Here is a 115,343-nt window from a genome sequence, read left to right on the forward strand (position 1 = left end):
GCCAACACCATTGAGATCATGTGGAAGCTCGACCCGTGGCTCAACGGCGGCATGAACTCCGACAACGAGCGCAAGACCGGCTGCTTCTACTGTCACGGCACGGTGCTCAAGATGAAGGATGGCAAGCTCGATCCCGACACCTGGCCCAACGTGGGCGTTGGCCGCCTGAATATGGACGGTTCGCTCGGCTCCTGCACAAGTTGCCACACCCGGCACCGCTTCTCGGTCATGGAGGCCCGCAAGCCCGAGACCTGCGGCCAGTGCCACCTTGGCCCGGACCATCCGCAGATCGAAATATTCAACGAATCCAAGCACGGCGACATCTACCACGCCTTCAAGCACGAATACAACTTCGACTCCGCTCCCGGCGCCTGGACTCCCGGCGTTGACTACCGCGCCCCGACCTGTGCCGCCTGCCACATGTCCGGCTCCGGCGACGTGGCCACCACCCACGACGTGACCGAACGGATCTCCTGGGAAACCCAGGCCCCGCTGACGGTCCGGCCGTCCGAGTTCAAGCCGCTTCCTGCGGCCACCGACTGGCAGGTCGAGCGCGACAAGATGAAGAACATTTGCAGCCAGTGCCATGGGCAGTCCTGGATCGACGACTTCTATACCCAGCTCGACACTGCGGTTGAGGAGTACAACGAGGTCTACTTCAAGCCCGCCAAGAAGACCCTGGACGAACTCTATGAAAAGGGGCTGCTCGACAAGACCAAGTTCTTCGACGAACACCTTGAAGTGGAATACTACGAGCTGTGGCACCACGAAGGCCGCCGGGCACGCATGGGCGTGGCCATGATGGCCCCGGACTACGCATGGTGGCATGGTTTCTACGAGTGCAAGCACCGCTACAACAAGTTCATGGAGGAGGCGCGCCACCTCATCGACACCAATACCAAGGCATACAGGTACCCCGACTTCCCGAACGCCACCGGCGACCCCACTCGTCCGGCGGAGATATTCGGCCAATAACGGGACAACGTGAGCCATTGACCGAAGGGGGGCGCCCGTGCCCCCCTTCACTGTTTCACTCTTCCACTCCCAGCCACGGGCCGCATTGACCTTTCGCAAAAAAAACGCGATATTAGTATTCTGAACAAGCCCTGACGGCCCGGCCGTCGGGCGCAACGCTCCGAAGCGGAGGGTCGAATGGACGAGGCATCCCTACGCAAGCAGCTTCAGGAAGCTCGGCTACGCATCGAGGAACTCGAAAAAGACCTTGGGAACGCCGCCGAGGCGACCTGCGAAGACCGCTACCGGCAGGTCTTCGAAAGTGCTCCCGGCGGCATGGCCATCATCACCAGGGAGGGACACATCCTCCTGGCCAACTCCGAGGCCAAGCGGTTTCTCGGTCTGCCCGAAAACAATGCGGAGCATAACGTCGAGGACTTCTACGTCGACGTGAAAGACCGCAAGCGGCTCCTGACGCTGCTGACGAGAGACCGGCACATCCGCAATTTCCCCGTCCCCATGCGCCGCCGTGACGGCGTCCTGCTTTGGGCCAGCATGTCGGCGCGGGCCATCGACTACGGCGCGCAACAGGCCAACCTCGTTTCCTTCACCGACATAACCGAGCACCGCGAAGCCCTGCGGCGGCTGGAGCTGGATGAAATCCGCTTCGAAAAGCTCTACGCCCTCTCCGAGATGACCCAACGCTCCGAGAGCGAAATCCTCGACTTCGCCCTGAACGCCATCACCGAGGTAACGGGCAGCGCCATCGGCTATATCTATCGGCTCGACGAGACCCAGACCATACTGACGCTCCACGCCTGGGCCGGAGACGTCATGGAGCAATGCGAAGTCACGGATGTCCCCAAGGAATACCACGTCGACGAAGAGGGCCTCTGGATGGAGCCCATCCGCCTCCGCAAGGCGGTCCTGGTCAACGACTACCTGAACAACCCTTGCAAGCGGGGGCTTCCCGAGGGACACGTCCCCATCAGAAACCACCTGGGCATTCCAGTGATCGAAGACGACCGCATCGTCTTCCTGGCCGGTGTGAGCAACAAGGCGGAAAACTACACCGAGGACGACGTCCGCCATCTGGACCTGATAATGAAGGGCACCTGGCGCATCATCCAGCGGAGGCGGTCCCGGGCCGAACTCAACGCGGCCCGCGCCGAGCTGGAGGAAACGGTCCGGCGGCGCACGGACAGGCTGCAACAGGTCAACAGGGAACTGGCCGGACTCAACCTGGAGCTGATGGAAAAGGATCGCGAGCGTGAGCACGCCCGCATGGAGCTGATGCGCTACCAGAGGATCATCGAGACCACTCCGGACCTCATTTCCCTCATCGACAACAACTACCGCTACGTCATCGTCAACCAATCGTATACCCGGATTTTCGGGCTCTCGCGGGACGCCATCGTGGGCCAGCCCGTGGGCATCCTCTTCGGCTCCCTGGCCTTTGAGGAACAGTTCCGGCCCGCCATCGACCGCGCCCTGAAAGGCGAGACCCTGACCGAAGCCACCTGGCTCCATCTCCCGGACAAGGGCGAACGATACATGTCCATCACCTACCAGCCCGTCCGGGTCGAAGGCGACTCCACGCAATACGTCTCCTTCGAAGCGCGGGACATGACCGACCTCAAGCGAAGCGAGGAGGACCTCAAGGCCATCGCCGAACGCCTTGACCTGGCCACCGACGCGGCCCACCTCGGCATCTGGGAATGGGACCTGCGCACCGACGACCTGCTCTGGGACCACAAGATGTTCGACCTCTACCAGGTGCCCCCCATGCCGTCCTGCGAGCTGTTCCATTTCTGGAGAAGCTGCCTCCATCCCGACGACCTCGCCGCCACCGAGCAGCAGATGGCGCGGTCCATCGAGACAAAGGAACCCCTCTACCTGGAATTCCGGATCATCCGCCCGGACGGCGAGACCCGGCATATCCGCCTCGAAGGGCTGGTCCAGGTGGACGACAAGGAGATGCCCATCCGGCTCATCGGCATCAGCATGGACGTCACCGAACAGCGCAACATGGAAGACGAGCTGCGCACCCTGGCCTCCACCGATCCCCTGACCGGCGCAAGCAACCGCCGCCAATTCATGTCCCGGCTGGGCGAGGAATTCGAGCGGTGCAAGCGGTACAACACCTCGCTGGTCCTCCTCTCCCTGGACATCGACCACTTCAAGCGCATCAACGATACCTACGGCCACCCCTCCGGGGACGACGTGCTCAAGGAGCTGGTCTCCCTGTGCATGTCCACCCTGCGTACCACCGACCTCTTCGGCCGCGTTGGGGGCGAGGAGTTCCAGGCCGCCCTGACCCAGACCCGCATCGGCGCGGGGCAGAACACCGCCGAACGGCTGCGCCGCCGCGTGGAACGATGCAAGGTCGAAACCCACGGCCAGACCATAACTTTCACCATCAGCATCGGCGTAACCGCCCTGCGCCCGGACGACGAGTCCATCGAAGAGCTGCTCAAGCGCGCCGACGAGGCCCTCTACCAGGCCAAGCGCACCGGCAGAAACCGAATCGTGATCCTTTGACCCCTTGACTGGCCGCCGGGCCCTTCCTATCTTTTCCGATAACGATAACCGCTATCAACGGGAGGTTTCACCATGCCCCTCACCAGAAAACACGACCACGACTGGTTTCTACCCGAAGACGTCCGCAAGCAACTTACCGAGACCTTCAAGGCCCTCAAGGAGACCGTTTCCCTGGAGCTGTTCATTCAGTCCGGCGTCAACGACGAGTTCTCCGACTACACCGAAAAGTTCTGCGCCGACCTGGCTCGGCTCGACGACAGGATAACCTTTGAAAAACACGACCTCGCCTCCGACCGGGCAAAGGCGCTGGGCGTAACCGCCTCACCCACTCTTTGCGTCAACCCGGACGACTACCACATCCGTTTTCTGGGCGCGCCGCTGGGCGAAGAAGGCAAGTCCTTCATCACCGCCGTCATGCTCGTTTCCCTCCGCGCGAACGGCCTGTCCGAAGCGTCCCTCGCCCTCCTTGAACCCCTGGACGGCGAACGCCTGGCCCAGGTGTTCGTCTCGCCCTCCTGCCCCTACTGCCCTGGGCAGGTCATGCACGCCATCAAATGCGCCATCGCCCGGCCCGGCCAAATCAAGGCCGAATGCGTGGAGATGAGCGAAAACCCCGCCCTGACCGAGGAATACGGCGTCGGCTCCGTGCCGCACACCATCTTCAACCAAGGCGGGCACGAGGCCCTCGGCCTCATGCCCGAGGAACGGTTCGTGGTCGAGCTGGTTCACCTCAAGTCCGCGGAGGAACTGCTCAAGGAAGACGCTCTCCCCGGCGTGGAAGGGATGCAAACGGCCTCCGGCTACGGAACCATAGACCCCGGCGAGGTGGACCTGGTCATTATCGGCGCGGGTCCGGCCGGACTGACCGCTGGCATCTACGCCGTACGCGCCGGACTCAAGGCCGTGGTCCTCGAAAAGAGCATCATCGGCGGCCAGGTGGCCCTGACCCCTGTGGTGGAGAACTACCCAGGCTTCACGGCGGTGCCTGGCAAGCAGCTCATGGACATCATGAGCGAGCACGCCCGCCGCTATGTGCCCGTACACGAAGGCGAAGGCGTGGAGTCGATCAGGATGGGCGACCCGGCCAAGGACGAGCCCATCGTCGTGACCACCGCCCGCGGGACGTATCCGGCCAAGGCCGTCATCCTGGCCACGGGCGCGAGCTACCGCAAGCTCGGCGTGCCCGGCGAGGAAACCTACTTCGGGCGCGGGGTCAACTACTGCGCCTCGTGCGACGGCTACCTCTACAAAGAAAAGACCGTGGCCATTGTGGGCGGCGGCAACACGGCCCTGACCGACGCCCTGCACCTCAAGAACCTCGGCGCGAACGTGACCATCATCCACCGCCGGGACGAATTCCGCGCCCAAAAGCCCCTGATCGAATCCGTGGAACGCGAAAACATCCCGGTCATCTGGAACACCGTGGTCGAGGAAATCAAGGGCGACGGCCGGAAGGCATCTTCCCTCAAGCTGCGCAACGCCACGACCCGTGCCGAGACCGAACTGCCGGTGGACGGCGTGTTCATGGCCATCGGTCAGAAGGCCGCCACCGAACTGGCGCAGGCCATGGGCGTGGCCCTCGGCGAAAACGGCTTTGTCCAGGCCGGGGCGGACATGCGCACCAACATCCCGCGCGTCTACGCCGCGGGCGACCTGACCGGCGGCCTGCAACAGATCGTCACCGCCATCGGTGAAGGATCCATCGCCGCCATGTCCGCCTTCGAAGACATCTCGCACCCCTACTGGAAAGAGTAGGACGCCTCCCGCGACTGCAAACGGGGAGGGGCATATTCCAAAATCTGCTCCTCCCCGCTTCCGGCCGCCTCCCTTCCGTCACAAAACGCCCTTGCCGCGCCGAGCGAACCGACACCGGAGCCGTGGGCCGCACGCGTTATATTCGATTAATTATCATTTGGGCGGTCTTGACTCTTTCCCGGCCCCCTGCTAGTTCTGAACTCGCTGAAGTGACCGGCGGTCATTTTTTGACCGCAAGTCGCAAATTGACCAACGGTCACGACAAAAGATCAGCTATTCCAAGGAACGAGGAAAGGACATGGCGACCAAACAGCAGGAAAAATCCCAGCAAACCATGCAGGAGCTTATGGCCTCGGCCATCGAGCTGTTCGGCACCAAGGGGTTCGGCAACACCTCCGTGGCCGAGATCACCGACCACGCGGGTTATGCCAAGGGGAGCTTCTACCGCCACTGGAACTCCAAGGACGAACTCTTCCTCCAGATCGTGGAGCAGAAGTTCAGGCAGTACCGCGCCACGCGCCACGACCGGGTGCAGAACGCCACCGATCTCGAAGACGCCATGAACAACATCTGGGATTTCCTGGAGACCATCCTGTCCGACCGCAACTGGTCAGCCATTTTTCTGGAATTCACCGTCTACTCCGCCACGAGCGAGCCGCTGCGCAAGCTCATGAACAAGTCCGACTACCGCCTGTCCAACCACGTTTTCGCCGAACTGATGCGCAAACACGTGACCAGCGACTATCCTCCGGAAAAAATCGGCGCGCTCAACACCGCCCTGTTCGAGGGGTATCTCATCCAACGCGCACTGAACTCCGACGTGCTTTCCCTCAAGGACGTCCGAGAGGCGGCCATAGCCCTTGCCGTCAAGAACGGAACCGGGCGGGACTGATCCCGCACAGACCATATTACCCAACAAGCGAGATGCATCATGCGTAAGACCCTGCTGATCCTCACAGCCCTGGCCCTGATCGCGGCCGGCCTGGCGTCCCCCGCCTGCGCCGAATCCGTGCGCCTGACCTATTCAAGCTTCTTCCCACCCACCCACGTCCAGTCCAAACTGGCCGAACAGTGGTGCAACGAAGTGGAGCTCCGCACCAACAAGGCGGTTATCGTCGATTTCTATCCCGGCGGCACCCTGAGCCCGGCCAAACAGTGCTACGACGGCGTTGTCGAGGGCATCTCGGACATCGGCATGTCCGCGCTGGCCTATTCGCGCGGCCGCTTCCCGGTCATGGCCGCCGTGGACCTGCCCATGGGTTATGAGAACGGCGTCCAGGCGACCGCCGTGGCCAACGCCGTGTACGCCAAATTCTCGCCCGCCGAATTCGACGACGTGGAGCCCATGTATTTTCACGCCCACGGCCCCGGCCTGCTCTTCACCACCGAAAAGCCGGTCCACGCCCTGCCCGACCTGGCGGGACTCAAGATCCGCTCCACCGGCAATTCCGCCAAGCTCATCGAGGCCCTGGGCGGCACCCCCGTGGCCCAGCCCATGCCCGCCGCCTACCAATCCCTGCAAAAAGGCGTGGTAGACGGCTCGGTCCACCCCATGGAATCCAACAAGGGTTGGAAGCTCGGCGAGGTTGTCCGCCACTGCACGATGTCCGTGCCCGTGGGCTACACCACCACCTTCTTCGTGGTCATGAACAAGTCCAAGTGGGACGAAATATCCCCTGAGAACCGCGCGATCATCGAACAGATCAACAAGGAATGGTCGGTCAAGCACGGCCTGGCCTGGGATGAATCCGACGCCGAGGGCAAGAAATTCCTGACCTCCAAGGGTGGCGAGTTCATTGAGCTCGAACCCGCCGAAGCCGAGCTGTGGGTCAAGGCCGCGCAACCCGTGCTGGACGGCTATGCCGACGGCGAAGGCCGGGCGGTGAACGGCCAGGCCGTGGTGAACTACATCAAGGAAGAAATGACAAAACGTCCGTAGGCGCGGTCGGCCGAGGATCGGGACCGGGCGGAACAGACGACGTTCCGCCCGCAACGCCGGGGACTATTCATATACAAGGGGGAAGCCGACGACTCCTCCTCGGACTATCAGCCATTCCCCGGAGGAACCCCATGAAAAAACTTCTGACGACGTTCCTGGCCGCCGCCCTTTTCTGTCTCGTCCTTCCAGCCGAAGGGCGGACCGAGGCCAAGCTGACCTACTCCAACTTCTTTCCGCCCACCAACCACCAGTCGCAACTGGCCGAAGCGTGGTGCCGGGAGGTGGAGAAACGCACCGGCGGCAAGGTCGTGATCGAGTACTACCCCGACGGCACCCTGAGCCCGGCCAAGCAGTGCTACGACGGCGTGGTCGAGGGGTTGTCCGACATCGGCCTGTCCTGCCTGGCATACTCGCGCGGCCGCTTTCCGGTCATGGCCGCAGTGGACCTGCCGCTGGGCTACACCAGCGCGGCCCAGGCCACGGACACCGCCAACGCCGTATATGAGAAGTTCAAACCCCAAGAGTTGGCCGACGTGGAGCCCATGTATTTCAACGGCCACGGGCCGGGGCTGCTGTTCACCGTGAAGAAACCTGTCAGGACCCTGGCCGAGATACAGGGCGTGAAAATCCGCGCAACCGGCAACTCGGCCAAGCTGGTGGAGGCCCTTGGCGGCACGCCGGTGGCCAAACCCATGCCTGAAAATTACCAACTCCTGCAAAAGGGCGTTGTGGACGGCAGTATGCACCCCATCGAGTCCAACAAGTCCTTCAAGCTGGGCGAAGTCTGCAAGTACGGCACCGACTCCTTCTCCGTGGCCTACACCACCGTGTTCTTCATCGTCATGAACAAGGACAAGTGGGCCGCGATCGATCCCGAGTCGCAAAAGATCATTCGAGAGATAAACAAGGAATGGGCGGCCAAGCACGCCGCGGCCTGGGATGAAGCCGACGCCGAAGGACGCCGTTTCTTCCTCGACCAGGGCGGCGAGATAGTCGAACTGGCCCCCGAGGAGGCCACGGCCTGGGCCAAGGCGGCGCAGCCCGTGCTGGACGGCTATCTGGCCGAGGCCAACGGAAAGGGCCTCGACGGCGAGGCCATTCTGGCATTCACCCAATCCACCCTGAAATAACCTGTTGCCGAACGGGGCGGGTCGCCCCCGCCCCGTTCGCGTCCAAGGAACGACAATGGAAGAGAACAAGCGGCTGCTCCCGCTGACCGAAAAAATCATGCGCGTGATCGCGGCGGCCTGCCTTGTGGGCATGGCGGCCATGACCGGCATGGATGTTTTCCTGCGCGGAGCCTTCAACACCCCCATCTTCGGCTGCGAGGAGATCGTGGCCATCCTCGGCGTTATCGCCGTGGGCTTCGCCCTGCCCTACGCCCATTACCAGAAAAGCCACATCGGCGTGGAGATCCTGGTCCGCCGCCTGCCCAAACGGGCCCGCGACATCTTCGAACTCCTCACCAACCTGGCGACACTCTTCCTCATGGCCATCGTCACCTGGCGGATGTTCCTCTACGCCGGGACCCTGGCCAAATCGGGCGAAGTCTCCATGAACCTGGAGCTGCCCGAATACTACGTGGTTTACGTCCTTTCCTTCGGTTTCTTCGTCTACGCCCTCTGCCTGCTGGCGGACATCGTCAAATTCTTCAGGAAACGGGAGGCCTAGCCATGGATCCGACCACCGCCGGAATCATCGGCATCTGCGTCATGGTCATCCTGTTCATGACCAGGATGCCCGTCGCCTTCGTCATGATGCTCGTGGGCTTCGTGGGCTTCTCGCTGCTAACCTCCTGGAAGGGCGGGCTCAATCTCATGAGCCGCAACATCTACGACGCCTTCGCCTCCTACGAGCTTTCCACCATACCGCTGTTCATCCTCATGGGACAGATCGCCTTCAACTGCGGCATTTCGCGGCGGCTCTACGACACCGCCTACCGTTTTCTGGGTAACACGCGGGGCGGCCTGGCCATGGCCACGGTCTCGGCCTGCACCGCCTTCGGCGCGGTCTGCGGGTCCAGTCCGGCCACGGCCGCGACCATGTCCACGGTCGGCATCCCGGAGATGAAACGGTACGGCTACGCCAACTCCCTGGCCGCGGCCTCGGTGGCCTCGGGCGGCGGGCTGGGCATGATTATGCCGCCGTCGGTGGTTCTCATTATCTACGGCGTGCTCACCGAGCAGTCCATCGGCGCGCTGTTCGTCTCGGGCATCCTCCCGGCCATCCTGCTGACCGGCCTGTTCATCGCGGGCATCTACCTCCAGTGCAAGATCAACCCGGCGCTCGGCCCCAAGGGCGACACCTTCACCTGGGGCGAGAAGCTTAAGTCCATGGCCAACCTCATGGACACCCTGCTCATCTTCGCCCTGGTCATCGGCGGCCTGTTCAAGGGGCTGTTCACCCCCACCGAAGCCGCATCCATCGGCGTCATCGGCGTACTCGCCCTGGCGATCGTGAAGAGGCAGCTCTCGTGGCAGGCCTTCGTCAATTCGCTCTACGAAACCCTGCGCACCTCCTGCATGGTCCTGGTGCTCATTGCGGGCGCGGTGGTCTTCGGCAAATTCCTGGCCGTGACCCGCATCCCCTTCGACATCGCCAACTGGGTATCCGCCTTCGACATGCCGCCCTTCGCCATCATGGGCGCGATCATCCTGATCTACTTCGTCGGCGGCTGCTTCATGGACTCGCTGGCACTCATCATGCTGACCATCCCGGTCTTCTTCCCGGTGGTTATGGACATGGGCTACGACCCCATCTGGTTCGGCGTCATCATCGTGCTCGTCACCGAGATGGGCGTCATCACCCCGCCGGTGGGCATCAACGTCTACGTGGTCTACGGCATGTGCCGGAAGATCGCCCCGGACGTCACCCTGGAGGACGTGTTCAAGGGCATCCTGCCGTTTATGGCCTCCATCATCCTGGGCATCGCCCTGCTCTTCATCTTCCCGCAGATAATCCTGTTCCTGCCCGGCCTGATGTACTGACCCGAAGCGCACGACAAACACCAAAAAAGCCCGGACCAAATCCGGGCTTTTTTTATGGGTGCCATCCTTTCCGTTTCCTGAAGGGAGAAACGAGAAATTGAAGGCCGCTTCGCGGCAATAATCGGGTGATTTCGCCTCCGGCGGGCAAGGGCTCGCACCCTTGCATCCCGTGTATGCGCCTTTGGCGCGGACTTTTTTCGCTCTGCGATGATCGGCTCCGCCGAAGGCGGCATAGGGATTCCAAAGGGGGCCCTCCGCGTTTCTGGAAAACCGCCCCCTGCCTTGTCTTTTAATCATGGCAGGGGGTTACTTTTGGGTGATCTAACGCAATCTCAGATGATCTGCGATGATTTTGGAAATGATTTTACACATTTTTTTCACACACGCCGATAAAAATTTATTTTATTATTTCAAACAATTACAACTTTAACCCCAGTGCATGTCAACAGAGAGAGATATATCGCGAGTTGGGCAATTGGCGCAGTTCGGCCACTAACCCGCATTGTCCCTTTTCGTATTGAGCTCCCACCAAGGAGAAACTGAGGGTGATGGGTCGTCGAGATCGACAGCCTCGCCGATCCTTGGGGTCACGATTTGGTATGGCTTGCCAGCCCCCGCCGTGACGAAGCGCCTGAACGGGTCATCCCATGAGTGGTAAGAGATGTTGAACCTGCCGACGTGCGACGGCAGTGCGGCCTCAGCGCACAGGTCTTCAGCTGCCTGGGCTGCCTGCTCGGGATTCATGTGGACGTATCGCCATGCGTCGTTGTACTGGCCGCTGTCGAGCATGACAAAATCAAAGCCGTCGAACCGATCGCCTATCTGCTTGAAGTGAGATCCATAACCGCTGTCGCCGCTATAGAATATCCGGCGAGTCGGAGTCTCCAGAGCGAAAGAAACCCACAAGGTACGATTGCGGTCAAACAGCCGCCCGGAAAAATGGCGTGCCGTCAGTACGTGGATGGTCAGGCCGTCTTCCAGCTTCACCTCCGAGTCCCAATCGGCCTCGACGACCATCTTGTCCGGGAATTCCCAGCGCGCAAAGTGCTCGCCTACTCCAAGGCCTGTGACGATATGTCCAATCTTCGACCTCAGGGCGAGGACTGTGTCGTAATCCAGGTGGTCCCAGTGGTCATGAGAAATGAGCAGGTAGTCGATATCCGGCATATCCTCGGCCGTATAGATGGTGGTTCCCTCGAACGCACGAGTCGAGAAGGAGACCGGCGAAGCGTGGTCGCTGAGTACCGGGTCGATCAGGATCGTCTTGCCGCCCAGTTGAACGAAATAGGAGGAATGACCGAGCCAGACGACCACATCGGCGTCCGGCTCAAGCGCCTTGAGGTCTGTCTTGACCACGGGCAAAGGGGTGGGCGGCGTCAACCCGCCTCCATCGCGCAGGAGAAACTTCAGCCACAGGCCGAGGCCGCCACCGCCCTCGACTATCTCTGGAATGGGTTCGCGGTTATGGAATGTCCCGTCCTTGAAGTTGGGGGACTCTGAAATTCGATCCAGCCGTTCACCCTCAGGCAGCCTGCCGAATTTGTCATGACCGATGTAGAAACAACCGGAGACGACCAACAACACTACCAGCACGAAGAAAAATATCATGATTTTATATGACATCCTCATGGATTGCCTTTGCCCTTAGCCCCGTTCCGCTGCGTTTCCGGGTGCAGTATGCCGACCGGCAACCAGTCGGATCGCCCTCAGAAGAGCAATCGCCAAAAGAGTGAGATTGACGGTCATGGAACAAATCAGTTCCGGAAAAAACAGGTTGCTCATGGTAACTGTGCAATTCCAGACGGTTTGCGGGACCAGAAGGGCCGCTTGCAGTATATCGATCAAGTTCATGGGGTGCTCCTTGTGTTGCTTGTGAGCGGCGATCTTTCCCAAACTCACAATTCAACCCTACAGTTTTTTGCTGCTCATGAATTGAACATTTCTCCAAAGAGGTTGCCCAATCGTACACGAAAGACGAAACAGATTCGTTTTCCCCTGCCTTTTGTTGCCCATTTATATCTCAACGTTGCCAGACACGAAAGCACGCTGTGGATTACGAGCAAAAACGAGGGTGATGACACTGGCGACAACCGCCAGTCCGCCATAGCAGGATACCAGTTGGAACAGGTCCATGGACTTGGACATTTGTCCTGCCAAAAGGCTCGTGACCGCAGCGCCAGTGTATGATGTCGCGTAGATCAACGACAGGATGCCAGCCCGGTCCTGCGACGAAATGCCGTCAAGCAGCGAGCGGGTGCCTTCACGGCAAAGATGACACCGCCGACCGCCAGGGTAAAGACGACGACCCCGATCCGCTGTGCCTTTGCAGGAGAAAGGCGCGCCGAAAGCGGGCCGACGATGGCGCTGGGGAGCAGGAACGACGAAAACACGATGGCAGCCGTTACCGTGCTCTGTGAACCAAGCTGGTCTGCCGCGATGGACGGTCCGTATGCCTGAAAGAATCCCCCCAGCGCCCACGTCGCCACAAAGAGACAGACGGCAATCGGGTACAGCCGCCGGTCGGCATGGGGCAGAGAAAAGACGGGACGGAATGAAGCGACCAATCCGGGCTTCCGCTCCACCGTTTCCCTGCTCAGCAAGACCAGCGTACAGACGACCGCCACCTCCACCAGAACAATCAGATAGCAAAGCGTTCGGGGATACGGTCCATACTCGACGAGCACACCCGACGCCAGGGCACCCAGGATAAGACCCACCATGGGATAATTCCCCACGATCACGGCGGACAGCCAGGCCAGGGAGGGCAGGGCGCTATCGACGACATAGGCGGCGATGGCGCTGGACGCCAACCCGCAGGACAATCCGAGCAGGAGGCGGGCAACAACCAGAGGCACCGCGTCGTTCACATCCAGCATGATGATGCTGGCGGCGGAAAGTCCGAACGCGAGCAACGTTACCGGATTCCGGCCCAAATGGTTCGAGATGCGGCCGAATATGAGCAACGCCGTGATCGCGCCGATGAAATAGACCACTGCGGTCATGGCGAGGTCGCCATAGGTCAGCCCTGGGGTATGGGGGTGGCCGATGCGGCAAAAGCGGTCAGCATCGACAGTGTTGCCGCGATAAAACCGATATGATTTCGAAATGTTTTCACGGTTGCGTGTCCTGATGATTCGTTATTGGCAGACCCAAAAGGGGTTTCGAAAGGTTAGCCCAACCTGCAGCCATGACAGGTTGGGCTTGGAGGGATGAGGATTGTCGGGGAAATATGCTGTGTTGATTTACCGGGCTTCAATTCGAATAGTCCCACTCAGGGAGCGGATGGACTCGGTCCCTTTGATGGCTTCCCCCAGTTCGTACAGTCCGGAGGCGGAAGCGAAGCTGCCGTAAAACATGACGACATCGGCCCAAGGCGCATAGTATGCGAGGGTGCCGGGATGGGCAGATTTGACCAACGGGGTGTTCGAAGTATTCAGCTTCTTGGGAGGGTAATAAATCTTCTCCTTTCCACCGTAGTCCTCGACCTCGATCTCCAGCGGCAGTTGGGCGTACAGGTCTTTTGCCGCCTGGCTGTCGTTGAGTTCATAGGTTATTGTGGTTCCGTTGGAAGTGACAGTAATTTGCATGACTTTTCCCTTATCTTCGGCAAGAGGTTCCATCTTTCGAACAACGGCACTGCCCGACATCGCGGCGATGTCTTCGATGCCGCTCAGTCCGACGCCAAGGCGATGCATCTCGTCGCCCGCATAGAAATCCTTGTAGAGCATGAACACGTCGCCCCAGGGCGCGTAATAGCTCAGCTCACCCTTCTTTCCGTCATGGTAGGCTTCGCTCGGCTTCACGTTCAACTTCTCGGGCGGGTAAAACATCCACTGGGCGTCACGGAAGTTGGTCAGGTCGAGCGTCAACGGCAGTTGATCGTAGAACTCCCTGGCGGCAGTGGTGTCGTAGAGCCGGAATGTCGCCGTTTTTCCCTGAGAGTGAATCTCCACCCTCATGTCAGAGAGGGGCAACGGTTGATCATCGGCAGCCGACACTTGGGAATCGAAGTCCAACACGAGAATGCAGGCGACGAGGGCCAGCATGAACGAGACGTTTTTCATGAGCGCGAGCATGGTTCCCCCTTACATCGAGTATCCGGGCTTCTTGTACAGGATATCGGCCTTGTCGCGGATATCCGGGTCGTAGACCTTCTCCTTCCAATCGCCGAACGAAATTTCCTCTATTGAGACCGAAACGGACGATCTGCTTGCACCCGTGTATTTGACGACTTCTTCCACAATGGCGTCGGCGAGACGCTGCTTGTCCTCTTCCGACCTGCCGGGCCAGAGCTTGACGCTGACATGGGGCATGATTTCCTCCTTTGCTCCGTCCGAAGCTATGGCTCCGGCAACTTCCAATCCGTCCGAGCCGCAGAGTCCGCATAGTTTGAATGCGACCGCAGCTCCAAGGCCGACAGCCCCTCTTGCAATGAAATCCCGACGGGAATACTTGTTGCTCATAACTCCTCCGAACCGGTCAGGCGTTCAGGCCCATTTCATAGGCCTTTTCTCCAGCACGAGTACCCTTCACGTTACCTCCGTCCCATGATCCCGTAATGGACATGACGCCTTTGTCCCTGCAACCGGAAAAACTCCCGGTGAACACCTTCAGGCTGTTCACGGAACTCTCCACCTGTGAATCACCGCCTGCGCAGGAAACCGAATAGTAGAAATCCTTGTCGCGGAGCATGGTATAAATGGGGCAGACCCTATCGACGAAGACTTTCATCTGGCCGTTCATGGCATGGAAATAAACCGGGCTGGCAAGCACAAGCACTTCGGCGGCGAGCATTTTTTCACGGATTTCAGCCATGTCATCCTGCTGACTGCAGAAACCCGGATCTGAGATGCAGGCCAAACAACCAGTGCAGTAGTTGATGGCCTTTTCCGCAAGGCGGATCTTTTCCACCTGATGTCCCGCTTCCCGTGCACCCCGCATGAATTCGTCGCTCAGAGCTTCGGAGTTGCTATTCATTCTGGGACTCGACGAGATGATGAGCACATTCTTGCGGTCCTTACTCGGACCTGCCTGCGCTTCGGCGGGTGCCGACACGACAGACATGCCCGCAAACACCGGGGCGACGGCCATGGCCACCCCGGCCTTGAGTAGGTTTCGTCGTTCACCCAAAAACGCAGCCCTGTCCTTTCCTGTTTTTCTGCTTTCATCCGGCATGGATCACCTCGCTCATGATCAGGCTTTCAAACCCATTTCGTATGCATCCTTGAGTGCGCGTTTTCCTCTGACGCCGCCCTCGGACCAGACACCGGTAACGGCAACCGTCCCCTTTTCTTCAACATCCAGACAGTCAGTGAACACCCTGAAGATTTTGAACGCATTCTTAACGGGGAGGTTGCCACCGGCTGCGGCCACCATGAAATAGACGTCCTTGTCATGAATAAGAGGGTAGATGGGGCAGATCCTGTCCATGAACGTTTTCATGTGGCCGTTGAAAGAGTGAAAATAGATAGGGCTGGCAAACACGAGAACATCGGCATCGAGAATCTTTTGCAGGATTCCGTTCATGTCGTCGGCCTGGGTGCAGCTTCCCGGATTGCCGATACAGGCGCAGCATCCGGTGCAATAGTTGATGTGGCTGTCCGCCAAACGGATTTTTCCCACGCTGTGCCCGGCCTCCTGCGCTCCTTTCATGAATTCGTCGCACAGGATGTCGGAGTTGGCGTTCTTTCTCGGACTTGAAGATATAAGAAGTGTTCTTTTACTCATGTCTTTTCAGCGTGTTGGGCGTGGTCTTTCCCGTTAGAAAGACCACGCCATTTTATAGTCATGTTACTTGCGACCGGCGAGAACGGCGTCGAGGACACCGCTCGCGCTTTGTGCCTGCTCTTTGCCCACGCGGACGTCGAGCACCTTGACGAAGTCGTGCATCTGACCTTCGGACAGGCCGGTGTTCATGGCCGCTCCCATGTGGAACTTGAGCGGACCTTCGGCCTTGCCCAGGCTGGCCAGGCAGGCGATGGTCGCCAGTTCGCGTTCCTGGTGGGTCAGGATATCGCGGATGAAGATGTCCGCGAACAGGTGCTCCTTGAGGAACGTGTCGATGATGGGCGAGAACTCCTGATAGGGAGCCTTGGTTGTCGGGAGCTCCTTGAGGCCGGACAAGTCCGCTCGGACTCGGGCACCGTAGGCATCCCGGTCAAGGTCAGCCGGAAGCGGAGATGCGTCCCTGCCTTCCTTATCTTTGATGCCCTTGGCTTTGCGTTCATCCATCACACCCATGAAGGCCCAGATGCCGCCGAGACTGCGGGGAAAGCCCGCATAGGCATACATCTGGACGAGGACTTCCTTGACTTCGTTGACGGTCAGCCCGGCGTCCAACCCTTCGTTCAAGGCCGGTTTGAGCTTCTCGATATCGCCGCTCGTGGTGAAGGCGGCGATGGTGACAATCGCCTTCTGTCGGACGTCGAGGGTCGTTTCCTTGTTCATAGTGCTTGCCTCCGTTGTTGTCGCAAGACCGAAAGCGAGGACAAACGCGGCCAGTGTCAAAGCATATCTATTAAGCTGCATGGCCGATCTCCTATCGCTTCATGTATTGTTCGTCGGTGACTTTTTCTTTCCAGACAACGGCCTTGCCGTCCTTGCTGCCGGAAATGACGAGATGGGTCATGGCACCGTCGGGAGTCGCGCCGTGCCAGTGGTCGACACCGACCGGACACCAGACGCTTTCCCCTTCCGTGAATTCGATGACTTTGCCGTCGCGCGTCCCGGTCAAGGCAACGCCGTCGGTCACGATCATGTGCTGTCCTGCCGGGTGCCAATGCCAGTTGGTCCTGGCTCCGGGCTGGAAGGTGACATACGCCCCGGAATAGTGGGCGGTGTCGTTGGCCGGGAACAGCATGTCCACCGTGACGTCGCCGGTGAAATACTCGGCCGGGCCGACGAAGGATTTCTGGGTTCCCTTGCGGTAGACTTCCTGTCCCTGCTCCGCGAATGCGACCGAGGCAAAGGCCAATACAGCCAGGATGACGATGACTTTCTTCATTGAAGACTCCTTTGAGTTGGTCCGGATTTCCCTACGGGTATAGCATTTCGAGAGCCGCACAGGAAAGTTGCCCGGTTTTGTTGGGCCAGCCTCATGGCGGGCTGAAATCGGGTATGAAAACGCCCGGAAGAAACTAACTGAGCGCGTCGTACTGTTCGTCGGATACCGGCTCCAGCCATTCGTTGGACTTGTCCTCTGCCGGAACCTCCACGCCTTCCAGGGAAAGCATCTCAAGGTAGCTGGCTCCGGTAAAATAGGCTACGTACGCTTCGTTCAGGGGGCCTTGGGAAAAAGGCCTTCTCCGGTGAATGTATTACTCATAATCATTCTCCTCGTCTGTTTTCGGGCGGCTCAGGGTATTTAGTCTCGCTCGATCCTGACGGCGATGCTGCCGTCAAGGGTACCCATGATCGCGGGATCGCAACCCAACCCTCCCATGGTGACCATGCCGTCGAATTGCTGGGAAATGTCCTCGTCCTTGTAGAGGATCGCGAAATAGTTGCCGCTCACAGCAAAAGCGATGTCGCCGTTCTTCCATCCGCTACGCAGCTCCGCGTCGTCGTAAGGAAGCGGTTCGCTCATGACGCCGCAATAGTCGTGTTCATACCGGGACAGCTGGACAGTGTACGGCAGCTTGGCGATCAAAGCCTGGGCGGGCTTGCTGTCGTTCAGCACTGCGGGAATGATGGTTTCGCCAACTATCAGTTTTATTCTGGTTGCATTTTCGATGATACGATTATCCCCCTCCCCATTGCCGATCCTTCCCGATTGCGCGTTGCTGTTTGGAGCCGACGCAAGGACGACCAGGGCGATGAGGCATAGTGTTATTGTCTTCAACTTCATACAATCCTCCGTGATGTTTGCCGTCCCGGCTTGTCCGGGACGGCAAACAACGAACTATCCGTTTACTTCAGATTCTTGGTAAAGAAGTCTTCCAGCTTGTCGAACGGGATCATGTCCACGCGATCGTACAGATCGATATGACGCGCACCGGGGATGATGACGAGTTCCTTGGGTTCACCGGCGAGCTTGTAGACATCCTCGGTGAAGTAGCGGGAGTGCGCCTTCTCGCCCATGATGAACAGGATCGGACGGGGGGCGATGTCGGTGACGAAGGTCATCAGCTGGAAGTTCACGAAAGCCATGTTGCTGGTCATCGTGAACGCAGCCTGCGCGCGGGGATGGTGACCGCGCGGCATGGCATAGTACTCCCAGAATTCGCTCATGATGGGGTCGAGGCCTTCGGGAATGGAGTCGGCAGCCACGGTCGGGAAGCCTTCGGGCAGCATGGGCGTGCCGTTTTCGAAATCCTTCCAGCGTTGTTCGCCGAGTTCGGTGAGCATCTGGGTCCGCTGTTCGGCGGTCATGGAATCTTCCCAGCCGTTACGGAGCAAGCGGCTCATGTCGTACATGCTCGCGGTGGCGATGGCCTTGATGCGCTGGTCGACCTGGGCGGCCTTGAGGGCGAATGCGCTGCTGCCGCAGATGCCGATAGCGCCGATGCGGTTCCGGTCAACGAAGGGACGGGTCCCCAGGAAGTCCACGCCCGCGCTGAAATCCTCGGAGAAGATTTCGGGGGAAGAGACGTGCCTGGGCTCGCCGCCGCTTTCGCCGTTGTAAGATTCGTCAAAGGCGATGGCGACAAAGCCGCGCTCGGCCATGGTCTGGGCGTAGATGCCCGCGCCCTGCTCCTTGACGCCGCCGTACGGCGTACCGATGACGAGCGCCGGATACTTCTTGGACTTGTCGACGTCCTTCGGCACGTACATGTCGGCAGAAATCGTGATGCCGTACCTGTTGGGGTAGGATACCTTTTCGTGAATTACCTTATCGCTCAATTTGAATGTCTTATCCCAAGTCATAGGGTCCTCCGCATGGGCTATGGTTGTTGTCAGGACCAGCGCCATAATCGGCAGCATGGCCAATATTGTTTTGAGTGCAGTAGTATTTTTCTTCATTACGTTCTCCTTCATGAAATGCGTATTCTTAGAGAGCGGACCGGAAAATCTCGACCATGTCCTCAACGCTCAGGAACGGACGTCCGGGCAGGTTGCCCTTGCCGTCGCTTACGATCTTGAGGGTGTCCTTGGCGTAAGTCTCGAACAGCTCATCACCGATGCCCAGCTCGGAGAAGCAGGTCGGGCAGCCGATGGATTTCAGGAATTCCTCGAAACGGTCAATGCCTGCCAGGGCGCAGTCGAGATCGTCGGGACCGTTGGCCTTGAGGCCGAAAACGCGCTCGGCGAACTGGACATACTTGGCAGTATTGGACTTGGCCGCGAAGCGCATCCACGCCGGGTTGATGATGGACAGGCCGGCCGCGTGGGTGATGTCGTGGTAGGCGGAGACGGTGTGCTCCATCATGTGCACGGGGTAGGGAGCGTCGGTACCGACCTGGAGCCAGCCGTTGAGGGCGACCAGCGCGGACCACTGCACCTGAACGCGGGCCTCGACGTCAGAGGGATTGGCAAGCGCCTTCGGGCCCCACTCCATGGCGGTGAGGATGACACCCTCGGCGAAACGGTCCTGAACGGGCGTGTTGTCGATGCCGTTGAGGTATGCCTCGGTGATATGGGTGATGAGATCGCAGATGCCGTAGGCGGTCTGGTCCTTGGGCACGCCCACGGTCAGCTCGGGGTCGACCACAGCGACCTTGGGATAGAGAAGCGGGATCTGGATGAACGACTTGACCGTGGTTTCCTCATTGGTAATGACCGCGCCGCAGTTGGACTCGGAGCCGGTAGCCGCCAGGGTCGGAACCGTGACGACGGGCAGGGCCACTGTGGGGACGTAGACGTTTTCCTGACCATGGTGGATCATGTTCCAGGGATCGCCGTCGTAAAGAGTCGCGGCGGAGATGACCTTGGAAGCGTCCATGACGCTGCCGCCGCCCAGGGCCACTATCACGTCGCACCCCTCGGTACGGGCGATCTCGGCGCCGCGGGCAACGGAAGTGATTCGCGGGTTGGGCTCAATGCCGGAGCATTCGACGAACTCAACACCGGCAGCCTTCAGGCTCTCGACGGCCTTGTCAAAGACGCCGCTACGCTTGACGCTGCCACCGCCGGTGACGAGCAAAGCCTTTTTGCCGTACTCGCTGACAACGTCGCCAAGCCGGGACAGGTTGCCGGCACCGAACACGAGCCTCGTGGGATTCTGAAATTCAAAATTCATTATGCACTCCTTTCAGGTTTCATTCACTGATGAATCCTTTTTAAGGAGTTCCCGACCTGCCTTGAACACACATTTCTCTCAAAACCTTGCTCATTCCTCCAAAGAGGTCATCTTTATATTGAATAGGACCCGAAAATGGTGTTCATAATAGAAGCAGACCACCGGAGGAGTAGACTATGCCCAACATGCTTGATTTATTAAAAGAATACGAAATCCCAGACGGAGGCGCCGTTGAATCGCTGTATCCGGGCGTCCGTTTTTTCAAGGAAACCCAGCACGTTCGCCGCAGACCAATGTTGTACAATCCTGGTTTGTGCATCGTTGCCTCGGGAGCGAAAGTCGGCCATATCGGCGGGCAGTCCTTCCACTATGACGCGGACAATTACCTGGTCGTCTCCGTGACCATGCCCTTTGAAAGCGAATCCTTCCCCGGCGAGGACGAACCTCTGCTCGGCCTGTATGTCGATATCGACATGGGCCAGTTGAACGACCTGATCATTCAGATGGATCTCCAAACGGAATTTGCAGATATGGGAGACGGCTATCCGCTCGGCATCGGGCCTTCCACCATGGACGGCGACATAAAAGACACCGCGACCAAGCTGCTCAAGGCGCTCCGCTCCGAAAGGGAAGCCAAGATCCTGGCCCCCGGACTGATTCGGGAAATCTACTACCGCGCCCTGTGCGGCAGTCAGGCGCAGGTGCTCTATTCCCTGGCCAGGGGCAGCAACTCATTCGCCCAGGTGGGGCGCGTCATCAGCCTGATGGAAGGAAGCTACAACGAAAAACTGGACGTGCAGCAACTGGCCGAATCCGCGCACATGAGCGTGTCCGCCTTTCACAAGGCGTTCAAGGAAATCACTGCCGACTCGCCGCTGCAATATCTCAAGAAGATTCGCCTCGCCCGAGCCCGCGACCTCATGGTGCAGAAAAACATGAAGGCCTACCTCGCGGCCGACGCCGTGGGGTATGAAAGCCCGTCCCAATTCAGCCGGGAGTTCAAACGCCACTTCGGGCAGAGCCCGGCGGAAATCATGCGCGAGGTTCGTTCAGCGTAGAAAACCCACTGAGATGGCGTGCATCACCAAAACACCGGAGGGAGAACCATGGATCGTCGAGACTTTCTGAAACAAGCCATCAGCACCACCATCGTTGCCGGGTCCACCCTGGCCTTCGGCGGCGTGGGCGCATTCTGGAGTTCGCAGGTTTCGGCAGCCGAGCCGGAGAAACCGTGGGACATGGTGGCCGTCCGGGGCGGCGAGCCTGACGAGATGTTCGACAGTGCCATCGCCGCCTATGGGGGGATGCGGGCCTTCGTCCCCAGAGGCAGCCGGGTCGTCATCAAGCCGAACATCGGCTGGGACGTGTCCCCGGCACGCGGCGGCAACACCAACCCCCGGCTGGTGGGCCGCATGGTCGAGCACTGCTTCGACGCCGGAGCCAGCGAGGTCGCTATCTTCGACCACTCCTGCGACAGTTGGCGGCAGTGCTACCTCAATAGCGGCATTGAACATGCCGTCGAAGCGGCGGGCGGCAAGATGCTCTCGGCGGACAGCGAGGGCGACTACCGGGAGGTCTCCATCCCGAACGGCAGACGCCTGAAAACCGCGCAGGTGCACAAGGCGCTGCTGGACGCGGACGTGTTCTTCAACGTCCCGGTGCTCAAGGACCACAGCTCCTCCCTCATCACCGCCAGCATGAAAAACCTCATGGGCGTGGTCTGGGACCGCTGGTATTTCCACCGCAACGACCTGCACCAGTGCATCGCGGACATCGCCTCCTTCCGCAAGCCGGACCTGACCGTGGTGGACGCCTACCACGTCATGATGCGCAACGGCCCGCGCGGGGTGTCCGAGAGCGACGTGGTCAAGATGAAGGCCCAGGTCCTGTCCACGGACTTCGTGGCGGCGGACGCTGCCGGGGCCAAGCTCTACGGCGTGGACCCCGACGAGGTCCGTCACATAACGCTGGCCTCCGAAATGGGCCTCGGGCGCATGGACCTCAAGGACCTGGCCATCAACCGCATCAAGCTCGGCTAAGATGCACTTCCGGCACCTCAAGCCGCTACGGGTCGGTGTGGCCGTCGCCTTCCTGGCGCTGACCGCCTCCCTCTTCCTGGATTTCCGGGACGTGGGAGCCACACACATGGCCGACACCGTGCTGTATCTCCAGTTCGTCCCCTCGCTCCTGAACTTCCTGGAGGCGGCCACCCTCGGCTCGGCGGGATTTTTCGCCGTACTGCTCCTGACGCTGCTCTTCGGGCGCGTCTACTGCTCCACCGTCTGTCCCTTCGGCACGCTCCAGGACATCGTCAGCCGTCTGGCCGGGAAGAAGCGGCGCAGATATTCCTTCACCAAACCGCACAGCGCACTCCGCTACGGCCTCCTCGCTCTGACCGTGCTCCTGTTCCTTGCCGGAAGCGGATTACTGCTCAATCTCCTCGATCCCTTCAGCAACTTCGGCCGCATTTTCTCCAACCTCGTCCGTCCAATGGTCCTGGCCGCCAACAACCTGGCCGCGCCCGTGGCCGAGTGGTTCGGCTCTCACGCCATCTACCGGGTGCAATGGCCCGCCATCGCCCCGGCCTCCATCGGCGTGGCGCTGGCCATGCTGCTCACGGCGGGCTGGCTCAGCGCGCGCCATGGCCGCCTCTACTGCAACACCCTCTGTCCGGTGGGCGCACTCCTCGGGCTGGTCTCTAGATTCTCGTTATTGCGCATCCGTGTGGACAGCGGAGCCTGTATTGAATGTGGACGGTGCGAGGGCGTCTGCAAGGCAGGGTGCATTGATTTCAAGGCAGGTGAAGTGGACGTTTCCCGATGCGTGGACTGCTACAACTGCCTGACCGCCTGTCGTGACAACGCCCTGCACCTCATGCCCAAGGCCCGACCAGTTTCACAGACTGACGGGGAGAATCCCGGTCGCAGGAAATTTCTCATCGGGCTGGCAGCAGGCGGACTGGGTATTACCGCGACAAAAACCCAGGCAGCATTGTCCCCGAATTTTGCCCAGAGCCGACCCACCACGATTCCGGAAAAGCGGACCAGCCCGGTGTCGCCTCCCGGCTCGCAGAGCATCGAACATTTCACCTCACGCTGTACGGCCTGCCACCTGTGCGTGTCGGCCTGCCCGTCGCGGGTGCTCGCGCCGTCGTTCCTCGATTACGGAGTCACCGGCATGATGCAGCCGCAGATGGATTTCCATGCCGCCCACTGTAACTTCGACTGCACGGTCTGCTCCAACATCTGCCCCAGCGGGGCCATCCTGCCCCTGACCAAAGATCAGAAGCGGCAAACCCAGATGGGCGTGGCACATTTCGTCAAAGAAAATTGCGTGGTTTACACCGACAACACCAACTGCGGCGCCTGCTCCGAGCATTGCCCGACCAAGGCCGTGCACATGGTGCCTTACCTCAACGCAAAGGGCCGCAAACTGGTCATCCCGGAAGTGAATGAGAAAATCTGCGTGGGCTGCGGCGGCTGCGAGCACGCCTGCCCCACCCGCCCCTACAAGGCCATCTGGGTGGACGGCAACCCGGTCCACAAGGTGGCGGAAAAGCCGGTCGAGGTGAAGTTGGACAAGAAGATCGATGCAGACGAGGACTTCCCTTTTTGAAGCTTTCTTCATCCCTTGAACCGGAGTCAATTCTCGCCATCCCTCTCGCCGTCGCCTGCGGAGATAACGACGCAAGCAAAGTCGAGATGGCAAGGCCGACAGGCCAAAGCCGGTCGCCCGAAGGGCTTGGCCTTGTCATCTCGGCTGCTCGTGTCACGCTCGCGGGGGGATCGGCCGAAGGTGCCGAAAAGGCCCAGGCGGACCTTGCGCGAAGGTCTTGCGGCGTCGTATGGCAGGGCATATCCACCGGATAAATAAGTCACCAGAAGGAGGTAAAACGCACCCAAGGCACGTTCATAAGTTTTGACGCCAGCCTAAACTGATGAACGCATATGTTGGCACCAACGTGCCGTAACACCTAACACTTCTTCGCCATTCATTTCCAAACGGCACGCTTTCATATCCAAACCCAAGCTGAAACACAGCACCCGCCTCGATCAGACGACAGGTATCTATAAACCTGCCGTTGTCCAAATTCCCCCATGGTCACCATTTTGTGCACAGGACGCATGAGCCTGCGCGGTGACACCCCTTATTTAATGGATTTCGTGAATTTCTCATTCAGTGGGAAACGGGCTTTTATTTGTCCCGAATCGGTTGTTGCGTGGCGCATCTCCGCGCCATAGGCAGATCACTTCCCGGCTGACGGGAAAGGTCCGATCTGCTTTGTCCCGGGGCGCTGTCCCGAACTATTCTTGAAGGAGAAATCCATGGCAAAATCCATCAGCTTGGTACTGGGCGCGAATAGGGCAACCCTGTCCGGCCCCAAATCGAAACAATACAGGATTCGTCAGAACGCCAAGGCCTTTGCCAAGCGGCTTCGCCGTGCCGGCTTTGGTGTCTGGAAGTGGTCCAAGATTTCCAATAAGCACTTTGCGGCAGTTGCCCGGCAAATGAAAGACGAAGGCTCGGGTGACGGGCGTATCGCCGAAATCTTTTCGGCGGCTCGTCACTTGTGCGAAGCATACGGAAATACCTCTATCTGCCCGAGCAACGCCGTTTTCAACGTCAGGCGGGCAGCATCGCCAACTCCAACAGCAAGGCGGTAACTCCGAGCTTCGTCTTGGGAGCGATCCAGAAGCTGGAAAACGATGTGAAGTACGAGCACGGCCCCCGGTGTGCAGCCCAAGTTCGCCTTCAGTACGAACTGGGGCTCCGACGCGAAAAAGCGGCGAAAGTCGATCTGATCGCCGACTGGAACAGGGAAGGCCGCAGGCTGCTCGTCCGATACGGGACGAAAGGGGGACGGCCCAGAACGCTGCACGATCTGTCAGACCGACAGCAGGAAGCTCCGGAACGGGCGCTGCCTTACGTCAGCCAATCCGACAGGCCGGGAATACATAACCTCATGCCGAGCGGGATGGGTGATAAATGGCAGGAAAAACTGTCCTACGCGGCCAGGCTTTGCGGGTTCACCAAGCGGGAAAGCGGGTGGACGCTGCACAGCAACCGCCATGAGCGGTTCCATCGCATGTATGTAGAACATACCGGCTTTCAGCCGCCCAATCAGCATGAAACCGTGGAAACTTTTCAACTGGCCGCGCAGGCTGCGGCTGGGGATGACTGGCCCCGACTCGACGGTGAAGCCCGTGATGAAATAGAAGTGACGGCGGGACACTCCGCAGGAAGGCGGGACGTGTCAGATGCCTATCTCGGTTGCAGTAGTTAACAAAAGCCCCGCCATTTCGCGCGGGGTTTTCTTGTGTGCGCAGGTTGGAGAGCGAGATTGAGAAGCCAAACTCGCTCTCCAACCATCAGCCCATCTGTCGCCCTCCGGGCCGACAGATGGGGCTGATTTTGAGTGGGGGGAGCATGGTCTTCAAACCTTTTTGGAGAAATTTCATCCGCCCCCCTCTGGTCGGTTTGACTTATTAAATGCCGGTAGTGTCAAAGTGAAGGTTGGCCGAGTTTTCGGGCGTGACCGCCTGCTGAAAATGACAACCCGGAAAAATGATGACCTTTGACACCAATCTGAAGACCCGCGTATTATGCGCAAAGGACGTTGCTGCGTTCTTGGGTAAGTCTGTTGACTGGGTCTACGACCATGCCGAAGAAATCGGTGGCGTCAAACGTGGTGGGTCATGGTTCTTCCCGAACGAGGATGATATCTATGACCGTCTATTTCAAAGCCGGGAAAGGGTACCGGTACGATTTCATGGTGAAGGGGATGCGCCACACCAAGGCGCGGTTCAAGACGAAACGGGCCGCAAAAGCGGCGGAAGCAGAAAGAAGAAAGGAAGTAAAAAGACAGTTGGCAATGGCAGCCCAGGGCGACATGGACTTACTTGATATGTTGAACCTGCGGCTTGATTACCTCCTTGAGCGAGCATACTCGGATTCGCATTACAAGAAGACCAAGTACGCCGCCCAGCGCTTGCTGGATTACTTCGGCAAGGTGCCGTGTTCTGCCATAACACGCATGAAGGCCGACGAATTCCTGATGGCAGTGGTGAGGGAGAGCACTCCGGTCGCTGGCAACAATGACCTGAAGGTTATCCGTGCGGCGTTCTCGTGGGCCATGAAGCGGGGCCAACGGTTCATTCAGGACAATCCCTTCGCGGGCCTGGAATCGTTCCCCAGCGACAAGCCCAAGGAAAGGAAACGCACTCCCACGAGCGAGGAGTTGGACCGCATCATCGAAGCGGCCAGGCCGAAGCACCGTCCCTACCTGTGGGTGTTGCGCGAGACCATGACTCGAAGCATCGAAGTGCATCGGCTCACCTGGAACCGGGTCAACTTCGAGGAACGATACATCGAGCTGGAAACGCACAAAAACCGGAACCGGGAACCGGTGCTGCGCCAGGTGCCGATGACGGACAAATTGTACGAAGTCCTTTCGTCACTGTACGCTGACCGTGACCCCGGCAAGGAATGGGTCTTCTGGCATCGGTATTACAATGCCGATACCCGTCGGATGGAAGAAGGCCCATACAATGGTGGCAGGCACAAAATGCTCCAAACCACCTGCAAGCGGACCGGGGTGAATTACTACACCTTCCACCGCTTCCGGGCATCGGGCGCATCCGTCATGGATAACAACGGAGCATTGCTTCCCGGCATCCAGCGCGTCCTTGGTCACGCTGACCGGCGAAGCACGGAAATCTATCTGGAAAAGCTCCGTGACGTGGAACGCGACGCCATGGACGTCTACGAAAGGGAAAGCCGCAAGAGGGGTGACAAAGTCGCCTAGCAATTTCGCACACGCGGTTCACACACAAACACCAAACGGGTTGCCGACGTCAGTCGACAACCCGTTGAAAACAGGAGAGAAGAGCCTATAGTCACACACAAAGGTCGTGGCTATTTCAAAGGGGCCCGCCCCTTTGGCCGCCGGAGGCAAAACCACCCGACCATCCTTTCAAAAGCGCCCCGCTCAGCGCATACGAATGCGCGCCGCGTTCAACCGCCCGTCCATGTATTGGGCCAGTGCGGCCACGGCCTGATCCGAGGTGCGAAAGGTGCACAGCCCGGCCTCCTTGAGCCGGTCCACCAGCGGATCATACTGGCGGCCGCCGTCCACCACGCCGATGACCGGGGTGTCCAGAACCGGCAGCAGTTCGGCCATGAGGGCGGCGATGGACCGCTCGTTGTCCATGGTCAGGGGGGCATCCGGATCGGCCAGGGTGCGCATGACCGGAGACAGGGGATCGAGCCCGACCACCACGGCGTCCACGTTGGGATCAAGCGCCAGCAGCCGAACGGCCTCGGCGTGAACCCGGTCGTCTGCGGCCGGGGTGATGTCCAGGGGATTGGTCACGGTGACCAGCCCGGCCAGCCGGTTGGCGGCGACGAGTTCGCCGAGGGCGCGGCAGGTGGCCCCGGTCAGCGGAGCCAAGGTCATGGAGTAGTCGTCCGTCTGGATGGAATCGGCCATGCCCACGGCCTCGAAGCCCGCGCCGGACACGGCGGCCAGCCTGTTGCCGCCGATGGTCTTGCCGTTCAGCCGTTCGGCCAGCAGGAAAAGATTCTCGAACTGGGTGAAGGAGTGGGCCACAATGGCTCCGGCCTGGCGCACACAAGACTCGCAGACCGCGTAATCCCCGGCCAGGGAAGCGGTATGGCCGCTGGTGGCGGACTTGCCCTCCGGGGTCCGGCCCGCCTTGTAGAAAACCACATCCTTGCCCTTGCGCACCGCCCGCCGGACGGCCCGGCAGAAACCAAGCCCGTCCATGTCGTTGAACCCTTCCGCGTACACGGCAATGACGTCCACGTCGTCGGCCTCGCTGAAGTGGGAGACCATGTCGCCGAGGGTCAGGTCGGTCTGGTTGCCCATGGAGACCATGTAAGCGGGATTGAGCATGGGGCACTGGGAGAGCCGGGTGAGCATGAACGCCCCGGACTGGGAGATGAAGGCCGCCCTATGATGTCCGCCCGGAGCCAGGGGAGGCAGCTTTTCCTCGGGGATGAACCAGGTGTCGTACCGGCCGGGCCTGGAGACGACGCCCATGCAGTTGCCGCCCAGGAAAACCGGCCCGCCGCCGTCGGCGTGAGCCGCATCAATCCGGGCGATGACCTCGGCGGCGCGCTCGCGGCTTTCCCTGGTCTCGCCCAGGCCGCCGGGAATGAGCATGACCGATTCGGCGCAGTCCAGGGAGACGAGTTCGTCCACTAAGGCCGGGACCTGCTCCGCGCCCACCGCCACCACGAAAAGATCGAGCCGCCGATCCAGAGACTTCAGGTCCGGGACGCAGGCCACTCCGTCTATCTCGGTCTCGCCCGGCTTGACCAGACGCACGTCCTCGGCCGGGAATCCGGCTTCGAGCACGTTCTTGAGGATGATCCGCCCGAAATTCATGCGCGAGGCCGAAACGCCGATGATGCCGATGGACGACGGCTTGAGCAGTTGGGCGATCTTGCCCACCGGACGGGCGGCGCGCACTGATCCCTTTTCGGAAAACCGGCACAGCCCGTCCAGGGGGACCATGAGGTAATCGGCGTAGGCGAACGGATTGATCTCCAGCTCTTCGATGTGGAACGGCGCGTCCGGATTGTCCGGGGAATAATGGTTGGCCATGTCGATGAACGAGGAAAAGCACTCGATGAGCTGCTCGTCGGTGACGATGCGCCGCTGCCCCCGCGTCAGCCCGGCCAGCTTGCGATAGGAGATGGTCCGGCGGAAAAGCTCGAAAAAGCGCACGCCGTCAGTCAGGGCCGTGGAGGCTATGGTCACGGCCTGGCCCTTGCGAAACCGCTCGGCGTACAACTCGGTATCGGTCCCGCCCAGCCCGGCGGTGATGACCATGCCGAACTCGCGGGTCCGGCGGATGCCCACCAGGAGCTCGTTGCCGAAGGCCGTGGAATCCGGCTCCATGAACTGGACCATAAGCACGCCGCGCAGGTCCCGGGCCACGGCTGAAACCAACGGCTCGCCGCGCAATCCCCGATACGGACCGGGCGCGGAGCCGGGGTCGCGCTCCAGGGCGGCGGCGAAGTTCTCGGGAACCTCGTAAAGCATACGCCGCATGGCCGAACGGATGGCGTCCGGGCGGTTCTCCACCACGCGGACCCCGCCCGCCTCGGTTTTATGCACGATGGTGGGCGAAACGATTTTAAGGACAACTTTCCCGCCGGGCAGGACCGAAAGCTGTTCGTCCGAGAACCGCCCGGCCCTTTCCAGCAGTACGCACCGGGGCGGAGTTTCCGCGCCCGAGGCCTTGAGCAGGTCGTAGACCTCATACTCGAACAGGGAGTGGCGTCCCTGGGCATGGGCCTGCCCGAACAGGGTGTCGATGGCCTCGAAATTGATCTCCACATGGACCGAACCAAAGGCATACTGGGCATCCGCCATGCCGCTCTCCTGTTCCCGGGACGGGGCGAGCCCGCCCGGCTTATGGTTTTCCGCACGCGCCCCGCCTGTCCGCCACCTCGCCGTAGCGGGGATGGAGAACGGTCGCGGTCGCGGCAGGAGCCTACCCCGGCCGCGAGAAAGAGTCCACCCGGAGCGGACTCAGAGCCATCTCACCGAGGGCTCCTGACGTGGCGGGACGGCCGTGTACCGCCGGGCGGGATGACCCAGCATGAGCGCGCCGTACACCGCCTCCCCGGCAGCCACGCCGAGGAACTCCCGCACTCCGTCGTTGTGCGCGGCGGCGGCCACCAGATAGCCGCACCAACACGCGCCCAGCCCGGCGCCAGACACGGCCAACTCCAGATAAGCAGTGGCGATAACCCCGTCCTCGCGGGGGGTGATGCCCCGTTGCGGACCGACGGCCACGGCCAGGACCGGGGCGTTGCGGCAGATGAGGTCCATGCCGTTGTCCCAGGCCCGGACGATGCCGGGCAGGTGCAGGGCTGCGGCCAGAGGCGTGTCGGCCTCGGACTCGGCACGCATCCAGGCGGCGACGGCCCCGGCCGCACCCGCCACCTTGTCCGCGCCGTGGGCCACGACCCAACGCGTGGGCCGGGCGTTATGGCCGGACGGGCAGTACCCGGTCACGGACAGAAGCCGATCCAACAGGCTGGCGTCCACCGGCTCGTCACGGAAAGCGCGCATGGAACGCCGCCCCTTGAGGAACTGCTCGGCCTGGTCAAGGGAAATGCGCAACCCCTTGTCGAGGGGGACGCTCCCGGCCGCGAACCGATCCAACCGGATGGCGTCCGCAGGACAGACCGCCATGCAGTGCCCGCAATCCAGGCAATACGCCTGCTTCTTTTCGTGGGGTTCGGGCAGACCGCCCTTCTCGAAGACAATGCACCCCGCCGGGCAGTCGGCGGCGCACAGGCCGTCCCGCTTGCAGCGGGTCTCATCGATGGTGAACAACGACATTTATTCTCCTCCTTGGAATGGTCCGCGCAGTGTGACCGCCCGTACCGCGGCAGGCAAGCATTGCGTTGACCGGCAAGCCGTTTTCCCGTATTTCCGTGCCACGGGCAGGCTAAGGAATAACGCCCCACACGCGACAGTTCGACCGGCAAACGGTCAATTCATACAACGAGGTTTCCCATGAGCACCAAACCCGAAGCCCCTGAAAAGGGCAAGGACTTCATTCGCCAGATCATCGACAAGGACATGGAAAACGGCACCTATCACGGCCGCGTCCACACCCGGTTCCCGCCTGAACCGAACGGCTACCTGCACATCGGCCACGCCAAGTCCATCTGCCTCAATTTCGGGCTCGCCCGCGATTACGACGGGAAGTGCAACCTGCGCTTCGACGACACCAACCCGGTCAAGGAGGACGTGGAATACGTCGACTCCATCCGCGAGGACGTCCACTGGCTCGGTTTCGACTGGGACAATAATTTCTATGCCTCGAACTACTTCGAAAAGCTCTATTACATAGCCGAACTGTTCATCAAGATGGGCAAGGCATACGTGGACCACCAGTCCGCCGAAGAAATTCGCGTGAACCGGGGAACCCTCAAGGAACCCGGCAAGAACTCCCCCTACCGCGACCGGACCGTGGAGGAGAACCTCGCCCTGTTCCGCTCCATGCGGGCGGGCGAATTCGGCGACGGCGAGTGCATCCTGCGCGGCAAGATCGACATGGCCGCGCCCAACGTCATGCTGCGTGACCCGGCCCTGTACCGCATCAAGCGCGCCCACCATCACCGGACCGGCGACACCTGGTGCATCTACCCCATGTACGACTTCACCCACGGCCTGTCCGACGCCATTGAGGGCATCACCCACTCCATCTGCACTCTGGAGTTCGAAAACAACCGCCCACTGTACGACTGGTGCGTGGACACCCTCATGGAAGGCCTGAAACAGCCCGAACTGTTCGGCGAGAACGCCGCCCTGTACGAGGAGCTGGCCGGACTCCCCGGCTTCACCGACCGCCCCAGGCAGTACGAATTCGCCCGGCTGAACATCACCGGCACCGTGCTTTCCAAGCGCAAGCTCATCCAGCTCGTCAAGGAAGGATACGTCACTGGATGGGACGATCCCCGTATGCCGACCATCTCCGGCTTCCGGCGACGTGGCTTCACCCCGGAATCCATCCGCGACTTCTGCGACCGCATCGGCGTAGCCAAGGCGGATTCCATGGTGGAATACGCCCTGCTCGAAGCCTGCCTGCGCGAGGACCTGAACAAACGCGCCCCGCGCTACATGGGCATCATGGACCCGGTCAAGCTGGTCATCGAAAATTACCCCGAGGAGCAGGAGGACGTCTTCGAAATCGCCCTGAACCCCGAGGACGAATCCTACGGAACCCGCAAGGTGCCGTTCACCCGGGAAGTCTGGATCGAGCGCAGCGACTTCATGGAGGAGCCGCCCAAGAAATTCTTCCGCATGGGACCGGACCGCGAGGTGAGACTGCGCGGGGCGTACTACGTCAAGTGCACCGGATACGAGAAGGACGCGGACGGCAACGTCACGGAAATCCGCGCCACCTACGATCCCGAATCCAAGGGCGGCTGGCTGGAAGGCGGCCGCAAGGTCAAGGGCACCCTGCACTGGGTCTCGGCCAAACACGCCCTTGACGCCGAGGTGCGCAATTACGGCCCGCTGTTCAGCACGGACAACCCCAACGTCCCCGAGGAAGGCAAAACCTTCGTCGACTACGTCGACCCCGATTCCCTGGAAGTGCTGTCCGGCTGCAAGGTGGAACCGGCCATGGCCGACATGGAAGCGGGCGCGAACTTCCAGTTCGAGCGCACGGGCTACTACTGCGCCGACTGGCGCGACCACAAGCCCGGTCAAGCCATGATCTTCAACCGCACCACCACCCTTCGTGACACCTGGGCCAAAATCCAGAAAAAAACGAATTAGAACTCGTTAAAAATATCCAAAGAAAAGGCCGCATTACGCGGCCTTTTCTATTTATTACGCCAATTATTCCAAAAATATCCAGGTTAGTCCTTGACATTGATTGTTCAATCAATCTATAGCTGGATCAACGACTGATTGCACAATCAATCGATACAAGGAAACAACGACATGACCAAGAAGGAAGCCATACTCTGCGCCGCCCAGGAAGCCTTTGGGCAACTGGGATTCCACGCCGCCACCGTCAAGGACGTGGCTGGCCGCGCCGACGTTTCCTTCGGCCTCGTTTCCCACTACTTCGGCAGCAAGCAGGATCTCTTCCTGGCCGCCGGATTCGACATGGCCGACCGGCTGATCCTCTGTCTGCACGAAGCCACAGCCAAGGCAGAGACCGGCATTGAGGCCATCCGGGCCTACATGTCCGCATATTTCGATTTTACCGAAGAGCACAGGACCGGCTTCCCCGTCCTGTTGCGCTGCTCCCCCTTCAGCCACATGGAGCCCGGTGTCGACGGCGCCAAGGTGGCCGAGAAGTTCAGCATTTTCATTGACGAGCTCAAACGCTGCGTCGCCCTCGGCATCGAGGACGGCACGATCCGTTCCCTCCCCCTGGAACAGACCGCACTCATCATCTACGGCAACATCGTCGGCTCGGTCCGCACCAGCCTCCTGTCGCCGTACGAGTCCAACAACCTCTTCGCCGAGACCATCAACCACGTGGAACGCAGCATAACCGTCCTCTCCAACGAGATCGCCGTCGAGAACGGCATCCCCATGGAGCAGGCAAACGCGTCGAGAACGGAATCAAGAGCGAGGTAGACACCATGTTCAAGAATCTTACCGCCGCAAGAATCATCGAGATCGTATTGGGCAGCCGTGCATGGCTGCAATACATAGACTCCTTCAAGTCCTGGTCTGAAGACTGGGCAACAAAACAGCACCCTTAGTCCCGAACGAATCAACACCTCCTAAGGCGCACAGAAATGGACCGCAACCCACACCTGACAGCCTGACAGATACGTTTCGGACACCCCGGCAATGCCGGGTATCAGGGAGCCGCGCCAGCGGCTCCCTTTTTTTTCGCCCTATTCTGACTGTCGCATTTGCGGCACTTTTGTTGCACCATGTCGCGTTGCGCGACACTTGCAACATCAATGCGACATGTCCAAATACAGAATGCATTTTATAGGATTGCTATAACTATTGAATAATCCTGATTATAATAAAAATAATAAGAGAATGGCACACTGGTTGCTAGTCATGGGTAGCGTTTCGCCAACAACCATATCAAACGCAATGCGGGAGGGCATGATGTTTGAAAAAAATGTGACCAAAGTCGTTCAGGACTGCATCCTCGACAGTGGCATCCAGGCCAAGGTCGTGGCTCAAAAGATCAACAAGCCGTATTCAACCCTGATGCGTGAAATCAACCCCTTCGACGCCAGTGCCAAACTGGGAGCCGAAACCCTGCTCGAAATCATGAAGGTGACGCGGGATGTGCGTCCGCTCCAGTTCATGGCGTCGGAGATGGGGTTCAGCCTAGAAACGGGCACAGCCTAGACCTTTTTCAACCGATTTTCAGCCGGGCCTCGCGCCCGGCTTTTTTTTGGGGAGGAAACAAAAGCCCGCGACTGCCGCGGAAAAGCGTCTGACTCCTTGCCAAGATCATGCGTTCGGCTTAGAAATACAAAGGTATTCTCCAACCAGAGGAAAGAGCTGAACACATGATCCAACAATCCAGAGCCCGGCTTTCCAGGGCCGACTCTCTCAGCCGACGGGCAAAACTGGCCCAGATCGCCTTCATCTCGGTCATTGTTCTGGCTTTTTCCTGCGCGCTCGTCCTGTTCAACGGCTACCGGCTCCATGTCCGCCTGTCGGATCGGGCGGACAGCATCGCGCACATGGCCCGGACCAGTCTGGCCACGGCGGTCTGGCAGGTCGACTACGCCTCGGCCCGCGACTTCATCGACGCCGTGCTCGAAGACGACACCGTGGCCTTCGCCCAAGTCGTCACCGGCCGGGAGATCATGGCCTCACAAAGCCGCCCGCGCTTCACGGGCCATGACTTCGACTACTTCGCCAACGACCATAGGTTCATCACCAAATCCGTCGAAATCCGCAAATACGGCGACTGGATAGGCTCCTTCAACCTGGCCGTTTCCACCGAAGGGTACGTGCAGGAGATGGTTATGTTCGGAGGGCTGACCTTCGCCTTGGCCCTGCTCCTGATCCTGACCCTGACCCTGGCCGCGGTCCGCTACATGCGCAAACACTTCCTGGCCCCGCTCATGGATCTCGAAGAGTCGGCCACGACCATCGCCGACGGCAATCTCGACGCGCCCATCGATACTTCGGCCTCCAATGAGCTGGGCAGCCTCGCCCGGGCCATCGACGACATGCGCCAATCCGTGCGCCACCTGATCCGCGACCTCCAGGAGGCCAACGCCAAGCTCCAGAATCACCAGAACATCCTGGAGAGCAGGGTCAAGGAGCGCACCGAGGAACTCAAGAGCAAAAACGATTCCCTGAACAGTGCCCTGGACCAGGTGCGCCGGGCCAAGAAGGCCGCCGACATGGCCAACGCAGCCAAAAGCAGCTTCCTGGCCTCCATGAGCCATGAAATCAGGACGCCCATGAACGCCATCCTCGGCATGGCCGACATCCTCTGGGAAACGGAACTCTCCGAGGATCAGGCGCGTTACGTGGACGTCTTCCGCACGGCGGGCGAGAACCTCCTCGAAATCCTGGACGACATCCTGGACCTGTCCAAAATCGAGGCTGGCCACCTGACCCTGGAGCGGACTTGGTTCTCCCTGGACGACATCCTGGACCGCTCCTGCGGAATCATCCGGAACAAGGCCGCGCAAAAAGGGTTGAACCTGACCTGCACCCCCTCCATGAATGTGCCCAAACGGCTGGAGGGCGACCCCACCCGGCTGCGCCAGATTCTCTTCAACCTGCTGGGCAACGCGATCAAGTTCACGGATTCGGGCTCGGTGGCCCTGAACGTTGAGCAGGCGTCCAACGACGGCAAGACCGCCCTGCTGCATTTCTCCATCTCCGACACTGGCGTCGGCGTGTCCGGCGACAAGCTCGGGGCCATATTCGAAGCTTTCACCCAGGCGGACAGCTCGACCACACGCCAGTTCGGCGGCACGGGCCTGGGGCTGGCCATCAGCAAGGAGCTGGTCCACATGATGGACGGACGCATCTGGGCCGAAAGCACCCCGGGCAGAGGAAGCACCTTCCATTTCACCGCCCGATTCGGCACCGCCCCCAGAGCGGAATCCCCCGCGCCCGAGCCGCAACCGGCCGCCGAGGACACCCCGTTGCCCCCTCTGGACATCCTCATGTTCGAGGATTCCCGATACAACGCCTTTGTGGCCCAGACCTACCTCGAAGACACGCTCTGCGGCCTGACCGTGGCGGAAGACGGCAAGTCCGGCGTCGAGCTTTTCAAGAATGGAGACTTCGACCTGATCCTCATGGACATCCAGATGCCGATCATGGACGGATTCGAAGCCACCCGAAACATACGCGACTGGGAACGCGAGCAGGGGCTCGCCCCCACACCCGTGGTGGCCATGACCGCCTTTGCCATGGACGAGGACGCCCGGCGATGCTTTGAAGCGGGCGCGGATTACCATCTGCCCAAGCCGGTCAAGAAGAGCGCCCTTTTCGACATCATCCGAAAACTCGCAGGCGAAAGACCTGGCCGGTCCGGGAGTGAAGACCATGCGTGATTTCCGCCTGCTGTGGTGCCACGGCTCCCTGAGCCGCCCATGGGGAACCAAAAGCATGGCCCTCGCCGAGACGGCCCTGAAGATGGGACTGAGCATGGAAGGACCGGACTTCAGCGACCTGGACGACCCGGACAGCAGGGTGGCCCGCCTGACCTCCATCCTGGCCGAAGACGACCGGCCCGCCATCCTGGCCGGTTCGAGCATGGGCGGATACGTGGCCGCGGCCGCCTCCATGACCGCCGACGTAACAGGCCTCTTCCTCCTCGCTCCCGCCTTCTACCTGCCGGGCTACGCCGTGCACGTCTTTTCCAACCTGCCCGGCCCCGCCACCGTAATCCACGGCTGGAACGACGATGTGGTCCCAGTGGACAACGCCATCCGCTTCGCCCGCACCCACAAGGCCGCGCTCCACGTTCTCGCAGACGGACATCGACTGGAAAATTCCACAGCCGAACTTTGCGCCCTGTTCGCCCGCTTCCTGGCTTCCGCCACCGCGCCGGACGCACCGGGTCGCCCCTAATCCGCTCTCCCGGCCACACGCCCGACCGCCCGACGCCCACTTCCCTCCCGACAACCGACTTGCTCCACCATTTCAAATCACGTTGACGAAAACGGAAAAAAGGGGCTAACTTCATTTACTAGGCAGAAAATCCAACATGTGGGGGGTAGACATGTTCGAGAAGAACCTGACCAAGAAAATGCAGGACCTGGTCCTGGACGGCCACATCCCGGCAAAGGAGGTGTCCCGGGCGATCAAGAAGCCCTATTCCACGCTGCTTCGGGAGCTCAATCCATTTGACGCTCATGCCAAGCTCGGGGCCGAAACCATGTTCGAAATCGTCAAGGCGACGCGCAACATCTCAATCCTCGAATTCATGGCCCGCGAAATGGGCTACACCCTAATGCCGCTCGACGGCATCAGGCGGGTGGAACGCGGCAGCAGCCCCCGTCTCTCCCGCGAACGGGAAACGACCATGTAGGCGACCGGGTGCCGCCGCTTCCGCTGACCCGGGCGTCACTGCCGCGCCCGGTCAGCGGGTTCGATCCCGGCTTCCGGACCCCTTTCATTTTGACTTTGCCCATCGATTGGTTTTTACTGTCGTGAGCAATCAAACGCTCCAAGGAGGAAGGGCATGGCCCAGGATACTTTCAAGAAAGCACTCGCCGTCGGTCGTCCGCCGAACGTCGTCAAGAATTTCCCCAACTCGCAGGCGCTCATCGTCAGCGGCAAGGTCGTCGACCGCGCCATGCTGGCCAAGGGCCAATGCATGACCATCGCCGCCAACGGTCGAAACATCTTCGTCATCGAAGGCGCGCTCCGTGCCGCGCAGAAGGCCAACGCCGCCATCATCATCGAGATCGCCCGCAGCGAATCCACCTACTGCCCGACCACCCTGTGGAACGTGGCCCGGCGAGTGGACTACCTGTGCAACAAACTCGGCATCACCATCCCCGTAGCCGTGCACGCCGACCATTACTTCATGAAGAAGTGGGAAGACGTGGCCGTGGCCAAGGCTGAAATCCCGTCCGTGTTCGACTCCGGCGTTACCTCGATCGCCATCGACGCCTCGCACATGACCGACGATCTCAACCTGCTCGGCAACCTCGCCGTGTCCCCGTCCATTCCGGCATGGGCCGGTTACGAGACCGAAATCGGCGAGATCAAGGGCGAATTCGGCCTGTCCAGCCCGGTCGAGGCCAAGTACCTCATCCAGGGCCTCAACGCCCACGGCCTGTGCCCCGACTGGATCGCGCTGAACAACGGCACCACCCACGGCATCGAGGCATCCGGCGAAGGCATCCAGGTTGACCTGACCGCCGAAATCCACAAGGCGCTCACGCCTTACGGCACCTCCGGCGCACAGCACGGCACTTCCGGCAACGATTCCTCGCGACTGCGCGAGATCGCCGCCAAGACCGCCACCACCAAGGCCAACGTCGCCACCGCCCTCCAGATGATCGCCTGGGGCGTCAAGGTCAACGAGTTCGGCAACGCCATCATGGACGGCGATCACTTCGCCAAAGTCCCCGGCCAGGGTCTCGATGACGCCCTCTGGGACGAGATGGTCGCCTACGCCGACGCCAACGGCATCACCGGCGGCAATTACAAGAAACTCAACATCGTCTTCGAACGCCGCTGGCTCGGACAGAGCGAATCCATTCGCGAACGCATGGCCGGAGCCGTCGAGGATTTCACCTACGACCTCCTCGTCAACGTGTTCAACGCCAAGGACACCGCCCCCATCGCCTGCGACCTCATCCTCGAAGCCGGTTCCTACGACCTCGGCCCCAAAGCCGAACAGTTCGAAGACCCCGCCGAATGGACCGAAGAAAAAATCAAGGCCCGCGCCACCGAAATCGACACGGACAAAGGCCCCCACGGCGACTTCGACGATTAATCGCCGCATAGCGCAAACAAAAAACCCGCCCGGATTGATCCGGGCGGGTTTTTTTGTCTTTTGCCTCCGGCGGCCGGGGGAAGAGGAGAGGGAAACCCTTTGAAAAGGGCTTTCCCTCTCTCTTCCCCGAACCCCCATCTCCTCTCCCTTCCTAAACTTTTTATCGCCGCTTCGCGGGGAAAGGCTCCGGTGTGGAGGACTTCGGGGCTTAAGATATTATGCGCTTCGCCGAAGGCGACACAGGGATTCCAAAGGGGGCCCGCCCCTTTGGCCGCCGGAGGCGAAATCACTCGACATCGCCGCCAAAGGCGGCTTCCGGTCCCTTCCCCCCCGGCAATCAGCCCGGCGTTGCTAGACGTTGAACAGAAAGTGGACGACGTCGCCGTCCTTCATGACGTACTCCTTGCCTTCCACACGGAGGACGCCTTCGGCGCGGCATTTAGCCTCGGAACCATACTTGACGAAGTTGTCGTAGCTGATGACCTCGGCGCGGATGAAGCCGCGTTCGAAATCGGTATGAATCACGCCTGCGGCGCGGGGGGCCTTGTCGCCGTCGTGGATGGTCCAGGCGCGGACTTCCTTGACTCCGGCGGTGAAGTAGCTGATGAGGCCCAGGGTATGGAAGCCGGTGTGAATGATCTGGTCCAGGCCGGACTCGCTGATGCCGTAGGACTCCAGGAACTCCTGGTAGTCCTCATCCTCAAGGCCAACCAGTTCTTCTTCCATGCGGGCGGAAATCTTGACGAACTCGGCTCCGCGCTTTTCGGCCAGATCGCGCACGGAACGGATGTAGTCATTGTCCTCGGTCAGGCCGTCCTCGTCCACGTTGGCGCAGTAGATGACGTTCTTGGCGGTGATGAGGCGAAGTTCGGCGAGCAGTTCCGGCAAAGCCTTAAGGTCGCTCTCGAAGGTGGATGCGGGCAGTCCCTGGTCGAGATGGGCCATGAGCTGCTTGCCCGCCTCGATCTTCGGGGCCAGTCCCTTGTCGCCCTTGAGCATCTTTTCCATGCGCTCGATGCGATTTTCCAGCACCTGCACATCGGCGAGGATCAGCTCGGTCTCGATGGTCTCGATGTCGCGCAGCGGGTCCACGGAATTGGCGACGTGGATGACGTCGTCATCGTCGAAGCAGCGGACCACATGCAGAATGGCCTGGGTCTCGCGGATGTTGGCCAGGAACTTGTTGCCCAGCCCCTCACCCTTGCTCGCGCCCGCCACCAGACCGGCAATGTCCACGAAGTCGACCGTGGAGTTCTGCACCCGCTGAGGATTGACCAATTCGGCCAACACATCCAGCCGGGCGTCCGGCACAGGGACCACCGCCTTGTTCGGCTCGATGGTGCAAAACGCGTAGTTCGCGCTCTCGGCATTCTGGGCCTTGGTAAGCGCGTTGAAAAGAGTGGACTTGCCCACGTTGGGCAGCCCGACGATACCTATACTCAAAGACATGGAAACTCCCGGAAAAAAAGATTGCCGGATATCATTCCTCCGGCGAGGCACACTCCTTACCCGTCTTCCCGCCTTGAGGCAAGTCGGGGAAAGGGCCTTCGGCGGCCGGGGGAAACGAACGGGAAAGGCTTACCGGGAGAATTTGTGTTTCGTTCTTATCATGGCCGCGTATGCAATTGTTTTTCCGATATTTTCGCTACCGCCTTGCGTAGACGGCCACGCAAAGGGAACTCTCTTTCAAAAAAAGGATTTTTGGTTACGATACGCCGGGCGGAAATTTATCGTCCACGTCCCGTCGGTTGTGGGCTGATCGCGCAAGGGAAACGGCGCGCTTCCTTGCGAAAGAAACGCGCCGTTATTTTTTTTCAACGGGTCGGTGGCCGCTGGCGTGCCGGAATAAAACCTCTGTCCGCCGTCCGACTCCCGTTATCCTTGGGGCCGTCGGGCCTCGACGGTCTTGCCCGGCTTCAGCTCAAAACACTCACCGAATATTTCCACGGGCACGACCTTGTCGCCCTGATGGAAGGCCGTCATGTTCACGCGGTCCTGCTCGATAACGAGATCGAACCAGATGGACCGCCAGATGAAGGACAGCCGCATCTCCCCCCAATGCGCGGGCGGATCGGGGTCCACCTTCATGGGCGAGGACGAGAGGTTGAGTCCGGCATAATCCTGCTTGAGGACCTCCAGGGTGCCGGCCATGACGCCGGTGTGGATGCCTTCAACTGTGGTGCCGCCCTGGGTATCCCGGATATCGGATTCCATGGCCTCGATGAACCAATCCCAGGACACGTTGCTCGGGTAGATGTACTTGGCGATGACGGCGTGAACCACCTTGGAGAGCGTGGAGCCGTGGCTGGTCCGCTTCTCGTAGAAGTCATAATTATCCTTGAGGAGCTTAACAGGGTCTTTTACCTCATGGCCGAGCTTGCGCAGGATGCGGGCCACCTCTTCGGGTTCGAGAATGTACCAGGTCATCAAGGTATCCGCCTGCTTGGCGACCTTGTAGTTGTCGGGCGAATCGCCCTCTGCCTTGAGGATGCGGTCCATGCGGTGGATGGAGTAGAACCGCTGGCGGTAGGAATCCCAATCCAGCTCGGGCAGATCCATGTAGCCGTCGAACTGGCTGACGATGCCGTCCTCGGTCACGATAACGTTGAGCTTGGTGGTCATATCCTGCCACTTGGCGATCTCCTCGTCGGTCAGGCCTATGCGCCCGGTCACCTGCTTCCGAATCTTGGGCGGCAGGCTGTCGAGGATATCCAGCGCCTTCTCCAGGAGCCAGACGGTCATGATGTTGGTGTAGGCGTTGTCGCGCACACCCGGCTTGTTCTCACCCGGAACCTTCTCATGGAACTCGTCCGGCCCCATGACCCCGTCGATATGGTACTTGTCCGAAGCTCCGTCATAGGTGGCGATGTCGCCCCAGAACCGGGCGATGTCGAGCATCAGCTCCGCCCCGTATTCGCGCAGGAACGCCTGGTCACCGGTCCAGGCCACGTATCGCCAGGCGTTGACAAACACGGCGATGGATACGTGCCGCTGGCGGCGCGACAGGTCCGGCCCCCAGTTCTTGGACTCGGGGTTGTAATGTACTTCCTGGGTCTCCTCGCTGCCGTCGTCTGCGGTCTGCCAAGGGAACATGGCCCCGACGCAGCCGTTCTCCCGGGCGTACTTGCGGGCCGCGTCCAGACGGTTGTAGCGGTACATGAGCAGGGCCTTGGAGATGTCCGGGAAATTGGCATCGAAGAAGGGCAGGATGTAGACCTCGTCCCAGAAGATGTGCCCCCGGTACGCCTCGCCTGAAAGTCCCCTGGCGGGCATTCCCGCGTCGCGGCCCACGTTGTGCGGGCTGGCGGTGACCAGCAGGTGATAAACGTGCAGCCTAAGCACCCGTTGCACGAAACGGTCGCCCCTGACCCGGATATCGGCCTTCTGCCACAGCCCCTTCCAGAACTTGACGTGAGGACCATGGACCCCCTTGAAAGTCTTTACCGACTTGAGGCCGTCCAGACACATCTCGCGGAGGTCGCCGGGCTCGCGGTCAAGCGAAGTCCGCACGAAGACGAACTTCTCCAGGCCGTAGCAATGATTTTCCTTGACCTGGACACAGATTTCCTCGGAGACCATGGCCCTCTCCTGAACCACATCCTTGCGCGTGTCGATGGGTTTACCGTCCTCCAGCATCCGGGTCTTGGCGGCCATGACGATCTGATAGCGCGAATGGGACGTCTCCACGTGCAGATAGATGCCTTCGCCGCTCTTTCCGCCGCCCACCCGGTTGAGGTGGCGCGTGTTCAGGCTGGCGTAACGGGCCACGCCCTCGTTGCCCACGTTGCCGTCCAGTGATGAACGGAAGGTCAACTTGGCCGAATAGTTGAGCGGGGTGAAATCGAATTGCAGGGCAAGCAGATGGGGCTCGGACATGGAGGCCACGCGCCTGGAGGAAATACGGGAGATGCGCCCCACTTGGTCGCGGACAACCATATGGCGTTCCATGACGGCCTCGCGCATGTTCAACCTATGGGAATAGCTCAGTATCTCCATGGCCAGCGGCGAGACGAACTCCCCGTTGCCTATCTTGAAGGACACGGGCAGCCAGTTGGGGCAGTTGACCATGTCGTTGTTCCATATCTCGCGCCCCTCCACATCGCTGGGGGTCTTGTTGAAGATGCCGGAGATGTAGGTGCCGGGATAGAAATAATAGGACGAGCACTCGCACTCATAGGCTCCACGCGTGCCGAGATATCCGTTGCCCACGGTCGTCAGCGTCTCGCGCAGCTTCTCATCGCCCGGCTCGAAGCCGTGGTAGGAGAGGAACCACTCGTCCGTGGCCATGCCGGATTCGAACCATTCGATGAGATCGTCCACGGTGATCTCGCCCAGGTCGGACACGACCATGTCCGCCCCGAACCGCTTGAGCATCTCCCCGCCGATGTTCCGGGCAACGCCCAGGGTCAGGCCGAAATTGCCCGCGCAGCCTGCCTGGACGCCTGAGATGGCGTCCTCGACGACCACGCATTCGTTGGGATTGAGGCCCATCTTTTCGGCGGCGGTGACGAAGATGTCCGGATCGGGCTTGCCCTTGAGATCAAGCTCGGCCGAGACCAGGCCGTCCACGAAGACATCGAAGAGGTCCGTCAAACCGGCCAGATCAAGAACGAGCATCCCGTTGCGGCTGGAGGTCGCCAGGGCCACGAGCACGCCGTTTCGCTTGAGGTCCTTTATCAGGGCCACGGAGGTGTCGAAGACCTCGGGTCCTTCCTCCTTGAGAATCTCCTGGAAAAGGACATTTTTTCTGTTGCCGATGGCGCAGACCGTGCCGAAGCCGGGCGGGTCCTCGGGCGTGCCCGGATCGAGGCGGATGTTCCGCGACTTGAGGAAGCTCAGCACACCCTCGAAGCGCGGCTTGCCGTCCACATAGTTCTGGTAGTCGTTCGTGCGGTCGAAGGGCTCGAACGGAGTGCCGGTCTCCTCCGCGTGATGCTTGAGGAAATCGTTGAAAGCGGTTTCCCACGCCTGGGCGTGCACCTTTGCTGTCCGGGTGACGACGCCGTCCAGATCGAAGACGACGCCCTTGAGTGTGATAGCTGCCACGGATCACTCCTTGAATTTATGATTCTCCGGCGTCCGGGTCACAAGGTACCCAGAATGGCCACGAGCATGTCCGGCTCCGGCACGATAAGCGCCGCATCGGTCAGGCCGGTCACCCGCTCCGCCAACTCCTTCTTTTCTGTTACGAAAATAGCCCTGGCATCCGGCGAAAGGCCCAGGGCCGTTTCGAGCATGGGCACGTCCGACGCCGTGTCGCCGCATATCAGGCTGGCCCCGTCGGCCAGGCTCAGGCCGAGCTCGCTATCCAGGAACTTCACGCCGTCGCCCTTGTCGAAATCCTTGAGTCCTTCGCCCTCGGTCTCCACGGTGAGAATGATCTCCACGTCCAGCCCGGTGTCCTCGATGCGGAAATTCCGCGCCCCGGGGTCCAGCTCGGCGGTCAGCGATTCGAGAACGGCCAGGAACCCTTCGGATTCCGCCTTGTCGATGGAGCCGTTGATGTCCTGGCGGGCCACGGTGGACTGGCCGAACTTGAACTGAAGGCCCGATCCGATAAGGGTGAATTTCTCGTATTCCGGCCGTCCGGTCAGTTCGGTCAACCGGGCGTTGAGCCCGTCCATGGCTTCCTGTTTTTCCGGGGATATGGCCAGCCGCCGCACCCCGCCCTCGCGGTCCAGGCACTCGCGCCCCTTGGAGGCGGCGTAATAGAACTCGCCGTCGGGAGAGACCGAGATGCGCACCAGCCCGTCCAGGGGGGCCGAGGTCAGAATGACCGGCCTGCGCACATGGGCGCGGGCGAACCGGGTCAGAAAGACCGCGTTGTAGACGGACTGGATGGAGGTCAGGTAGCGGGCGCAGTAGTTGTTGACGGTGCCGTCGCGGTCGGAGACCAGACAATTCAAGTCCACGCCCCGAAGCAGCTCCCGGCCACGGTCCACATGGTCGTCGAAGCCGGGGTGGAAGTCGCCCAGCATCTCCAGGAAGGTTTCCTCGCCCTCCTCCAGATAAAAGATATCCTTGCGGGCCTCGTCGATCTCGTAGCTCATGTCCAGACCGATGGTCCGGCCGCCGCCGAGCGAAAGCCGCTTCCTGCCGTCGATCTCCTCCACCGCTTCGAGGGAAGCCAGGAGATTGGACAGCGAGGCCGTGATGTCCCCGTCGACGGGCCGCCCTCCTACGAGATCGGCCACCGCCCGCCGCCGGACCTCGCGAGAGGCAGCCATGAGCGCGTAGAAATCCTTCAGCGTCTTCAGTTCAACGAGATCGATCCCGGCCATCATGCCTCCTAGCTAATATTCGAAACGCACGGTGTAGTTGACCGTCTTCCCCTCTCCGTCTGCCGAGGGGGTGACGTCCTTCAAGTCGAATTCGATAGTCCCAGCATCCTTGGCCGTGTACGGCGTGTCCGCGTTCAGGATGGTCCACTGCCCGGAAAGGGAATCCTGAAGCCTGATGTCCCGGGATTCGGCCGAACCGTTGCGCACCGTGATTTGCCAGCCGACCTCGGCGGCGTTCTTGCCGATGCGCTGAAAACTCGTCTGCACACGCTCCACGTTGACGTCGAAGGACCGGCCGATAACCAGCCGGATTTCCTCGCCGACGGCCGAGTGCCCGAGCCGAGCCTCTCCCGCCAGGAGCTTGGCCCCGTCGGACGCGGGCATGAACACGCGCACCACGCCCGCCGGCATGGGCCTGCCCAGCTTGCCTTGTTCGGTGTTGGCAAAAATCAGCGTCGACTCAACGGGCTGGTTCAGCTTGCCCGCGAGCCTATTCGGACCGCTATGAAAACGGCTCGACAGCTCTGTCTTCACCGGAATGTTCGAGGCCGAGAACAGCCCGACCTGCTTGGAACCGGAGGCCGGAATGGAAACATACCGGCCCGGATCATAGACGTGATATGCCGAGAAGCTCTCCTCGGCGGCAGAAGCCGGGGCAGGAGCCGCGTCCAGGCTGACGGCCTCGGACATCATAACATTGGACCGGACCATCATCTTGCGGGCGGAGACGCGCCCCACTTCACCGGCCACGAGGCGCAGGTCCGCGCCGGGAAAGGCATGATTCGAATTGTTTGAAACCGTGGCCCATGCGTCCAGGTCCGCGGCCGCGCCCGACTGGGTCACGGTCAGATTGTAATCGGCCCGCCAGTTCATCCCGCCCATGAGATAGCTGAGGGCCACATTCTTGCGCCCGGCCACAGTGCTGCGCGTGGTCAGGGTCAGGCCGGGAGCAGCGTCGAGCCCGGCGGGCATCTCGGGCAGGAGCACGGCTTCGTAGGAGCCCACGTAGACTTCGTTGCCCATGGCGAAGATAGGCCGTCCCGCGTTGGAAAGGAGCTTGGCCTTGCGCAGGATGCGCGCGTTGGCGTCCGCCGGATCGGGCAGGATCACGGACAGCTCCTTGCCGATATAGGCATCGAGCAGGTTGTCGACGGTGATAGGGCGATAGGAGTACTGAATGTCCTCAACCTTCATGTCCGGGGCGGTGGCCCGAATGGACGACGGGTCCACGGTCTCCGGGATATCGGTGAAGACGACGGCGGCGGCGCCTTCGGGCAGGGTAACCACCCGGGACTCGGTCACCTGGGCCTGTCCGGTGTTGTATATGGCCACGACTGAACCGGCGGCCTGTGCGGCGCCTGAATTAAATGCGGTAAAAAAGAACGCGAAGGCGAGCAGCAGGGCAAGGGAAAAACTAGGCCGATTCATTCGGTCCTCCAAGGTTGGTTCGGGATTGCATCGCTACAAATTACCAATGACTAGCCTTGAAGATACACGCCCCGTTCCCTTTTTGCAAAAATATAACAAAGAGTATCACCAGCCCAACCGCAAGGCGATCGATCACCCGGCAAGGCGCGCCACAAGCGGGATTCCAACAGCGCGATCGAATGAACAACGTATCGGTTCATGTATTTGTCATCTCGCCATCTTCCCGAATATCTGGTATCAAATCCTACGCATGAAGATTATCATTATCGAAGAATCAAAAACCGCCGCCCTGGAGCTTACTGAAATGCTTCAGAGCGCGGGCCACACGGACGTATCGGACGTCGAATCGCTGGACCGCGCGCTACGCGCCATGCAACGATTCGCTTCCGGGGAAACGCCCGTGGACCTTGTGCTCATCGACCTGGACAACCACGACACAGATGGCATCGCCGCCATCCTGACCGTCAAATCCCACCGCGAATTCGAAGACATCCCGATCATCGCCATCGCCGAGAACGACGACTCGGGCGAACTCGACCGGGCCTTTGCGGCCGGGGCCTCGGACTACATCGTCAAGCCGGTCGGCCGCACCGAGCTGCGCGCAAGGGTTCGCTCGGCCCTGCAACTCCGACGCGAAATGGTCAAACGAATGCTCCGCGAACGCGAGCTTGAACGACTGGCCCGCAAACTGGAACGCATGTCCAACCAGGACGGACTCACCGGCCTGGCCAACCGCCGCTGCTTCGACGACACGCTCATCCGAGAATGGGTGCGCAACGGCCGCGAGGACAACCCGGTGGGGCTGCTGATGATCGACATCGACCACTTCAAATCATACAATGACGCGCTTGGGCATGTGAACGGCGACGTCTGCCTGCGACACGTTGCCAACTCCATCCGCTCCGCCACCAACCGCCCCGGCGACCTTGTGGCACGCTACGGCGGCGAGGAGTTCGCCATCATCCTGCCAAACACCGACTTCAACGGTGCGTTGGTCGTGGCCGGGAACATCCACGCCAACCTGTCAAAAAACAGCATCAGCCATCCCGCTTCGCAAATTTCCCGGAGCGTGACCGTGTCCATCGGCGCGGCCGCTGTCGTGCCCACCTGCGGTTCCACGCCCGAGCACCTCATCCAGGCCGCCGACACAGCCCTTTACCAGGCAAAGCAGTCAGGAAGGAACCGCACGGAATCCGTCTCCCTCCCCGAGCCGGACATGGTCCGGCAATAACCGGCCCTTTCCCGCCCCTTCGAACGAAACGCCACCCCGCGAGCCAGCAAATCGGACAACGGAACAAGACGCTTTCCGAACAGTTTTCGACATCGCCAGAAAAACACGGAACAACCTGCTCTGTCTCCCCCCTGTCTCCCCTTCGGCGTTGTCGAAGACATGGGGCCGCTCCGCGCTCAATATCCACTCCACATATCCACGGCCCGCTCGAATCACAGATCACCCCCGCTCGAATCGCCGTCCCGCGCCCCGCGCGACCACGCAAAAAAGCGGAGGGCCACACGCTCCGGGGAAAAGCGCATGGCCCTCAAACAGGGATGATGAACGGCCGCCCGCAAGGTTCGGACGACCGTGAGGAACTATCCGACAGGCTTATCGGAGAAAATGGATGGACAAGTAGCTGCCGCAACAAGGACAGACCTTGACCGGATGGTACTTGCCGTCGTCGTCGCGGATGACCGCTTCCCAGGGGATGAATCCGTCAAGGGTGTATTGAACCATCAGCCTGTGACCACACTTGCAAAAACGCTCCTGCATGACCTCTTCTCCTTTGCCTTGTATCGCGTCAAAAGGCGCGTGTCGTTCTTATTGACTCAACGTGATTATTTAATAAACAATACACGCCTTTTGTGTCAACTATTATTTTACACCTTGTTGTCCTTTTCAGCACACTTTGTTCTCATAACAAATCCTTCGATATTTCACCGACATACAAAAAAGCCCCCGCAGCACGACTTGCTGCGGGGGCTTTTCAGCCAATATGAATACGGCTAGCGGTATTCCCGGGACGCCCACAAGACCTGGCCGATGACGCGCACATTGTCGAGCTCGTCGCCGGACAGATGGACGGGAGAATAGTCCACGTTGTCGCTGCGCAGCACCAGAGTCCCGGGCAAACGCTCCACGCGCTTGACCATGACCGTATCCTCCACGCCCACGGCATAGATGCCGCCGGACAGGACGTCGGTGCGCGACTGGTCGATGAGGACCATGTCGCCTTCCTTGATCTCGGGCTCCATGGAGTTGCCGATGACTTCCATCAAGACCATGTTCGCAGGGTTGCCTCGGCGTTTAAGCCAGTCAGACCGGAAGGAATAGTACCCCTCCACCTGCCCCTCGGTCTCAAAGGAGCCGCCGCCGGCGCAGAGCCGGGCGCGCACCTTGGGAACCTCCTCGTAGAAGGCACCATCCTCGGCGGCCGCGGCCAGGGCCGCCTCGGGCCGGGAAAACCCCTTGCCCTGCTCCAGCCACAGCGGATTGAGCCCAAAACGCGCGGACAGATCCAATATCCAGCGGGCGGGGACCGAATCCTTGCGCTTGGCCAGGGACACCGCCGCCCGTCCCACATCCAGCTCGCGGGCCAGTTGGGACTGGTTCCTTATCTCCGTCTCGGAACAGAGTCTCGTGAAAAACGCTTCAAATCCGTTGCTCATTGTTGCGCCTTGGTTAATGTATGTTGCTGAACAAATGTTTACTATCGATTAACCACATTGTCAACCGCTGAAAACGTTTTTTCCACCGCTGCCGAGCAAAGTCGCCGAAAGCGGCAAAAACGCCTCCATCCCGGGGTTTCCCGGGCACAAGCCTGTTGATAACATTGCAAAAAAAGGAAGATTCGGCAGTAAAGTCAGGAACGCCCTGGAAAAACCTGACCGCGGCGGGCTGGCTCCCGTTCACGTCATCCCCGGGCTGTCGGCGCGGGCCGCCTCGCGACGGCCCACAACCTTTTGATTTTTTTAGATAAGGTCCTTGTAGTCCATGGCGGCTGCCACCACGGACCGAAGGCTGAAGTTAAGCTCCAGCCGTTCGACGCTGGCCTCTTCCAGGACAACCTCGACGGTCTGACCCAGGTAGAAGGATTGGCCCGTCCGCTCGCCCACGAGCATCTCACGCTGCGGCCAATAGGTATAGTAGTCGTCGTCCATGGAGGACAGCCGGATAAGCCCTTCGGCCATGACCTCCTTGAGTTCCACGTAGAAGCCGAAGTCGGTGATGTGCGAAATGACCCCGTTGAAGGTCTCGCCCACCTTGTCGCGCATGAACAACACGGTGACGCGCTTGAGAATCTCGCGCTCGGCGTCCATGGCCACCCGCTCGCGACTGGACAGATGGTTAGCCACGTTGAGCAGCTTTTTGCGGCCGGGAACGGGCACGGGCGCGCCATCCCCCTCCTTGAAGGCCGCCTTGACCAGACGGTGCACGACCAGATCCGCGTACCGCCTGATGGGCGAAGTGAAGTGGGCGTATTCCTCGCTCGCCAGGCCGAAATGCCCCTCGTTGTCGGGCGAGTATTTGGCCTGCTTCATGGAACGCAGGAGCATACGGTTGACGATGTACTCCTTGTCCGTGCCCGTCATGGCGGCAACCAGCATCTGAAGCGACTTGGGCGTGATCTCCTTGGGCATGACCACGGACTTGTCCGTACGCGACAGCAGCCGGAAGAGATTCTTGAGCTTTTCCTCGTCCGCCGGGGGGTGGATACGGAACAGGCAGGGCAGATCGCGCTCGATGAGGAACCGGGCCACGGCCTCGTTGGCCGCGATCATGAACTCCTCGATGAGCTGGTGGGCGAAATTGCGCTGCTTGGGCCGGATGTCCGAGGTCTCGCCGTGCACGTCGAAGAATATCTCCGGCTCGGGCAGGTCGAAATCCAGGGAGCCGCGTCTGGAACGCAGACGGTTGATCTTGCGGGCCAGCTCCTCGGCCAGTTCCAGCATTTCGAGCACTTCCGGCTCCATCCCGTTCCGGGCCTCGGCGATCTTCTCGATAACCGCGTCGCGGACCTGGGAATAGGTCAGCCGGGCGTGACTGCGGATAACCGCCGGAAAGACGTCGGCCTCCCGCGTACGGCCCGTCTCGTCGGTGTCCATGCGCACAACCACGGTCAGGCGCGGTACGCCGGGGTTGAGGGAGCACAGCCCGTTGGACAGACGCTCCGGGAACATGGGTTCGACGGACCGGGGGAAATAATAGGAGTTCCCGCGCTCAAGAGCCTCGCGGTCCAGCGGGGAACCCTCGGGCACGTAGTGGGACACGTCGGCGATGGCCACCCAGAGCCGGTAGCCCTTCTTCAGCCGCTCCACCAGGACCGCGTCGTCGAAATCCTTGGCCGTGGCCCCGTCAATGGTCACGAAGGGCTTGTCCATCAGGTCGCGGCGGCCCTCGAAGTCCTTGCGGGACGGCTCGACCGGCAGCTTCTCGGCCTGGCCCGCGGCCCCGGACGGGAACCGGGTGCGGATGTTGTGGTTGGATTTGACCAGGGCCTCCTGCACGGCGATATCGGTCTCCTCGCCAAGCCGCTTGGTTATCTCCCCTTCCCACATGGTCGGGTCGATGCGCTCGCCGGGCGCGCACAAAACGATCTCACCGGGCTTCACCTTGATGGATGCGTCCTTGGGCATGGCGATGATACCAAAATTGAGCCTGGGGTCGGAAGGACGACAGAGCCACTCGCCGCCGGTCATCTTTTTGATGACCTTGACGGGCAGGACCTTGCGGCCGCGCTCCAGGATGCGCACGACGCGCCCTTCCGCGCTGCGCCCGGCCTTGGCTTCGCCCACCACTGAGACCACCACGCGATCGCCGTGCCAGGCGTCGTTCAGGTCCCGCTGGTTGACGAAGATATCCTTGCGCCGCGAATCCTCGGGCACGACGAAGCCGAAGCCCTGACGCTGGATTTCCAGCCGCCCGGTGATGCAGTGCATGGACTCCGCCAGGCCGTAGCCCCTGCGGATGCGCACGAGCTTGCCCTTCTGGACCAGCTCCTTGAGCAAATCCTTAACCAGCGCCTTGTCCTTCTTCTTGAGGCTGAGCCGCCGGATTACCTCGGCCCTGGACATGGGCCGCTTCACTTCCTTGAATAATTTGAGCAGGGCCGCCCCGGACAAGGGCGGCGTCGAAGGCCTGGGTTGGCTTCGTTTCTTTTTAGCCATTATAGTCTCCTTGGCGGAGATTTACCGCTCCGCCCCGCGCCGCATTCGAAAATCCGCCTCGTGTTCGAGACGGTCCGCGCGGCGTAAACTGAAAGATTCATACCGCCGCTCCCACCATGTGGAGAACGGCGCGTCCGGGCCGAGCGTGGAGGGGCCAAACTCCAGACTCAGGTCGAACTGCCAAAAAATGTTTGTGCACATGGGACCGAGCTTGACCGCGTCCTTGGGCGTGCACAGGACTGCGGCGCAACCGAGCCGGGCGGCCTCTTCGGCCAGGTCCAGCGCGTCCAGCTTGGAATAGTCGTGATGGTCCCGGAACACCCGGTGCCGCACGGGCGCATACCCCAGGTACCCTTCGGCCGTGGCCCTAACCTGGGCCGGATCACCCACGCCCGTGGCCAGCAGGTACGGCGCGCCCCCGAAATCGCGGGCGGTGTCTCCGCCGACGACCCGCCGCACTCCGGACGGTGCGAGCCGAAAGCTGAACACGGGTTTGCCGAAGCGCGAAAGGCGGTTGTCGATGCTCGGCCGCAACGCCTCGAATCCGGCGGCGTCGGTCTTTATCATGAAGGCGTCGGCCCGCTCCAGCGCAGCCTCGGGTTCGCGCCAACTGCCCGCCGGGATGACCCGGTTCCAGCCCTCCCCGAGATCGTCGGGGCGAAGCAGGACCAGGTTCACGTGCCGCTCGACCGCCATGTGCTGAAAGCCGTCGTCGAGAATGACCAATTCGGGCCTGGCCTTGCGCATTGCCAACCGGCCCGCCCTGGTCCTGTTGGGATCGACCAGGATGAGCGCCTTCTGGTGGGCGCGGGCGAGCATCAGCGGCTCGTCTCCGGCCTCCTCGGCCAGCGCACCCGGCTTCACCTCGTAGGGGAGATTCTTCGGCTTGGCCCGATAACCGCGCGTCAGCAGGACCACCGGAATGGACCGGGATTCGGCCCAGCCGAGCAGCCAGTCGGCCACGGGCGTCTTGCCCGAGCCGCCCCATCCGATGTTGCCTACGGAAACAGTGAGGGCGGACGCTTCCCAACGCCTGAACAGTCCCCGGCGGTACAGGCCCGCCCGGGCGCGCATGAGTCCGCCGTACAACCATGACACGGGACGCAGCACAGGGGAAAGCGTGCGTTGCAGTTCGGTCACGGTCTCGGACATGTCGCTCCCCAAAAAAGATTCATCATTGGAAAAGCATACGTTCCCCGCACCGCGCTGGCAAGCGCTAGTCGAAGGCTCGGAACGACCGGGCAATGGGATACGCCCCGCGCAACGGCCGACATCATGCTCCCGTAACCGGCATCGGTCTCGCACTTTTGAGAAACGTTTTGAGCCGGTTCAGGCACGATTTCGCGGCCGGGAGACAAAAAGGCCGCGCCCAAGGGACGCGGCCTTGCAGATGTGACGGTGTGGACGGGATTACCGGCGGTCGCCCATGAGACGGAGCAGCATGAGGAACAAGTTGTAAAAGTCCAGATACAGGGTCAGTGCGCCGAGGATGGTGCCGCGCCGGATGGCTGCGGTATCGCCCAGGGGCACGGTCTCGCCCATGGTCTTGAGCTTCTGGGTGTCGTAGGCGGTCAGGCCGACGAAGATTATCACGCCGATAACGGAAATGGCGAAGGACATGCCCGGGCTTTGCAGGAACATGTTCACCACCATGGCGATGATGATGCCGATGAGCCCCATGAAGAGCAGGCTGCCCCAGCCGGTCAGGTCTTTCTTGGTCAGCAGACCGTACAGGGACATGGCGCCGAACATGCCCGCAGTGGTAACGAAGGTCGAAACCACCGAGGCCGTGGTGTAGGCGTAGAGAATCGGAGCCAGCGAGAACCCGTTCAGGGCGCTGAAGGCCAGGAAGAGCCCGGTTGCCGTGGTCGGATTCATGGTGGAAATTTTAAAGCTCATGAAAAAGACCATGCCGAAAGCCGCGAACAGGGCGATCATGGGCAGCATGGTCGGAGCATACTGGCCGGTCTGGGCATTGTAGACGAATGCCAGATTGGTCAGCGCGGGAACGGTCAGAGTGGCAAAAGAGATCAGAGCGGTCAGGCCCAAGCCTGCGCTCATCCACCCGTAGATACCCCGCATGAAAGCATTGACAACCTCGGCGCGGGCCGCGCCCGCCTGAGGCATACTGGGATACTGAGTCATCGATATTCCTCCGGAATTGATTGCGAACCTTATTGCCGGATACTGTCCGTCAATACTTCTATCTAATCAGCTTTTACGGCCAAGGCAAGGGGATGCATGAAATTGCACAATGCCGCCGGGACCTAACGGTCCACGCGGACTCCGTGCACCCGTTCGGCCTCTTCCACGGTGACCACGGCCATGCCGATGGGGGCCAGGGTGGCCCCGGCCAGCTTGAGATGCTGCCAGCCCCATGGGATGCCGATGATCGTGATGAAGCAGCCAAGCGCGGCCATGATGTGCCCGAGGGCGAGCCACCAGCCCGCCACGATGAACCAGATGATGTTGCCCACGGTACCCCAGTCCGAGGTGCCGAGATCACTGCGTCCGGTGAGCACGTCGCGCCGGATCAGGGTCCGTCCGAAGGGGAGCAGCGAAAAGCCCGCGATGACAAAGGCGGAGCGTGCCCAGGGCAGGCCGACGATGGAAATGGCCATGAGGCAGCCGGCGAAGAGCCAGCCCAGGGCCATGAACAGCCCGCCTATGAACCACCAGATGAGATTGCCTATAAACGAAAGCATGGGAACTCCTTACGCTTCATATTCACGTATGCTATTGGCCCATGCCGAAACTTTCGTCAATGGGGAAGGTCCGTTGCGGAAGACTCCCGGGAGGTGAGAAGCAATCCGCCCGCCAGGGCCGTGAACGGAGCCACCGTGACCAGCCCGAAGCTGCCCACCAGCGTTTTGAGCACCTCCGCGGCCACGTAGATGAAGTTGAAGGTCGTATCCAGCGGGATTCCCTGGGCCATGAAGGCCATGAGCAGGGTCACGAACCCGCCGGAATAGGCCAGCAGCAACGTGGTGGTCATGGTGCCCACCACGGCCCGCCCCACGCGGATGCCCGACCAGATCGCCTCCATGCGCGAGATGCCCGGCTTCTTGGCCACGACCTCGCTCATTGCCGAGGCGACATCCATGGCCAGGTCCATGACCGCGCCGCAGGAGGAAAGAAACACTCCGGCCATGAACACGCGGGTCAGGTTCAGATGTCCGTACCCGGCATAGAGCAGGGTCTCGGCAAAGGGCATGACCGCCCCGTGGACGTGGAAATGGCCGGTGAAATAAACGCCCATGGCGCAACTGGCCACCACCCCGAGCAGGGCTCCGAGAAAGGCGGTCAGGCCGGTGCGGTTGACCCCCGCCACCAGGAATATGATGACCGAACTGAGCAGGGCCACCACGCAAAGGGTCAGCCAGACAGGGTCCGTCCCCTTCAGCAGCAGAGGCACCAGGACCTTCCACAGGACCAGCCCCGTGAAAACGAAGGAAAGCAGTGCCTTGAACCCGGTCAATCCGCCAAAGAGCAGAAGCAGCGCGGCGAAAAGACAGAGCAGGAACAATTCGAGCCCCAGACGGTAATGGGCCTGGGGGTTGACGAACACGACCTTGCCGTCGCCGTCCACAGTGAGGATGACGTAGGCCTTGTCGCCCGGCTTGAACAGCTTGTCGCGGTCGAGCTGGCCCATGAGCTGGTTGTTGGCCGTGAAGGTTTCGCCCCGGAACGGTCCGTCGAGGATTTCGAGCTCGACCTCCTGCTCTCCGGCCCGAATCATGCCCAGGACCTGGATTTCGGTGTCGTCCACGGCCGTGACGCGGGCCGAGCAATGAACCGAGTTTTCATCCTTTGCGGATTCGAACCCCGTGGGCACGAAGTAGAGTACCGCCGAGATAATGAGAAAAATGATGACCAGAAGCCAATCGCGGGACGTTTTGCTGAGTGGGTGCATATGTCTTGAAAAGAGCGGCGGGGGGGGCGGCTCAGGGGAGCCCCCCCGGGGGGGGGGCCCCCCCCCGCCCCCCCCCCCGCCGCAGGTTGGAGGATGGTGACTAGTTGGCGGCCACGCGCACGGTGGCGGCGTCAGCGTACACGGCCTCGGCGGGCAGGCCCATGGAGGACATGATCTTGGTGGCCACGTCCTTGTTGTCATAGCTGCCGTTGAAGGACTCGGCGTTCACGCCCATGGCGGAGGTGGAAACCGGGACGCCGGTGTGCTTGTAGGAGGTCCAGCCCAGACCGGCCTTCTGGTTCAGCACATGGGTCAGGGTGACGGAAAGCGGATCGTACTCGCCGTACAGCAGGTAGTCGCCGCCCTTGACCTTCTCGCCAGCCATGGAGCGACGGAAGGCCTGCTCGATGTCGGCGACCTGATAGTCGGCCAGAACCATGGGATCGGTCTTGGCGTCGCCGTCGAACTTCAGGCCGAACTCGGCGGTGATGACGGGCTTCATGGCGTTGAAGTCGCCGCCCTTCTTCTTGAAGTCGCCCATGATTTCATCGGTGAACTTCTGGAAGGAAACCTTCTGGCTGCTCAGGACATCGTAGTGGGAACCGTACTTGGTGCCCGCGAAGCCCAGGGTCAGGCCGCCACACTCATGGTCGCCGGTGACGACGATGAGGGTCTCGTCGGGGTGCTCGTTGTAGAAGGCGATGGCCTGCTGGACGGCATCGTCAAAGGCGATGGTGTTCTTGATGGAAGCCGCCGCGTCGTTGGCGTGGCAGGCCCAGTCGATCTTGCCGCCCTCGACCATGAGGAAGAAGCCCTTGTCGTTGTCGAGCATCTCGATGGCCTTGGAGGTGAACTGGGGCAGGGTGATGTCCTTGTCGGTCATGTCCATGACGTAAGGCAGGGCCTTGCCGTCCTGAAGCCAGGCGTTCCAGGCGATGACCTTGCCGTCGCCGGGCTTCAGGGCCATGAAGTCCTTCTTGTTGTCGATGATCTTGTAGCCGTTGGCCTTGGCCTTCTCAAGAGCGTTGCCCTTGGGAGCCTTGGACTTCTTGCCAGCAGGGTCCTTGAGACCGCCGCCAGCGAAGAAATCGAAGCCGGAATCGGCCAGGGCGTGGTCGATCTCATGGTACATGGAGCGGGACTTCACATGGGCGTAGAAAGCGGCCGGAGTGGCATGGTCGATGGACACGGAAGAGACGATGCCGACCTTCATGCCGCGATCCCGGGCCATCTCGGCGATGGTCTTGACCGGCTTGAACTCGGGATCGACGCCGATGTAGTTGATGTTGGTCTTCATGCCGGTAGCCAGAGCCGTGGCGGAAGCGGCGGAGCCGGTGATGAACCGGTCGTTGGCGAAGGTGGTGGTGATACCCTGGGCGGGCATGGCCTCAATGGCCAGCTTCTTGCCCAGATAAGCCGAGCTGGCGGCGCGCTGGGGCAGACCCATTCCGTCGCCGATGAAGAAAAATACGTACTTGGCGTCCTTGGCCCAGGCGGGACCGGCCATGAACACCATGGCGAGAGCCAGCGCGAGGACACACCGGAAAATCAGTTTTTCCACTTTCAACATGTCAAACCTCCTCAGGTCCGTTTGTTGTTTTTTTCAGTGCCCAAGTATTTACGCCCGGAACGTTACGGAAACATGAGTCCGGGCAAACGCCGGGTGACGAAAAGGCGACAACTCTGCAACAGTACATCCTGTTGTTTTTACTATTCTATATACCCTCCAGCCTTCTTCTTTCCCCCGCACCTCGGCCAATGGTCAGGGCAGCGCCGAACCCGCGAAACGGACGGTTCTCCCGCTTCAGGAAAAGACAATGGCGCCGGTCGCGCGAAATGCCCGGACTCGGTTCGACGGGAAACAAAAAAAATCGACCCGCCTGTTCGGGGCAGGCAGGTCGACGATGGTTCGAAGGATCAGGTTTCCCGCCCTCTCGGGGGGATCGAGGGGAACACGCGACGCCACCGGAAATATCCGGGACCGCGCGGGTGCTCGCGCCTACGGCATGAAGTCGTGCGCCCAGCGGAAGAGGTTGATGGCCACGAGCAATCCGCCCTCCAGGCGAGTGAGCTTCCAGCCGGTACGCAGAAGGAGCATCACCAGACCGACCATTATCACCAGAAGGACAAGACCGGAGGACGCCTCGGGAGAGACGGGCAACGGCTTGAGCAGGCAGGTCAGACCGAGCACGCCCGCGAAGTTGAAAAAGTCGGACCCGATGAGGTTGCCGAGCAACATCTCGTTCTTGCCGCGCACCGAAGCGGCCAGACAGGTGACCAGCTCGGGCAGGGAAGTGCCCGCAGCCACGATGGTCACGCCGATGACCCAGGAGGATACGCCGAGATCGGACGCTATGGACGTGGCAGCCGAGACCATCAGGTCGCCGCCCGCGGCAATGGCCACGAATCCGGCCAGGAGCCAGATTCCGTCGCGCCAGGTCGCGACCTTGCCCCTGGTCTCCTCCAACTCGTCGGCTCCGACGTTTTCACGCTTCCGGCCGAGATATATGAGGTAGCCTATGAGCAGGGCCACCAGACATGCGCCGAAGACGCGTCCCAGGGTGCCGGTGAAGGATACGGCCAGGATGCCTGCCGTGGTCAGGAACAGGAGCAGACCGTCGCGGTAAACGATGGTCCGGTTCGAGACGAGCGGCTTTATCATGGCCATGACGCCAAGAATGAAGCCGAGGTTGAAGATGTTGGAGCCGACAACATTGGAAAGGGAAATGTCGTTCTGCCCCCGGAAGGCCGCATTAATGGTCACCAGAAATTCCGGTGCCGAAGTACCGAGCGCCACGATGGTCAAGCCGATGACCAGCTCCGAGACGTTGTACTTGCGGGCGATGAGCGCCGCTGAGGCGACTATCCAGTTGGCTCCGAACCAAAGCAAAAAAGCCGAGACACAAAATGTGATGAGATCGATGAACATCAAAAAATCCTAAGAGATGGCCCGAGGGGACGCAAGCTAAGCCTGAACTTCTTTCTTTTTCCACTCGCGGACCAGCTCGGGAGCGGGCTCGGTCCAGCCGAGCACGGTCTCGCGGGCCGGGATGACGGACACGGTCTCCACCCTTTCGCGGCGGCGGACGTCGACCCTGACGGGCTCGCCCGTGGACTCGAACCGCTTGCGGGCCTTGCCCGAATAGGAGCTGACCAGAGCGGCCGCGTCCAGCACGGCCTCGGGCTCCCAGTCGCCCGCCACGGGTCTGCCCACGGCCAACGGACCGGGCAGGTCGGTCAGCTTGAAAACATAGTCGTCTGGCTCGGCGCAGGCCGCGAGCTGCTCGTTGTCGGCGGCGGTTCGACCGAAGGCCAGCCAATGCGACCCGGCCCAGACCTGCCGCCCGGCGCGGACCAGGGAGAAATCATTGGGAGTCGGCCGGTCGCGATAGGTCAGCAGCTTGACGAAACGGGCGGCCCCCTGGGACTCGGTCAGGCAACAGCCGCCAGCCGGGGTGGGAATCTCGGTAAAGCCGTACCGCTCCGCCAAAGCATACTGCGGCTTGCGGCCCCGGCCATGCCAGTCGTGAAGTCGGGTGCGGTCCACCAGCCCGGATTCCTCCATGGGCGTGGGCGGAAGGTTCCCGGCGCACAAGGGGCGCAGAAGCAGGTCGCGCACTTGGGCCCGCTTGGTGATGAGATTGAGAGCGTCCTCGCGCTGGCTCATGGGCCGCTGGCCGATGACCTCGCCGGAGATCAGGAACTTCGCCCCGTACTCATTGAGAAGGCCGCGCGCGTGGCCGAGCATGACGATCTTGCAGTCGATGCACGGGTTGAGCCACTTTCCGAACCCCTGCGAGGGGCCGTCGAGAAGCATATCCACGTACTTCTGCCGGATGTCCACTTCCACGGCCTTGATGCCGTAGTGGTCCCGCCAAAACGGGATAAGGTGGGGTTTGCCGAAAAAGGGCGTGACGAAGTGCAGCCCCAGAACGGACAACCCCTGGTCCATGACCGTGCGCATGGCGAGGATGGAATCCAGGCCGCCGGAAAGCAGCGCCAGCGCGTCGTATGTTTTTCGTTCCGCCATGGGAGGGTCATTTATGTGAGATCGGGGCCGAGGGCAACCCCCCTCGACAGACGGCCCGCCGCGCCGCAACACGCCGGACGCTCCACCCTTTTTTACCGTATGTATGGGTGTTGCCCGCGAAAGGCGTATCTGGTATCGAAACGTGTTGCTCGTTTGTTGCCGCCAGTAAATCCCGGAGGAAACCACATGGCCCGTAAAGCCGTTGACCCCGAAGTCCTGCGCAAGGAAGCGCTGGGCACCGCCCTGACCACCATCGAACGCAAGTTCGGCAAAGGCTCCATAATGCGTCTGGATGACGAGGCGTCGCATTCGATTCCCGCCATCCCCACCGGCTCCATCGGGCTGGACATCGCGCTCGGCATCGGCGGCGTGCCGCGCGGGCGCGTCATCGAAATTTTCGGTCCCGAATCCTCGGGTAAGACCACCCTGGCCCTGCACATCATCGCCCAGGCGCAGAAAGCGGGCGGTTCCGCCGCCTTTGTGGACGCCGAGCACGCCCTCGACCCCGGCTACGCCAAGCGCCTCGGCGTCAAGACCGACGAGCTGCTCATCTCGCAGCCCGACTACGGCGAGCAGGCGCTCGAAATCGCCGACCTGCTGGTCCGGTCCGGCGCGCTGGACGTGGTGGTCATCGACTCGGTGGCCGCGCTCATTCCGCAGTCCGAGCTGGAAGGCCAGATGGGCGAGACCCAGGTGGGCAGCCAGGCCCGGCTCATGTCTCACGCCCTGCGCAAACTGACCGGCACCATTCACAAGTCCAACTGCGTGGTCATCTTCATCAACCAGATCCGCATGAAGATCGGCATGACCGGCTACGGCAACCCCGAAACGACTTCGGGCGGCAACGCGCTCAAATTCTACGCCTCCTGCCGCCTGGACATCCGCCGCATCCAGACCCTCAAGGACAAGGATGAGGCATACGGCATCCGCGCCCGCATCAAGGTGGTCAAGAACAAGGTGGCCCCGCCCTTCCGACAGGCCGAGGTGGACGTGCTTTATGGCCAGGGCATCTCCCGCATGGGTGAGATCATCGACATGGGCGTCGAGCACGGCATCATCGAAAAATCCGGCGCGTGGTACGGTTACGGCTCCGAAAAGCTGGGCCAAGGCAAGGAAAACGTCCGCGCCCTGCTCACGGACAACCCGGACCTCGCCGAGTCCATCGAAGAGGCCCTGATGACCCACCTCGGATTCCGCGAAGCGCCCGAGGAAACCAACGGCGACACCGGCGACGCCGGCGAGTAGCCCCGATTTTCAGCCCGAAAGGAACGCCCCGGTCCGAGAGCCCGGGGCGCTTTTCTTCGGCAATACCTTTCCCTGGAGAACATTAAAACATGAAAGCCAATGAAATTCGCAGGCGGTTCCTTGAATACTTCGAGAGGAACGGCCACACCATTGTGGAGTCCTCTCCGCTGACCCCCAAGGACGATCCGTCCCTGCTTTTCACCAACGCGGGCATGGTCCAGTTCAAGAAGCTCTTTCTGGGCCAGGAAAAACGCGACTACATCCGCGCCACCACGTCCCAGAAGTGCCTCCGCGTCGGCGGCAAGCACAACGACCTGGAAAACGTGGGCCGCACCGCCCGCCACCATACCTTTTTCGAGATGCTCGGCAACTTCTCCTTCGGCGACTACTTCAAGGAAGACGCCATCCGGTTCTGCTGGGAGTTCCTGACCGAGGAGATCAAGCTCGACAAGAGCCGCCTCTACATCACCATCTACAAGGATGACGACGAGGCCGGGGAGCTTTGGCAGAAAGTGGCCGGAGTTCCGGCCGAGCGTATCTACCGTCTGGGCGAGAAGGACAACTTCTGGTCCATGGGCGACACCGGCCCCTGCGGCCCCTGCTCCGAGGTCCACTACGACCAGGGCGAGGAAGTGGGCTGCGGCCCGAACTGCGGCATCGGCAAATGCGACTGCGACAGGTTCCTTGAAATCTGGAACCTGGTCTTCATGCAGTACGACCAGGCCGAGGACGGCACCCGCACCGACCTGCCCCGTCCCTCCATCGACACGGGCATGGGTCTTGAGCGCATCGCCGCCGTGGCCCAAGGCGTGCATTCCAACTACGAAACCGACCTCTTCCAAAGCATCATCAACTACACCGCCGAGCTGGCGGGCGTGAAATACCGCCAGTCCGAGGAGATCGACACCGCCCTGCAGGTCATCGCCGACCACTCCAGGGCCATCGCCTTCCTCATTCCCGACCAGGTGCTGCCGTCCAACGAGGGCCGCGGCTACATCCTGCGCCGCCTCATCCGCCGCGCCTACCGCTTCGGCAAACTGATGGGCCTGGAAGGCTCCTTCCTGTGGAAGACCGCCTCCAAGGTCATCGACGACATGGGCGGCCACTATAAGGAATTGGAAGAGACCAGAAACTTCATGGTCGAGGTCGTCCGGGGCGAAGAGGAATCCTTCGCCAAGACTCTGGACAAGGGCCTCGAAATGCTTGAGGAGGAGCTGGCCGAACTGAAGAAGGTCAATGCGACCATCGTTCCCGGCGAGACCACCTTCAAGCTCTACGACACCTACGGCTTCCCCATCGATATCGTCCGCGACGTGGCCGAACAGCATTCCATGGGCGTGGACGAGGACGAATTCGACAAATTCATGCAGGAGCAGAAGCAACGCTCCAAAGCCGCCTGGAAAGGGTCCGGCGAAAAGGACGTGGCCTCCGTGTTCCAGACCCTGCTCGAACAGGATGTGACCTCCGGATTCTCCGGCTACGAAACCATGGCCGACCAGTCCGAGATCGCCTACCTCCTGACCCCCGAGGGCGAAGTCGTGGACACGCTGGACAACGGCGAGTCCGGCTGGCTGGTGGCCAAGGTCACCCCGTTCTACGGCGAGTCCGGCGGACAGGTGGGCGACACCGGGTCCATCGCGGCCCAAAACGGCAAGGCCGACGTCCTCGACACGGTCAAGCCGTCCCAAAACCTGACCGCCCACAAGATCAACGTCACGGAAGGAGTCCTCAAGCCGGGCGACTCCGCATTCTTCAACGTTGACCGGACGCAGCGGCTGGCGACCATGCGCAACCATACCACCACCCACCTGCTCCACGCGGCCCTGCAAAAGGTGCTGGGCGACCACGCCAAGCAGGCGGGCTCCCTGGTGGGCCCCGATCGGCTGCGCTTCGACTTCACCCATATCAAGAGCCTCTCCCCCGAGGAGATTCATGAGGTCGAGGTCCTGGTCAACAAGGCCATTTTCGACGCCATCCCCGTGACCCGCGAGGTCATGTCCATCGAGGCCGCCCAGTCCAAGGGCGCCACCGCCCTGTTCGGCGAGAAATACGGCGACACGGTCTCGATCATCGAGGTTCCGGGCGTGTCCATGGAATTCTGCGGCGGCACCCACCTCGACAACACCGGCATCGCCGGGTCCTTCGTCATCACCTCCGAATCCGGCGTCGCCGCAGGCATCCGGCGCATCGAAGCCGCCACCGGCCATAACGCCGTTGCCTGGCTCAACGAACGCCGCGAGGCCGTGTCCGAAGCCGGAGCCATGCTCAAGGCGCAGCCCGCCGATCTGCCCCGGAAGGTCAAGGACCTCCAGCAGCAGGTCAAGGACATGCACAAGGAGATGAAGTCCCTCCAGAGCAAGCTCGCATCCGGCGCTGGCCGCGACATGATGAGCGAGGTCGAGGAGATCAACGGCGTCAAGGTCCTGGCCGTCGAGGTGGAAGCCCCCAACATGGGCGTCATGCTCGAACAGATGGACGCCCTGCGCTCCAAGCTCCCTTCCGGCATCATCTGCCTGGTCGCCCCGCACGAGGACGGCAAGGTCTCTGTCGCGCTGGCCGTGACCAAGGACCTGCACGACCGCTTCAAGGCCGGTGATCTCATCAAGCCCGTGGCCGGCGAAGTCGGCGGCGGGGGCGGCGGACGCCCGGACCTGGCCCGCGCGGGCGGCTCCAACCCGGCAGGCGTCCAAAACGCGCTCGCCAAGCTCAAAGAGCTGGTGTCCGCATAAGGCGCCCGTAAGAATCGATTCCCAAGGCCCCGGCGTTTTTTTTCGCGTCCGGGGCCTTTTTTTCCGAGGCCGAAAGGCTGCTGAATCGCCGTTTCGTCAATCATATCGAGTTGACGCGCAAAAATACGATAAGTTGTTCGCCACAAACAAAAAGCTTGTGGGCGACGTGCTTTTCAGGTAAGTAGCTTCTCCCGGTCTGCCCACCGGCTTTGAAGAGCACCCCGTTACAACCCGTTCTTCCTGGCCAGGCGGTCTGATCGCGTGACCACTCATATATATTGAAATGGGTTGACATGCGGGCGAGATGCCCGTAAAGGTCCCCTTCTTGAGAATTTGCAAGGAGCATTTTTATGAAGACATATAGCCCGAAGCCGGAAGACGCGAACCGCGAATGGTTCATCGTCGACGCCACGGACAAGATCCTGGGCCGTCTGGCCACCGAGATCACCACCCGTCTGCGCGGCAAGCACAAGCCGGAGTTCGCCCCCCACATGGACATGGGCGACTTCGTGGTGGTCATCAACGCCGACAAGATCAAAGTCACCGGCCAGAAGATGGACGCCAAGATGTACTACAAGCACACCAACCATCCTGGCGGTCTCAAGCAGAAGACCCTGCGCCAGATGCTGGACATCAAGCCCGAGAACGTCATCACCGCCGCCGTCAAGGGTATGCTGCCCAAGAACAAGCTGGCCGCCCAACAGCTCAAGAAGCTGAAGGTCTACGCCGGTCCCGAGCACCCGCACGCGGCCCAGGCTCCCAAACTTCTGGATTTCTAATCGGGGATAATCATGAGCGATTTCACCTACGCCACTGGCAAACGTAAGAATGCGATCTCCCGCACCCGCCTTTATGCCGGCACCGGGCAGATCACCGTCAACGGCCGTCCCTTCGAGGACTATTTCCCCCGCAAGACCCTGCAGATGGTTGTCCAGCAGCCGCTGAAGCTGGTCAAGATGCTCGATCGCTTCGACATCAAGGCCAACTGCTCCGGCGGCGGCGTGTCCGGCCAGGCCGAGGCTCTGCGCCACGGCATCGCCCGCGCCCTCTGCTCCATGGACCCGGAACTGCGCTCCGTCCTTAAGCCCGCCGGTCTGCTGACCCGCGACGCCCGTAAGAAAGAGCGTAAAAAGTACGGTCTCCGCGGCGCCCGCGCTTCCTTCCAGTTCTCCAAGCGTTAAGCCGAGAACCGGACCGGATATTCAGTCCACTCAAGACCGGCTTCCTCGCGGAAGCCGGTCTTTTCTCATGGGCGATGCCCTTCCGCGAGGGTTTGCGTTTCGCGCAAAATTTCCACGCCTTTTGTCAGGAATCGTATATATGGGCGGTCAGGCCTGGATTTACCGATGAAACCTGCTTTTTAGAGGCGAAACAGCCCGACCCGCATTCAATTCTTGCTCGAACCACTGTTTGCACATAGAATGCCGCCACTATGTCATCCAAGAAAAAGCCACAACCGCGTATGCTGTTCGCCTCGGCGGACGGAGAGATTTTCGACCATCCCGACCTCCTGCTGATGGTCCGGCGGGGAGACGAATTCGGCCTGCCCAGGCCCGATGAGATCATCCCCCTGCCCGAGGAATCCGAATTTTTCATGCTCCCCGGCCGCCATGCCATGGGCTACAGCCAGGAGGACGGCCAGGCCGAAGTCATGGAGGAACTGGCCGTGGCGGCCTTTGTCTCCCCCGGGCACACGGTCACCGGAATAGCCGCATACGAGTCCGACGAAAACGCGCCGGTCCTGCCCCTGCTCTCCTATGCAGGCATCGGCTACGCCAACGGCCGGTTCTGGGCCTGTGCGAAGAAGGTGGACGAGGACAAGCGGCAGGTGTTCACCCACATCCCGCCAGACCGCATCGAAGCCGGAGCGCACCAGCTTCTGGCCGAAATGCCTGAGAACCGTCTGGTCAACCACCTGGCGGGCTGCGCTCTGACCAGCGGCTGCCCGGCGGCCAAGAACCTGTCCCTGGGACGGTTCGAATGCCCTCTGCCCACCTCCCAAGTGTGCAATGCCGAATGCGTGGGCTGCATTTCGCACCAACCCGAGGATTCCGGCTTCCCCTCCCCACAATGCCGCATCGCGTTCCGCCCCACGGCCGACGAGATTGTCCAGATCATGCGCAGGCACGAGTCGCGCGAACGCCGCCCCATTTTTTCCTTCGGCCAGGGCTGCGAAGGCGAGCCTCTGCTCGAAGCCGAACTCATCTGCGAGGCGGTGTCCCAATACCGAAGCGAAGGCGGCACCGGCACGGTCAACGTCAACACCAACGGCTCCCGCCATCAGGCCATGCCCGCTCTCAAGGTCGCCGGGGTCAACTCCATCCGGGTCAGCCTCAACTCCGCGCGCAAAGACCCCTACGAGGCTTACTACCGCCCGCGCGGCTACTCCTTCGAAGATGTGCGCGAAACCATTTGCAAGGCCCACGACGTCGGCCTGTTCGTCTCCCTCAACCTGCTCTTCTTCCCCGGCGTAACCGACACCGAGGAGGAATTCGAAGCGCTCGTCGATTTGGGCGAGGCCTGCCGCTACGACTTCATCCAACTGCGCAATCTCAACCTCGACCCAGAACTCTATCTCAAACTCATGGAGCCCTTTGGCCACTCCCCGTCCATGGGATTCAACAACTTCAAGAAGCGGCTCAAAAAGGCCCTCCCTTGGATCGAATACGGCTATTTCAATCCGTATCTGGGATAGGCCTGGAACGGTTGAACGAATTCCCGGACTCCTCTCAAGATTCCTGTCCGCCGCCTTCGACACTCCCGAACGCGGCAAGAAGGCTGAAGACAAAAAAAGGGCCGCTCCTGATGGAGCGGCCCTTTTTTTGTCTATGAAAATGTCCCTACGGGAAGACGACCTCGACCTGTTCGGCGGCGTCCTGGCGTTTGGTGATCTCGCCGATACGATAGGCCTCGACGTCGTCGCGAGCGTCGAGTTTTTCCAGGGCCTCGTCGGCGTGCGCCGGGTCAACAATGAGGATATAGCCGATCCCGCAGTTGAAGATTTGCAGCATTTCGGGCCAGGAAAGGTCTCCCTGGTTCTTGATCCAGTCGAAAACCGGCAGCATGGACCAAGAGCCGAACTGCACCGTGGCGGCGACATCCTCGGGCAGGATGCGAGGCACGTTGTCGTAGAAACCGCCGCCGGTAACGTGGACCATGCCCTTGATGGCCAGGGACTCCAGGAGTTCGAGAACCGGCTTGACGTAAATACGGGTGGGCTCGATGAGCACCTCGGCCACGGTTTTCTCCGTGCCGGGGAAGATATCATCCTTGTCCAGCCCGGACTCGCCGAGGAGCTTGCGGACCAGGGACCAGCCGTTGGAATGCACGCCGGAGGAGGCCAGCCCGATGAGCACATCGCCGGGGGCTATATCCTTGCCGGTGACGAGCTTCGGGGTGTCGACCATACCCACGGCGAAACCGGAGAGGTCATACTCGCCGTCGGGGTAGAAGCCGGGCATTTCGGCGGTCTCGCCGCCGAGCAGGGCGCAGGCGGACTGGCGGCAACCTTCGCACACGCCGGAAACCACTTCCGCGGCCACGCCGGGCTCCAGCTTGCCCGTGGCGAAATAATCCAGAAAGAAAAGTGGTGTCGCGCCCTGAACGAGCACGTCGTTGACGGACATGGCCACCAGATCGATGCCCACGGTGTCATGTTTGTCGAACATGAAGGCGATCTTGAGCTTGGTGCCCACCCCGTCGGTTCCGGCAACGAGCATGGGGGCCTCCATGCCCGCGATTTCCGGCTTGAACAGGCCGCCGAAGCCGCCGATGTCCGTGGCCACGCCGGGCGTGAAGGTGGACTTTACCATGTCCTTGATGCGGCGGACGAATTCGTTGCCCGCCTCGATGTCCACACCGGCTTCGGTGTAGGCCTGGGATCGTTTGGCGCTGTCGCTCATGAGTCTCTCCTCGGTTGGCTTTGGTCGCTTATAGATGGAAGGCGGATCAAGTTCAAGCAACAAGTGGACGGCTTTCCATTTGCATTGCCAAGGCTGCATCCCATGTCTATTATATATGAATGTGGCAGTACCGTTAGCCGTGGAGGAAACCATGCGCCTTTTCATCGTCCCGGCCGTCCTGACCCTGGCCCTTGTTCTGCTGACGCCCGCTCCGGGAGCGGCCCAAAACAAATTCAAGAACGAGGACACGGCCAAGAACCGGCAGACCAATACCTTCGGCACCCGGCCCGCCGAGGGCGAACAGCCGGTGACGACCTTCGGCGTCAACGAGGCGGGCGACTCGACCATCGACTCGCACCAGCCGAAAAGAGAGGAGACGGATTGGTACGACAAGGTCATCATAGCCGTCGATCCCGACGTCTCCTGGCCACGCGACGATAGGCCCGGCCACAGGGACAAGGCTGCCCCGAAGAATTGACCCTGGAGGTAACGCCATGATCGAAGCCAGACTCTGGAAACCGCTCAAGAACGGCGCGGTCCAATGCAGGCTATGCAACCACTTCTGCGCAATCAGGCCCGGAGAACGGGGCCAATGCGGCGTGCGCGAGAACCAGGACGGCGTTCTCTTCTCCCTGAACTACGGCAAGGTCGCGGCCCAGAGTCTCGACCCGGTGGAGAAAAAGCCGCTCTACCATTTCCAGCCGGGTTCCATGACCTATTCCTTCGCCACCATGGGGTGCAACCTGTCCTGCACCTTCTGCCAGAACTGGTCCCTGTCCCAGCCGCCGCGCACGGGCGGTCACATCCTAGGCCGGAAGATTTCCCCCGAGAAGCTGGTCGCGGAGGCCGTGCGACTGGAGGCCGCGTCCATTTCCTACACCTACTCCGAACCGACCATCTTTTTCGAGCTGATGCAGGACACGGCCAGACTGGCCCACGAGCGGGACCTCAAGAACATCATGGTCTCCAACGGCTTCATGAGCCGCGAATGCCTGGACGCCCTCGGCAGCGACATCGACGCCATCAATGTGGACCTCAAGTGCTTCACCGAGGAGTTCTACAAGGATATCTCCGGCGCCCGCCTCCAGCCCGTTCTCGACAACTTGAAGCAAATCAAGCACGAACTCGGCTGGTGGCTTGAGGTGACCACCCTTCTCATCCCGGGCAAGAACGACTCGCCCGGTGAGTTGGACCGGCTCACGGACTTCCTCGCCAGCGAAATCGGCACGGACACGCCGTGGCACATATCCCGGTTCCACCCCGACTACCGGATGACAGACGCCCCGCCGACCTCCGGCAACTCGCTGGATACTGCCTACGACATGGGCAAGGCCAACGGGCTCAAATACGTGTACATCGGGAACATGCCCGGCTCTAACAAACAGGACACTGTCTGTCCGGGGTGCGGCAAGGAACTCATCAACCGATCCGGATTCTCGGCCCGCGTCCAAGGCATCCGGGACGGCCGGTGCTCCGCCTGCGGACAGGCCATCCACGGCGTGGATCTCGGCTGACCGGCTTGCAAACCGACCGCTTTTTCAGTAGGTATGCACACCCTGTCGGGATCGGCGCACCCAGTAGCGCGCAACGGCCATGCGAAAAAAAGACCGCACAGGCCCGATTCAGGAAGGTTTTCGGATCGCCGGACGTCCCGCTCGGCAAGGCTCCGGCCCTCCACCGCGAAGAATCCGCAGGGAATTTTCACCCGATTTACGGAGTGTGGCGCAGACTGGTAGCGCGCCTGCTTTGGGAGCAGGATGTCGGGGGTTCAAATCCCTCCACTCCGACCACGCGATTAAAGGCCCCGGAATACCCGGGGCCTTTTTATGTATGACTTGCCAGGCAGACGTTTTCAGTTTTATCCTGAAAATGAGCTAACCATCACTTCCGCGTCCGAGCGTTGATTCAACGCAAAAGAAAATGCACCCCGAAACGCTTGCAGACATCGGCGTTCACAACGAGACGGGTCTTGGCGTACACCGAACTCCCCTTCGCAAGAGGAGATTACACATGCAGAAGGACAATCACCGACTGGACTGGTACGAATCACTTTCCGTAGGCGTCCCCTCCATCGACGAACAGCACAAGCGCCTCATCGCCCTGACCGACCGACTCTTCCAGGCCATCATGGATGACGTGGGAAAAACCGTCATGGGCGACGTGCTGAACGAGCTGGCCGACTACACGGTCTATCATTTCGAGCATGAAGAGCAGCTCCTGCTTGAACACGGCTACCCCGAAGACCTGTTCACCGAACATCGCAACGAACACCAGGCCCTGACGACCAAGGTCCATGAGCTAATCAGCGAATACAAACGGAACGCCTCCTGCCTGGATTTGACGGTCTACAAATTCCTGCGCGACTGGACCACGGACCACATGAAGGGCACCGACTCCCTGTACACGGACTTTCTCGTCGAACGCGGCGTTCGCTGACCGGACGCCGCACCGTTCCTCCGCACCCTGCGGCCGCCCATGCGGCCTCGCACCTTCACGGCCCATGGCCGCCCTCCCCCCTTGGCTTCGCGACTCATTGCGACAATTAAGCACATGTTCAAAAATGACTTGATATCTTCATAGCAGTACCTATTATTAGTTGTATCGATTCAAAACGGTCGATCAATTGCCAAAATAAAGGAGACAGCCATGCCTGAAATCAAGGATCCCTCGTGCGAGCGTCCCGCACCCAAGGTGACGGCGCAGCCTCAGCCCGAGGAGCAGGCCCCGACTCCAACCAGCAACCCCGAAGGAGGCTCCATGATCCGCGTCGGCCAGAAGGCCCCCGATTTTACCGCCCCCGCCTACATCGACGGCCAGTTCGGTTCCGTCACCCTCTCCGAATACCTCGGACAGTGGGTGGTTCTCTGCTTCTATCCCGGTGACTTCACCTTCGTTTGAGCGACCGAGATTTCCGCGGTCGCGGAAAAGAACGACGAATTCGAGAAGCTGGGCGTCCAGGTCCTTTCCATGTCCACCGATTCCATGTTCGTGCACAAAATGTGGGTGGACCATGAACTTTCCAAGATGATTACCAAGGGCAAGGTCCCCTTCCCCATGCTGTCCGACGGCGGCGGCGCGGTGGGCACCCAGTACGGGATTTACGACAGCGCGGGCGGAGTCGACGTGCGCGGCCGCTTCCTTATTGACCCAGACGGCGTGATCCAGGCCTTCGAGGTTCTGACGCCGCCCGTGGGGCGCAATGTCAGCGAAACCCTGCGCCAGATTCAGGCATTCCAACTGGTGCGCGAATCCAAGGGCACCAAGGCCACGCCTTCCGGCTGGAGGCCGGGCAAGCCGGTGCTCAACCCCGGCCCGTCCCTGGTGGGCAAGGTCTGGGAGGAATGGAAGGTCTCCATGGCCTTCGAATAGATCGGGTTTGACCATTCCCAGGCCCTCCGGCTACCGTCGGAGGGCCTGTTTTTTTGGGGTCCGGCAAAACAAGGAGCGATCATGTATTGTCTTTACGCATTCAACGGCGAACTGATGTGCTTCGTCCACGTCCTGCTCAACGCGCTGGACATGAAGGACAGAGGCAAGGAGGCGATCATCGTCTTCGAGGGCGCGGCGGTGAAGCTTGTGCCCGAACTGGAAAAACCGGAGAACCCGTTCCACCAGCTCTACCAAAGGGCCAGGGAAGCGGGGCTCGTCGCGGGCGCGTGCAAGGCGTGCTCGTCCAAACTGGGCGTACTCGACGCGGTGAAAGCCTCGGGCCTGCCCCTGCTCGACGACATGTCCGGGCATCCGTCCATGGCCGCCTACATGGACAAGGGCTACACCGTTCTGACGTTCTAACCGCCCCCCCTGCGCGGGCCGAAAAACGGCTTTTCGGCCCGCGCAGGGGACTTGAAAGCGTTTTTTTCGGTTTTCACCCTGAAAAAAGCATGAAAACTTCACTTTTTACCCGCAAAAATCGAATTTTACCCGGCCAAAGCCCCTGTTGAAAGTAGACAGCCGAGTCAATTTATCATACAGACATACCGCTTTTATACAACAATCCGTTCGCGGACAAAGGGTGAGGGACGCCTGAAAGGGCCGTCCCGTTCTCTTTTTCTCCATCCGGGTTTTGGGGGTAGCACCCTTCCGCTATACGGAAGCCGCACATGACTGTGCGGCGTACGCTAAAAAAACGCAGGTGAACTATGTCTCAACGTGAACAGTGGGGCTCCCGCGCCGGTTTCGTGCTGGCTGCGGTCGGGTCCGCTATCGGACTGGGGAACATATGGAGATTCCCCTACATGGCTTACGAGAACGGCGGCGGCGCCTTTCTCATCCCCTACATCTTCGCCCTGCTCACTGCGGGCATTCCTTTCATGATCCTCGAATTCGGCATGGGCCAGAAGTATCGGGGTTCCGCTCCCAAGGTTTTCCGTGCCCTGGGCGCGAAATGGGAATGGCTCGGCTGGATGCAGGTAATGGTCGCCCTGGTTATTTCCATTTATTATGTGGCGGTCATCGGCTGGACCATCAACTACACCGGATTCGCCCTGAACACCTCCTGGGGCAGCGACCCCAAGGCGTTCTTCTTCGGAGACTACCTTGGACTGACCGATTCGCCCCTGCATCTGGGCTCGATCCGCTGGCCCATCCTGGCAGCCTGCACCCTGGCCTGGGGCATCACCTGGCTGGCCATCACCTCCGGCGTGCGCAAGGGCATTGAGCGGGCCTGCAAGATTCTGATTCCCCTGCTCTTCCTGCTCGTGCTGATACTCATCGCCCGCGTGGTCAATCTCCCCGGCGCCATCTCCGGCCTGAACTACCTGTTCAACCCCGACTTCTCCAAGCTGGCGGACTTCTCGGTCTGGGCCGACGCCTACGGCCAGATATTCTTCTCGCTGTCCATCGGCTTCTCCATCATGCTGGCATACTCCAGCTACCTGCCCGAGGACTCGGACATCAGCAACAACGCCGCCATGACCGTGTTCATCAACTGCGGCTTCTCCCTGCTCGCGGGCGTGATGATCTTCTCCGTCCTCGGCAACATGGCGAACGCCACCGGCCAGGACATCTCCGACGTGGCCGGAGCCGGTGTCGGACTCGCCTTCATCACCATCCCCGCGGCCATCAACACCATGCCCGCACCAGTGTTTGTCGGCACTCTCTTCTTCCTGTGCCTGACCATGGCGGGACTCAGCTCCCACATCTCCATCGTGGAAGCCGTCAGCTCGTCCTTCATCGACAAGTTCGGCCTCAGCCGCAGGCGGACCGCTTCCCTGGTCTGCCTGATGGGCTACCTCCTCACCCTGGTCTTCACCACGGGCGGCGGCCTGCTCATTCTCGACATCGTCGACCACTTCATCAACAACCTCTGCATCCTCGGCCTCGCCCTGGCGGAGATTTCCCTGATGAGCTACGTCGTCGGTCTTGATGACATGAACGCGCACGTCAACAAGGTGTCCGACTTCCAGGTCGGCACCGCCTGGAAGCTGTGCCTCAAGCTCATCACCGTGGCCGTGCTCGGCTACACCTTCGTCATGAACCTGGTCACCGACTTCGGCACCCCCTACGGCGGCTACGCGGAACGGGACCTCATCGTTCTCGGCTGGTCCCTGCTGCCCGTGGCCTTCGTCCTCGCCCTCGCCCTGACCAAGCGCGAGCCCGCATACGGCTTCGCCCGCCAACAATAGGAGATAACCATGACCGCAACAGCAATCATCATGATGTGCGTCGGCCTCGGCGTCACCTGGGGCGGCGCCGCTTTCTGCATCCGCCTGGCCATGAAGAACAATCGCCACTAGGCATCGCATAAACTCAAAAGAAATGGGCGGCACCCCGGATGCCGCCCATTTTTTTATTCTTTCATCACCGGCCCGTTCACGGACCGGCCGCATCACAATCCCTTTTTCTCGAAGAAACGGAACAGGAGCACCGCTCCCACCGCCAGAACCGCCACGGGTATCCAATGGTTGACGCCAAGCAGCGTGGCCCACGTAAGCTTGCCATAGCCGCCCCAGGCCAGAACCGTGGTCTTCATGGACGGATAAAGCTCGGCATACAAGGCCGCGCCGAACCAGCCCCCCAGAATGCCCCAGAGGCCGTCGAAGCGCCCTTCGCCGAACGCGCCCCAGGCCGTGCCCGGGCAATAGCCGAGAATGGCCCACCCCACGCCAAAGAGCAGCCCGCCGACAACCTGCCCGCCCAGGGACGTGGCCTTGACGGACAAGGAGGCCATGCCGAGGTCGACGAAAAGGTGAATGAGCACCGCGGCGACCACAATGGCCGAAAACATGAACTTCACGATGGTCATATCGCGGAAGAGCAGCGCGCCGAGCTGCTTGTCGAAGCGGAGCACGCGGGCGCGTTGCAGAAGAACGCCGAAAAGCACGCCGGTAAAGAGTCCCATTGCGAGCGTCATGCTATTTCCCTCCGTAGAGAATGCGGGCGGCAGCAACGCCGCCGACAAAGAAGGCGACCATGGCCAGCGTCCCGCTGACCGACACCTGAGCCATGCCCGACAGCCCGTGCCCGCTTGGGCAGCCCCCGGCCATGCGCGCGCCGAAGAGGGCGATCGCCCCGCCCACAAAGGCGAGCACGAAACGCAGCCCCGGCCGCTCGCCATAGCGTTCCTTCCAGATTTCAGGAAGCGGCGTCCAGGTGAAGGACCGGGTAAAGTTGGCGCTCAAATAGGAACCGAAAAAAACACCCAGAACGAACAGCCATTGCCAATCTATGCCACTGTTCGAGCCGAAGTATTTCATGAAGTAGTCCGTGGCTTCGACATGCCCCGGAGCCAGCGTCATCTCCAGCAGCCCCACGGAACGGACATAGGACGTGGACGCGCCGAAATACTTGCCCGCCAGCAACACGGACAGAGCCAGGAGCAGGCCGGTCAATGCTCCCGCCAAATACGGATTCATGCCTTTATCGGTAGTCTTCATGGACCCTCCTTTACGGTTTTCAAATCGAATAATACAGGTTCACGCAAAAATGAAAAGATGGATACTCCAGAAGGCGGGAATCCCCGAATCCGTCACAAACGTCCGGCGTCAAAGGGAGTTGGTGCGCCCGCATTGACAAGCTCCTTCGCAACGGGATATTTAATAAACCTGCTCTGGCACAAAAGCGTTCTTTTGTGCGCACTCCCGCATACCTTCGCGCTTCCGGTTTACGGCACGGCCTGTTCCGTCGCCAACGGAGTATTTCATGTACCTGAAGCGCTATCTATTCGCCCTGGCCCTGTACTATCCGCCCTACGTTCTGCTTCAGCAATGGACGCAGTCCCTTGGCGCGCCGTCCAACGCGGCCCATGCCCTGACCCAGACCGCGGCGGCACTGCTCTACGTGTTCATGAGCCTTTACCTGACCATCCTCAAACCGCAGAAACGGTTCGCGTTCGAGGCCGCGCCTACGCGAATCACACGCTGGCTGATGTATCTTCTCCTGTATGCCGGACTGGTCTTCCTGCCAGCGCTCCTGCTCCTGCACAGCGATTCCCCGGCCTTCCACATTACGCTGGCGATCCCGGCCCTGCTCTTCCTGATGATGCTGTATTCCCCCGACGAGGAATGGGACGACGGAGAAACAGAGGACGCTCCGCCGCCGTCGCCGGAGGCATACCCCGGCGCACCCATCACCAGGGGCATGTTTTTCGCCCTGGCCTATTTCACCATCTTCACCGCGCTGGCCGTGGTGCTCCGCAAACCGCTGGCCCAAAGCGGTGTGCCGAACTCGGCCCTGCCGGTAATGATCTCCATGATAATGACGGTCATATATCTGCCGATGACGCTGTATCTGACGGTTATCCGTCCGGCCAGGTTCCTCGATTTCGACAGGCTGTCCCGCCGTTGGCTCCGCTTTTTCAACTTCGTCGGCCTGTTCGCCCTGCTCGCCGTCCTGGGCCCCTTCATCCTGGCCCGCGAGGGCTCCGACGGCGCATGGCTGGCCGGAATTCTCGCGCCAACCCTGTTCATTTTCATGGTCCAGCCCATCATGGCGAAGGTGAAGCTCGCCGCCGTGCCGAAGACGGCGGACAGCCGATGGCGGAGCTTCAAATATTCCATGGCGTATACTCTGATCCTGTCACTTACGATCGGAGGCATCGCGGCCTACTGGGTTCTCACGGACAAAGGCGTACCCGCCAGTGATGAACTGATCGTGCCCGCCACTGCCGGAACCGGCCTCCTTTTCCTGATTTTCTCAGCCATGCTGCACCGGCTCATCGTGACAAAACCGCACTCCCGATTCCAGGCAATGTCCACCCGCAGACGTTACCGCCGATGGAGTGCCTACATCCTCTCCGTTCTCCTCCTTCAAGTGGTCTGCCCCACCGCCATCAACGTCTTCTGGCAGGTGAGTTCCGAGCCGACGCACTTGTCCCTGGTGAGCATAGCGCTTCTGCACTGCGCGGCCTACGGAACGGACGCGGCGTTCGCCCGGAAAGGCGGCTCCACTCCGGCCGCGCCCCGAAAAGAGGCCCCTGGAGAAGCCATTCAAAGAAGGCTGAATGCGTTGAGCAGAGCCCGATCGGCCGCGACGTAGTACGTCCTGCGCAAGGACAGGCCGTGTCCCCGGAGAATGCGCCGACGCGCCGCTTTCGGAAGCCGCGGTTAGATGTACCAGTACATGACCACGAAGTGGCAGAACGAGCCGCCGATCACGAAGAGATGAAAAATCTCGTGGAAACCGAAACGCTTGGGAAACGGGTCGGGCCACTTGAGGGCGTAGATCACCGCTCCCATGGAGTAGACCAGGCCGCCCGCCACGAGCCAGGCAAGGGAGGCGGCGGACATGGCCTTGACCAGTGGGTAGATGCCCACCAGGACGAGCCAGCCCATGGCCAGATACAGGCCGGTGGACAGCCAGCGCGGGGCCGTGATCCAGTATATCTTCATGACGATGCCGGACAGGGCCAACCCCCAGATGACGCCGAACAGTGACCAGCCCCATGGGCCGCGCAGGGGAATGAGGCAGATGGGCGTATAGGTGGCCGCGATGTAGAAAAAGATCATGGAGTGATCCACGCGGCGCAGAAACCGAACCCAATCCTCGCTCACGGGCAGCCAATGGTACAGGGTCGAGGCGGTGTAGAGCAGGATCATGCCCCCGCCGAATATGGAAAAGGTGACGATGTGCCACGGCAGGACCGGGCTGACAGCGCGTTGGATGAGCAGGACCGTGCCGAGCACGGCCAAGCCCGCCGCAATGCAGTGCGTCAGCCCGCTTACCGGGTCGCGAAGGATTCTGGACATTGCACCCTCCTGGCGGTTTACGCCAAGTCCACTTTTACACACTTGCCCCCCGCAAACAAGCGTTTGAAGGCGGTCTGTCGGGTGACGGCCGCGCACAGCGCGCCCGGACGGATCAGAATCCGCCCCGGCTCCACGGCTCCACCGAGGAGCTGCCGCACTGCTCGGCGTCGTTGATGAGGTCGGCCAGGGTGAAGGTGTTCAGCCGGTCGTACATGGCGTCGGCAGCCTCCTGCCACAGCCTCCTGGTCAGGCAGTCCTTCATGCGGGCGCAGCCCTTGTCGCCGGAACGGCACTCCACCAGGGAGCCGTCCCCCTCCAGGGCATGAACCACCTCTCCGATGGGAATCTCGGCCGCGGGCTTGGCCAGGGAATGGCCGCCCCGGGGGCCGCGCTTGGATTTGACGAAGCCCACTTCCTTGAGCTTGCGGATAAGCTTTTCCAGATATTTGGCGGAAACGCCCTGGCGATCGGCGATATCCTGAATACGTACCGGCCCTTCCTTCCCGTTCTGTGCAATGTCGAGCATCATGCGGGTGCCGTAGCGGCTCCGTGTGGTCAATTTCATGTGTGGCCCCCTTTATAGGTTACAGTGCTTGAACTTTTTATCGGTTCCCCGGCCGGATCGCCCGAACGCGAGGTTTCCTGTCCGAAGCGCGCCGGGCACGAATGCCGGTCGCGCGGACTCGGCCGCGACAGGCTCCGAAGACGTCAGCGACGGCCCTTCCCCGCCCGTCGGATGCGTCCGATCGACCCAGAGGTGCTTCCCCGGCAAACCCCGCCGAGGCAATTCCGAATACTTGTGAAGGGGAATAACACAAAAAAAAGGCCGCGACAACAATCGCGACCTTTCAAGTCTGATTTTTTTGCTGAAATAACGGCGTTACGGCCTGCGGCGGCTCTTCATGTAGGCGGCCACGCCAAACAGCCCGAAAATCCAGCCGATACCACCTATAATCTCGGTCAGGGACGGGCCGGAGTCGTGCAGCTCGGCCACCATGCGCTTGAGCGGCTCCACCTCACGCTTGACGATGCTCTCTACCTGGGCGGCGGTAAGCCCGCCCGTTGCGGTCTCAACGGACACGGCGGATGAAGCGGACGTGACGACGGAGGAGGCGGCTGGGGCTGCCTCGGCGACCATGTCGGACACGGGCCTCGGCGCGTCGGCGAATTCTTCGTATTTAACGGTCCATTCAGCCTGATGTCCCTGGCCAGCCTTGAGCAGGAGCCGCAGGTCCATTCCCTTTTCCCGGGCCGCTTCGGGGATGACGAAGGCGAACACCCCCTTGTCATCGGTCCGGCCGCTCAGGAGCATGTCCCCGGTGGCGGCGTCGTAGACCTCCACCTCACCCTGGTGAACGCGGTTGGAGCGGCTGTAGCCGCTGTCGGTGACGATACGGTCGCCGTCCACATAGGCGAAAATGTTCACCTTGTGGGCCTCGGACGCGGCGGCCAGACACAGGGTCGCTGCCATGGCCAGGCACACGGCGAGAATCAAACGGTTCATGGCAACTCCTCCAAGTTGTGAAATAACACTTCCGAGCCGCCTCAGCAGCTCAACACCTCGGGCTTCACCTTGGCCAGGAAGGAATAGGCGAATCCGGTGATAACGCCCTCGACCGCCATGATGGGCAGATGGGCGATGAAAAGCACCTGAGCGGCCTCGCGGAACTCGTCGCCGGACAGGGCCAGAGCACCGGCGGTCAGAGTGGCGCTCAGCAGCATGGCCAGGAACCCGCAGGCAAAGGCGGCCGCAAATCGGCTGCCCGAGCCCTTCGCAAGCATGGGCCGGAAAAGGTAATAGCAAAGCACAGCGGGCGCGGCCATGTCGAAACAGTTCACGCCGAGCGAGGTCAGTCCGCCGTACTGGAAAAGCACTGCCTGAAGCGTCAGGGCCACCAGGATGGAGGGAAAGGCCGCCCACCCCAGGACTACGCCGAGCAGGCCGCCCAGGATGAGATGGCCGTTGGCCGGACCGATGGGCACATGGATAAGCGAGGCAATGAAAAAAGCCGCGGACAGTATGGCCACGGACATGACCCGGTCATAGTCGATCTTTCGCAGCCCGACGGCCGTTCCGGCTACGGTGAGAACCGCTCCGCCCAAGAGAACGGGACCGGAAAGAACCCCTTCCGAAATATGCATACAGACCTGCCTGGCTTGATCGCGGACGGATCAACCACCCGAATTTCGGGCGCATTCCGCTTGCGTGTTAACAATCGAGAATTTGTATACACTCGGAGGATGTTTTTTACAAGCGATGTTTGACACCGACTTTGTCGGGCGTATTGCCTTCACCGGCCATTTTCGGCACTCTTGATCCGCACGACACAACCCAGGGAGCGTTTATGTCCGTCATCATACGAAAGAGCCTGCTCGAACTCATCTTCTCCGGCGCGTTCATGAAACGGTGGAACGACAAACTGCGGCCCATGGAGCTGGTGGAAGTGGACAAGCAGGGCCACAAGATGATCGTCGCCTGGCTGCTCTTCCTGCTCAATTCCCGCGACATGGACGTTGCCCGCAAGCGTGCCCTGGGCGAATCGATCATCGAAGGCGGCATCTTCGACTACCTTTACCGGCTGGTCATCACCGACATCAAGCCGCCGGTCTTCTACCGCATCAAGGAAAACGCCGAGGACTACCGCACTCTGACGAACTGGGTCCTCGAAGAGCTGACCCCGCGCATCATGCCGCTGGGCGAGGACTTCATCCGCCGCATGGGCGACTACCTCATGCACCCCGAGGACAAGGGGCTGGCCCGGCGCATCCTGCACGCCGCCCATCTCTACGCCAGCTATTCCGAGTTCAAGCTGCTCAAGTCCATCAACCGCATGGACCATGAGCTGACCGAAATCGAGCAGAGCTTCATCGACAGGCTGAAGGCCATGGACGACCTCAAGGGCGTAGCCGAACTCCTGGACGAGGACGGCACGGTCCTCGGCGGGTTCGCCCGCATGTGCGGACGCCTCCGATTCCAGAAGCGTTGGTCCCAAACCCCGCGCGTGCCCGAGACCTCGGTGCTCGGGCACATGTTCATCGTGGCCGCCTACTCCTGGTTCTTCTCCATGGAGGTGGGGGCGTGTCGCGCCCGCGCCCAGAACAACTTCTTTTCGGGTCTGTTCCACGACCTGCCCGAACTGCTCACCCGAGACATCATCTCCCCGGTAAAGGCGGCCTCCCGCGACATCAGCGACCTGATTCACGAATACGAGATTCTCGAACTGCACCGGGTGGTGCTGACCCCCCTGCGCGAAGGCGGATACGGGGACATCGCCGACCGTCTGGAGTATTTTCTCGGTCTGGAGGTGGGCAGCGAATTCACGGCCACCGTGGCCCTGGACGGGACCGTCACCGAGGCGTCCGAATCCGACCTGGCCGGGAAATACAACCACGACACCCTGGACCCCAAGGACGGCCCCCTGCTCAAGGTCTCCGACGCCCTCGCCGCCTATATCGAAGCCCACACGGCGCTCAAGAACGGCATCTCGTCGGGCCAGCTCCACCACGCTCTTTACCGCATCCAACTGAAATACCGCGAGCACCCTGTGGTGGCGGGCATCCAGATCAGCGCACTGCTCGCGGACTTCGACTGATCCGCCGGGCCTGCGGACGGCCGCAAAAAAAGGGGCCGACTGAAGCCGGCCCCCATCGCGTTCATATGCGCGGAAACTAACGGTTGCGCCGTCTTCCCGCCCAGGCAATACCGGCAATCCCGATCCCCAGCAGCAGCATGGTGGAAGGTTCGGGCACGGGAGGCGTCTGGCCGTTCTGCACGATTTCGCCGAAGGCCTGGATTTCGCCTATGGCGAAGTTGCGGTCGCCAACGGAAGAATCGTTCGCCGGATCGGCCCAGAACTTCAGGTAACGGGTCTCCACGCTGGCGAAGTCGATTCCGGCTACGTATTCGCCGCCTTCATACGTCGTCATGGTGTCGAGTCCCCCGTAGATTTCGCCGTACTCGTTCTGGATGGTGAACAGGTTCACCCAAAGGCCGCTGGCCTCGTTGAGATACTCCATGTAATAGGTGTCGTTGTTGTCCACCGACAACAGCATGTCATCCACCTTGTACAGATCGCCAAGGTCAAAGACGATTTCTTCCAAATCGCCGTCGTAGGCCTTGAAGTAGGTGGATTCAGATGACATCCAATTGTACCCCTCATAGGGAACGTACCCGTCGGTGATATTGTCCACTCCGTTCATGAATGTGCCGGTGGCCGTCAGGTTGGAAAGGTCGATCTGAGCCGAAAATGCGGTGGTCGAACACAGAAGCATGGTGAGAAGAACGAATAAAATTTGTCTCATAGCGCAATTGCCCCCTTTATGCGTTGTTAAGCCAGCCTTCAAAAAGCAACTTCCATGCCGTTATAAAATGACATAAACATTACAACATATTCAATCGTCGAAAGATAAACCGTCGTGTAAAGCTGCCCGACACAAATCCGTAATTCTTTACATGCCGAGAGGTTGCACCCACGGGAAGAACCGGGAGGGGCCGATTCCGCATTGCCGTCCCAAACAAGGGGAAAACGCCATCCGTCTTTCATATGGTTTCCCGTCGCCCGACCGCACGAAAAGGCCCTGAAGGACGAACATCCTTCAGGGCCGAAAGACTTTCCGTTCGGCCGCCCCGTACGGGAGCGGCCGACAGCCTATCGCAGCTCCAGCAGGGCCACGGTCTCGATATGGTGGGTGTGGGGGAACATATCCACGGCGCGTGCGCGCTTCAGCTCGTACTTTTCCGAGAGTCGTTGCACGTCGCGGGCCAGGGTGGAGGGATCGCAGGAGACGGCCAGAATCTTCTTCGGCGCCAGGCCGAGAATGGTCTTGGCCGTGCTCTCGTGGATGCCCGCGCGGGGCGGATCGATGACCAGGACGTCGGTTTTCGGCAAAGCCTTGAGGGCTGCCGGGCTGTCCAGAGTGGCTGCGGTGAATTCACAGTTCTCCAGCCCGTTCAGCTTGGCGCTGGACCATGCCTTGGACACGGCCTCCTCGCTGATCTCGACGCCCACGACCCGGGCGACCTTGTCCGCCAGGAAAATGCCGATGGCCCCGCAGCCGCAATAGAGGTCCAGCAGGGTCTCGGTCCCGGTAAAGGCCCCAAACTCGCGGACGGTCCCGAAGAGTTCGCCCGCACCGCCGGTGTTGGTCTGGAAAAAAGCGTTGGGCGCGATGTGGTAGCGCGCCTGCCGGTCGCCGTGCTCGACCATTTCCTCCACGGCCTTGGAGCCCAGGCGGAAGACCAGCTTCTCGCCGACGGCGGCCAGGGAGCGGCGGGCGCGCGAGGAATGCACGAAAGAGGTCAGCTCCGGGAACCTGTCAGTCAGGGTTTCGCCCAGCCCCTCGGCCCGGTCGTAATGGCGCGGAGTTTCGGCCGTGATGAGATGGACCATGGACTCGTTCAGCGCGGTGCGGCGGATAACCAGATGCCGCCAGAATCCGGCGTCGGCAGAGGGATCGTAGGCGGGCAGGCCCGAGGCGCGGGCGAACTCGCGAACCGTGCGCAGGATTTCCATGTCCCGGTCGGCGCACAGGCGGCACTCCTCCACGTCGAGAACCGGGGACAGCCCCTTTTCCCCGGCCGGAGAATTGGTGCGCAGCCCGAGGTGCAAGCCGTCGTCGCGCTGTTCAAAGACGAACTCCATCTTGTTGCGGTAATTCCAAGTCGAAGGCGAGGACGCGGGCGGGTCCATGGTGAAACCCTCCACCTTGCCGATGCGCTTGAGCGCGTTCTCGACCTGGGCCGCCTTCTGGGCCACCTGTTCGGCATAGTCCAGGTCCTGAATCGCGCAGCCGCCGCAGACGCCGAAATGGGGACACTTCGGCTCGACACGGCTGGACGACGGCTTGACCACGGTATCGAGTTCGGCCTCGGCAAACCGCTTCTTGGCCCGGACCACACGGGCGGTGACGGTGTCGCCGGGCAGTCCGCCCGCCACGAACACGGCCATGCCGTCCACATGGGCCACACCCCGGCCGCCGAAGGCCAGGGATTCGATGGAACACTCTATGACGTCGTCTTTCTGCAAGGGCATGAAGCCTCCTCGGTTCCGGGCGCACGAAACGGCGCGCCGGGACGCTCTATACTATTATTGATTGCGCAATGCGGTTTGACACGGATTAAGGCGGCTGTCTATGGTTTACACCATGCTCGACAAGGCCACCCTCCTGCCCGACCTCCTGCGCAGACTCGACAAGCTGCCCCAGGGACACGCCCTGGACCTGCGCACCTACAAACGCAACCGCTCGGTGCTCATCCGGCGCATTGGCGCGGACGCCTTCGACGTGACCGAGGACGGATTCCAAAAGGAACGCTTCCAGGTCCCCTTCTCCGGCTTGAAAAAGCTCCTCAAGGTCCTGTTCAAACGGGAATTCCCCCGCTCCACGAAAATCCGGCTCTACGCCCTCGGCGCGGCCGACGGCGACGACTTGCCCACGGGACGCAAGGTCATATGATAGACATGGGCGCGGCCCTGGCCACGGCGTTGGCCAGGCTGAAAAAACTCCCCGACAACGGGACCCTGGAGCTGCTGACCTTCAAACGCGACCGGGGCGTTTTGGTGCGCAGGACCGGCGACGGTTTCGAAGTCCGTGAATTCGGCTATCGGGAAGAAACCTCGGACGTATCCGCCAAGGACCTCAAGAAACGCCTCAAGACCATCCTCAAGCGGGAGTTCCCCCGCTCCAACAAGGTCCACCTCCGGGAAGGCCGGGAAGAAGCCTGAGACAGGACTATCCCCGGTCCGGCGGGTAATATTCGCGCAGGGTCATGTAAAAGGAGCCGACCACCACCTTGGACCTGACCTTGACCGGAATGCGCCTGTCGTCCGCCGAAAACCAGACATACAACTCGGCGTCGTCGGACTTCTTGAACACCCCGGAAAGATGCCGGACATCCAGGCGGACGCGGTAGGCATCCACCTCCCCGATGCCGGTCTCCACCTTTTCGCGCCCTTCCACGAACGCCTTGCCCACCACGGACACCTTGCCGTCGGACACGTTGGCGTCGAACCGCATCCCCTCGTACAGCGCGTGTTTGCGGAAGGCGAAAAGGATGGACATGGGGTCAAAGACGTCCTCGGGCTGGTCAAGGGTGTGCTGGAGCTTGCCCTTGGTGTAGCGGTAGGATTGGTTGGTCCGCTTGTTGAAAATGAGGTCCACCTTCTTGCGGTAGGAGCCCTCCCGCTGATCCTTCTTGTAACGCAGGGCGTGGTTGACCCCCATGTCGGTCCAGGCCTCCATGGTGTCGCGGACCTTGTAGAAGTTGTCCACCCAGCCGAGGGTGCGGGCCTTGGCGTAGAAATAGCGAGCGGGCACCCCGTCCATCTCTGTGTCGTCCCGGCAGATCAGCTCCGCCTTGCCCGCCCGGATAACGGTCCAATGGATGTCGTAATACAGCCGCTCGCCCGGCCCGAATGGCGGGGAGGAATCCTCGGTCCCGCGAGCCGGGACGGCCAGAAAGAGAACCGCAAGAACGGTCAAAAAAATTCTGCGCATATCACATAGTCGCCATCAACCTGGGACAAGTCAAGGCGCAGCCATGTAACCACGCCGTTGTTATGGACAAATCCCCGCACACGAGATAGAAGGGGATAATATGCGGACCTGAATCGAAGCAATATATCGGAGGATTACCCCTTATGATGCTTAGAAAACGCGCCTGGGACATGATGCGCGACGAATACCCGACCGTCCAGGAGGACGCCAGTCTGGCCGAAGCCATCCGCGTCATGCGCGAGGCCATGGTAGACGCCCCGGATTCGCAGGTGGTGGTGGTCAAGACCAAGGGCGGCAAGCTCAAGGGAACCATCAACCTGTGGCAGCTCTTCAAGGCGGTCAAGCAGTCCGTGCTCAAGGACGAGAACCTGATTACGGACGGCGAAGTGGATTGGGACCAGCAGTTCGCCAACGCCTGCCTGATCTGCACCCAGCTCAGGCTCGACGAATACATCATCCCCAGCCCGCCGCTGCTCAAGCCCAACGACCCCATCCTGGTGGTCCTGGACGTGTTCCTCAAATCCCGCCGCGACTGGGCCCTGGTGGTGGAAAGCGAACGCGTCATGGGCGTGGTCTACGTCACCGATGTATACCGCGACATGACCCGCGACATGGTCCAGGTCTTCAAGAAATAGCGGGTCATCCGCAAACAAAACGCCAACGGCCCGCTCCAGATGGAACGGGCCGTTTTTTTGTGAAACGGGTTCCGCCGACTAATGGTCGGAAACCATGATGTAATCGTTCGCGGCCCTTGCCGAATGACAACCGGCGCAGGACCCCGGACCTTCCACCAGGACCTTTCCTTCGGCCGAGTACTCCACCCAATACCAGTCGCCCGCCGAGGGATTGTATCCCGCGACCTTATACATCACGGTGATGAACTTCAGCTTTTCCCTGGAATTGAAATTATCCTTCACCACCATGGCGCCGACGGGCTTGGGCGTTCCCTTCATCAGCCCCGCCTTGTTCACATACACCTCGTGCAACGCTCCATGGGGCGACTTCCCCTTCTGCATCCCCATGTGATCCGGGAACTGCCCCCATTTCCGGTAGGGCGAGACCTCGGTGATATACTTCCAGACGGCCATGCTCTCCGCTCCGGGCATCATGCCCGAGACCTTGTCCATCGAACCGTCCATGGTCTTGCCCATCTCATTGCCCATACCCGCACCCATATCATTGCCCATGGGCTGCTCCATGGACGGAGTCATTGTCTTACCCATGGTTCCGTCCATGGGTTTATCCATGGCCCAGGCAGTGAAGCCGAAAACAGCGACCAGCAGCACTGCGATTGTCAAACGTTTCATGCGCCCTCCAACTAGCTAAAGATGACAACGATAACTATTCTATACTTTCTTGGTATGAATTTGACAACAAGAAGCTTGCCTCCCGCGAGTTTCCCTGCGGGAGAAGATAGGGAATGACGCGCACCCGCCTGGCGCACGGCGGGAGCCCGCACGCGGCGCAAGGCGCATCTACGCGTTTTTTCGAGAGGATACGATTACGACTTCAGCTTCAGGTCGACCAAGAGCAGGGTCTGCAACGCCTTGGTGATTTCCTGGTCATACCGGGGGTCCTGAGCCAGCGCCGTGGACGCCGGGAGGTACCCCATGGGCTCGGCGTAGGGCCGTTTCGAGATCATGGCGCAAAAGGAGTCCGCCACGGCGGTCAGTCTGCCGGGGAATTCCTGCCGGGTCGACTTGAGCGGATAGCCAGAGCCGTTCAGCCGCTCGTGGTGCTCGGTGACGCATTGGTCTATCTCGGGGTAGCGCAGACCGAGCTTGCCGAGCATCTCGAAACCCACCTTGGTGTGGGAATTGACCTTGACCCGCTCCTCGCCGGTAAGGGGCTTATCCTTGGTACGGAGAAACAGCGGCACCTTGGCCATGCCCAGATCGTGCAGAAAGAGCCCGGCCAGAACACGGTCGAAAACAGGCCGCCTGACCGAGTCGGGCAGCTTTCCGTCCTTGAGCTTGGCCCACAACGCCAGGCCGAGAAAGCCGGTGTTTACCGAATGGTTTTCCAGGGTATGCTCGCCGTGCAGCCGCCGGACCAGGGCTCGGGCGCGGCTCATGTCGGTGTAGAGATATTCGGACAGGACCATAAGGTCCACCCAGAGCTTGTCGAAGACCGCCTTCACGGGCTGCTCGAAGAACTCGGCCAGCCTGCGGGTCAAAGCCTGGGTGAATATGTCCGCGATCTCCTTTTCCTTGAGGTTCCGATCCACAAGGACAAGGTCGAGCTGGTAGCTGATGTGCTTGACGTAGACCGGATGGTCCTCGCGGGAAAAGAAGACCACCCCCCGGCCGGTCAGGGCGGCCAGTTCGGCCACCTGTTCGTTGGAGAGCCTGCCGCCGACCTTGTAGTACGGAATCACCCGGGCCACATCCTCCTTGAAAGTGAAGATGTTCAACGGAGGACGATACTTGTTGAAGCTGCTGAGGATATCGGCGCTAACCTGATAATACTCCTCGTTGAGACCATCTGGGATGTCGTGCTTCTGGTCGGCTCGCATGGGCTGGCTAGTCCTCTTCCTTGCTCAGTTTCTCGTACAGCTTGACCACGTTGGTCTGGGTGGTGGTCTTGCCCCGCTCCGGCTGGCCCGCCGTGATGATGACTATGTCCCCGGGCACGAAGTCCGAGCATTGCCGGACAAAGACCTCGGCGCGCTCCTGGTGGTCATGGATGACGTCAAGCGGTACTGCGGGGATGACGCCCCAGGACAGGTTGGTGAAATGCCTGACCGTATGGTCGGACGAAAGCGCGTAGATCGACTGCTTGGGACGGCAGGAGGAGAGCAGCCGCGAGGTCGCCCCGGAGGTGGAATGGCAGACGATGGCCCGGGCGTTGGTCTTGCCCGCCAGCATGGCCGCGGCATAGGCCAGGAAGGTCGAGGGGTGTTCCCTTGCTCCGCCCTTGTCCAGATCGGCCTGGCCGGGCTCGAACATGAACGCCTCGATCTCGTAGGCGATCTTGCGCATGAACCGGACGGTCTCGCCGGGGTAGTTGCCGATGGCCGTCTCCTCGGAGAGCATGACGCAGTCCGCGCCGTCCAGGATGGCGTTGGCCACGTCCGTGGTCTCGGCCCGGGTAGCCATGGGCGAATTGACCATGGACAGGAGCATCTGGGTGGCCACGATGACCGGCTTTCCCGCCTGGTTGCACTGCTTGATGATTCTCTTCTGGGCCACGGGCAGCTCGGCGAGGTCCAGCTCCAGGCCGAGATCGCCGCGGGCGACCATGATGCCGTCGGCCTCGTCCACGAGCTCGTCCAGGCAGGCCAGGGCCGCGGTGCGCTCAAGCTTGGCCACGATCGGCAGGGGCTTGCCGTGCTTGGCCATCTCGGTGCGCAGGTTGCGGATGTCCTCGGGCTTCTGCACGAAGCTCATGGCCACCACATCCACGCCCAGCTCCATGCCAAAGGCCAGGTCCTTCTTGTCCTTGTCCGTCAGCGGGGCCAGCGGCGTGGTCGTGCCGGGGAAAGTGATCCCCTTGCGCGGCGGACACATGCCCGAGTTGGCGGCCTTGAGGCGGATGAGGTTCTCGCCCTCGATCTTGACCACGTTGAAGCGGATCATGCCGTCGGACAGGGCCACGGGGTCGCCGACCTTGACGCCGTGGAACATCTCGGGAATGTCCAGGCAGATGAACGGCTCCTTCACCCCTGCGACCTTGTCGGGGGTGCCCAGCAGGACCTCGGTGCCCTTGGTCACTTCGATGACCCCCAGCCCGACGTCGCAGGTGCGGATCTTGGGGCCGGACAAATCCTGAAGGATGGTCAGGGTCAACCCTGTCTCGTCCTCCAGCCTTCGGATGATCTCCACCATCTTGGCGAAGAATTCCTTGCCGCCATGGGAAAAGTTGAGCCGGAAAATCTTGGCTCCGGACTTGACCAGCTCCTGGACCGTTTCGTAGGTCCCGGTGGCCGGACCGAGGGTGGCGATGATTTTTATATGCCTGTCCATGACAGCCTCCCAGCTCCGACCCGCGCCAGCCGGGCACTGATGCCGAAGCTCATCTTGCGTTTGAATTTACAGAACAATTGCCTCAGGCTCTCGTTCAAGATTGGTCAAAGTCTAGGCTCAGCACTCGAAAAAATCAATTAAACTCGGTGAATTTTGGCGATCAAATCCGGTTGGAACGGTTGACTTTCCCCGGATTTTCGCGCAGACGTGGGAATAAGTGGAAATTAGTGTAGACATAGTGTAAAGATGTGGAGCAAGATGGTTTTCCGGGGGGTATGATGAGGTTTAGAGGTCACGCACATAGAAGCCTGGACGACAAAGGTCGGCTTATTCTGCCGCCCGAGTTCCGGGATACGATCCATTCCGAATTGCCGGACGGGGTCATGGTGCTGACCATTTACGACAAGCATGTCATCGGTATCACCCCGAAGCAATGGGATGTGCTCATTAACGAACTGGAAAGCATCCGAGTCCCCAGCCGCTCTATGCAAAATACCATACGGCTGCTGAATTTGGGATACACCGTGACCCCGGTGGGTAAACAGGGGCGCATAGCCATCCCCGCACATCTGCGCAAATCCGGCAAGCTGGAAAAGGATGTCGTGGTAATGGGCGCGGGCAGACGGTTTGAGATCTGGTCCGCGGAAGCTTTCGAAGCCCTGCTCGAAGAGGATAACGACGTGTCCTCGGAGTTGGCGGAAAACAACGTCTCCCTGCCGTTCTAGATGAAGCCGGGAGAAGTCAGCCCCGCCTCGCTCCACACCACTGTTCTTTTGCAGGAAGTGGTTCGATGGCTGAATCCCCGCCAGGGGGGCCGCTACATGGACGGCACCCTGGGCATGGGCGGCCACAGTCTGGCGCTCATGGAGGCGGCGGGCGAAGGCGCCGAGCTTGTCGGACTCGACCGGGACGCAGAAGCGCTTGCCCTCGCGACCGAACGCCTGGATGCGTTCAAGGGCCGCGTGCACCTCTTCCATCTGCCTTTTTCCAGGTTTGAGGAAGCCTTGGACGAGGTCGGCTGGGACGCGGTGGACGGAGCGGTCCTGGACCTGGGCGTATCGTCCATGCAGTTGGACGAGGCTGAAAGAGGATTCAGCTTCATCCACGATGGCCCGCTGGACATGCGTATGGACCCGGATTCCGGCCCGTCGGCCGAAGTACTGGTAAATACGCTGAAACACGGAGAGCTGGCGCGGATCATACGGGTGTACGGGGAAGACCCGCTGGCCGGAAAGATCGCCTCGGCAATACTGAGGGCGCGGGAAGAAAAAGCGATCACGAGGACGCTTCAACTGGCCGAGATAGTGCGGCTCGCCTATCCGCCCAAGATGCGGCACACGGCGCGCAACCACCCGGCGACCCGCACCTTCCAGGGACTGCGCATAGCGGTCAACAGGGAGCTTGAAGAGCTTGAACAGTATCTTTCGAGCATAATCGAACGTCTGAAACCGGGGGCGAGGCTGGCCATAATTTCATTTCACTCCCTTGAGGACAGGGCCGTGAAATACGCATTTCGGGATGCCGCCAAGGGGTGCAAATGCCCTCCGCATCAACTCCACTGCACCTGCGGAGGCGTGCCCGAGATGAAAGTGCTGACAAAGAAGCCGCTGATCGCCTCGCAGGCTGAACGGGACGCGAACCCCCGGGCCAGGAGCGCCAAGCTCCGGGTGGCGGAGAGACTCGGACCCGACGGAGAACAAGCATGAGCAAGACCGACAAGACACTACTCTGGATGGTGCTGGGCCTGCTGGGCATGGCGCTGTTCCTCGGTCTGGGAGCGGTTTGGCTGAACATTGAGCGCATGGATCTGGCATACGACCTGCGCAAGATGGAGCAGAGCCTGGGCCGGAAAGAGGATCTGGCCGCGAAGCTGACGGTTGAGAGGAACAACCTGGTTTCGCCTTACAGGCTCAAGAAACTCGCGGGCCGGCTAGGCCTGGAAGTTGCGGCGCCGGGCCAGATACGGCGCATCGCCTCGCAATAGCGACGCGCTTGAGCCATACAACGCGCCGCCATAGTGGGAAACAGGGAATACGATGGCAAAGGACAACACAAGGCGCACAGATCACAGCGGGATCAAGATGGGGTTCGTCATGGCCCTCTTCTCGATTGCGCTCGGTGCTCTGTGGTTTCGCACAGGCTGGGTGCAGCTCCATGAGGGCGACGCTCTGGCCGAGCAAGCCTCCAGACAGAGCCTGGCCGCCGAATACGAATACGGCGAACGGGGCCGCATTCTCGACCGCAACGGCGAGATGCTGGCGACCTCCGTGGAGGCCCAGTCCGTATTCGCACGTCCTCACAAGATCGAAAATCTCGACGTAGCCTGCGATGTCCTTTCCCGCGACCTCAAGCTTTCCCGCCGCGACGTCTACCGCAAGCTCAAGTCCCGCAAGAAATTCGTCTGGATAAAGCGGCAGATCACTGACCGCGAGGCCGCCGCCCTGACCAGGGCGGACCTCAAGGGAGTCCGACTGACCACGGAGCACTCCCGCATCTATCCCAACGGGCATCTGGCCGGGCAACTGCTCGGCTTCACCGATATCGACGGCCGAGGCCGCGAGGGTGTCGAACATCTTTTCGACAAGCTGCTCTCCCCGAGCAAGGCCGAGTTCGTGGTCCAGCGCGACGCCACCGGCAGACGCCTCTACCTGGACGCCCACGGCCGCGAGATCAACGTCAACGGCAAGGATGTCCGGCTGACCATCGACACACACATCCAGCACGCCGCCGAACAGGCCCTTGCCAACTCCATAGCCAAATACGACGCCCGCGCGGGCATCGTCCTGGTGGTGGACGTGGCGTCCGGCGACATCCTGGCCATGGCCAGCGAGCCGTTCTTCAACCCGAACACGGTGCGTTCCTCCGACCCGGCCCAACGGCGGCTGCGTCCGCTGACCGATATTTACGAGCCCGGCTCCACCATGAAGCCGCTGCTCTTCGCCGCCGCCATCCAGGAAGGCCTGATCTCCCCCGACACGCTCATCGACTGCGAAAACGGACGCTGGCGGGTGGCCAACAAGGTCATCCGGGACACCCACCCCGCCAGATGGCTCCCCGCCCACAAGGTCCTGCGCTACTCGTCCAACATCGGCACGGCCAAGATCGGCATGGAGCTGGGGTCCGGGGTCTATTACGACTACCTGACCAAGCTGGGCTTCGGCGAAAAGACCGACCTCGGAATGCCGGGCGAGGCCGCAGGCATCCTCCGCTCCCCGGGCTCCTGGACCTCCGTGGACCTTGCGGCCATCAGCTTCGGCCAGTCCATCGGCGTGACCGCCGTGCAGTTGGCCAAGGGGTTCCTCTGCCTGGCCAACCAGGGCGCGACCAAGGACCTGAATCTCATCCTGGTTCCCGAGCACATGCGCCGGAACGCCTCCATTCAGGTTTTCAGCCCCGAGACCGCCGCCACCGTCCTGAAGATGATGGAGGAAGTCGTCCAGGAAGACGGCACCGGGCGCAGCGCGCGCATCGAGGGCATCACCATGGCCGGCAAGACCGGCACCGCGCAGAAGGCATCCAAAAAGGGCGGCTACGGCGATCAATATCTCTCCTCCTTCGTGGCGCTGGTTCCGGCCGAAGAGCCCGAACTGCTGGTCATCACCATGATCGACGAACCGCAGAAGTCCCCATACGGCTCCATGGTCGCCGCCCCGGTCTGCCGCGAGGTGACCGTGCGCACCCTGGCCTACCACGGCCAGTTGTCCGAGACTCTGCACGCCGACGCAACGGTAAGCGCGCCCGCGTCCGCCCTTTCCGGCGCGTCGCTGGAAAAGGCCGTGCCCATGCCCGTGGCCCCCTCCGTGAAGGATCGGGTCCCCAACATGAAGGGACTTCCCGTACGCAGGGCGTTGGAGACCCTGGCGGGAATGGGAATAGTCCCCGTGCTCAAGGGGCAGGGGATGACGGTCACGCGCCAGGAGCCGCCCGCGGGGCAGCCCTGGCCCGGCAACCGAACCAAGGAGGGAACGGAAGATGTTTTTGTTCTCTGGCTCTCATAGAGAAAAGGAAAAGGTACGGGGCGTCATGGATTTCGAATCCCTGTTGGAAAAGGCAAAAAAAGGACTGGTGGTGCGCACGGACTCGCGCAAGCTCCAGGACGGCGAATGTTTCGTGGCCATGCCCGGCGCGAAAGTGCGCGGCGTGGACTACATCCCCGACGCGCTGAACAACGGCGCGCGCTACGTGGTGGCTCCCGAAGCGGCCCACGACCTGGTCGCGCCGGTGGTGGAGGACCGGGCCGTCGCCGTATACGTGGAGAATCCGGCCGTCGCCCTGGGCGAACTGGCCCGCGCCTATTTCCATCTCCTTGACCGCGACCTCAAGCTGGTGGCCGTCACCGGAACGAACGGCAAGACGACCACTTCCTACATCATCGAGCACCTGCTGGCCTCCAGCGGTCTCAAGGTGGGCGTGCTCGGCACGGTCAACTACCGCTGGCCCGGCTTCACCATGGACGCGCCCCTGACCACGCCGGACTGCTGGATGATCCACGAGCTGCTCTTCAACATGAAGAAAGCTGACGTGGACGTCGCCGTCATGGAGGTTTCTTCCCACGCCCTGGACCAGTACCGCGTGGCCGGACTGGATTTCGACGCCGCCGTATTCACCAACCTGACCCAGGACCACCTGGACTACCACGGCGACATGGAGACGTATTTCGGTGCCAAGGCCAAGCTCTTCGCCGAGTATCCGCGTCTGAACAAGGCTGCGGTCATCAACTACGACGATCCCTATGGCCGCAGGCTCCTGGCCGATTGCGACAACGGCATCGGCTACGGCATCGGCGATCCGTCCGGGATCGGCGAAAAGCCCCTGCTCAAGGGCCGCATCCTGTCCATGACCGGCCAGGGAATGGAGATCGAGATCTCCTGGAAGAACAAGACCTGGGTGGTCAAGTCCCCGCTGGTGGGCTCCTTCAACGCCCTGAACCTGCTGGCCGCGCAGGCCGTGGGGCTTCAGCTCGGCCTGAGCGGCAAGGACATGCGCAAGCTGGCGACCTTCCCCGGGGTGCCCGGCCGCCTGGAACGGGTCATGAACGACCGGAACCTGGACATCTTCGTGGACTACGCCCACACCCCGGACGCCCTCGAAAACGTGCAGCGGACCCTCAAGGAACTGGATTTCAAACGGCTCATCACCGTATTCGGCTGCGGCGGCGACCGCGACCGGACCAAGCGTCCGCTCATGGCGCAATCCGCCGCCCGCTACGCCGACGTTGCCGTGCTCACCTCGGACAACCCCCGCACCGAGGACCCGGCGGCCATCATGGACGACGCGCGCCCCGGCCTGGCCGAAGCAAGACACGTAATGGAAAACCCGGACCGGGCCGAGGCCATCAAGATGGCCGTGGCTGAAATGGAACCCGGAGACGCCCTGCTCATCGCGGGCAAGGGCCATGAAGATTATCAGATTATCGGCACCACCAAGCGCCACTTCTCCGACAAAGAGGCCGCGCTCAAAGCCATTGAGGAAGTATATTCGTGAACCTGACCCTGGCTGAAGTCGCACGCTGCCTCGGCGCACCCGCCGACGAGGGATTCGAGGATACCGTCGTCACGGAAGTGAAGACGGATTCCCGTACAGTGGAATCCGGCGACCTCTTTTTCTGCATCGCGGGCGAAAATTTCGACGGGCATGAGTTCGCCGCACAGGCCGCCGCAAAGGGCGCCTGCGCCGTGGTGGCCTCGCGTATGATCGGCGACATCGGCGTGCCGGTCGTCATGGTCCGCGACACCGTAACCGCTTTGGGCAGGCTCGCGGCCTGCTGGCGCGACACCTGCGGCGCCAAGCTCGTGGCCGTGACCGGCACGGCGGGCAAAACCACGGTCAAGGAAATGCTCCACGCCGTGGCCTCGCAACGCTTCGCAACGGCCAAAAACTACCGGAACTTCAACAACCAGATCGGCCTGCCCATGTCCATGCTCAAGGCATCCGCTGACCAGGAGCTGTGGATCATGGAACTGGGCATCTCCCGACGCGGAGACATGGAAGAGCTGGCCCCGGTGGCCAGCCCGGACCTGGCCATCATCACCAACGTGGGCCCCGGCCACCTGGAAGGGCTCGGCAACGAGGCGGGCGTGGCCCAGGCAAAGACCTCCCTGCTCCGCTATCTGCGCCAGGGCGGCAGCGCTGTCGTCGGCAGGGACTATCCCCTGCTGTGGAACGCGGCCCTCGAACTGACGGACGCCCCGGTGGGCTTCTCCGGCAGAGAGGACGCGGACACCGATTTCGCCGCAATCTTCCTCGGCTCCACCCCCGACGGACGAGGACGCTACAGGCTGCGCACCCCTGACGGCGACGGCGAATTGACCGCCCCGTTCTGCGGCACCCACTACGCCGAGAATCTGGCCTGCGTGGCCGCCGCCGCCCACTCGCTGGGCATGACCCGCGACGAGGTCGTGAGCGGCGTACAGACCCTGGCCGCCGACCCCCAGCGGTTCTGCTGCAAGATCGGCAACGGCGTCACGGTCATCGACGACACCTACAACGCCAACCCCCTGTCCACGGCCAAGGCCATCCGCACGGCGGCCGGCATGGCATGCGGCCTGCCCCTGGTGCTGGTCCTCGGCGACATGCGCGAGCTTGGCGATGAAACGGCCATGCGCCATGAAGAGATCGGACGCATCGCCAACGAAGCTGCCCCGCTGGCCGTCTTCTACAAGGGCGAGCACCGCGCCGACGTGGAACGCGGATTGGGCGGCAAGGCGCAAGCGATCACCGATGTCGACGAACTTCTGAAGGCGTGGCGCGCCCTGGAACTGGACCGCGCCGTGGTCCTGGTCAAGGGTTCCCGGTCCCTGAAGATGGAGCTCTTCGCCAACGCCCTGTGCCGGGAATTGAACGCGGAAGTCCAGGGAGGCGCAAAGTGATCTATAACCTGCTCGTTCCGCTCAGCACGGACGTAGGCGTCCTCAACGTCTTCCGCTACATCACCTTCCGGTCGGTGTGGGCGCTTTTGACGGCCCTCATCCTGTCCATCCTGTTCGGCCCGGCCATGATCCGCTGGCTGACCAAGATCAAATGCGGCCAGTACATCCGCGAGGACGGCCCCAAGCACCAGGCCAAGCAGGGCACCCCGACCATGGGCGGGATCATGATCCTCTTCTCCGTGGCGATGTCCACCCTGCTCTGGGCCGACCTGACCAACATCTACGTCTGGCTGACGCTGCTGGCCTTTGCCGGGTTCAGCGCCATCGGCTTCGCGGACGACTACATCAAGGTCGTCAAACGGCGGAACAAGGGCCTTTCCCCCAAGGCCAAATTCGTCCTGCAATGCCTGGTGGCCTCCGCGGCCATCGCCATGCTCATCAACGAACCGGCCTATTCCACCCGACTGTCCGTGCCGTTCTTCAAGAACTTCAACCCGGACCTCGGCTGGTTCTACCTGCCGTTCGCCCTGGTCGTCATGGTCGGAGCGAGCAACGCGGTCAACCTGACCGACGGCCTGGACGGGCTGGCCATCGGCCCCATGGTCGTGGCCATGGCCTGCTTCGCCATCTTCATCTACGTTTCGGGCCACGCCACCATGGCCGAATATCTCCAGGTCCAGAACATCCAGGGCATCGGCGAAGTGACGGTCTTCTGCGGCGCGATGGTCGGCGCGGGCCTCGGATTCCTGTGGTTCAACGCCCATCCGGCGCAGGTCTTCATGGGCGACGTGGGGTCGCTCGGTCTCGGCGGGGCCCTGGGCTTCGTGGCCGTGCTGGCCAAACAGGAGCTGCTGCTGGCCATTGTGGGCGGCGTGTTCGTCTTCGAGACCCTGTCGGTCATCCTGCAGGTGGGTTACTTCAAACTCACCGGGGGCAAGCGCATCTTCAAGATGGCCCCCCTGCACCACCATTTCGAACTCAAGGGCATTCCCGAATCCAAGATCATTGTGCGCTTCTGGATTCTGTCCATACTCATGGCCCTCATGGCCCTGTCCACTCTGAAGCTGAGGTAGCGTCGTGAACCGCATCGTCCAGAAATACATCAACGACGCCGTCTTCAACGGCAAACAGGCCGTGGTTGTCGGCACCGGCAAGTCCGGTCTGGCCGCCGCCCGGCTGCTCGACGTGCTCGGCGCGAAGGTCCGCGTGGCCGACCGCGACGAGACGGTCGCCGAGGAGAAACTCGGCGAACTCGCCGGTCGAGTGGAACTGATTACCGGCCCCCACGAGAAGCGCCACTTCGCGGACGCGGACCTTGTGGTCTTCTCTCCCGGCGTGCCCGTGCGCAAGCTGGCCCCGGCCCTGGAAGGACTGCCCCCGGAAAACCTGGTCTCCGAGCTGGAGTTCGCCTCCTGGTTCATCGAGGCCCCGATCCTGGCCGTGACCGGCTCCAACGGCAAAACCACGACCACCACGCTCATCTCCGCCATCCTGGAGAAGGCAGGCCGCAAGGTTTTCACCGGCGGCAACATCGGCGTGCCCCTGTGCGAATATCTCCTGGACATGGAACCGGCCGAGATCATCGTTCTGGAGGTATCCAGCTTCCAGTTGCAGAACTGCCACGGATTCAAGCCGCATGTGGGTCTGTTCCTGAATTTCTCCGCCAACCACCTGGACTACCACGCGGACATGGACGAGTACCTGGACGCCAAGCTCCATATGTTCAGCCGGATGACGGCCGACGACACGGCGCTGCTCCACGAATCCCTGCATCCCCTGCTCGACGGGCGCACCTTCACCGGCGCACGCGTGGAATGGTTCGGCCCGACAAGCCGCTTCGACGCCCCGCACCTCATGGGCGAACACAACCGCTCCAACGTGGAAGCCGCCTGGCAGGCGGTAAGCCGGTTCGGCGTCACCGAAGAGGAAGCCGCCGAGGCCATCCGCGACTTCCGGCCGCTGGCCCACCGCATCGAACCCGTGGCCGAGAAGAACGGCGTACTCTACGTCAACGACTCCAAGGCCACCACCCTGGACGCGGCCCAGGCCGCCGTGCACGCCTTTGACCGGCCCGTGCGCATCCTCATGGGCGGCGTCTGGAAGGGCGGCGACGTGACCGCCTTTGCCGAGGCCATCGACGGCCGCGTGGCGGCCGTGGGGCTGTACGGCGGCTCGCGCGAAATCTTGGAGCCGGAATTGAAAAAACGGTTCCCCGTAAGCTGGGACGAAACCCTGGAACAGGCCGTCAGGCGTCAGGCCGGACTGGCCGCGCCCGGCGACGTGATCCTGCTCTCTCCGGCCACCTCCTCCTTCGACCAGTACGCCAACATGGCGGAACGCGGCGCGGACTTCAAACGCACGGTGGAGGGCCTCGATGGCTAGCGCTCTGAATGCCCGCAAAGACGGCGCAGGGGGCCGCGTGGACCCCTGGCTCCTGACGGCGACCCTGTTCCTGGCCGGGTTCGGCCTCATCATGGTCCTGTCGTCCTCGGGCATCATGGCCGAGCGCATCTATGGCGACACCTATTACTTCTTCAAGCGCCAGCTCATGTTCACGGGCGCGGGAATCCTGGCCATGATCGCCTGCATCCAGATTCCCCGCCGGGCCATCTACTCCCTGACCTACGTATGGGTGGGCCTGGCCATCGTGCTGCTGGCCCTGTGCGTCAGCCCGCTCGGAGCCAGCGTCAACGGCGCGAGCCGCTGGGTGCGCATCGGCTCCGTCAACATCCAGCCCCTGGAATATGCCAAGGTGGCCCTGGTCCTCTATCTGGCCTACTTCTTCGCCCGCAAGCAGGACCTGGTCCAGACCTTCTCCGTGGGCTTCCTGCCGCCCTTCCTGGTCACGGGCTTCCTGTGCGGCCTGCTCCTGCTCCAGCCCGACTTCGGCGGCGCGGTGGTCATGTGCGGCCTGCTCTTCTTCATGTGCCTGGTGGGCGGCACCCGGTTCAGCTACCTGTTCATCTCGCTGATCTTCGCGGGCGGCGCGGGCTGGCTGCTCATCTCGTCCTCGCCCTACCGATTCAAGCGATGGACCGCCTTCCTCGATCCTTTCGCCTCGGCCCAGAACGAGGGATATCAGTTGGTCCAGTCCCTGTACGCCTTCGGCTCGGGCAAACTTTTCGGCATCGGCATCGGCGCGGGCCAGCGCAAGCTCTTCTTCCTGCCCGAGGCGCACAACGACTTCATCATGGCCGTGGTCGGCGAGGAACTCGGCTTCGTGGGCATGTCCCTGTTCTTCCTGCTGGTGGGTTTCTTCCTCTATCGGGCCTTCCGCATCGCCATGCGGCTCGAAGACCTCCAGGACCGGTTCACGGCCTTCGGCGTGACCTGCGTCCTGGCACTCGGCATGATTCTGAACCTGGCCGTGGTGCTGGGCACGGTGCCGCCCAAGGGCGTGGCCATGCCGTTCATCTCCTACGGCGGATCGAGCCTGACGGTGTCCTTCATCTGCGCTGGCCTCCTGCTCAATCTCTCAAGGAGGGTCAAGGCATGACCCTGAACCGCGTCATTCTGACCACCGGCGGAACCGGCGGCCACATCTTCCCGGCCCTTTCCGTGGCCACGGCCCTGACCGAATACAACAAGGGCATGCGCATCCTTTTCATGGGCGGCCCCGGTCCCGAAGGCGAGCTGGCCCGCAGGCACGGCCTGGAATTTCTGGAGCTGCCCGCCGGCGGCATCATGGGCAAGGGCATCCCCGGCGCGCTCTCCGGCCTGGGCTGGCTCGGCACGGGCATCCCCAAGGCCCTCTTCGAAGTCTGGCGCTTCCGGCCCGACGCGGTCATAGGCTTCGGCGGATACGCGGGCTTCTGCCCTGTGCTGGCGGCCCGCATCCTCGGCATCCCCACGGCCGTGCACGAGCAGAACTCGGTGCCCGGCGTAACCAACAAGGTCCTGGGGAAAATGGTCAACCGAATCTTCCTGAGCTTCCCGGACGCCATGGGCCTGTTCCCGGCGGACAAGACCTTCCTCACCGGCAACCCGGTTCGGCCCGAGATTTTCAAGGCGGGCGAACGGCGGCGGGGACACACCCCGGGCAAGCGGGTGTTCGTCTTCGGCGGCAGCCAGGGCGCACGGCCCGTCAACGACGCCGTGATCGAAGCCCTGCCCCGGTTCATGGAAGCGGACGTCACCCTGGTCCACCAAACGGGCCGGATCGATTTTTCACGCGTACGCGCCGCCTACGAGGCGGCCGGTGCGGACCCGGCACAGGTCCGGGAGTTTATCGAGGACATGGGGGCCGAATACGCCGCCTGCGACCTGGTCATATGCCGGTCAGGGGCGAGCACGGTCTTCGAAATTGCGGCGGCGGGGGCTCCGGCCATATTCGTGCCCTTCCCCCAGGCCACCCACGACCATCAGACAATGAACGCCAGGGCCATGACCGACATCGGCGCGGCCGTGCTGCTCCCCCAATCCGGGTTGAGCGGCGCGACGCTGGCCGACCGGGTCTTCAAACTGCTCGACGACCGCGAGCGGCTGGAATCCATGGAAACGGCGGCGAAAGGCATGGCCAGACGATTCGCGGCGCGCGACATCGTGGCCGGGCTGGCCGCCATGGCCGGGCAGGAGCAATAGATTATGGCAGCACAGGGACCTTATCTTACCGTAGGCGGCGAAGCGTGTCCGGCCATGCGGGCCAGGGTGAGCAACATCCACATGGTCGGCATCGGCGGTTCGGGCATGAACGGCATCGCAGAGGTGCTCATCAACATGGGCTTCACCGTGACCGGCTCGGACCTGTCCGCGTCGGCGGCAGTACGTAGACTGGAAAAGCTCGGCGCCACGGTTTTCATCGGCCACGGGACCGAGAACGTGGGCGATGCCGACGTGCTTATCAAGTCCACGGCCATCCCGGACGACAACCCGGAGCTGGTGACGGCCCGCGAACGCGGTATTCCGATCATCCCGCGCGCCGAGATGCTGGCCGAGCTCATGCGGCTGCGCACCGGCATCGCCGTGGCCGGAACCCACGGCAAGACGACCACCACCTCGCTGCTGGCGACCATTTTCACCGAGGCGGGCCTGGACCCGACGGTCATCATCGGCGGCAAGCTGAACACCTACGGCGCCAACGCGCGGCTCGGCGAGGGCGACTACCTTATCGCCGAGGCGGACGAATCGGACGGCTCCTTCCTCCGGTTGGCCCCGATCCTCACCGTGGTCACGAACATCGACAAGGACCACCTGGATTTCTACGACAACCAGGACGCCATCGATCTGTCGTTCATGCGCTTCATGAACTCCACGCCCTTCTACGGCATGAACGTGGTCTGCGGCGACGATCCGGGCGTGCAGCGGCTCCTGCCGCTCATCAAACGCCCCTGCCTGACCTACGGCCTGGGCAAGAACAACAAGCTCAGGGGCGAGATCGTCAGCTCCCACCTGCGCTCCCTGTTCAAGGTCTACCTCGACGGCGAGCTGTGGGGCGAAGTCACCGTGGCCCAGCCCGGCACCCACAACGTGCTCAATGCCCTGGCCTGCATCGGAGTTGCGCTGGAAGTCGGCCTCGACAAAGAGCAGATCATCAGCGGCCTGGCCAACTTCGGCGGCGTGGGACGGCGTTTCGACCGCAAGGGCGAAAACAAGGGCGTCATCGTGGTGGACGACTACGGCCATCACCCGGCCGAGATTATGGCCAACCTGCGCACCGCCAAGGAATGCTACCCCGACCGTCGTCTGGTGGTCGCCTTCCAGCCCCACCGCTTTTCGCGCACCAAGGCCCTGTTCGGCGAATTCTGCAAGGCCTTCGGCGATGCCGACGTCCTCCTGCTGACTGAAATCTATCCGGCCTCGGAATCGCCCATTCCCGGCGTGTCCGGCCTGTCGCTGGCGCAGGGCATCAAGCAGGTCTCCGAGACCAAGGTGCAGTTCTTCCCGGATTTCGATTCCCTGGAAAAACGGCTCAAGGACATCCTGCGGCCCGGCGACCTGTTCATGACCCAGGGCGCGGGTTCCGTTTGGCGCATAGGTGAAAACTGGCTCGAACAAGAAGACGACCCCGGACAAGGCGGAGAATAGGAGTTTCCCCATGCCTCTGGAATTGATCCCCAACCCACTGCTCTCAAAGCGCACCACCCTGCGGCTCGGCGGCCCCGCCGCCGTGGAGGCCGTGGTGCGCGAGGAGACGGACCTGGACGAGCTGTCCGAATTCCTGACCAGGGAGGCGCTGCCGCCGTTCGTCATCGGCGCGGGCAGCAACCTGCTGGCTGGGGACGGCCCTCTGGAGTTGGCCCTGGTCCGCGTGGCGGACTGTCCGGGACCGGAGCGCGTGGAACGGGACGGCTCGACCATCATCGTCCGCTGCGGCGCGGGACTCCGCCTGCCTGGCCTGCTCGGCTGGGCGCAGAAGGCAGGCTTCTCGGGGATGGAGGGCATGACCGGCATTCCCGGAACCGTGGGCGGCGCCGTGGCCATGAACGCGGGTTCCTACGGCGTGGAGATCGGCGAGCTGATAACCCGGGTGCGGGTGTGGACCCCGACCGGCGGCCTGGTTTGGCTGGATCGTGGTCAATGTTCCTTCGGCTACCGGAGCTTCTCCCTCGCCGACCTGCCGGGCAAGTTCCTGGTCTGGGAAGTGGAGCTGGGCCTCGGGGAGTCCGACCCCAAGGCGGTCCGCTCCGCCATGCGCGACGTGTACCGGAATAAAAAGGCCACCCAGCCGGTCACGGCCAAAAGCGCTGGCTGCGTCTTCAAGAATCCGCCGGAACAAAGCGCGGGCAAGCTTCTGGACAAGGCGGGCATGAAGGGCGCGCGGCTCGGCGGCATGGCCTTCTCGGAAGTACACGCGAATTTTCTCGTCAACCTCGAAAGCGGCACCGCCGCAGACGCCCTTCAGCTCATGGAAATGGGCCGCAGGAGGGTCAAGGAACAATTCGGCACAACTCTCGAACCGGAGGTCATCGTACTGTGAGCACCCTGACCATGGGCAAACAGAGCCGACTGAATCTCAGCGGAAAAGGCGCCGGGCGGAACAAGACCCGCAAGCGCCCGAAATCCGGAACCACCTTGCTGACCGGCGGCAGATCGCCGCGCAGACTGGCCGGAGCGGGCAAATTCATGGTCCGCCTGGTCATGGCCAGCCTGGTCCTGTCCCTTGTCGCCGTGCTCGGCGTGGGGCTGCTTTTCGGCTACCGCTACATCACCGCGCACCCCTATTTCGACCTCAAGGTCATCCGCGTTGCGGGCAATGACCGGCTGAGCCGCGAGGACATCCTCGACATCTCCAAGGTGGGGCTCGGCCTCAACTGCCTGAACATGAACGTGGGCGAGGTCAAGAACCGGCTGGACGCCAACCCGTGGATCGACTCCGTGACCGTGCGCAGGGAGCTGCCGAACCGGCTGCTCATCACGGTGCGCGAAAAGGTCCCGGCCTTCTGGACGCGCCAGGGCGACGGCCTGTACTTTGCCGACGCGCGCGGCCGCGTTATCGCGCCCATGCATCCCGGCGAACAGGCTTCCCTGCCGGTCCTGAGCGTGGCGGAAGACCTGTCGGACGCCCCCGACGTTCTGTCCGGGGTTCTCAAGAAGATGGCCGACCGAGAGACCCCGTTCACGCAGGCCCAAGCCGCCTGGATCAAGCTGACCAGCGCCCATGAACTGGAAATCTACCTTGACGGCGCGGGCAACGGCCAAGGGCTGACGGTGAAACTTTCCATGGACCGATGGGAGGTCCAGCTCGAACGGCTCAAGGTCGTCTGGCGAGACCTCCTGCGGCGAAATGAATTCGACGACGCGGCCATTATCGCGGCCAGCGGCGACAAGATCTGGATAAAGAAGCGGTCCGCCCATGCAGCGGGCTAAGCGCATAGATATCTCACAGGGAACAACAGAGGAGTCAGTATGGCAAGAAACGATCTCATAGTGGGCCTGGACGTGGGCACCACCAAAATATGCACCGTGGTCGGCGAGGCCACGGACAACGGCGTCGACATCATCGGCATCGGCACGGCCCCTTCGACCGGGTTGCGCCGCGGCGTGGTGGTCAACATCGAAAAGACGGTCCAGTGCATCAAGAAGTCCCTGGAGGACGCCGAGCTCATGGCGGGCTGCGACATCCGCACCGTGTACGCGGGGATCGCGGGCAGCCATATTCAGGGCTTCAACTCCCACGGCGTCATCGCGGTCAAGGGCGGCGAAGTCACCCAGCGCGACGTGGACAGGGTCATCGAGGCCGCCAAGGCCATCGCCATCCCCATGGACCGGGAAGTGCTCCACACCCTGCCCCAGGAATTCATCGTGGACGACCAGCGCGGCATCGCCGACCCGCTCGGCATGGCCGGTGTACGCCTTGAGGTCAAGGTCCACATCGTCACCGGCGCGGTGACCTCGGCCCAGAACATCATCCGCTCCTGCAACCGCTCCGGGCTCGACGTGTCCAACATCGTCCTGGAGTCGCTGGCGTCCAGCAAGGCAGTGCTTTCCGCCGAAGAACGCGAGATCGGCGTCGCGCTGGTGGACATCGGCGGGGGGACCACGGATATCGCGGTCTTTTCCAAGGACTCCATCAAGCACACGAGCGTGCTCGCGCTGGGCGGCCACAACCTGACCAACGACATCGCCTACGGGCTGCGCACGCCCATGATGTCGGCAGAAAAGATCAAGATGGATTACGGCTGCGCCATGGCCGACCTGGTCACCAGCGAGGAAATCATCGAGGTGCCCAGCGTGGGCGGGCGCGAATCGCGCCGCATGAGCAAGCGCGTACTGGCCGAAATCTGCGAGCCGCGTTGCGAGGAAATTCTCGCCCTGGTGGACCAGGAGTTGATCAAATCCGGGTTCAAGAACATGATCGCCGCGGGCGTTGTCCTGACCGGCGGCACGGTGCTCATCGACGGTATGCAGGAACTGGCCGAACAGATTTTCGACCTGCCCGTGCGCATGGGCGTGCCCGCCGAGGGCATCGGCGGCCTGGCCGAGGAAGTCAGGAGCCCCAAATACGCCACGGCTGTCGGGCTGCTGCTCCACGGAGCCGAGGAGGAAGGCCTCCACAACAAGGTCCGGCCCTTCAAGATACGCGACGATTCCGGCTTCGACCGCATCGTCGGAAGGATGAAAAAGTGGTTCTCCGACATCGCATAGACGGGAACGACTTTGAGGATACAGGGAAACTCTCAACAGGGAAAAACTGAGGAGGACATTGGAATGGAATATTTCGAGATCGAACATGAAACCAACGCCAAGATCAAAGTCGTTGGTTGCGGCGGCGGCGGAGGAAACGCGGTCAACAACATGATCCAGTCCGCGCTCAAGGGCGTAAAGTTCATCGTTGCCAACACCGACGCGCAGGACATCCACAAATCCCTCGCCGAACACAAGATCCAGATCGGCGAAAAGCTGACCAAGGGCCTGGGCGCAGGCGCCAACCCCGAAATCGGCCGGTCCGCCGCCGAGGAGTCCATGGACCAGATCCGCGAGGCGCTCGACGGCTCCGACATGGTCTTCATCACCGCCGGCATGGGCGGCGGCACGGGCACCGGCTCCGCCCCGGTGGTCGCCCAGGTGGCCAAGGAACTGGGCGCGCTGACCGTCGGCGTAGTCACCAAGCCCTTCTACTTCGAGGGCAAGCGCAGGCTCCAGCAGGCCGACGAGGGCACCCGCGCCCTGGCCGATGTGGTGGACTCCATCATCACCATCCCCAACGACAGGCTCCTGCAGCTCGCCGCCAAGAAGGCGTCCTTCTCCGACATGCTCAAGAAGGCCGATGAAGTCCTGTACTACGCGGTCAAGGGCATCGCCGACCTGATTACCGTGCACGGCCTCATCAACCTGGATTTCGCCGACGTCAAGGCGGCCATGTCCAACTCCGGCATGGCCCTCATGGGCACCGGCATCGCCTCGGGCGAATCCCGCGCCAAGGAAGCGGCCATGAAGGCCATCACCAGCCCGCTGCTGGAGGATGTTTCCATCGAAGGCGCCAAGGGCGTGCTCATCAACATCACCTGCGGCCCGGACATGCTCATCGACGAGGTCTCCGAAGCCGCCGACATCATCTACAAGGAAGCCCACGACGACGCCGAGATCTTCTTCGGAACGGTCTTCGACCCCGACGCGGGCGATGAAATGCGCATCACCGTCATCGCCACGGGCATCGAGCCCGCCATGGAGGAGCCGGAACCGGTCCTGTCCAAGGCGGAGCAGCAGAAGCTTCTGCTTCTCGGACCCCGGGGCGTGGCCAAGTCCACCGAACAGCCGCGCCGCGCCGGGCACCAGCGGGTCCTGAACACGGACCGCAATATCCCCGCGTACCTGCGCAAGGCGGGCGGAGAACTGAACACCACGGATCTGCCCAACCGGCAGGCGCCCCAGCGCGCCGTGGCCGGTCCCGGCGAAGAGGAGTTCATCTTCGAGGAAGACAACCTCGACGTCCCCGCGTTCATCCGCAAGAACGTGGACTAGACTTAACATGCTGCGTGTTTAAGGGGGTGCCCCATCGGTACCCGTACCCTGTATCTTGGCGTGTCGGAGCCCAAGGCTCCCGACCTCGGCGGACGGCTGCCCGTGGCGCTGGCCGTTCCCGGAGGCGACAAGGCCGCCCTGTCGGCGCTCGGCTGGCAAGCCGTGTATCGGACGCTGTCCGAAGCCCCAGGTCTGGCCGTTGAACGGGTCTTCCCCGACAAGCTTGGAGGGACCGACGGCGCGGAACCCAAAACGCGCGAATCAAAGAGCCCACTATCCTCATTCCCTGTAATAGCCTGGAGCATCACGTTCGAGGAGGATTTCCTCAGCCTGCCTCGAACGCTCCGGGCAGCGGGCGTTCCGCCGCTGGCGGCGGAACGCCCATCTCTTCCCCTGGTCATTGCGGGAGGCCCCGTGGCCTTTCTCAACCCGGCCCCCATCGCTCCCTTCGTTGACTGTTTTTGGGTGGGCGAGGCCGAAGACCGTTTTCTCACATTTTTCGACACCCTCCGGCGGCTGGTCTTTGACGGCGCGGACAAGGACGCCATCCTCGACGCGGTCAAGGACATGGAAGGCGTGTACGTGCCCGGCCGGTCCAAAACCCCGGTACGCCGCATCGTCTCAAGCGGCCCCGGCGTGTTGACCGACCCGGCGTTCTCCTGCTTCATATCCAACAAGGCGGCCTTCCGGGACACCCTCCTGCTCGAAGTCAACCGGGGGTGCCCCTATGGATGCCGGTTCTGCGCGGCAGGCTACATCTACCGCCCGCCCCGCCACGCCGAGCTCGACGAGCTCAAGCGCATCGTGGAGCTTTCCGACCCGCCCAAGGTCGGACTGGTGGGCACGGCCCTGACCGACTGGCCGGACCTGCTCCCGTTCCTCAAATGGCTCCACGAACGCAAAAAGAAATTCTCCCTCTCGTCCATGCGCGCGGACGGCATAACCGAAGAGCTGCTCATCTACCTGCGGGAACGCGGCATCCGCACCGTCACGCTGGCGCTGGAAGGCGCCAGTGAGCGGCTTCGCCGTATGATGAGCAAGAAGCTCGACCCCAAGGACTTTCTCAACGCGGTCCGGCTCTGCGCCCGCTATGGCGTGAACCACCTCAAAATCTACATGATCGCCGGCTGGCCCGGCGAGACCGAGGAAGACTACACCGAGCTGGCCGGGTTCCTCGAAGAGATCGTGCGCATCCGCAGCGAAGAGCCGGGCGGACGCAAAAAGCAGTTCATGCGCATCACCATCGGGGTCAGCTCCCTGGTGCCCAAGCCGTTCACGCCGTTCCAATGGGCGCCCATGATGAGCGAAGTGGCCCTGAACGAGCGCATGAAGGGGTTGGTCAGAATGGTCAAGCCCTACAAGGGAGTGACCCTCCAGCACGACGACCCGTTCCAGGCGCGCCTTCAGGGGCTGCTGGCTCGCGGCGGCGAGGAGCTGGCCGAATTCATCCTGCTCGCCGCCGACCACGGCGGCTGGAAAAAGGCCCTCAAGCTGTGGGACGGCGACGCCGCGAATATACTTGACCGCGAGCGGAATCAGGACGAGCCCTTCCCCTGGGAAGTCGTGGACATCGGCGTGAAGCGCGAACACATGTGGAAGGAATGGGAACGCGCCAAGACCGCCAAAGTCAGCCCCGGCTGCTCCCGCAAGGGGTGCGGGCAGTGTTCAGGGTGCGGAATGGAAGCGCCGCCCGGGAAATAGGCTCGAACAAGGATCAACGTATGCGCACCCTCGCCCTCCTCCTCATGACTCTCACCGCTCTCATCCCGGTACGCGCTCAGGCGGGCGAAACCATCGTGATCTTCGGCAACGACGCCAAGCCGCCCAAGTCCTGGATGGAGGAAGGCCGCCCCCGAGGCATCCTGGTGGACATGCTGCACGAAATCGAAACGCGCACCGGCCTAGCCTTCGACATCCGCCTCATGCCGTGGAAACGCGCCTACATGAATGCCCTGGAGGACCGGGGCGGCATCTTCGGGCTGTCCAAGAACCGGGAGCGGCGAACGCTGTTCGATTTCTCCGAGGTCATGTACGTGGACGAAATGCGGCTGGTGGTCCTCAAGGGGCAGGAGTTCCCCTTCCGCAGCGTGGAGGACCTCAAGGGCAAAATCGTGGGCGTCACGCGCGGGGCCTCCTATGGCGACGAATTCGACCGGGCCAAGAACCGGATATTCATCCCCAGCGAAGATTCCGGCGCGGTCAGGCGGCTGCGGATGCTCCTGGCCGGACGCATCGACGCGGCCCTGATGGGTCCGGGCCCGGACTCGGTCCGGTTCACCGTGATACGGGACAAGACCCTCATGGAAAACCGCGAGCTTTTCGTCATTCTCGATCCGCCGTTTGTCCGCGACGACAACTACATCGGCTTCACCCGGTTCATGCGGCAATCCGAGACCCTGGAAAAAATCAACGCCGCCCTGCGCGACATGCGCCGCGACGGCACCATCGCCCGGATCGAAGCCCGGTATTGACCCGGGCCGTCTTTCCGCAGCGCGCAAAGGCCCGACCCATCCGGCCGACTTTCGCCAACCCGTCCCGCTCATTTAACTCGCCCACGGCCGCCATGCCGTGATATGCTCCCGGCAGTATACCCACTGCAAACCAAGGAGCACACCATGAAGAATCTGCTCTTCATCCTGGCGATGTTGTTGATCCCCCAAACCGTGCTGGCCCTGGACGGAAACCCTGCGGAGTACCAGGTCGCTGGCCAAACGTTCGAGGGATACTACGTCAGTCCGGCGGCCGATGCGCCGCTGGTCTTCCTGGTCCACGACTGGGACGGACTGACCGACTATGAGATCAAACGGGCCGGTATGCTCGCGGACCTGGGCTACGCCGTGTTCGCCGTGGACCTCTTCGGCAAGGGCATACGCCCGGAAAGCACCGACGCGCGCAGAAAGCTTACCGGCGAGTTGTACGCCGACCGCCAGGCCATGCGCGCGCGACTCATGGGAGGCCTGAACAAGGCCGCCGAGCTTGGTGCCAACCTGTCCAACACCGTGGCCATGGGCTACTGCTTCGGCGGCACGGCGGTTCTTGAACTGGCCCGGTCCGGCGCGGCGCTCAAGGCATTCGTGCCCTTCCACGGCGGACTGGCCACGCCAAAGGGACAGGACTACACGGCCGCCAAGGGCTTTATCCTGGTTTTCCACGGCACGGCGGACCAGTCAGTGCCCATGAGCCAGTTCGCGGGCCTGGCCGAAGAACTCGAATCCGCAGGCGTCCCGCACGAAATGACCACCTACAGCGGCGCGCCCCACGCCTTCACCGTGTTCGGCTCCGACCGTTACCGCAAGAGCGCCGACGAAAAGTCTTGGGCGCGGTTCACCGAATTCCTGAAGCAGACCCTCAAATAGACGCGAAAAGGGCGCCTTGACCGGCGGGGCCACACAAAATAAAAGCCGCGCCTCCTCAACAACGCCCCGCTCTCCTGATTCAAACTCCGCCTTGAAATTACAGCCCCCGCCCCGCGAAGCGGAACCAAAAAGTTCTGGAGGGGGAGTCCAGAGGGGAACCTCTTTCAAGAGGTTCCCCTCTGGCCGCCGGAGGCACAGAGACAAATAAAAAGGCCCGATCCGCGCACGGACCGGGCCTTTACTATGCAAATCGGGAACGACCTACCAGGCGAAGAGCGGGAATTCGCGGGCGAACTCCTCGACTTCCTTGGCGATTTCGCCCAGGGCCTTGTCGTCGTTCATGTTTTCGAGAGCGGCAACAATAGCTTCGCCGACCACGATCATGTCCTCTTCGATCATGCCTCGGGTGGTCAGGGCCGGGGTGCCCAGACGAACGCCGGAGGTCTGGAAGGGAGACTTGGTCTCGAACGGGATGGTGTTCTTGTTGGCGGTGATGCCAGCCTTGTCCAGAGCGATCTGGGCGTCCTTGCCGGTGTAGTCCTTGTCGGACAGGTCAAGGAGCATCATGTGGTTGTCGGTGCCGCCGGAAACGAGCTTGTAGCCGGCCTCGGTCAGAGCGGCGGCCAACTGCTTGGCGTTGCGGACGACCTGCTGCTGGTACTCGACGAAACCGGGAGACAGGGCCTCGCCGAAGGCCACGGCCTTGGCCGCGATAACATGCATCAGCGGGCCGCCCTGGATGCCGGGGAAGATGTTGGAGTTGAGCTCCTGCTCCAGATCGTCGGTGCTGAGGATCATGCCGCCGCGAGGTCCGCGCAGGGTCTTGTGGGTCGTGGTGGTGGTGTAGTGAGCGTATTCGATGCAGGACGGATGCTCACCGGCAGCGATGAGGCCCGCGATGTGGGCCATGTCGACCATCAGCTTGGCGCCGACTTCATCGGCGATGGCGCGGAAGCGGGCGAAATCGATGATGCGCGGGTAGGCGGACGCACCGGCGATAATCATGGCGGGCCGGTGTTCCTTGGCAAGAGCCTCCACCGCGTCGTAGTCGATGGTCTGGGTCTCCTTGTCCACACCGTAATGAACCATGTTGAAGAGCTTGCCCGAGAAGTTGACCGGGGAACCGTGGGTCAGGTGGCCGCCGTGGGACAGGTCCATGCCGAGGACGGTGTCGCCGGGCTTGCAGGCGGCGAAGTAGACGGCCATGTTGGCCTGGGAGCCGGAGTGCGGCTGGACGTTGGCATAGGTCGCGCCGAACAGCTCCTTGGCGCGCTCGCGGGCCAGATCCTCGACTTCGTCCACGAACTCGCAGCCGCCGTACCACCGCTTGCCCGGGTAGCCTTCGGCGTACTTGTGGGTCATGACAGACCCCTGAGCCTGGCGGACGGCGGTGGAGACAAAGTTTTCGCTGGCGATGAGTTCCAGCTTGGAGACCTGACGGTCAATCTCGTCGGCAATGGCGGAGGCAATCGCCGGGTCTTGGATAAACAGCTCTTCCATGGTGATATCCTCTAGGGTAAAATGTGGATGCGAATGGCTTCCCAGCCCAATCGGAGAACCGGCGATCCTCGCGCCACTCTCAACGGTCACGGCTTTTTCACCGCTCCCGGCAGGCGCTCCCGCCGTGCCCCGTGCACTGGAGATCCGTCCTTATATCAATACGACCCGCTCGTTCAAGCGACCCGGTTGTGCCGAAAATATGCAAAGTGCCTCGGCGGTCCGGAAATCGTTGGATATTATCCCCGGGATTCGCCGTTTTTCGGCGTCGCTCCGCGATTCGCGGAGGCCGCTTCACGCCCGCCCCTTGTATCCGGCATATAGTCGGTAAGGCAAGAACGTTTGAATCAAAAAAACTATTTTCCCATACCACGCCCCCACGCGCTCCGCGCTGGAGCGTGATCCGAGGCTTGAGGGAATGGATTCGGCACAAATAAAAAAGGGCCGCAAAAGCGGCCCTTCCTTTTGTTTTCGAAGTTACCCGGCGAACCGCTTGAACAGTACGCAGGCGTTGGTCCCGCCGAAACCGAAGGAGTTGGACAGGGCGTATTCGACCTGCTTCTCCCGGGGACCGTCGGCGCAGACGTCGAGGTCGCATTCAGGGTCGGGGTTTTCGCGATTCAGGGTACCGGGGATGATACCCTCGGACAGGGTCTTGACGGAGAAAACCGCCTCCACGCCGCCCGCCGCGCCGAGCAAATGCCCGATCTGGGACTTGTTGGCGCAGATGTTGATGTTGTAGGCATGATCGCCAAACACCTTCTTGATGGCCCTCGTTTCGCAGAGGTCGTTCAGATAGGTGGACGTGCCGTGAGCATTGATGTGGTCGACTTTCGAAGGATCGACCTTGGCCTCGCGAAGGGCGGCGGCCATGGCGTAGGCCATGCTGGCTCCGTCCTCGGGCGGCGCGGTCATATGATAGGCGTCGCCCGACGCCCCGTAACCGACGACTTCGGCGAGGATGTTCGCGCCGCGCGCCTGGGCGTGCTCAAGGGACTCCAGGAGCAGCAGGCCGCAGCCTTCGCCCATGACAAAACCGGTACGGTCCTTGTCAAAGGGACGGGAAGCCAATTCAGGCTCGTCGTTGCGCACGGAAAGAGCCCTCATGGAGTTGAACCCGGCCACTGCCAGGGGCGAGATGGTCGACTCGGCGCCGCCGCAAATCATGGCGTCGACGCGGCCCATCACGATGTCGGTGTAGGCCGTCCCGATGCCGTGGGTGCCGGAGGCGCAAGCCGTGGTGGTGCAGATGTTCGGTCCCATTGCGCCGGTCTCGATGGAAACCTGGCCAGCGGCCATGTTGGCGATGAGAATGGGAATGAAGAACGGCGAAATCTTCTTGGGGCCGCGCTTGAGCAGCCGCTCGTGAGAATTCTCGATGGTTTCGAGGCCGCCCAGGCCAACGCCGATGATGGTGCCCACACGATCACGCTCGGACTCGGGGATGGTCCAGCCTGCGTTCTTGAGGAGCATGGCGGCGGAAGCCACCGCGTACTGGGTGAACGTCTCCATGCGGCGGGAGTCTTTCTTGCCGATAAATTCGGTCGGATCGAAATCCTTGACCTCGCCCGCGATGGTCGTTGCGTAGTCCGAAGTGTCGAACTTGGTGATCTGTCCGATGCCGGATTTTCCGGCCAGGAGGTTCTGCCAGCTTGTCTCGACGTCATTGCCAAGAGGCGTGACGGCGGCAACACTGGTTACAACTACCCTGTTCATAATACCTGCCCGTGATGTCTGGGTTGGTGCAATAAAAGGAGCGTCTTACACCGCCAAGGTGCGTAAGACGCTCTCAATATATGTCTTTTCCTGGGCGGTCAAACCTTAAAGGGCCTTCTCGATGTGAGAGATGGCGTCGCCGACCTTGAGAATCTTCTGAGCGACTTCGTCGTCGATCTCCAGGTCGAACTCCTCTTCCATGGCCATGATCAGTTCGGTCAGGTCCAGGGAATCGGCACCCAGGTCTTCGACAAAAGCGGCAGTCTCGACGACTTCGTCTTCGGACACGCCAAGCTGATCCACGATGATCTCTTTCACTTTCGCTGCTACGTTGGACATAATTTCCTCCACTACCAAATGAGTTTTTTGCTTGATTACATGTACATGCCGCCGTTCACGCCCAGCACCTGGCCGGTGATGTACCCGGCTCCGGGGCCAGCCAGAAAGGAGACGGCGGCTGCGATATCCTCGGACTGCCCGAGGGTTTTTAATGGAATTTGTTCGAGCATGGCCTCAATCACCTTTTCGGGCAGGGCCGCGGTCATGTCGGTCTGAATGAAACCGGGGGCCACGGCGTTGACCGTGATATTGCGGCCCGCCAGCTCGCGAGCGGCGGACTTGGTGAGCCCGATGAGGCCCGCCTTGGCGGCCGAGTAGTTGGCCTGTCCGGCGTTGCCCATCTGGCCGACCACGGAGGTGATGTTGACAATGCGGCCCGAACGCTGCTTGCCCATGATCTTGGACGCCTCCCGAAGGAAGACGAAGCAGCCGGTGAGATTGATCTGGAGGACCTTGTCCCAGTCCTCGTCCTTCATGCGCATCATCAGGCCGTCGCGGGTGATGCCCGCGTTGTTGACCAGGGCCTGGAGTTGGACCTTGCCCTTGATCTCGTCCTTGAAGAATGCGGCCACGGCATCGCGGTCGCCGGAGTCGAGCTGGAAGGCGCGGGCCTTTCCGCCCGCTGCTTCGATGGACTTGACGACCTCGTCGGCGGCCTCGGGGCGGCTGACATAGGTGAGATAGACCTCGAATCCGTCTGCGGCAAGCCGCTCGGAAACGGTGCGCCCGATGCCTCGGGAACCGCCCGTAACCAGGGCTACTTTGGGAAGATCGCTCATCAAAAACCCTCGTGTCGTTCTCTTGTGGTCAGGACCCCATATACCAATTGGTCAAGGACTGCAAACCGGTCCCCGGAATCGTAACCTGAAAGTTTATTCCCCATTTGTCCGCAAAATGCAAACAAACAGGCGTTTAAAAAAAACTAGAACCGGATCAGGGCCGCGCCCCAGGTGAACCCGCCGCCGAAGGCGGGGATGAGGACCAGATTTCCGGGCTTGATGAACCCGGTGTGCACGGCCTCGGCCAGGGCCACGGGGATGGCCGCCGCAGAGGTGTTTCCATACTTGTGGATATTGGAAAAGACGCGTTCCTCGGGGATATTGAACCGGCGGCCGACCGCGTCGATGATGCGGTAGTTCGCCTGGTGCGGAAGGAGCACGTCCACGTCGGCCTTGCTCAGTCCGTTGCGTTCGAGGATGGCCTCGGAAATCTCGGTCATGCTGCGCACGGCGTGCTTGAAGACCTCGCGTCCCTGAAACTCGACGAAATACTCGGGCCCGATGGCCTCGCCCAGCTTGTAGGAGTAAGCGGAGCCGCCGCCGTTGACCGTGAGCAGGTCGCCCAGCGATCCGTCAGCCGCGAGCTTGATGTCCAGCACCTCGGGACCGTCGCCGGGCTGTCCGGCGGTCATCACCGCCGCGCCCGAAGCGTCGCCGAACAGGACGCAGGTGGACCTGTCCTCCCAGTTCATGCGCCGGGAGAGAATCTCGCTGGCGACGACCAGAATCTTGGCGTCGGGTTCCAGGCAAAGATAGCCGCGCGCGGTCTGCAAGGCGTAGAGGAAGCCGGAGCACGCCGCCTGGACGTCCAGGCACATCTGCCCGATGATCCCGAACTTCTCCTGCAGTCGGCAGGCGGCGGACGGAATCATGGAGTCCGGGGTGAAGGTGGCGCAGACGATGTGCGTCAGTTCGGAGGGATCGATGCCCGCCTCGGCCAGCGCCTTCTTGGAGGCTTCGTAGGCCATGTCGGACGTGGCCTCACCCTCGGCGGCGAGGTGCCTTTGCTTGATCCCGGTGCGAGAGGTGATCCACTCGTCCGTGGTGTCGACTATTTTTTCAAGATCGGCGTTGGTCAAAACCTTTTCAGGGGCGTACAGGCCAAAGCCGCGAAGGATGGAATTGATCATGGAATCGGTGTTTATGCCAACGGTATGGCGCGGTCAAGCTGCGCAAGATTTTTCACATCCCGCGGAACGCGGGGTGTGTCAGGCAGCGTTTCTGTCGGGCTTGGCCGCCAAATCCTTGTGGGCGGCCAGGCCGTCCGCCAGATGGCCATGCACATTGTTGCGCACGCTGGTGGCGGCCATGCGAATGCAGTTGGTTATGGCCAACTCATTGGACTTGCCATGCGCGACGATGACGATGTCACGCAGGCCGAGCAGGGGGGCTCCGCCGTATTCGGCGTAATCGACAAGCTTCTTAAACCTCTTGAAGGCGCCGAAGGAAAGCAGCGTGCCGAGCATGGACAGCCAGCTCGACTTAAGCTCGTCCTTGAGAATTCGGCTCAAGGAGCGGGCCAGTCCCTCGGAAAGCTTCAGAGCGACGTTGCCGACAAAGCCGTCGCAAACCACGACATCCACCTCGCCGGTGAAGATATCGCGCCCCTCGACGTTGCCGATGAACCGCATCTGCGAACGCTTGAGCAGGTCGAAGGCATCGCGCACGACGGCATTGCCCTTGCCCTCCTCCTCGCCGATGGACAAAATGCCCACGGACGGGTCCTTGACGCCCAGGACGTGCCGGGCCAGGACGTCGGCCATAAGGCCGAACTGGAGGAGATGCTGGGGCTTGGAGTCGACGTTGGCGCCAACGTCGATGAGCACCACGGGGTTCTTCTCAGTGGGCATGATACCGGCCAAGGCAGGACGCTGCACGCCCGGAATACGCCCCAGGATGAACATGCCGCAGGCCACGGTGGCGCCGGAATGTCCGGCCGAGACCACGCCGTGAGCCTTTCCTTCCTTGACCAGGCGGCAGGCCACCTGGATGGAAGAATCCTTTTTGCGCCTGAGCGCGTCGGCGGGCTTGTCATCCATCTCGACCACCTGGGAGGCGTGGACAACGTCTATGTCCAGCCCCTTGGTATCGAGCTTGCCGAGCTCGGCTCGGACGCGCTCGCCGTCTCCGACAAGCACGACGGCAATACCCTCGCGCGCGGCGGCCACCGCAGCGGGCACGACAACGCCGGGCCCGAAATCTCCCCCCATGGCGTCCACGGCAATGCG

General features: G+C 61.6%; 104 protein-coding genes, 1 tRNA gene and 1 pseudogene (2 of these 106 running past the window's edge). 59 read left to right on the forward strand and 47 right to left on the reverse strand.

Going from position 1 to position 115,343, the window contains the following annotated elements; all coding sequences use genetic code 11:
• From LF599_RS14705 to LF599_RS14740, 8 genes are all read left to right on the forward strand, one after another.
• On the forward strand, positions 1-975 hold the 3' portion of the coding sequence (locus LF599_RS14705; RefSeq protein ID WP_279521291.1) for a multiheme c-type cytochrome. 408 nt of this gene lie to the left of the window's left edge; only the last 975 of its 1,383 coding nucleotides appear in the window; its start codon lies beyond the left edge, outside the window; its stop codon occupies positions 973-975.
• A gap of 177 nt (positions 976-1,152) precedes the next feature.
• Entirely contained in the window at positions 1,153-3,495 is a 2,343-nt protein-coding gene (locus LF599_RS14710) for a diguanylate cyclase (RefSeq protein WP_279521292.1), read from the forward strand.
• A gap of 72 nt (positions 3,496-3,567) precedes the next feature.
• Complete coding sequence (locus LF599_RS14715) at positions 3,568-5,250, forward strand: FAD-dependent oxidoreductase (RefSeq protein ID WP_279521293.1); 1,683 nt, start codon at positions 3,568-3,570, stop codon at positions 5,248-5,250.
• Positions 5,251-5,548: 298 nt separating this feature from the next.
• Positions 5,549-6,142, forward strand: coding sequence for a TetR/AcrR family transcriptional regulator (locus LF599_RS14720; RefSeq protein ID WP_279521294.1), 594 nt, complete (start codon positions 5,549-5,551; stop codon positions 6,140-6,142).
• 39 nt (positions 6,143-6,181) lie between these two features.
• The gene (locus LF599_RS14725; protein ID WP_279521295.1) at positions 6,182-7,189 is read left to right on the forward strand and encodes a TRAP transporter substrate-binding protein; all 1,008 of its coding nucleotides are present in this window, start codon (positions 6,182-6,184) and stop codon (positions 7,187-7,189) included.
• A gap of 131 nt (positions 7,190-7,320) precedes the next feature.
• Positions 7,321-8,319 (forward strand): TRAP transporter substrate-binding protein, encoded by a 999-nt coding sequence (locus LF599_RS14730; RefSeq protein ID WP_279521296.1) that lies wholly within the window; start codon positions 7,321-7,323, stop codon positions 8,317-8,319.
• 55 nt (positions 8,320-8,374) lie between these two features.
• Positions 8,375-8,860, forward strand: a complete 486-nt coding sequence (locus LF599_RS14735) for a TRAP transporter small permease (protein ID WP_279521297.1) — start codon at positions 8,375-8,377, stop codon at positions 8,858-8,860.
• Between the two features lie 2 nt (positions 8,861-8,862).
• Positions 8,863-10,176, forward strand: a complete 1,314-nt coding sequence (locus tag LF599_RS14740; RefSeq protein WP_279521298.1) for a TRAP transporter large permease — start codon at positions 8,863-8,865, stop codon at positions 10,174-10,176.
• A 492-nt stretch (positions 10,177-10,668) separates the two neighbouring features.
• Here the strand turns inward: LF599_RS14740 and LF599_RS14745 are convergent, their stop codons facing one another.
• Complete coding sequence (locus LF599_RS14745; protein ID WP_269943409.1) at positions 10,669-11,784, reverse strand: MBL fold metallo-hydrolase; 1,116 nt, start codon at positions 11,782-11,784, stop codon at positions 10,669-10,671.
• 69 nt (positions 11,785-11,853) lie between these two features.
• Here LF599_RS14745 and LF599_RS14750 point away from each other — a divergent pair, with 69 nt between their 5' ends.
• The gene (locus LF599_RS14750; RefSeq protein WP_269943408.1) at positions 11,854-12,363 is read left to right on the forward strand and encodes a hypothetical protein; all 510 of its coding nucleotides are present in this window, start codon (positions 11,854-11,856) and stop codon (positions 12,361-12,363) included.
• An 11-nt stretch (positions 12,364-12,374) separates the two neighbouring features.
• Here the strand turns inward: LF599_RS14750 and LF599_RS14755 are convergent, their stop codons facing one another.
• From LF599_RS14755 to LF599_RS14800, 10 genes are all read right to left on the reverse strand, one after another.
• Positions 12,375-13,310, reverse strand: coding sequence for an MFS transporter (locus LF599_RS14755; protein ID WP_319023440.1), 936 nt, complete (start codon positions 13,308-13,310; stop codon positions 12,375-12,377).
• Between the two features lie 108 nt (positions 13,311-13,418).
• On the reverse strand, positions 13,419-14,252 hold the full coding sequence (locus tag LF599_RS14760; protein ID WP_279521299.1) for a cyclophilin-like fold protein: 834 nt from the start codon (positions 14,250-14,252) through the stop codon (positions 13,419-13,421).
• A 9-nt stretch (positions 14,253-14,261) separates the two neighbouring features.
• Positions 14,262-14,639 (reverse strand): tautomerase family protein, encoded by a 378-nt coding sequence (locus LF599_RS14765; protein WP_279521300.1) that lies wholly within the window; start codon positions 14,637-14,639, stop codon positions 14,262-14,264.
• Positions 14,640-14,655: 16 nt separating this feature from the next.
• Entirely contained in the window at positions 14,656-15,351 is a 696-nt protein-coding gene (locus tag LF599_RS14770) for a flavodoxin family protein (RefSeq protein ID WP_279521301.1), read from the reverse strand.
• An 18-nt stretch (positions 15,352-15,369) separates the two neighbouring features.
• Positions 15,370-15,903, reverse strand: a complete 534-nt coding sequence (locus LF599_RS14775; protein WP_279521302.1) for a flavodoxin family protein — start codon at positions 15,901-15,903, stop codon at positions 15,370-15,372.
• A gap of 63 nt (positions 15,904-15,966) precedes the next feature.
• Positions 15,967-16,623: a carboxymuconolactone decarboxylase family protein gene (locus LF599_RS14780; protein WP_269943403.1), complete on the reverse strand. Its 657-nt coding sequence runs from the start codon at positions 16,621-16,623 to the stop codon at positions 15,967-15,969.
• A gap of 91 nt (positions 16,624-16,714) precedes the next feature.
• Positions 16,715-17,179 (reverse strand): (R)-mandelonitrile lyase, encoded by a 465-nt coding sequence (locus LF599_RS14785; protein WP_279521303.1) that lies wholly within the window; start codon positions 17,177-17,179, stop codon positions 16,715-16,717.
• 360 nt (positions 17,180-17,539) lie between these two features.
• The gene (locus tag LF599_RS14790) at positions 17,540-18,022 is read right to left on the reverse strand and encodes a cyclophilin-like fold protein (protein ID WP_279521304.1); all 483 of its coding nucleotides are present in this window, start codon (positions 18,020-18,022) and stop codon (positions 17,540-17,542) included.
• 62 nt (positions 18,023-18,084) lie between these two features.
• Entirely contained in the window at positions 18,085-19,137 is a 1,053-nt protein-coding gene (locus LF599_RS14795) for an alpha/beta hydrolase (RefSeq protein ID WP_279521305.1), read from the reverse strand.
• 28 nt (positions 19,138-19,165) lie between these two features.
• Positions 19,166-20,353 (reverse strand): iron-containing alcohol dehydrogenase, encoded by a 1,188-nt coding sequence (locus tag LF599_RS14800; RefSeq protein ID WP_279521306.1) that lies wholly within the window; start codon positions 20,351-20,353, stop codon positions 19,166-19,168.
• A 176-nt stretch (positions 20,354-20,529) separates the two neighbouring features.
• On the opposite strand from LF599_RS14800, the gene LF599_RS14805 reads away from it, so the two are divergent.
• From LF599_RS14805 to LF599_RS14830, 6 genes and pseudogenes are all read left to right on the forward strand, one after another.
• The gene (locus LF599_RS14805; protein ID WP_279521307.1) at positions 20,530-21,411 is read left to right on the forward strand and encodes an AraC family transcriptional regulator; all 882 of its coding nucleotides are present in this window, start codon (positions 20,530-20,532) and stop codon (positions 21,409-21,411) included.
• Positions 21,412-21,459: 48 nt separating this feature from the next.
• On the forward strand, positions 21,460-22,392 hold the full coding sequence (locus LF599_RS14810) for a DUF362 domain-containing protein (RefSeq protein ID WP_279521308.1): 933 nt from the start codon (positions 21,460-21,462) through the stop codon (positions 22,390-22,392).
• 1 nt (position 22,393) lies between these two features.
• A complete protein-coding gene (locus LF599_RS14815; RefSeq protein WP_279521309.1) occupies positions 22,394-23,968 on the forward strand; it encodes a 4Fe-4S binding protein in 1,575 nt (524 codons plus the stop codon).
• Positions 23,969-24,678: 710 nt separating this feature from the next.
• Positions 24,679-25,637 (forward strand): annotated as a pseudogene (locus tag LF599_RS14820) (integrase domain-containing protein).
• Between the two features lie 281 nt (positions 25,638-25,918).
• On the forward strand, positions 25,919-26,257 hold the full coding sequence (locus LF599_RS14825) for a helix-turn-helix domain-containing protein (RefSeq protein WP_279521310.1): 339 nt from the start codon (positions 25,919-25,921) through the stop codon (positions 26,255-26,257).
• On the forward strand, positions 26,244-27,158 hold the full coding sequence (locus LF599_RS14830; protein WP_279521311.1) for a tyrosine-type recombinase/integrase: 915 nt from the start codon (positions 26,244-26,246) through the stop codon (positions 27,156-27,158). Before LF599_RS14825 ends, LF599_RS14830 begins: the two co-directional genes overlap by 14 nt.
• A 183-nt stretch (positions 27,159-27,341) precedes the next feature.
• Here LF599_RS14830 and LF599_RS14835 read toward each other — a convergent pair whose 3' ends face one another.
• Together LF599_RS14835 and LF599_RS14840 are read right to left on the reverse strand one after the other, a co-directional pair.
• Positions 27,342-29,756, reverse strand: coding sequence for an acetate--CoA ligase family protein (locus tag LF599_RS14835; RefSeq protein ID WP_279521312.1), 2,415 nt, complete (start codon positions 29,754-29,756; stop codon positions 27,342-27,344).
• A gap of 159 nt (positions 29,757-29,915) precedes the next feature.
• Complete coding sequence (locus tag LF599_RS14840) at positions 29,916-30,734, reverse strand: nitroreductase family protein (RefSeq protein WP_279521313.1); 819 nt, start codon at positions 30,732-30,734, stop codon at positions 29,916-29,918.
• 177 nt (positions 30,735-30,911) lie between these two features.
• On the opposite strand from LF599_RS14840, the gene LF599_RS14845 reads away from it, so the two are divergent.
• From LF599_RS14845 to LF599_RS14875, 7 genes are all read left to right on the forward strand, one after another.
• The gene (locus tag LF599_RS14845; RefSeq protein WP_279521314.1) at positions 30,912-32,684 is read left to right on the forward strand and encodes a glutamine--tRNA ligase/YqeY domain fusion protein; all 1,773 of its coding nucleotides are present in this window, start codon (positions 30,912-30,914) and stop codon (positions 32,682-32,684) included.
• A gap of 168 nt (positions 32,685-32,852) precedes the next feature.
• Positions 32,853-33,500, forward strand: a complete 648-nt coding sequence (locus tag LF599_RS14850) for a TetR/AcrR family transcriptional regulator (protein ID WP_279521315.1) — start codon at positions 32,853-32,855, stop codon at positions 33,498-33,500.
• Between the two features lie 489 nt (positions 33,501-33,989).
• A complete protein-coding gene (locus LF599_RS14855; RefSeq protein WP_279521316.1) occupies positions 33,990-34,241 on the forward strand; it encodes a phage regulatory CII family protein in 252 nt (83 codons plus the stop codon).
• A gap of 164 nt (positions 34,242-34,405) precedes the next feature.
• Positions 34,406-36,424 (forward strand): ATP-binding protein, encoded by a 2,019-nt coding sequence (locus LF599_RS14860; RefSeq protein WP_279521317.1) that lies wholly within the window; start codon positions 34,406-34,408, stop codon positions 36,422-36,424.
• Positions 36,417-36,944: an alpha/beta hydrolase gene (locus LF599_RS14865; protein WP_279521318.1), complete on the forward strand. Its 528-nt coding sequence runs from the start codon at positions 36,417-36,419 to the stop codon at positions 36,942-36,944. The genes LF599_RS14860 and LF599_RS14865 overlap by 8 nt, the downstream gene beginning before the upstream one ends.
• Before the next feature lie 151 nt (positions 36,945-37,095).
• Positions 37,096-37,404: a phage regulatory CII family protein gene (locus LF599_RS14870; RefSeq protein WP_279521319.1), complete on the forward strand. Its 309-nt coding sequence runs from the start codon at positions 37,096-37,098 to the stop codon at positions 37,402-37,404.
• A gap of 153 nt (positions 37,405-37,557) precedes the next feature.
• Complete coding sequence (locus tag LF599_RS14875) at positions 37,558-38,823, forward strand: class II fructose-bisphosphate aldolase (RefSeq protein WP_279521320.1); 1,266 nt, start codon at positions 37,558-37,560, stop codon at positions 38,821-38,823.
• 351 nt (positions 38,824-39,174) lie between these two features.
• Here the strand turns inward: LF599_RS14875 and ychF are convergent, their stop codons facing one another.
• From ychF to LF599_RS14895, 4 genes are all read right to left on the reverse strand, one after another.
• On the reverse strand, positions 39,175-40,272 hold the full coding sequence (gene ychF, locus LF599_RS14880) for a redox-regulated ATPase YchF (protein WP_279521321.1): 1,098 nt from the start codon (positions 40,270-40,272) through the stop codon (positions 39,175-39,177).
• Between the two features lie 426 nt (positions 40,273-40,698).
• Positions 40,699-43,869 (reverse strand): beta-phosphoglucomutase family hydrolase, encoded by a 3,171-nt coding sequence (locus LF599_RS14885; RefSeq protein ID WP_279521322.1) that lies wholly within the window; start codon positions 43,867-43,869, stop codon positions 40,699-40,701.
• A 38-nt stretch (positions 43,870-43,907) separates the two neighbouring features.
• Positions 43,908-45,107: a trehalose 6-phosphate synthase gene (locus tag LF599_RS14890; protein WP_279521323.1), complete on the reverse strand. Its 1,200-nt coding sequence runs from the start codon at positions 45,105-45,107 to the stop codon at positions 43,908-43,910.
• 9 nt (positions 45,108-45,116) lie between these two features.
• Positions 45,117-46,532: a DUF4139 domain-containing protein gene (locus LF599_RS14895; RefSeq protein WP_279521324.1), complete on the reverse strand. Its 1,416-nt coding sequence runs from the start codon at positions 46,530-46,532 to the stop codon at positions 45,117-45,119.
• A 250-nt stretch (positions 46,533-46,782) separates the two neighbouring features.
• Here LF599_RS14895 and LF599_RS14900 point away from each other — a divergent pair, with 250 nt between their 5' ends.
• Positions 46,783-47,763, forward strand: coding sequence for a diguanylate cyclase (locus tag LF599_RS14900; protein WP_279521325.1), 981 nt, complete (start codon positions 46,783-46,785; stop codon positions 47,761-47,763).
• 372 nt (positions 47,764-48,135) lie between these two features.
• On the opposite strand, the gene LF599_RS14905 is transcribed toward LF599_RS14900, so the two are convergent.
• From LF599_RS14905 to LF599_RS14950, 10 genes are all read right to left on the reverse strand, one after another.
• Entirely contained in the window at positions 48,136-48,300 is a 165-nt protein-coding gene (locus LF599_RS14905; protein WP_269943379.1) for a hypothetical protein, read from the reverse strand.
• A 233-nt stretch (positions 48,301-48,533) separates the two neighbouring features.
• Positions 48,534-49,196 carry a LexA family transcriptional regulator gene (locus tag LF599_RS14910; protein WP_279521326.1) on the reverse strand — a complete coding sequence of 221 codons (663 nt, stop codon included), beginning with the start codon at positions 49,194-49,196 and terminating at the stop codon, positions 48,534-48,536.
• Between the two features lie 303 nt (positions 49,197-49,499).
• On the reverse strand, positions 49,500-51,695 hold the full coding sequence (gene rnr, locus LF599_RS14915; RefSeq protein ID WP_279521327.1) for a ribonuclease R: 2,196 nt from the start codon (positions 51,693-51,695) through the stop codon (positions 49,500-49,502).
• Positions 51,696-51,716: 21 nt separating this feature from the next.
• Complete coding sequence (lpxK, locus tag LF599_RS14920; RefSeq protein ID WP_279521328.1) at positions 51,717-52,847, reverse strand: tetraacyldisaccharide 4'-kinase; 1,131 nt, start codon at positions 52,845-52,847, stop codon at positions 51,717-51,719.
• Between the two features lie 258 nt (positions 52,848-53,105).
• Positions 53,106-53,840: a Bax inhibitor-1/YccA family protein gene (locus LF599_RS14925; protein WP_269943377.1), complete on the reverse strand. Its 735-nt coding sequence runs from the start codon at positions 53,838-53,840 to the stop codon at positions 53,106-53,108.
• A gap of 122 nt (positions 53,841-53,962) precedes the next feature.
• A complete protein-coding gene (locus LF599_RS14930) occupies positions 53,963-54,400 on the reverse strand; it encodes a YccF domain-containing protein (protein ID WP_269943376.1) in 438 nt (145 codons plus the stop codon).
• Between the two features lie 56 nt (positions 54,401-54,456).
• Positions 54,457-55,608, reverse strand: coding sequence for a YibE/F family protein (locus tag LF599_RS14935; protein ID WP_279521329.1), 1,152 nt, complete (start codon positions 55,606-55,608; stop codon positions 54,457-54,459).
• A gap of 100 nt (positions 55,609-55,708) precedes the next feature.
• Entirely contained in the window at positions 55,709-57,178 is a 1,470-nt protein-coding gene (locus LF599_RS14940) for an alkaline phosphatase (RefSeq protein ID WP_269943375.1), read from the reverse strand.
• 429 nt (positions 57,179-57,607) lie between these two features.
• Positions 57,608-58,537 (reverse strand): calcium/sodium antiporter, encoded by a 930-nt coding sequence (locus LF599_RS14945; RefSeq protein ID WP_279521330.1) that lies wholly within the window; start codon positions 58,535-58,537, stop codon positions 57,608-57,610.
• Positions 58,538-58,573: 36 nt separating this feature from the next.
• Complete coding sequence (locus tag LF599_RS14950; RefSeq protein WP_279521331.1) at positions 58,574-59,638, reverse strand: tRNA(5-methylaminomethyl-2-thiouridylate) methyltransferase; 1,065 nt, start codon at positions 59,636-59,638, stop codon at positions 58,574-58,576.
• Positions 59,639-59,824: 186 nt separating this feature from the next.
• Between LF599_RS14950 and recA the strand changes: the two genes are divergently transcribed.
• The 5 genes from recA to LF599_RS14975 all read left to right on the forward strand — a co-directional run bounded on the left by recA (position 59,825) and on the right by LF599_RS14975 (position 66,307).
• Complete coding sequence (gene recA, locus LF599_RS14955) at positions 59,825-60,883, forward strand: recombinase RecA (RefSeq protein WP_279521332.1); 1,059 nt, start codon at positions 59,825-59,827, stop codon at positions 60,881-60,883.
• An 89-nt stretch (positions 60,884-60,972) separates the two neighbouring features.
• On the forward strand, positions 60,973-63,612 hold the full coding sequence (gene alaS, locus LF599_RS14960; protein WP_279521333.1) for an alanine--tRNA ligase: 2,640 nt from the start codon (positions 60,973-60,975) through the stop codon (positions 63,610-63,612).
• 350 nt (positions 63,613-63,962) lie between these two features.
• Entirely contained in the window at positions 63,963-64,391 is a 429-nt protein-coding gene (gene rplM / locus LF599_RS14965) for a 50S ribosomal protein L13 (protein WP_279521334.1), read from the forward strand.
• 12 nt (positions 64,392-64,403) lie between these two features.
• Positions 64,404-64,793 (forward strand): 30S ribosomal protein S9, encoded by a 390-nt coding sequence (rpsI, locus tag LF599_RS14970; protein ID WP_404823716.1) that lies wholly within the window; start codon positions 64,404-64,406, stop codon positions 64,791-64,793.
• Between the two features lie 251 nt (positions 64,794-65,044).
• Positions 65,045-66,307, forward strand: a complete 1,263-nt coding sequence (locus LF599_RS14975) for a radical SAM protein (protein WP_279521335.1) — start codon at positions 65,045-65,047, stop codon at positions 66,305-66,307.
• Between the two features lie 145 nt (positions 66,308-66,452).
• Here the strand turns inward: LF599_RS14975 and purM are convergent, their stop codons facing one another.
• The gene (purM, locus tag LF599_RS14980) at positions 66,453-67,514 is read right to left on the reverse strand and encodes a phosphoribosylformylglycinamidine cyclo-ligase (protein WP_279521336.1); all 1,062 of its coding nucleotides are present in this window, start codon (positions 67,512-67,514) and stop codon (positions 66,453-66,455) included.
• Between the two features lie 151 nt (positions 67,515-67,665).
• Between purM and LF599_RS14985 the strand changes: the two genes are divergently transcribed.
• The 8 genes from LF599_RS14985 (at position 67,666) to LF599_RS15020 (ending at position 73,249) form a co-directional block, all read left to right on the forward strand.
• The gene (locus LF599_RS14985) at positions 67,666-67,992 is read left to right on the forward strand and encodes a hypothetical protein (RefSeq protein ID WP_269943372.1); all 327 of its coding nucleotides are present in this window, start codon (positions 67,666-67,668) and stop codon (positions 67,990-67,992) included.
• Between the two features lie 16 nt (positions 67,993-68,008).
• A complete protein-coding gene (amrS, locus tag LF599_RS14990; protein WP_279521337.1) occupies positions 68,009-69,028 on the forward strand; it encodes an AmmeMemoRadiSam system radical SAM enzyme in 1,020 nt (339 codons plus the stop codon).
• 199 nt (positions 69,029-69,227) lie between these two features.
• A tRNA-Pro gene (locus LF599_RS14995) sits at positions 69,228-69,304 on the forward strand.
• 220 nt (positions 69,305-69,524) lie between these two features.
• Positions 69,525-69,950, forward strand: coding sequence for a bacteriohemerythrin (locus LF599_RS15000; RefSeq protein ID WP_279521338.1), 426 nt, complete (start codon positions 69,525-69,527; stop codon positions 69,948-69,950).
• A gap of 210 nt (positions 69,951-70,160) precedes the next feature.
• Complete coding sequence (gene prxU / locus LF599_RS15005) at positions 70,161-70,883, forward strand: thioredoxin-dependent peroxiredoxin (RefSeq protein WP_279521339.1); 723 nt, start codon at positions 70,161-70,163, stop codon at positions 70,881-70,883.
• A gap of 81 nt (positions 70,884-70,964) precedes the next feature.
• A complete protein-coding gene (locus LF599_RS15010; protein ID WP_269943370.1) occupies positions 70,965-71,306 on the forward strand; it encodes a DsrE family protein in 342 nt (113 codons plus the stop codon).
• Positions 71,307-71,653: 347 nt separating this feature from the next.
• Entirely contained in the window at positions 71,654-73,138 is a 1,485-nt protein-coding gene (locus tag LF599_RS15015) for a sodium-dependent transporter (protein WP_279521340.1), read from the forward strand.
• 9 nt (positions 73,139-73,147) lie between these two features.
• Positions 73,148-73,249 carry a MetS family NSS transporter small subunit gene (locus tag LF599_RS15020; RefSeq protein ID WP_269943368.1) on the forward strand — a complete coding sequence of 34 codons (102 nt, stop codon included), beginning with the start codon at positions 73,148-73,150 and terminating at the stop codon, positions 73,247-73,249.
• A gap of 92 nt (positions 73,250-73,341) precedes the next feature.
• Here LF599_RS15020 and LF599_RS15025 read toward each other — a convergent pair whose 3' ends face one another.
• Together LF599_RS15025 and LF599_RS15030 are read right to left on the reverse strand one after the other, a co-directional pair.
• On the reverse strand, positions 73,342-73,866 hold the full coding sequence (locus LF599_RS15025) for a YeeE/YedE thiosulfate transporter family protein (RefSeq protein ID WP_279521341.1): 525 nt from the start codon (positions 73,864-73,866) through the stop codon (positions 73,342-73,344).
• 1 nt (position 73,867) lies between these two features.
• Entirely contained in the window at positions 73,868-74,389 is a 522-nt protein-coding gene (locus LF599_RS15030; protein ID WP_279521342.1) for a YeeE/YedE thiosulfate transporter family protein, read from the reverse strand.
• Positions 74,390-74,654: 265 nt separating this feature from the next.
• On the opposite strand from LF599_RS15030, the gene LF599_RS15035 reads away from it, so the two are divergent.
• Positions 74,655-75,989 (forward strand): hypothetical protein, encoded by a 1,335-nt coding sequence (locus LF599_RS15035; protein ID WP_279521343.1) that lies wholly within the window; start codon positions 74,655-74,657, stop codon positions 75,987-75,989.
• A gap of 68 nt (positions 75,990-76,057) precedes the next feature.
• On the opposite strand, the gene trhA is transcribed toward LF599_RS15035, so the two are convergent.
• The 4 genes from trhA to cbiM form a co-directional block, all read right to left on the reverse strand.
• Entirely contained in the window at positions 76,058-76,699 is a 642-nt protein-coding gene (gene trhA / locus LF599_RS15040) for a PAQR family membrane homeostasis protein TrhA (RefSeq protein WP_279521344.1), read from the reverse strand.
• A 112-nt stretch (positions 76,700-76,811) separates the two neighbouring features.
• Entirely contained in the window at positions 76,812-77,264 is a 453-nt protein-coding gene (locus LF599_RS15045) for an RrF2 family transcriptional regulator (RefSeq protein WP_279521345.1), read from the reverse strand.
• A gap of 315 nt (positions 77,265-77,579) precedes the next feature.
• A complete protein-coding gene (locus LF599_RS15050; RefSeq protein ID WP_279521346.1) occupies positions 77,580-78,203 on the reverse strand; it encodes a hypothetical protein in 624 nt (207 codons plus the stop codon).
• A gap of 41 nt (positions 78,204-78,244) precedes the next feature.
• Positions 78,245-78,841 (reverse strand): cobalt transporter CbiM, encoded by a 597-nt coding sequence (cbiM, locus tag LF599_RS15055; protein WP_279521347.1) that lies wholly within the window; start codon positions 78,839-78,841, stop codon positions 78,245-78,247.
• Between the two features lie 203 nt (positions 78,842-79,044).
• Here cbiM and LF599_RS15060 point away from each other — a divergent pair, with 203 nt between their 5' ends.
• A complete protein-coding gene (locus LF599_RS15060) occupies positions 79,045-80,292 on the forward strand; it encodes an HD domain-containing protein (RefSeq protein WP_279521348.1) in 1,248 nt (415 codons plus the stop codon).
• A 76-nt stretch (positions 80,293-80,368) separates the two neighbouring features.
• Here the strand turns inward: LF599_RS15060 and LF599_RS15065 are convergent, their stop codons facing one another.
• From LF599_RS15065 to rlmD, 3 genes are all read right to left on the reverse strand, one after another.
• On the reverse strand, positions 80,369-81,001 hold the full coding sequence (locus LF599_RS15065; protein ID WP_269943363.1) for a PEP-CTERM sorting domain-containing protein: 633 nt from the start codon (positions 80,999-81,001) through the stop codon (positions 80,369-80,371).
• Between the two features lie 38 nt (positions 81,002-81,039).
• Positions 81,040-81,243 carry a hypothetical protein gene (locus tag LF599_RS15070; protein ID WP_279521349.1) on the reverse strand — a complete coding sequence of 68 codons (204 nt, stop codon included), beginning with the start codon at positions 81,241-81,243 and terminating at the stop codon, positions 81,040-81,042.
• 105 nt (positions 81,244-81,348) lie between these two features.
• Positions 81,349-82,731: a 23S rRNA (uracil(1939)-C(5))-methyltransferase RlmD gene (gene rlmD, locus LF599_RS15075; protein ID WP_279521350.1), complete on the reverse strand. Its 1,383-nt coding sequence runs from the start codon at positions 82,729-82,731 to the stop codon at positions 81,349-81,351.
• Between the two features lie 100 nt (positions 82,732-82,831).
• Between rlmD and LF599_RS15080 the strand changes: the two genes are divergently transcribed.
• Together LF599_RS15080 and LF599_RS15085 are read left to right on the forward strand one after the other, a co-directional pair.
• Positions 82,832-83,152 carry a hypothetical protein gene (locus tag LF599_RS15080; RefSeq protein ID WP_279521351.1) on the forward strand — a complete coding sequence of 107 codons (321 nt, stop codon included), beginning with the start codon at positions 82,832-82,834 and terminating at the stop codon, positions 83,150-83,152.
• Complete coding sequence (locus LF599_RS15085) at positions 83,149-83,421, forward strand: hypothetical protein (RefSeq protein ID WP_279521352.1); 273 nt, start codon at positions 83,149-83,151, stop codon at positions 83,419-83,421. The genes LF599_RS15080 and LF599_RS15085 overlap by 4 nt, the downstream gene beginning before the upstream one ends.
• Positions 83,422-83,428: 7 nt before the next feature.
• Here the strand turns inward: LF599_RS15085 and LF599_RS15090 are convergent, their stop codons facing one another.
• Positions 83,429-84,193 carry a DUF3108 domain-containing protein gene (locus tag LF599_RS15090; protein WP_279521353.1) on the reverse strand — a complete coding sequence of 255 codons (765 nt, stop codon included), beginning with the start codon at positions 84,191-84,193 and terminating at the stop codon, positions 83,429-83,431.
• Between the two features lie 143 nt (positions 84,194-84,336).
• Between LF599_RS15090 and LF599_RS15095 the strand changes: the two genes are divergently transcribed.
• Positions 84,337-84,828 (forward strand): CBS domain-containing protein, encoded by a 492-nt coding sequence (locus LF599_RS15095; RefSeq protein WP_269943359.1) that lies wholly within the window; start codon positions 84,337-84,339, stop codon positions 84,826-84,828.
• Between the two features lie 78 nt (positions 84,829-84,906).
• On the opposite strand, the gene LF599_RS15100 is transcribed toward LF599_RS15095, so the two are convergent.
• The 3 genes from LF599_RS15100 to pyk form a co-directional block, all read right to left on the reverse strand.
• The gene (locus LF599_RS15100; RefSeq protein WP_279521354.1) at positions 84,907-85,500 is read right to left on the reverse strand and encodes a cytochrome P460 family protein; all 594 of its coding nucleotides are present in this window, start codon (positions 85,498-85,500) and stop codon (positions 84,907-84,909) included.
• Between the two features lie 194 nt (positions 85,501-85,694).
• Complete coding sequence (locus tag LF599_RS15105; protein ID WP_279521355.1) at positions 85,695-86,708, reverse strand: HD-GYP domain-containing protein; 1,014 nt, start codon at positions 86,706-86,708, stop codon at positions 85,695-85,697.
• A gap of 7 nt (positions 86,709-86,715) precedes the next feature.
• Positions 86,716-88,158, reverse strand: coding sequence for a pyruvate kinase (gene pyk / locus LF599_RS15110; protein WP_279521356.1), 1,443 nt, complete (start codon positions 88,156-88,158; stop codon positions 86,716-86,718).
• Positions 88,159-88,436: 278 nt separating this feature from the next.
• On the opposite strand from pyk, the gene LF599_RS15115 reads away from it, so the two are divergent.
• The 18 genes from LF599_RS15115 (at position 88,437) to LF599_RS15200 (ending at position 108,784) form a co-directional block, all read left to right on the forward strand.
• On the forward strand, positions 88,437-88,883 hold the full coding sequence (locus LF599_RS15115) for a division/cell wall cluster transcriptional repressor MraZ (protein ID WP_269943006.1): 447 nt from the start codon (positions 88,437-88,439) through the stop codon (positions 88,881-88,883).
• A complete protein-coding gene (rsmH, locus tag LF599_RS15120) occupies positions 88,884-89,864 on the forward strand; it encodes a 16S rRNA (cytosine(1402)-N(4))-methyltransferase RsmH (protein ID WP_279521357.1) in 981 nt (326 codons plus the stop codon).
• Positions 89,861-90,142 carry a hypothetical protein gene (locus LF599_RS15125; RefSeq protein WP_279521358.1) on the forward strand — a complete coding sequence of 94 codons (282 nt, stop codon included), beginning with the start codon at positions 89,861-89,863 and terminating at the stop codon, positions 90,140-90,142. The genes rsmH and LF599_RS15125 overlap by 4 nt, the downstream gene beginning before the upstream one ends.
• A 52-nt stretch (positions 90,143-90,194) precedes the next feature.
• Positions 90,195-92,156, forward strand: a complete 1,962-nt coding sequence (locus LF599_RS15130) for a penicillin-binding transpeptidase domain-containing protein (RefSeq protein ID WP_279521359.1) — start codon at positions 90,195-90,197, stop codon at positions 92,154-92,156.
• Positions 92,131-93,642 (forward strand): UDP-N-acetylmuramoyl-L-alanyl-D-glutamate--2,6-diaminopimelate ligase, encoded by a 1,512-nt coding sequence (locus tag LF599_RS15135; RefSeq protein WP_279521360.1) that lies wholly within the window; start codon positions 92,131-92,133, stop codon positions 93,640-93,642. Before LF599_RS15130 ends, LF599_RS15135 begins: the two co-directional genes overlap by 26 nt.
• Positions 93,639-95,027 (forward strand): UDP-N-acetylmuramoyl-tripeptide--D-alanyl-D-alanine ligase, encoded by a 1,389-nt coding sequence (locus tag LF599_RS15140; protein WP_279521361.1) that lies wholly within the window; start codon positions 93,639-93,641, stop codon positions 95,025-95,027. Before LF599_RS15135 ends, LF599_RS15140 begins: the two co-directional genes overlap by 4 nt.
• The gene (gene mraY / locus LF599_RS15145; protein WP_279521362.1) at positions 95,024-96,100 is read left to right on the forward strand and encodes a phospho-N-acetylmuramoyl-pentapeptide-transferase; all 1,077 of its coding nucleotides are present in this window, start codon (positions 95,024-95,026) and stop codon (positions 96,098-96,100) included. The genes LF599_RS15140 and mraY overlap by 4 nt, the downstream gene beginning before the upstream one ends.
• Positions 96,101-96,104: 4 nt before the next feature.
• Positions 96,105-97,409: a UDP-N-acetylmuramoyl-L-alanine--D-glutamate ligase gene (gene murD / locus LF599_RS15150; RefSeq protein WP_279521363.1), complete on the forward strand. Its 1,305-nt coding sequence runs from the start codon at positions 96,105-96,107 to the stop codon at positions 97,407-97,409.
• Positions 97,402-98,523 (forward strand): putative lipid II flippase FtsW, encoded by a 1,122-nt coding sequence (gene ftsW, locus LF599_RS15155; RefSeq protein ID WP_279521364.1) that lies wholly within the window; start codon positions 97,402-97,404, stop codon positions 98,521-98,523. The genes murD and ftsW overlap by 8 nt, the downstream gene beginning before the upstream one ends.
• Positions 98,520-99,608, forward strand: coding sequence for an undecaprenyldiphospho-muramoylpentapeptide beta-N-acetylglucosaminyltransferase (gene murG, locus LF599_RS15160; RefSeq protein WP_279521365.1), 1,089 nt, complete (start codon positions 98,520-98,522; stop codon positions 99,606-99,608). Before ftsW ends, murG begins: the two co-directional genes overlap by 4 nt.
• A 54-nt stretch (positions 99,609-99,662) precedes the next feature.
• A complete protein-coding gene (gene murC / locus LF599_RS15165) occupies positions 99,663-101,051 on the forward strand; it encodes a UDP-N-acetylmuramate--L-alanine ligase (protein WP_279523111.1) in 1,389 nt (462 codons plus the stop codon).
• 10 nt (positions 101,052-101,061) lie between these two features.
• A complete protein-coding gene (gene murB, locus LF599_RS15170; RefSeq protein WP_279521366.1) occupies positions 101,062-101,943 on the forward strand; it encodes a UDP-N-acetylmuramate dehydrogenase in 882 nt (293 codons plus the stop codon).
• Positions 101,940-102,833 carry a cell division protein FtsQ/DivIB gene (locus tag LF599_RS15175; RefSeq protein ID WP_279521367.1) on the forward strand — a complete coding sequence of 298 codons (894 nt, stop codon included), beginning with the start codon at positions 101,940-101,942 and terminating at the stop codon, positions 102,831-102,833. Before murB ends, LF599_RS15175 begins: the two co-directional genes overlap by 4 nt.
• A gap of 39 nt (positions 102,834-102,872) precedes the next feature.
• Positions 102,873-104,111, forward strand: coding sequence for a cell division protein FtsA (gene ftsA, locus LF599_RS15180; protein WP_279521368.1), 1,239 nt, complete (start codon positions 102,873-102,875; stop codon positions 104,109-104,111).
• Between the two features lie 63 nt (positions 104,112-104,174).
• Positions 104,175-105,428: a cell division protein FtsZ gene (gene ftsZ, locus LF599_RS15185; protein ID WP_279521369.1), complete on the forward strand. Its 1,254-nt coding sequence runs from the start codon at positions 104,175-104,177 to the stop codon at positions 105,426-105,428.
• A 60-nt stretch (positions 105,429-105,488) separates the two neighbouring features.
• Positions 105,489-107,129, forward strand: coding sequence for a radical SAM protein (locus LF599_RS15190; RefSeq protein ID WP_279521370.1), 1,641 nt, complete (start codon positions 105,489-105,491; stop codon positions 107,127-107,129).
• A 20-nt stretch (positions 107,130-107,149) separates the two neighbouring features.
• The gene (locus LF599_RS15195; protein WP_279521371.1) at positions 107,150-107,899 is read left to right on the forward strand and encodes a substrate-binding periplasmic protein; all 750 of its coding nucleotides are present in this window, start codon (positions 107,150-107,152) and stop codon (positions 107,897-107,899) included.
• 144 nt (positions 107,900-108,043) lie between these two features.
• Positions 108,044-108,784: a dienelactone hydrolase family protein gene (locus LF599_RS15200; protein ID WP_279521372.1), complete on the forward strand. Its 741-nt coding sequence runs from the start codon at positions 108,044-108,046 to the stop codon at positions 108,782-108,784.
• Positions 108,785-109,045: 261 nt separating this feature from the next.
• Here the strand turns inward: LF599_RS15200 and glyA are convergent, their stop codons facing one another.
• The 6 genes from glyA to plsX all read right to left on the reverse strand — a co-directional run.
• Positions 109,046-110,284 carry a serine hydroxymethyltransferase gene (glyA, locus tag LF599_RS15205; protein WP_269942907.1) on the reverse strand — a complete coding sequence of 413 codons (1,239 nt, stop codon included), beginning with the start codon at positions 110,282-110,284 and terminating at the stop codon, positions 109,046-109,048.
• A 474-nt stretch (positions 110,285-110,758) separates the two neighbouring features.
• A complete protein-coding gene (fabF, locus tag LF599_RS15210) occupies positions 110,759-111,997 on the reverse strand; it encodes a beta-ketoacyl-ACP synthase II (RefSeq protein ID WP_269942908.1) in 1,239 nt (412 codons plus the stop codon).
• A 105-nt stretch (positions 111,998-112,102) separates the two neighbouring features.
• Entirely contained in the window at positions 112,103-112,336 is a 234-nt protein-coding gene (locus LF599_RS15215; RefSeq protein ID WP_279521373.1) for an acyl carrier protein, read from the reverse strand.
• A 35-nt stretch (positions 112,337-112,371) separates the two neighbouring features.
• The gene (gene fabG, locus LF599_RS15220; RefSeq protein ID WP_279521374.1) at positions 112,372-113,115 is read right to left on the reverse strand and encodes a 3-oxoacyl-[acyl-carrier-protein] reductase; all 744 of its coding nucleotides are present in this window, start codon (positions 113,113-113,115) and stop codon (positions 112,372-112,374) included.
• Between the two features lie 143 nt (positions 113,116-113,258).
• Positions 113,259-114,245 carry a beta-ketoacyl-ACP synthase III gene (locus tag LF599_RS15225; RefSeq protein WP_279521375.1) on the reverse strand — a complete coding sequence of 329 codons (987 nt, stop codon included), beginning with the start codon at positions 114,243-114,245 and terminating at the stop codon, positions 113,259-113,261.
• Positions 114,246-114,323: 78 nt separating this feature from the next.
• On the reverse strand, positions 114,324-115,343 hold the 3' portion of the coding sequence (gene plsX, locus LF599_RS15230) for a phosphate acyltransferase PlsX (RefSeq protein WP_404823717.1). The gene runs 30 nt beyond the window's last position; only the last 1,020 of its 1,050 coding nucleotides appear in the window; the start codon falls outside the window, past its right edge; the stop codon is at positions 114,324-114,326.

The sequence above is a fragment of the Pseudodesulfovibrio thermohalotolerans genome (genome assembly GCF_021353295.2).
Lineage (GTDB): Bacteria > Desulfobacterota > Desulfovibrionia > Desulfovibrionales > Desulfovibrionaceae > Pseudodesulfovibrio > Pseudodesulfovibrio thermohalotolerans.

Coding starts and splice junctions, on each gene's coding strand:
- fabF (WP_269942908.1), bottom strand. CDS start 111,997: ATGAACAGGGTAGTTGTAACCAGTGTTGCCGCCGTCACGCCTCTTGGC.
- LF599_RS14815 (WP_279521309.1), top strand. CDS start 22,394: ATGCACTTCCGGCACCTCAAGCCGCTACGGGTCGGTGTGGCCGTCGCC.
- murG (WP_279521365.1), top strand. CDS start 98,520: ATGACCCTGAACCGCGTCATTCTGACCACCGGCGGAACCGGCGGCCAC.
- LF599_RS15105 (WP_279521355.1), bottom strand. CDS start 86,708: ATGCGAGCCGACCAGAAGCACGACATCCCAGATGGTCTCAACGAGGAG.
- LF599_RS14770 (WP_279521301.1), bottom strand. CDS start 15,351: ATGCCGGATGAAAGCAGAAAAACAGGAAAGGACAGGGCTGCGTTTTTG.
- LF599_RS14905 (WP_269943379.1), bottom strand. CDS start 48,300: ATGCAGGAGCGTTTTTGCAAGTGTGGTCACAGGCTGATGGTTCAATAC.
- LF599_RS15020 (WP_269943368.1), top strand. CDS start 73,148: ATGACCGCAACAGCAATCATCATGATGTGCGTCGGCCTCGGCGTCACC.
- LF599_RS15065 (WP_269943363.1), bottom strand. CDS start 81,001: ATGAGACAAATTTTATTCGTTCTTCTCACCATGCTTCTGTGTTCGACC.
- LF599_RS14945 (WP_279521330.1), bottom strand. CDS start 58,537: ATGTTCATCGATCTCATCACATTTTGTGTCTCGGCTTTTTTGCTTTGG.
- trhA (WP_279521344.1), bottom strand. CDS start 76,699: ATGTCCAGAATCCTTCGCGACCCGGTAAGCGGGCTGACGCACTGCATT.
- alaS (WP_279521333.1), top strand. CDS start 60,973: ATGAAAGCCAATGAAATTCGCAGGCGGTTCCTTGAATACTTCGAGAGG.
- rnr (WP_279521327.1), bottom strand. CDS start 51,695: ATGGCTAAAAAGAAACGAAGCCAACCCAGGCCTTCGACGCCGCCCTTG.
- LF599_RS15060 (WP_279521348.1), top strand. CDS start 79,045: ATGTCCGTCATCATACGAAAGAGCCTGCTCGAACTCATCTTCTCCGGC.
- LF599_RS15030 (WP_279521342.1), bottom strand. CDS start 74,389: ATGAAGACTACCGATAAAGGCATGAATCCGTATTTGGCGGGAGCATTG.
- LF599_RS14780 (WP_269943403.1), bottom strand. CDS start 16,623: ATGAACAAGGAAACGACCCTCGACGTCCGACAGAAGGCGATTGTCACC.
- LF599_RS14925 (WP_269943377.1), bottom strand. CDS start 53,840: ATGACTCAGTATCCCAGTATGCCTCAGGCGGGCGCGGCCCGCGCCGAG.
- LF599_RS15200 (WP_279521372.1), top strand. CDS start 108,044: ATGAAGAATCTGCTCTTCATCCTGGCGATGTTGTTGATCCCCCAAACC.
- LF599_RS14895 (WP_279521324.1), bottom strand. CDS start 46,532: ATGAATCGGCCTAGTTTTTCCCTTGCCCTGCTGCTCGCCTTCGCGTTC.
- LF599_RS14715 (WP_279521293.1), top strand. CDS start 3,568: ATGCCCCTCACCAGAAAACACGACCACGACTGGTTTCTACCCGAAGAC.
- LF599_RS14810 (WP_279521308.1), top strand. CDS start 21,460: ATGGATCGTCGAGACTTTCTGAAACAAGCCATCAGCACCACCATCGTT.
- LF599_RS14900 (WP_279521325.1), top strand. CDS start 46,783: ATGAAGATTATCATTATCGAAGAATCAAAAACCGCCGCCCTGGAGCTT.
- LF599_RS14890 (WP_279521323.1), bottom strand. CDS start 45,107: ATGATGGCCGGGATCGATCTCGTTGAACTGAAGACGCTGAAGGATTTC.
- LF599_RS14865 (WP_279521318.1), top strand. CDS start 36,417: ATGCGTGATTTCCGCCTGCTGTGGTGCCACGGCTCCCTGAGCCGCCCA.
- LF599_RS14855 (WP_279521316.1), top strand. CDS start 33,990: ATGATGTTTGAAAAAAATGTGACCAAAGTCGTTCAGGACTGCATCCTC.
- rsmH (WP_279521357.1), top strand. CDS start 88,884: ATGAAGCCGGGAGAAGTCAGCCCCGCCTCGCTCCACACCACTGTTCTT.
- LF599_RS14835 (WP_279521312.1), bottom strand. CDS start 29,756: ATGGCGGATGCCCAGTATGCCTTTGGTTCGGTCCATGTGGAGATCAAT.
- LF599_RS14845 (WP_279521314.1), top strand. CDS start 30,912: ATGAGCACCAAACCCGAAGCCCCTGAAAAGGGCAAGGACTTCATTCGC.
- recA (WP_279521332.1), top strand. CDS start 59,825: ATGGCCCGTAAAGCCGTTGACCCCGAAGTCCTGCGCAAGGAAGCGCTG.
- LF599_RS14935 (WP_279521329.1), bottom strand. CDS start 55,608: ATGCACCCACTCAGCAAAACGTCCCGCGATTGGCTTCTGGTCATCATT.
- LF599_RS14950 (WP_279521331.1), bottom strand. CDS start 59,638: ATGGCGGAACGAAAAACATACGACGCGCTGGCGCTGCTTTCCGGCGGC.
- LF599_RS15215 (WP_279521373.1), bottom strand. CDS start 112,336: ATGTCCAACGTAGCAGCGAAAGTGAAAGAGATCATCGTGGATCAGCTT.
- LF599_RS14785 (WP_279521303.1), bottom strand. CDS start 17,179: ATGAAGAAAGTCATCGTCATCCTGGCTGTATTGGCCTTTGCCTCGGTC.
- LF599_RS15000 (WP_279521338.1), top strand. CDS start 69,525: ATGCAGAAGGACAATCACCGACTGGACTGGTACGAATCACTTTCCGTA.
- LF599_RS14735 (WP_279521297.1), top strand. CDS start 8,375: ATGGAAGAGAACAAGCGGCTGCTCCCGCTGACCGAAAAAATCATGCGC.
- LF599_RS14860 (WP_279521317.1), top strand. CDS start 34,406: ATGATCCAACAATCCAGAGCCCGGCTTTCCAGGGCCGACTCTCTCAGC.
- LF599_RS15100 (WP_279521354.1), bottom strand. CDS start 85,500: ATGAAACGTTTGACAATCGCAGTGCTGCTGGTCGCTGTTTTCGGCTTC.
- LF599_RS14745 (WP_269943409.1), bottom strand. CDS start 11,784: ATGATATTTTTCTTCGTGCTGGTAGTGTTGTTGGTCGTCTCCGGTTGT.
- lpxK (WP_279521328.1), bottom strand. CDS start 52,847: ATGTCCGAGACCGTGACCGAACTGCAACGCACGCTTTCCCCTGTGCTG.
- LF599_RS14795 (WP_279521305.1), bottom strand. CDS start 19,137: ATGAAGAAAAATACTACTGCACTCAAAACAATATTGGCCATGCTGCCG.
- LF599_RS14985 (WP_269943372.1), top strand. CDS start 67,666: ATGCGCCTTTTCATCGTCCCGGCCGTCCTGACCCTGGCCCTTGTTCTG.
- LF599_RS14830 (WP_279521311.1), top strand. CDS start 26,244: ATGGACTTACTTGATATGTTGAACCTGCGGCTTGATTACCTCCTTGAG.
- rpsI (WP_404823716.1), top strand. CDS start 64,404: ATGAGCGATTTCACCTACGCCACTGGCAAACGTAAGAATGCGATCTCC.
- LF599_RS14825 (WP_279521310.1), top strand. CDS start 25,919: ATGATGACCTTTGACACCAATCTGAAGACCCGCGTATTATGCGCAAAG.
- LF599_RS15050 (WP_279521346.1), bottom strand. CDS start 78,203: ATGAACCGTTTGATTCTCGCCGTGTGCCTGGCCATGGCAGCGACCCTG.
- LF599_RS14720 (WP_279521294.1), top strand. CDS start 5,549: ATGGCGACCAAACAGCAGGAAAAATCCCAGCAAACCATGCAGGAGCTT.
- LF599_RS15035 (WP_279521343.1), top strand. CDS start 74,655: ATGTACCTGAAGCGCTATCTATTCGCCCTGGCCCTGTACTATCCGCCC.
- LF599_RS15085 (WP_279521352.1), top strand. CDS start 83,149: ATGATAGACATGGGCGCGGCCCTGGCCACGGCGTTGGCCAGGCTGAAA.
- LF599_RS14805 (WP_279521307.1), top strand. CDS start 20,530: ATGCCCAACATGCTTGATTTATTAAAAGAATACGAAATCCCAGACGGA.
- LF599_RS14940 (WP_269943375.1), bottom strand. CDS start 57,178: ATGTTGAAAGTGGAAAAACTGATTTTCCGGTGTGTCCTCGCGCTGGCT.
- LF599_RS15080 (WP_279521351.1), top strand. CDS start 82,832: ATGGTTTACACCATGCTCGACAAGGCCACCCTCCTGCCCGACCTCCTG.
- pyk (WP_279521356.1), bottom strand. CDS start 88,158: ATGGACAGGCATATAAAAATCATCGCCACCCTCGGTCCGGCCACCGGG.
- rplM (WP_279521334.1), top strand. CDS start 63,963: ATGAAGACATATAGCCCGAAGCCGGAAGACGCGAACCGCGAATGGTTC.
- ychF (WP_279521321.1), bottom strand. CDS start 40,272: ATGTCTTTGAGTATAGGTATCGTCGGGCTGCCCAACGTGGGCAAGTCC.
- LF599_RS14910 (WP_279521326.1), bottom strand. CDS start 49,196: ATGAGCAACGGATTTGAAGCGTTTTTCACGAGACTCTGTTCCGAGACG.
- LF599_RS15045 (WP_279521345.1), bottom strand. CDS start 77,264: ATGAAATTGACCACACGGAGCCGCTACGGCACCCGCATGATGCTCGAC.
- cbiM (WP_279521347.1), bottom strand. CDS start 78,841: ATGCATATTTCGGAAGGGGTTCTTTCCGGTCCCGTTCTCTTGGGCGGA.
- LF599_RS15135 (WP_279521360.1), top strand. CDS start 92,131: ATGTTTTTGTTCTCTGGCTCTCATAGAGAAAAGGAAAAGGTACGGGGC.
- LF599_RS15070 (WP_279521349.1), bottom strand. CDS start 81,243: ATGAAAGACGGATGGCGTTTTCCCCTTGTTTGGGACGGCAATGCGGAA.
- LF599_RS14850 (WP_279521315.1), top strand. CDS start 32,853: ATGACCAAGAAGGAAGCCATACTCTGCGCCGCCCAGGAAGCCTTTGGG.
- LF599_RS14710 (WP_279521292.1), top strand. CDS start 1,153: ATGGACGAGGCATCCCTACGCAAGCAGCTTCAGGAAGCTCGGCTACGC.
- murC (WP_279523111.1), top strand. CDS start 99,663: ATGCGGGCCAGGGTGAGCAACATCCACATGGTCGGCATCGGCGGTTCG.
- ftsW (WP_279521364.1), top strand. CDS start 97,402: ATGGCTAGCGCTCTGAATGCCCGCAAAGACGGCGCAGGGGGCCGCGTG.
- LF599_RS15125 (WP_279521358.1), top strand. CDS start 89,861: ATGAGCAAGACCGACAAGACACTACTCTGGATGGTGCTGGGCCTGCTG.
- LF599_RS14975 (WP_279521335.1), top strand. CDS start 65,045: ATGTCATCCAAGAAAAAGCCACAACCGCGTATGCTGTTCGCCTCGGCG.
- LF599_RS14930 (WP_269943376.1), bottom strand. CDS start 54,400: ATGCTTTCGTTTATAGGCAATCTCATCTGGTGGTTCATAGGCGGGCTG.
- ftsA (WP_279521368.1), top strand. CDS start 102,873: ATGGCAAGAAACGATCTCATAGTGGGCCTGGACGTGGGCACCACCAAA.
- LF599_RS14800 (WP_279521306.1), bottom strand. CDS start 20,353: ATGAATTTTGAATTTCAGAATCCCACGAGGCTCGTGTTCGGTGCCGGC.
- rlmD (WP_279521350.1), bottom strand. CDS start 82,731: ATGCCCTTGCAGAAAGACGACGTCATAGAGTGTTCCATCGAATCCCTG.
- LF599_RS15010 (WP_269943370.1), top strand. CDS start 70,965: ATGTATTGTCTTTACGCATTCAACGGCGAACTGATGTGCTTCGTCCAC.
- LF599_RS15130 (WP_279521359.1), top strand. CDS start 90,195: ATGGCAAAGGACAACACAAGGCGCACAGATCACAGCGGGATCAAGATG.
- glyA (WP_269942907.1), bottom strand. CDS start 110,284: ATGGAAGAGCTGTTTATCCAAGACCCGGCGATTGCCTCCGCCATTGCC.
- LF599_RS14790 (WP_279521304.1), bottom strand. CDS start 18,022: ATGAAGTTGAAGACAATAACACTATGCCTCATCGCCCTGGTCGTCCTT.
- LF599_RS14750 (WP_269943408.1), top strand. CDS start 11,854: ATGCCGACCGGCAACCAGTCGGATCGCCCTCAGAAGAGCAATCGCCAA.
- LF599_RS15225 (WP_279521375.1), bottom strand. CDS start 114,245: ATGATCAATTCCATCCTTCGCGGCTTTGGCCTGTACGCCCCTGAAAAG.
- LF599_RS15195 (WP_279521371.1), top strand. CDS start 107,150: ATGCGCACCCTCGCCCTCCTCCTCATGACTCTCACCGCTCTCATCCCG.
- LF599_RS14765 (WP_279521300.1), bottom strand. CDS start 14,639: ATGAGCAACAAGTATTCCCGTCGGGATTTCATTGCAAGAGGGGCTGTC.
- LF599_RS15090 (WP_279521353.1), bottom strand. CDS start 84,193: ATGCGCAGAATTTTTTTGACCGTTCTTGCGGTTCTCTTTCTGGCCGTC.
- LF599_RS14730 (WP_279521296.1), top strand. CDS start 7,321: ATGAAAAAACTTCTGACGACGTTCCTGGCCGCCGCCCTTTTCTGTCTC.
- purM (WP_279521336.1), bottom strand. CDS start 67,514: ATGAGCGACAGCGCCAAACGATCCCAGGCCTACACCGAAGCCGGTGTG.
- fabG (WP_279521374.1), bottom strand. CDS start 113,115: ATGAGCGATCTTCCCAAAGTAGCCCTGGTTACGGGCGGTTCCCGAGGC.
- LF599_RS14760 (WP_279521299.1), bottom strand. CDS start 14,252: ATGCTCGCGCTCATGAAAAACGTCTCGTTCATGCTGGCCCTCGTCGCC.
- amrS (WP_279521337.1), top strand. CDS start 68,009: ATGATCGAAGCCAGACTCTGGAAACCGCTCAAGAACGGCGCGGTCCAA.
- LF599_RS15025 (WP_279521341.1), bottom strand. CDS start 73,866: ATGACGCTCGCAATGGGACTCTTTACCGGCGTGCTTTTCGGCGTTCTT.
- LF599_RS14870 (WP_279521319.1), top strand. CDS start 37,096: ATGTTCGAGAAGAACCTGACCAAGAAAATGCAGGACCTGGTCCTGGAC.
- LF599_RS15115 (WP_269943006.1), top strand. CDS start 88,437: ATGAGGTTTAGAGGTCACGCACATAGAAGCCTGGACGACAAAGGTCGG.
- LF599_RS14775 (WP_279521302.1), bottom strand. CDS start 15,903: ATGAGTAAAAGAACACTTCTTATATCTTCAAGTCCGAGAAAGAACGCC.
- LF599_RS15095 (WP_269943359.1), top strand. CDS start 84,337: ATGATGCTTAGAAAACGCGCCTGGGACATGATGCGCGACGAATACCCG.
- LF599_RS14840 (WP_279521313.1), bottom strand. CDS start 30,734: ATGTCGTTGTTCACCATCGATGAGACCCGCTGCAAGCGGGACGGCCTG.
- LF599_RS14875 (WP_279521320.1), top strand. CDS start 37,558: ATGGCCCAGGATACTTTCAAGAAAGCACTCGCCGTCGGTCGTCCGCCG.
- LF599_RS14740 (WP_279521298.1), top strand. CDS start 8,863: ATGGATCCGACCACCGCCGGAATCATCGGCATCTGCGTCATGGTCATC.
- LF599_RS14725 (WP_279521295.1), top strand. CDS start 6,182: ATGCGTAAGACCCTGCTGATCCTCACAGCCCTGGCCCTGATCGCGGCC.
- murB (WP_279521366.1), top strand. CDS start 101,062: ATGCCTCTGGAATTGATCCCCAACCCACTGCTCTCAAAGCGCACCACC.
- LF599_RS15015 (WP_279521340.1), top strand. CDS start 71,654: ATGTCTCAACGTGAACAGTGGGGCTCCCGCGCCGGTTTCGTGCTGGCT.
- ftsZ (WP_279521369.1), top strand. CDS start 104,175: ATGGAATATTTCGAGATCGAACATGAAACCAACGCCAAGATCAAAGTC.